Raw genomic sequence first — 83646 nt, 5'->3', positions numbered from 1 at the left:
GCGCATTATAGGGAGTAATTCCGAGGTGACAAGGGGAAATGCAAAAAAACTTTTCGTTCGCTCGCTTTTCCATCAAGACGCTGTTTAAACGCCCGGTTTGCTGATCATTTGCGCGATTTCTCGGGCAAATCGGGAGACCTGTTGCCAGTCGGTATAGACCACTTCTTTACGGGTATCCGTTTCGCCCCCGGTCATTTTCATAATCAGGCGGATCATAAACCGATCGTACCAGCGGTAACGCGGGTAACGTAGCGCCCCGGCAAACACCGCGCAGCTCTGCGGCTGCCAAGGCGAGTTGAGCAGAAACTTGCGCGTATAGCTATTGGTCTGCGGCGTGCGCTTTTCGGGTTTGCGCGCAACCAGGTTCACCGAAAAGAATGCCCCCGGCAGCGCCTGCAATGCTGCCAGGTGCTTTTTCACAAAGCGGTCCACCGCCGGATGAAAGTGTCCGTAGCGAATCGACGCGCCAATCACCACGCGATCATAATGATGCCATTCCACGTTATCGGTACGGTTCAGATTCAGGGTATCCGCATCGATACCCAGCTCTTTCAGCTCCGAGGCGAGAAACGAAGCGATTTCACGGGTCTGCCCGTCGCGGGTGGAAAAGAGAATTAAAGTTTTCACGAGCACTCCTGTTATTCGCGCCAGAAAGTGGGAGTAAAGAGCACCAGTAAGGTGAACACTTCCAGACGACCAAACAGCATATTAGCAATCAGGATCCATTTCGCGACCGGGTTCATGGTGGCAAAGTTGTCCGCGACGACGCCGAGCCCAGGCCCGAGGTTGTTCAATGTCGCCACCACGGAGGCGAAAGCAGAGAAGTCATCCACCCCGGTGGCGATAATAGCCAGCATACTAATGATAAAGACCAGCGCATAGGCGGAGAAGAATCCCCACACCGCTTCCAGAATACGTTCCGGCAGCGCGCGGTTACCTAATTTAATGCTATACACCGCATTCGGGTGAACCAGACGCTTAAGCTCACGGTTGCCCTGCTTGAACAGCAACAGGATACGGATCACCTTTAAGCCACCGCCCGTGGAGCCAGCGCAGCCGCCGATAAATGCGGAGCACAGCAGCAGCACCGGCAGGAACAGCGGCCAGCGCGCAATGCTATCGGTGGTGAATCCTGCGGTGGTCGCCATCGACACCACCTGGAAAAACGCCTGATTCAGCGTCGTCAGCACCGAGCCGTACACGTTATGAAGCCATAGCACCAGCGTACAGACGATGACCAGCGTCAACTGGACGCCAATGAACATTCGAAACTCAGGGTCGCGCCAGTACACCTTCAGGCTGCGTCCGCTCAACAACGAAAAATGCAGACCGTAGTTACAGCCGGAGATCAGCAGGAAGATGGCAATGATGGAGTTGATCATCGGGCTGTTGAAATAGCCGACGCTGGCATCGTGAGTCGAGAAACCGCCGATAGCGATGGTGGCGAAGCTGTGCCCTATCGCATCGAAGGCCGGCATACCGGCAAACCAGAGCGCCAATGCGCAGGCGACCGTTAGTAACACATAGATAAGCCACAATGTCTTTGCCGTCTCGGCGATGCGCGGGCGCATCTTGTTATCTTTCAGCGGGCCGGGCATTTCCGCGCGGTAGAGCTGCATTCCCCCGACGCCGAGGATAGGCAGAATGGCCACCGCCAGCACAATGATCCCCATGCCGCCGAACCACTGCAGCATCTGCCGGTAAAAAAGGATAGCGTGCGGAAGCGAGTCCAGCCCCACCAGGGTGGTCGCCCCGGTCGTCGTCAGGCCGGAAAATGATTCGAAGAAGGCATCCGTCACCGTCAGGTTCGGCTGTTCGGCGAATATAAAGGGCAAGGCCCCTACGCTACCCAGCACGGTCCAGAACAGCACCACGATCAGAAACCCTTCACGAGATTTCAGTTCGCCCTTTTGCTTACGGTTCGGCCACCACAGCATGGAGCCGATCGCCAGAGCGACAAAAAAAGTTTGAGTGAAGGCCCGTCCCGCGCCATCGCGATATATCAGGGCCACTAATCCCGGGACGATCATTGTCCCCGAGAATAAGATGACCAGCAGTCCAACGATTCGGGTTATGGCGCGAAAATGCATCTCTGGCGCTTCCTTTGATAGGCAAAAAAACAGAGGGGATTATTCGTTAATCTTCAGTAATTGCAATGAACCGCGACTAAAATCAGCCAGTTTTGCTGAAAAAGCCGCCACTTCGGCTTGGGGAAGCGCCACGCGCAGCCGAACCGACGCCAGATATTCGCTTTCAACGACATTCCCGGAAAATTGGGCGAGCAGCGCTTCAACGCCGGCCAGTTGCCCATATTCACATTGCAAAGTATATGCCGTTAACGGCGTCTTGCGCAGCGTCGTCAACTGCGCCAGCGCCTGATGGACACCGCCGCCATAGGCTTTCACCAGGCCGCCGGTGCCCAGCAGGATACCACCGTAATAACGTACGACGACAGCGGTTATCTCACCGACGCCGCTACCCATCAACTGCGCCAGCATCGGTTTACCCGCCGTTCCCGCCGGTTCGCCATCGTCTGAGAACCCAAGCTGTTGCGAATCATCAGGCGGTCCGGCGACCCACGCCACGCAGTGGTGGCGAGCATCGGGGTGATCCGCTCTGACCGACTCGACAAAGGCTTTCGCCGCCGCCACGCCGTCGGTATGCGCCAACAGCGTGATAAAACGGCTCTTTTTGATCTCCTCAACGACGGAAACTGGCGCCGCCGGGATTAACCAGCTCTCCATTAGGCCAGCTTCAGATCGCGCGTCATGTTTTCGATACTGTTTTCGTGAACCACCACGTTATCTTCGATACGGATCCCGCCGAATGGCTTCATGGCGTCAATTTTTTGCCAGTTGAAGTGCTTGCTGAACGGGCCTTCACGCCACGGCGCCAGTAACGACTCGATAAAGTAGATGCCGGGTTCAATGGTCAACACCATCCGCGGCTCGATAATACGGGTGCAGCGCAGATACGGGTATTTCGCTGGCGCCGCCAGATGCGTACCGGAGTCGTCTTGCATAAAGCCAGCAACATCATGCACCTGCAGACCCAGCGGATGACCAATCCCGTGCGGCATAAATGGCCCGGTCAGATCGTTCTCCACCATCGCCTCTTCGCTCATGTCAGTGACTAACTGGTGTTTACGCAGCAGCTTCGCAATACGCTGATGGAACTGGATATGGTAATCAACGTAGCGCGTCCCGGCTTTCATGGTGCTAATCAGCGCCAGCTGCTCGTCGTTAACGTCTTTAATCAGATGGGCGAAATCGTTATCGCCGTGTGCCGCCCAGGTCCGCGTCAGATCCGCGGCATAGCCGTTATATTCCGCGCCGGCGTCGAGCAGGAAGCTGCGCATCTCCGCCGGAGCGCGATGGTCCAGTTTGGTGTAGTGAAGGACGGAAGCATGCTCGTTCAGCGCCACGATGTTGCTGTAAGGCACGTCGGTATCGCGGTGACCGGTGGCGGTAAGATAGGCCTGGTTGATATCGAATTCGCTCATCCCGGACTGGAAAGCCTCATAGGCCGCACGATGACCATTCACCGCCGACTTCTGCGCTTCACGCATACAGGCCAGCTCGTAATCGGTTTTGTAAGCCCGGTAGTAATGCAGATAATCGATAACCCCTTTCGGGTTGATCTTATCCGCGGCGATTCCCAGGCCCAGCGCGCGCTCCGGCACCGGCCCGATATAGCCAATATTACCGCGAGCGGCAGGCAGTTGGCTGCCGATGCCATCGGCCTTCGGCAGCGCGACCACATCGACCTCTTCGGTCCAGAACGAGGTCGGCAGCGGCTCAACGTTATGCCAGTAATCAACCGGCAGATAGAACCACAGCTTCGGTTTATTCACACCGTCCACCAGCAACCAGCAGTTAGGCACCTGAGTCACCGGCACCCAGGCTTTGAACTGCGGATTGACCTTGAACGGGTATGGATGGTCATCAAGGAAGACGTTAACCAGCTCGCCGGAGTGAATCAGCAGAGCATCCATCTGAAAACGGGCCAGGACGTCGCGGGTACGTTCTTGTAGGGTAACAATATGATTTTTATAGAGCGCGGCCAGGGATTCCATCTTTTGTCCTTTGCTTTTATGGGATCGTGATACTCCGCATCTTAGCACATCGACCTGCGTGCGGGTGATTTCCGCCGGATGTGATCCGACCAGCAATTATTTAAAGAGTAATTTGCAATTCTTTAACATAAATTCCACACTCCGTTTCATCTGGTATGACCAGATCATATTGCTGGATTCAGGAGACTGACATGCTCTACAAAGGCGACACCCTGTACCTCGACTGGCTGGAAGATGGCATCGCCGAACTGGTGTTCGATGCCCCAGGTTCGGTCAACAAGCTTGATACCGCAACCGTAGCCAGCCTCGGTCACGCGCTGGATGTACTGGAAAAACAAAACGATCTCAAAGGCCTGCTGCTGCGCTCTGAAAAAGCGGCGTTTATCGTCGGCGCGGATATCACTGAATTCCTCTCACTGTTCCTGGTCCCTGAGGAGCAGTTAAGCCAATGGCTGCATTTTGCTAACAGCGTCTTTAACCGTCTGGAAGATCTTCCCGTCCCCACTATCTCTGCCGTCAATGGTTACGCGCTGGGCGGCGGTTGTGAATGTGTCCTGGCGACCGATTACCGCCTGGCGACGCCGGATCTGCGCATTGGCCTGCCGGAAACCAAACTCGGCATTATGCCAGGCTTCGGCGGCTCAGTCCGTTTGCCGCGCCTGCTCGGCGCCGACAGCGCGCTGGAGATCATTGCTGCCGGGAAAGATGTCGGCGCCGAGCACGCGCTGAAAATCGGCCTGGTGGATGGCGTGGTCGCCGCGGAAAAACTGCGCGACGGCGCGCTGGCGATCCTGCGCCAGGCGATTCAGGGCGACCTGGACTGGAAAGCGAAACGTCAACCGAAGCTGGAGCCGCTGAAACTCAGCAAAATTGAAGCGACGATGAGTTTCACCATCGCCAAAGGCATGGTCGCGCAAACCGCCGGGAAGCATTATCCGGCGCCGATCACCGCGGTGAAAACCATCGAAGCCGCTGCGCGTCTTGGTCGTGAAGAAGCTCTGGTGCTGGAAAATAAAAGCTTTGTCCCGCTGGCTCATACCAACGAGGCCCGCGCACTGGTCGGTATCTTCCTGAACGACCAGTACGTCAAAGCGAAAGCGAAAAAACTGACCAAAGATGTCGAAACACCGAAGCATGCTGCCGTACTGGGCGCTGGCATTATGGGCGGCGGTATCGCATACCAGTCGGCCTGGAAGGGCGTGCCGGTGGTGATGAAAGACATTAGCGACAAATCGCTGACCCTTGGGATGACCGAAGCGGCGAAGCTGCTGAATAAACAGCTGGAACGCGGCAAAATTGACGGTCTGAAGCTGGCCGGAGTCATAAGCACCATTCAGCCGACGCTGGAGTATAGCGGTTTTGATCGCGTGGACGTGGTCGTTGAAGCGGTGGTGGAAAACCCGAAAGTGAAGAAAGCGGTGCTGGCGGAAACCGAAGAGAAAGTGCGCCCGGATACCGTACTGGCATCCAACACCTCAACGATCCCCATCAGCGAGCTGGCCAGCGTTCTGCAGCGCCCGGAGAACTTCTGCGGCATGCACTTCTTTAACCCGGTGCATCGCATGCCGCTGGTTGAAGTGATTCGCGGCGAAAAAACCTCGGATAAGACCATTGCCAAAGTGGTGGCCTGGGCCAGCAAAATGGGCAAGACGCCAATCGTGGTCAATGATTGTCCCGGTTTCTTCGTCAACCGCGTGCTGTTCCCCTACTTCGCCGGATTTAGCCAGCTGCTGCGCGACGGGGCGGATTTCCGCAAAGTCGACAAAGTGATGGAGAAACAGTTTGGCTGGCCGATGGGCCCAGCTTATCTGCTGGACGTGGTCGGCATCGATACCGCGCACCATGCTCAGGCGGTTATGGCGGCGGGCTTCCCGCAGCGGATGCAGAAAGATTATCGCGACGCTATCGACGCCCTGTTTGACGCCAACCGTTTCGGGCAGAAGAACGGCCTCGGCTTCTGGCGCTATAAAGAAGACAGCAAAGGTAAGCCGAAGAAAGAAGAAGATGCTGCCGTCGACAGCCTGCTGGCCGACGTCAGCCAGCCGAAGCGCGATTTCAGCGATGAAGAGATTATCGCCCGCATGATGATCCCGATGGTTAACGAAGTCGTCCGCTGCCTGGAAGAAGGCATTATCGCCAGCCCGGCGGAAGCGGATATGGCGCTGGTATACGGCCTCGGCTTCCCTCCGTTCCACGGCGGCGCCTTCCGCTGGCTGGATACCATCGGCAGCGCGAAGTATCTCGATATGGCGCAGCAGTACCAGCACCTTGGGCCGCTGTATGAAGTCCCTGCCGGTCTGCGAGACAAAGCGCGCCATAACGAAGCGTATTATCCCCAGGTAGAGCCAGCCCGTCCGGTTGGCGCTCTGAAAACGGCTTAAGGAGTCACAATGGAACAGGTTGTCATTGTCGATGCTATTCGCACCCCGATGGGCCGTTCAAAGGGCGGCGCATTTCGCCACGTGCGCGCGGAGGACCTCTCCGCGCACCTGATGCGCAGCCTGCTGTCGCGCAACCCGTCGCTTGAGGCAAGCGCGATAGACGATATCTACTGGGGCTGCGTACAGCAAACCCTCGAGCAGGGTTTTAACATCGCCCGTAACGCGGCGCTGCTGGCGGAGATCCCGCATTCGGTACCGGCAAACACGGTTAACCGTCTGTGCGGTTCTTCCATGCAGGCGCTGCACGATGCCGCACGCATGATCATGACCGGCGATGCCAGCGTCTGCCTGATTGGCGGCGTGGAGCACATGGGCCATGTGCCGATGAGCCACGGCGTCGATTTCCACCCGGGCCTGAGCCGTAACGTGGCAAAGGCGGCAGGGATGATGGGGCTGACCGCTGAAATGCTGGCGCGTTTGCACGGCATTAGCCGGGAAATGCAGGATCAGTTTGCCGCGCGCTCCCACGCCCGCGCCTGGGCTGCGACCCAGTCCGGCGCATTCAAAGCCGAGATTATCCCCACCGGCGGCCACGATGCCGATGGCGTACTGAAGTCCTTTAACTATGACGAAGTGATCCGCCCGGAAACCACCGTCGAGACGCTGTCTACCCTAAGGCCGGCGTTTGACCCGGTGACCGGTACGGTAACGGCGGGCACCTCTTCCGCCCTTTCCGATGGCGCGGCGGCGATGCTGCTGATGAGCGAAAGCCGCGCCCGCGAACTGGGTCTGAAGCCACGCGCCCGCGTCCGTTCGATGGCGGTGGTCGGCTGCGACCCGTCTATTATGGGCTATGGCCCGGTTCCCGCTTCGAAGCTGGCGCTGAAAAAAGCGGGCTTATCCACCAGCGATATCGACGTCTTTGAAATGAATGAGGCCTTTGCCGCGCAGATCCTGCCGTGCATTAAAGATCTGGGCCTGATGGAGCAGATCGATGAGAAGATCAACCTCAACGGCGGGGCGATCGCGCTCGGTCATCCGCTGGGTTGTTCCGGGGCGCGTATTAGCACCACGCTGATCAATCAGATGGAGCGTAAAGATGCCCAGTTCGGCCTCGCCACCATGTGCATCGGCCTGGGACAAGGGATCGCCACCGTGTTTGAGCGGGTGTAAATTTACAAAAGGGTATCTCACAGCCAATGGCGTCAGAACAAGGCGGCAAGCGAGCGAATCCCGATGAGCTTACTGAAGTAAGTGATTCGGGTGAGCAAGCGCAGCCAACGCAGTGATGACGTCATTGGCGAAGAGAGACAGTTTAGTTGCCGTTCTTCCCGCCTGTCAGGGGCGGGTTTTTTATTTGCAGATATCAGATAAAGGCAAACGCGTCGCCAAACAGGCGATCTTCGCGCGCGCCGCGTTCGTTGCAGAACAGGTCGCGAGCAATCTTAGCCATCTCGAAACGCCCGGCAATATAGATATCGTGATCGGCCAGGGTACCGTAATCCTGCAGCACCGCGGTCAGCACGGTGCCGGAACGCCCACGCCAGCCCTCTTCCGGCTGCTCAACCACCGGCTCGATGCGCAGATTTGGATGCTTGACGCTCAAGGCTTCCAGCTCGGCCAGATCGTACAGATGTTTGGTCTCGCGACCGCCCCAGTAAATCGCGATATCGCGCTGAGGATTGCGTGACAGCGCGGTGAGCAGAATAGAACGCACATAAGAGAAGCCGGTACCGCCGGCAATCAAAATCAGCGGGCGGTCTTCATCTTCACGCAGCCAGGCTTCGCCATGCGGAATATCAACCTCAATTTCACGCTCTTTCAGGATGCGATCCATGACCGCCATCGCGTACAGATTGAGCTCCGAGGCGCCGATATGCAGTTCGATAAACTCCTGTTCCGCCGGCGTGGAGGCCATGGAGAATGGGCGTTTGTCGCGCTCATCCATTACCACCATCAGATACTGGCCAGCGCGGAAAGAGAATGCCGCTTCCGGTACTAATCGAACACGATACACGGTATCGGTAATCGCCTCCACCGAGGTCACTTTACAGCTTAAGGTTGTCATGCGTCCCCTCTGTCGGGTCTAAAGAGCAAAACAGCGGCGTTAGCCCCGCTTACTGTTGTTTAAAGATGGCCAGATCATCCCAGATGGCGTCAATGCGCGCCGTGACGGCAGGATCTTTTTTGATTGGGCGACCCCATTCACGCTGGGTTTCGCCAGGCCATTTATTGGTGGCATCCAGCCCCATTTTTGAACCCAGGCCGGAAACCGGCGAGGCAAAATCCAGATAATCAATTGGCGTATTCTCTACCAGTACCGTATCACGAGCCGGGTCCATACGGGTAGTGATCGCCCAAATCACATCGTTCCAGTCGCGGGCGTTAACATCGTCATCGCAGACAATCACGAATTTGGTGTACATAAACTGGCGCAGGAACGACCAGACGCCCATCATCACGCGCTTGGCATGGCCTGCGTACTGTTTTTTCATCGTCACCACCGCCAGGCGGTAGGAGCACCCTTCCGGCGGCAGATAGAAATCGACAATTTCCGGAAACTGTTTCTGCAGGATCGGGACGAAGACTTCATTCAGCGCCACGCCCAGCACCGCAGGCTCATCCGGCGGACGGCCGGTATAGGTCGAATGATAAATCGCGTCTTCACGCTGGGTAATATGGGTGACCGTAAACACCGGGAACTGGTCTACTTCATTGTAGTAGCCGGTATGGTCGCCATACGGACCTTCCGGCGCCATCTCCCCGGCCTCGATATAACCTTCCAGCACAATCTCTGCGCTGGCAGGCACTTCAAGATCGTTCGAGACGCATTTCACCACTTCGGTTTTGGTGCCGCGCAGCAGCCCGGCAAAGGCATATTCCGACAGCGTATCCGGCACCGGGGTCACTGCACCAAGAATGGTCGCCGGGTCGGCGCCGAGCGCCACAGAAACCGGGAAGCGTTCCCCCGGACGCGCCGCGCACCACTCCTGGAAATCCAGCGCGCCGCCGCGATGAGACAGCCAGCGCATAATCAGTTTGTTTTTGCCAATCAGCTGCTGGCGATAAATCCCCAGGTTTTGCCGCTCTTTGTGCGGCCCACGGGTCACCGTCAGCCCCCAGGTGATCAGCGGCGCGGCATCTTCCGGCCAGCAGGTCATAATCGGGATTTTCCTCAGGTCGACGTCATCGCCCTGGATGATTTTTTGCTGACAGGGGGCGCCGCGCAGACGTTTGGTGGGCATATTCAGCACTTGCTTAAACTGCGGCAGCTTATCAAACAGATCGCGGAAACCTTTGGGCGGCTCAGGCTCTTTCAGAAAGGCTAACAGCTTACCCACCTCGCGCAGCGAACTGACGTCCTCCTGACCCATCCCCAGCGCCACGCGCCGCGGCGTGCCGAACAGGTTGCACAGCACCGGCATGGTATAGCCTTTCGGATTCTCAAACAGCAGCGCAGGACCGCCAGCGCGCAGGGTGCGGTCGGCAATTTCGGTGATTTCCAGGTGAGGATCGACCGGCAGAGTGATACGTTTTAGTTCGCCCTGTTGTTCCAGGAGTGTCAGAAAGTCGCGAAGATCGTGATATTTCATGAAAGTGTTATTGACCTCTCTACAGGCGGCTAATTATACGGTGTTCAACGGCGAGATGCTGTAATTTTGTTAAATTAGCGTGAAAGAACGCTGAAATTTGGATTTCAATTATAATGGCTTTCGCGATTACACCAGCCATTTGTTATGCTTGCCGTTATTAGAAGTGGAATGAGTCATTATGCAAGCCTGGTACTTACTGTATTGCAAACGTGGGCAGCTACAACGAGCCCAGGAACATCTGGAACGTCAGTCAGTTAACTGCCTGATGCCGACGATTGCGCTGGAAAAAATCATTCGCGGTAAACGCACCATGGTCAGCGAACCGCTGTTCCCGAACTACCTGTTTATTGAGTTCGATCCAGAGGTGATTCATACCACCACCATCAGCGCCACCCGCGGGGTTAACAACTTCGTGCGCTTTGGCGCCCTACCCGCTATCGTCCCCTCGGCGGTCATCCACCAGCTCTCTATCTACAAACCGGAAGGCATTACCGACCCGGAAACGCCGCATGAGGGCGATAGCGTACTGATCACCGACGGCGCGTTCGAAGGCTTACAGGCTATCTTTACCGAGCCGGACGGTGAAGCACGCTCTATGTTGCTGTTAAACCTGCTGAATAAGCAAGTCCTGCAGAGCGTTAAAAACACCGATTTCCAGAAAATCTAAGCGCCGTTAACGTCGACGCCAAACAGCGCCCTGACGTTGGCGTCCGTTTGCGCCTCCAGCCACTGCGCTTCCTCGCCGCGCCAGGCCGCGACGCTGGCCAGGATATGCGGCAAATACGCGGGCTCGTTACGACGCGAGGCGGGTTTCGGCTTGAGGTCGCGCGGCAGCAGATAGGGCGCGTCAGTTTCCAGCAGCAGACGTTCCGCCGGGATCGCCGGCAATAGCGCTCGCAGCTCGAGCCCTCGCCGCTCATCGCATACCCAACCGGTAATACCGATAAACAGCCCCAGATCCAGACATTCCTGCACCTCGCTGCGGCTGCCGGTAAAGCAGTGCAGCACCGCGCCCGGGATCTTCCCGAGCCAGGGTTTAAGCAGCGCCAGAAACCGGTCGTGGGCGTCGCGGCAGTGTAAAAACACCGGCATCGACAGCTCGGCGGCCAGCGCCAGCTGGGCACTAAACGCCTCCTCCTGCTCCTGGGGCGTGGAAAAATTACGATTAAAATCCAGACCGCACTCCCCTATCGCCACCACCTGCGGCTCGCGGGCGAGGGCATAAATCGCCTCGGCGACCGCTGGCGTCCAGCTGCTGCCGTCATGGGGATGAACCCCCGCCGTGGACCAGCAGCCGGCGTAATGACTCGCCATTCTCTGCGCCTGCTGGCTCTCCGGTAAATTTGTGCCGGTCAGCAGCATGCCGTGAACCCCTGCCGCCCGGGCGCGCGCCACCACCTCATCATGGTCGCGGGCAAACTGTGAACTGGTCAGATTAACGCCGATATCAAACATGATCGCTCCATATGACAACCGCCCTGACGGGCGGTTGGCGGTATTACTCTTCTCTGTGCTCAGCGGCTTCAGCTTCGGCCGCGGCATCGTCATCACGCGTCAGGCGCTTCCCGGTGTAGAAGCGGGCGAAGAACACCCCGACTTCAAACAGGCAGTACATCGGAATAGCCAGCAGCGTCTGCGAGAACACGTCCGGCGGCGTCAGCAGCATCCCCACCACGAAGGCGCCCACCAGCACATACGGCCGTTTTTTGCGCAGCTCTTCCGGCGTGGTGACGCCCATCCAGCAGAGCAGCACAATAGCGACCGGCACCTCAAAAGAGACCCCGAACGCCATAAACAGCGCCATCACGAAGTCGAGATAGCTGCGGATATCGGTCGAGACCAGCACCCCCTCCGGGGCAGCATGGGTCAGGAAGCCGAACGCCAGCGGAAACACGACAAAATACGCGAAAGCCATGCCGATATAGAACAGCAGAGTGCTGGAGACCAGTAAGGGCACCACCAGCCGGCGCTCATGCTTATACAGCGCCGGCGCGACGAAGGCCCATACCTGATACAGAATAATCGGCACCGACAGGATCACCGACACCATGAAGGTCAGCTTTATCGGCGTAAAGAAAGGTGAAGCGACATCGGTGGCGATCATCGTCGCGCCTACCGGCATCTTGCTGATAAGCGGGGCCGAGACCAGCTGATAGATATCATTGGCGAAATAGACCAGCGCCAGGAAGATCACCAGGATAGCAATGATGCTGTTGAGCAGACGCTTGCGCAGCTCAATCAGATGCGAAATTAGCGGTTGTGTATCGTCTACGCCCATGTTTACGGTTTATCACTCGATGCGGGGGAAGAATGGGGGGCAGCCGCCGTAGCGGTTGTTTTCTCTGCCGGTGAAGCGGGTTGCTCGTCGGCCACGGGATCCGGCGCATGAACCGGAGCGCTGGCCTGATGTTCTGCCGTCGCCGGCGTGACGTCCTGCCGCTGCGCTTCGCTGCCTTTCACCACCGGATTATGGATGGTATTCGCTTCGTCACTGGCCTTTTCCGGGTCGTGGGCGCTATAGGAGCGCTTCATCGACTCCGCGGCCTCACGCAGCTCATCCATGGAGGCTTTCAGCTCCGGCGTCAGGTTATTCAGGCTGGCCTTTTCCACCTTCTTGAGGCTCTCCTGGAACTCCTGCAGTTTTAGCTCCTGAGCCAGCTCATTCTGTACCGTGGTCGCCAGCGACCGTAGCGTACGGATCCAGCCAACCACCGTTTTAACCGCGACGGGAAGCCGCTGTGGCCCCAGAACGATGAGGCCAATCACAAACACCAGCAGTAGTTCACTAAAACCAATATCGAACACGAGTTACACCTGCTCTTTGTCGTGGCGTTTTGTCTCGTCTTTTTTTGCATCATCCTGTTTATCGGCGATAGTTTTCGCCGTGAAATCTGCGTCTGGCGCCGACTTTTCAGGTTTATCATCATCACTCATGGCTTTTTTAAAGCCTTTGATGGATGCCCCTAAGTCTGACCCCAGTGAGCTCAGCTTCTTCGTCCCGAAAAGCAGAACTACGATGACGACAACAATTAATAACTGCCAAATACTGATACCACCCATACACGTTCCCCTATGACAGATGATGAATTATGTGGACGCATTATACACGCCATCCTGCCAGCCGCCTCGCCGTCAGGCCACCGGCATGATTTTGCGCAAATAAGCCTGCGTCATGAAGAGGCGAACCGATCAGCGGGTTTTTCGCCAGCCAATCAGCCAGGTCACGATACCGCCGGCCATCAGCCAGCCGGGCATCATTCCCCACTCAGGGCGATGGATAAAAAGCAGCGTACCACTGAGCAATAAAACCGCGCCTATACCAAACAGATAACGGGATTGGCCCTGGCGCACATGACGCACATGCATATCCCGCACGATAGTATCGACGCTGGTCTGCAGCTGTTTGCTCTGCTGCAGGCTCTGATACACCAGCTCAGGTATTTCAGGCATTCTTTCGATCCAGAACGGCGCTTTGTCTTTAAACGCGCGCACCAGCGCCGGAATACCGACCTGATCTTTGATCCACGACTCAAGGAAAGGCTTCGCCGTTTTCCACAAGTCTAACTGAGGATAGAGCTGCCGGCCTACCCCTTCTACGTAAAGTAATGTCTTCTGTAGCAAAACAAGCTGCGGCTGGACTTCCATATTGAAGCGCCGCGCGGTGTTGAACAGATTTAGCAGCACGTGGCCGAAGGAGATCTCCGCCAGCGGCTTCTCAAAGATGGGCTCGCAGACCGTGCGGATCGCGAACTCAAACTCTTCAACATTGGTGTCCGGCGGAACCCAACCGGAGTCGACGTGCAGCTCGGCAACCTTACGATAATCGCGGTTGAAAAAGGCGATAAAGTTTTCCGCCAGATAGCGCTTATCTTCTTTGTTCAGCGAGCCGACAATGCCGCAGTCGATGCCAATATACTGCGGATCTTCCGGGTGCTCGTAGCTGACGAAGATGTTGCCAGGGTGCATATCGGCATGGAAAAAGCTGTCGCGGAACACCTGGGTGAAGAAGACCTGCACACCCCGCTCCGCCAGCAGTTGCATATTGGTTCCCTGAGCCTCGAGCGCCTCCACGTCGGACACCGGAATGCCGTAGATGCGCTCCATCACCATCATGCTTTCGCTGCAGTAATCGGGGTACACTTCCGGCACATACAGCATCGGGCTGTCTTCGAAATTACGCCGCAACTGAATGGCGTTGGCGGATTCCCGCAGCAGGTTCAGCTCGTCCAGCAGCGTTTTTTCATACTCACGAACCACCTCCTGCGGGCGCAGACGTCGGCCGTCAGGCAGCAGTCGCGGCACCCAGCGCGCCAGGCGGTAGATGAGCTTCATGTCCGCTTTAATGATCGGCAAGATATCCGGACGGATAACCTTGATCACCACCTCTTTGCCGTTCTCTTTCAGACGCGCGGTATGCACCTGGGCGATAGACGCCGAGGCTAACGGCTCAACGGAGAAATCATCAAACCAGGCCTCCACCGGCAGGCCACCCATCGCTTTTTCTATCTGCTGCTGCGCAAGCTTCCCTTCAAAGGGCGCCACGCGGTCCTGCAACAGCGCCAGCTGATCGGCAATATGCGGCGGAAAGAGATCCCGCCGCGTGGAAAGCATCTGGCCGAATTTAATCCACACCGGCCCCAGCTCCTGGAGCGCCAGCCGCAGACGGGCGCCAAGAGGTTGATCCTGATGGCGGTTTGGCATCCAGAAGAGCATCCGCCGCCAGATACGCAGCGGCAGCGTGATCCGCATTTTGGGGATAAGCTCATCGAGCCCGTAGCTCAAAAAGGTGTGGATGATGAAATACAGGCGCCGTAATTCTCCTGGCGTCATTTGCCCTCCAGCGTTTCCAGCCGTTTTTCCAGTGCGGCCAGCGCGCGTTCAATAGCCGTCGTCTCTTCAGCAAACCAGGCCAGCTCCAGCGGCCCCGGTGCCAGGCGCCACTCTTCAGTGATCGCTTCAGCGACATAACGCTGCTGGCGCTGCGCGCCCTTCAGTAAAAACTGAGCGCCGCCGCGGAGGACTTTACCGACGCCTTCGGCCACGATGTCACCGGTATAAGGCGCCAGCAGCTCAGCGGGATCGAACTCTGCCAGATCGCACAGGGTGACCATGTTCTGCACCACCTGCAGATCGCCCTGCACTTCCAGCTCGCCGCTACGGATAAGCGCCGTCAGTTGTTGACGGTTGCGTAGTTTTGGCAGCACGCTGAGCCGGGTAATCACGGTGCAGTCAGCCTCTCCGTCCCAGGCGCTCAGAACATCAACCTGGCGTTCACTGAACACCAGCACCACGGGCGTAGCGAAATCCTGCAGCTGTACCCGCAATACCTTGCCCAGCAGGCGCTGGCGGGCGGGTTTTAGCGCTTTGTCGCGCCAGAGGAAAGTATTTAGCGCCGTTTCAATGCCAGCGGTCACCAGGGGTGTGAAAGGCATAGCGTCCCTCCTGTCAGAACTTGTAACCGCGATGCAAAGCAACGATACCCGCCGTCAGGTTGTAGTAGTCCACGCTTTCGAAGCCTGCATCCTGCATCATCCCTTTCAGGGTTTCCTGGTCCGGATGCATACGAATAGATTCCGCCAGGTAGCGATAGCTGTCGCCATCTTTTGCCACCAGCTCGCCCACTTTCGGCAGGATATGGAAGGAGTAAGCGTCGTAGGCTTTGCTCAGCGGTTCGATAATGGGTTTAGAAAACTCCAGCACCAGCAGACGTCCACCCGGCTTCAGCACGCGGTACATCGAGCGCAGCGCTTTCTCTTTGTCGGTCACGTTACGCAGACCGAAAGAGATGGTGATGCAGTCAAAGGTATTATCAGCAAACGGCAGGGCTTCCGCGTTGGCCTGAACATACTCAACGTTACCCACGATGCCGATATTGCGCAGCTTTTCGCGGCCCATTTTGAGCATTGAATCATTGATATCAGCAAGCATAACGCGGCCGGTTTCCCCTACCAGACGGGAAAACTTAGCCGTCAAATCACCGGTCCCCCCCGCCAGATCCAGCACGGTCTGCCCGCGACGTACGCCGCTGCAGTCGATGGTGAAACGCTTCCACAAACGATGGATACCAAACGACATCAAGTCATTCATCACATCATACTTTGCGGCGACAGAATGGAATACATGCGCCACCATGTCTGCTTTCTGCTCTTTAGCGACCGTCTGAAAGCCAAAGTGCGTCGTTTCTTGTGAATCCTCAACCATCTTTATGCCTGCTTGCTTTTCAAGAAAATGTTCACTGAGTGTATCAGACTCAGCGCATTTCCCATACGTTTCAGCGTGGCGGAGCCGCCTCCCGGCTACGCACCGGCTCGGCAGAGTCGGGTGAAAATGCCTCATTTTCCGGCAGGTTATCCTCCTCTTCGAGACGATATTGATCGTCCTGAGCAATGGCTTGTTCGACTAAATCAGGATTAATCCCGCGCTTGACCTCCACGCCCAACCCGCGAAAAGCCTCCGCCTGGGCCAGAAGATTACCGCGCCCGGAAGCGAGCTTTTTCATCGCCTGGCGATAGTTCTCTTGCGCTTTATCCAGACTCTGGCCGATAGCGGACATATCGTCCACAAACAGGCGCATTTTGTCGTAAAGGCGCCCCGCCCGCTCGGCGATCTTCTGCGCGTTGCGGCTTTGGTGCTCATAACGCCACAGATTGGCGATGGTGCGCAGGGCCACCAGCAGCGTCGTCGGGCTAACCAGCATAATATTATTTTGCAGCGCCTCGCTGATGAGCTCGGGCTGACGGTCGATGGCCAGCAGGAATGCCGGCTCGACGGGAATAAACATCAGCACATAGTCGAGGGAGCGCAGGCCTGGCAGTTGCTGATAATCCTTGCGCCCCAGCAGGCGAATATGATTTCGCACCGAAGCAAGGTGCTCCTGCAGCGCGACTTCGCGGGTGTAGTCGTCCTCGGCGTTGAAATAACGCTCATAGGCGACCAGGGTCATTTTGGCGTCGATAACCACGTCTTTACCCTGCGGGAGGCGCACGATGACGTCCGGCTGCATCCGCGAGCGGTTGTCGGTCTCGATGCTGACCTGGGTTTGGTACTCATAGCCTTCCCGCAGGCCGGAGGCCTCCAGCACGCGGGTGAGAACCACTTCCCCCCAATTGCCCTGGGTTTTGTTATCGCCCTTCAGCGCTTTGGTCAGGTTCAGCGCCTCCTGCGCCATCTGCGCGTTCAGCTGCTGCAGGTTGCGGATCTCATGCGCCAGGGTGTGCCTTTCTCGCGCCTCCTGACCGAAGCTCTCCTGCACCTGCCGGCGGAACCCGTCCAGTTGTTCCCGCAGCGGTGTCAGCAGGCCATGCAGGCTCTGGCGATTTTGCTCATCGACGCGTCGGTTGCTGTGTTCGAAAATGCGGTTGGCGAGGTTTTCAAACTGCTCGCTCAGGCGCTGCTCGCTGTTCACCATCTGGCGGATCTTATCTTCCGCATGCAGCTGGGTGGATTCGAGCCGGGTGGTAACCTCACGCAGATCGGCCTCCAGCGAGGTATTGATATCCCGCAGGCTGCGCAGCTCGTTGTTCAGCAGCTCGCACTCTTCACGCCAGTGGGCTTCCTGTACCAGTTGCTGACGGGCAGCGCTCAGCTCAATATCCAGCTCTCGCCGCTCCTCGATAAGATCGGCCCGAATTTGATCGGCGCGCGCTTTGGTCGCCAGCCAGCCGACGATTAACCCGGCAGCCAGTGCGATAACCGCGCTGATAATAATGGAGAGATCCACGACGCCCCCTGCGATAACCTGATGACACAAAATAGAATTGTGCTGTACAAACGTCCAGTTTAAAAGGAATTTCCTGCGAGAGGCGACGCAAAAAAAAGGCCGGGGGATCCGGCCTGAAGGGAAAGCGGTTTAATTACAGCAGACGGCGCGCCGCTTCGACGACGATTTTCACCGCGTGGCTTTCGGTTTGCTTCATGGTTTCGGCGTTAGGGATCTCTTGCTGGGTACGGTTAACGATAACCCCAGCCACCATCCCGGCACGCAGGCCCTGGCTGGCGCACATGGTCAGCAGCGTAGCGGATTCCATTTCATAGTTCATCACGCCCATCGCCTGCCACTCTTCCATAGAGCCTTTGAAGCGGCTCACCACGCGACCGGAGAAGGTGTCGTAACGCTCCTGGCCCGGGTAGAAGGTATCCGAAGAGGCGGTCACGCCGATATGGGTGGTGGCGCCAATGGATTTCGCCGCTTCCACCAGCGCGGTGGTGCAGGCGAAATCTGCGACGGCCGGGAATTCCATCGGCGCGAAGTGCAGGCTGGCGCCGTCCAGGCGAACGGAAGCGGTAGTCACCAGCACATCGCCAACGTTGATGTGCGGCTGAATGGCGCCGGTGGTGCCAATGCGCAGGAAGGTACGTACGCCAAGCTGCGCCAGCTCTTCCACAGCGATAGACGTAGACGGGCCGCCGATGCCGGTGGAGCAGACGATCACCGGTTTGCCGTCCAGCTCCGCGCGCCAGGAGGTAAATTCGCGGTGGGATGCCAGCTTAACCGGCTTATCCATCAGCGCGGCGATCTTTTCCACACGCTCCGGATCGCCAGGGACGATAGCCAGCGTAGCCCCTTGTAAATCGTTCTTGGTGAGGCCGAGATGAAAAACATCAGACTTGGACATAAAAAACTCCTCTGTGGGTCGAATTATCAGCAGAAGCAAAACGGTACTGTACAGAAGCCCCAGGCAACATTTTGTGATGATAGTCACCAAGAACAATAATGATTGCAGTTTTTTTTCAGTAAATAGTGATACACATCACATTAACAAGTTATATTCATCGTCACAGAACAAAAGATAGCCGCTTTCAGGCACTGTGCTTTATTACCGCCCGAACTAAAGGTAAAGGGTCTATAGTTACTGATGCGCTAATAAATAAGGGTACGGAGAATACCATGACCACCACCAAGCAACCTGGATTCGCACCTGCAGCCTCGCCGCACGCCGCAACCGCCGTTCATACGCCGGAAGAGCATATTGTCGCCGGAGAGACCTCTATTCCCTCTCAGGGGGAAAACATGCCGGCTTACCATGCCCGTCCGAAAAACGTCGATGGCCCATTGCCGATCGTCATCGTGGTACAGGAAATTTTCGGCGTGCATGAGCATATTCGCGATCTTTGTCGCCGCCTGGCGCAGGAGGGCTATCTGGCTATCGCGCCTGAGTTGTACTTCCGTCAGGGCGATCCGAATGAGTATCACGATATCCCAACCCTGTTTAAAGAGCTGGTTACCAAGGTGCCGGACGCGCAGGTGTTGGCGGATCTCGACCACGTCGCCAGCTGGGCGGCGCGTCATGGCGGCGATGCCCATCGTCTGCTGATCACCGGCTTCTGCTGGGGCGGACGCATCACCTGGCTGTATGCCGCACATAACCCGCAGCTTAAAGCGGCAGTGGCCTGGTACGGCAAGCTGGTGGGAGAAAAATCGCTGAATTCGCCAAAACATCCGGTGGATATCGCCGTCGATCTCAACGCCCCGGTGCTCGGCCTGTACGGTGCGAAAGACGCCAGCATTCCGCAGGACACCGTCGAGACGATGCGTCAGGCGCTGCGGGCGGCTAACGCCACAGCGGAAATCGTGGTCTATCCCGAAGCCGATCACGCCTTTAACGCCGACTATCGCGCCAGCTATCACGAAGAGTCAGCCAAAGACGGCTGGCAGCGAATGCTGGCCTGGTTTGCGCAGTATGGCGGAAAAAAAGGGTAATCGCCCAAAGCATGAAAAAAGGAGGCAAATGCCTCCTTTTTGATTTTTCCGGTGACGATCAAGCGGACTGGCGCAGATTCCGCGCCGCTTGCACCATATTCGCCAGCGCGGCGCGCGTCTCCGGCCAGCCGCGGGTTTTCAGGCCGCAGTCCGGGTTGACCCACAGCCGCTCCGCCGGGATACGCTGCGCGGCTTTTTCCAGCAGCGCTTCGATCCACTCCACGCTCGGTACGTTTGGCGAGTGAATATCATATACTCCCGGCCCGATCTCATTGGGATACTCGAACACTTCGAACGACTCCAGCAGTTCCATGTCGGAACGCGAGGTTTCAATGGTGATCACGTCAGCATCCAGCGCGGCGATGGAGTCCATGATGTCGTTGAACTCGCAATAGCACATGTGGGTATGGATCTGAGTATCGTCTTTGGCCACCGCAGCGTTAAGACGGAAGGCTTCCACACCCCACTGCAGATAGGCATCCCAGTCGCTGCGCTTCAGCGGTAAACCTTCGCGCAAGGCTGGCTCATCAATCTGGATGATGCCGATACCGGCCGCCTCCAGATCCGCCACTTCATCACGCAGGGCCAGCGCAATCTGTTTCGCGATGGTTTCACGGCTGACGTCTTCCCGCGGGAAGGACCAGCACAGAATCGTCACCGGTCCAGTGAGCATCCCTTTCACCGGCTTGTCGGTCAGCGACTGCGCGTACTTCGCCCATTCGACGGTGATCGCCTGCGGACGGCTGACGTCGCCGATCACCACCGGTGGCTTCACGCAGCGGGAGCCATAGCTCTGCACCCAGCCGTTTTGCGTGAAGATGAAACCGTCCAGATGTTCACCGAAGTATTCCACCATATCGTTCCGCTCGGCTTCCCCGTGCACCAGTACGTCTAATCCTAACCGCTCCTGCTCGACGATCGCCTGCTTAATATGTTCCGCAATGCCGGTACGATAATGACTGGCGTCAAGATTTCCCTTTTTGAAGTCCAGGCGCAGGCCGCGGATCTCGGTCGTCTGCGGGAATGACCCGATGGTGGTGGTCGGCCAGGCCGGCAGGTTAAAGCGTTGACGCTGTGCCTGAGCGCGAACCTCATAGGGGCTGGCGCGCTGGCTGTCCTGAGGAGTGATCGCCGCCAGCCGTTTTTCCACCGCCGGGTTGTGTACCCGAGACGAATGGCGACGAGCATGGACTGGCGCGCTCCACTCGGTAATCGCCGCCGTATCGCCGCTGTTCAGCGCATCGCGCAACAGCGCCAGCTCACCGCATTTTTGCAGAGCGAAGGCAAACCAGCTCTTCACTTCCGCATCAAGGCGCGTCTCCACGCTCAGGTCGATCGGGCTGTGCAGCAGAGAGCAGGATGAAGCGACCCACAGCTCGCGCTTACCGACGAGGTCTTTAATTTGCGCATACTTTTCGGCGAGATCGGCGCGCCAGACGTTACGCCCGTTGATCAGGCCGGCGGACAGCAGCCAGTCGGCCGGCAGACGTTTATGCAGTTCGGCGACATCATCTTTACCGTGGACCAGATCGACGTGCAGCCCCTGGACCGGTAGCGCAGCAATGGTCTCGAGATTGTCGCTAACGCCTTCAAAATAGGTGGTCAGCAGCAGTTTGACCTGGCCCTGCAGGGCGTCATAAGCCGGTTTAAAGGCCTCCAGCCACGCTGGCGGCAGCTCCAGCACCAGCGCCGGTTCATCAATCTGCACCCACGCAATGCCGCGCTTCGCCAGTTCGGCCAGCACCTGCTGATAAACCGGCAGGATGGCATTCAGCAGGCTCAGACGGTCAAACGGTTCGCCTTTCACTTTGCCCAGCCACAGATAAGTCACCGGCCCCAGCAGCACGGGCTTGATCTTGTGGCCCAGCGCCAGCGCTTCGTCCACTTCATCCAGCAGTTGGGTCCAGGTCAGTTTGAACTGCTGGCCCTGCACGAACTCCGGCACCATGTAGTGATAGTTGGTGTTGAACCACTTGGTCATTTCCGCGGCGGCCGCTGGCTCGCCGGTGGGCGCGCGGCCGCGGCCAATGCGGAACAGGGTATCGATATCGACAGAGCCGTCTTTGTTCTGATGACGAGCCGGCACGTTGCCAAGCAGCAGGCTGGTGGTCAGAACATGGTCATACCAGGCGAAATCGCCCACCGGCAGCAGGTCAATACCGGCCTGCTTCTGCTGCTCCCAGTGACGGGCGCGCAGTTCCCGGCCTACCGCCAGCAGCTCCTCGCGAGTGACATTGCCCGCCCAGTAGCTCTCTTGCGCTTTTTTCAGCTCGCGACGCAGGCCAACGCGAGGAAAACCGAGGGTGTGGTTAATAATTGTCATTTTTGTTCCTCTCTTATTTCATTGAATCTGAAGAAAAACTCTAAATAGTTCGGCTTGCAGGAAGGCGGCAACGATGCGCATCCCCAGGAGCTTACTGAAGTAAGTGACTGGGGTAAGCGAGGCAGCCAACGCATCTGCAAGTCGAAATATGACGAGTTTTAGACGTCCAGATGTTTACACATCCATAATTGGCAGTTACTGTATATTCCTCAAGCGCAAATTGCTCATGGCGAAGTGAAGGACTTTCATGATCGAAATTAAACATCTGAAAACGCTGCAAGCGTTGCGGAATAGCGGTTCACTGGCGGGCGCAGCGGCTGCCCTGCACCAGACCCAGTCCGCCTTGTCTCACCAGTTCAGCGATCTGGAACAGCGTCTTGGCTTTCGTCTCTTTGTGCGTAAGAGCCAGCCGCTGCGTTTTACCCCTCAGGGGGAGATCCTCTTACAGCTGGCCAACCAGGTGCTGCCGCAGATCGCCCGCGCCCTGCAGGACTGTAACGAACCGCAGCAGACCCGGCTGCGGCTGGCTATCGAATGCCACAGCTGTATTCAGTGGCTGACGCCGGCACTGGAGAATTTCCGCGCCCGCTGGCCACACGTGGAAGTCGACTTCCATTCCGGCGTCACCTTCGACCCGCAGCCTGCGCTGCAGCAGGGCGAACTGGATCTGGTGATGACCTCCGATATCCTGCCGCGCAGCGGTCTGCATTACTCGCCAATGTTTGATTATGAGGTGCGCCTGGTGCTGGCGCCTGAGCACCCGTTAGCCATGAAGACGCTGATTACGCCGGAGGATCTGGCCGCGGAAACGCTGCTGATTTATCCCGTACAGCGCGGACGCCTCGACATCTGGCGCCATTTCCTGCAGCCGGCCGGTATCAGCCCCCAGCTAAAAAGCGTCGATAACACGCTGTTGCTGATCCAGATGGTGGCAGCCCGGATGGGCATCGCCGCGCTGCCGCACTGGGTGGTGGAAAGTTTTGAACGCCAGGGTCTGGTGGTGACCAAAACCCTGGGAGAGGGATTATGGAGCCGGCTGTACGCGGCCGTTCGCGATGGCGAGCAGCGTCAACCGGTCACCGAAGCGTTTATTCGCTCTGCGCGGAACCACGCCTGCGATCATCTGCCGTTTGTCCGGAGTGCGGAGCGACCCAGCGTCGATGGACCCACAGCGAGGCCAGGATCACCAACGCTCCGCTAATAAAGCTCGGCCAGTGCGGCTGCTCCTGCCAGATGGCAAGGTTAACCAGCAGCCCGGCGGGGACATGGACGTTATTCATGATCCCCAGCGTGCCGGCATCCACCTGGGTGGCGCCATAGTTCCACATAAAGTAGCCCAGCCCGGAAGCCACCACGCCGAGCCACACCAGCACGCTCCACTGCAGCGTGGTGGTCGGCAGCTTCTGGGCGTTGCCGAGCATAAACCACGCCGCCACCGCCACGATAAAGGCCCCGACATAGAACCAGGCAAAGGCATTGTGCTGCGGCATCGGACGCACCTCCATCAGGCGCTTGTAACCCACCATCCCGATGGCGAAGCAGAGGTTTGACAACTGCACCAGTAACAGCCCGGTCCAGAAATGATCGCTGACTTTGTCGTAACGGATAATCGCCGCCCCCAGCACCGCCAGCGCGGCGCTCAGCAGATAGCCCCAGCGCAGTTTCCGTCCGCTGAGCAGATCGTAGATCAGCGTGATATACAACGGGGTAAACACGGTAAACAGCAGGAATTCCGAGACCGTCAGATAGAGATAAGCGCGGAAGGCCAGCAGGTACATGATGCCAAGCTGCATCGCGCCCACCAGCATATAGAGCACGATCGTGCGCGGAGACTGGCCTCGCGTGCGCAGGAAAGGCAGGAACACCAGCGCCGCCAGGCCCACGCGCATCAGTACCGAAAAATAGCTGTCGACGCTACCGGCCAGGTACTCGCCAATCAGGCTAAAAGAAAAGGCCCACAGGATAGTGGTGATAATTAACAGCGCCACAATGGTCGTCTCGTTGGATAAAGAACAGGCATTGTAGCGAAGAGTCAGGTTGACGACTGGGTAATTATTCGCCAGCCGTCAATCTTTGTCAGTCGAGGTACAGCTTACGCAGGTAGTGCGGGACCGCATCGTCGGCGTTGCTACCGATCACTTCCAGTTCCGGATGCAGATCCTTCAGCCGCTGGTGGGCGTTGGCCATAATGCAGCCTTTGCCGGCCATCGACAGCATCTCGGCGTCGTTCATGCCGTCGCCGAAAGCGATGCAATCTGACAGACTGTAGCCGAGCATTTTCGCCACTGCCTCCAGCGCATGCCCCTTCGATACCCCGCCCGCCATCACCTCCAGGCAGGTTAAGGTGGAGAAGCTGACGTTCACGCGATCGCCCCAGCGGGCGTTCATCGCCTGCTCAAGCGGCAGCAAATGTTCGTGATCCTCACAGGTAAAGAACACCTTGCTGATCCCCTGCGGATCCAGTTCGCCCGGCTCATACAGCTTGTAGTTAAACACCGCCTCTTTGAAAAAGCGCATCTCTTCCGGGCGATGGCGGTTCATATACCACTCATCTTCCCGATAGACGTTAGTGACGATTTTCGGGTCGTTACGCACGATCTCAAACAGGTCGGCGGCAATATCACGGTCAAGGTTATGGGCGAAGATTTGCTGACCATCGCTATCGTGAACGCGGGCGCCGTTAGAGGTGATCATGTACGACCGGATGCCGAGGTTATCGCGGATCTGCCCGACGTCGATGTAGTGTCGGCCGGTGGCGAAGACGAAATTGATCCCACGGGCGGTAAGCAGCTTCAGCGTCTCTTTGGCATAGGGGGTCAGGAAATGATCGGGGGAAAGCAGCGTGCCGTCTAAATCAGACGCAACAACCTGGTACATAAAAAAGTTAACCTCTAAGCAGGGCGACGAGCGTTATCGTCGGATTAAGTATGTCGATTGAAAAACTCGACGATGGCATTGAGCGCGACTGAGCGCATAGCGTCCTTTTCAAAAAGGATCTCATGGTATGCCCCTTCAATGACGAGCGGCTTTCCGCCCTCACAGGGATGGCCGGCGGCGGCCCGTAATTCACAATAGCGGTCGTGCATCAGATTATCGACCACCCGCTCCTCCTCCGCCTGCAGCAGCAGCGTCGGGGCGGTATCTTTTTCCACATTCGCCAGCACTTCGTCACCGGCCAGCATGCCTTCGCGCACCCAGTGCCAGGTCGGGCCGCCGACCTGCAGTCGCGGCTCGTCGGCATAGAAGCGCAGGTTACGACGATAGCGTTGTCGACTGTGCGTCAGCACGTTAACGGCAAAAGGCAGCGCCCGCCAGCGTCCGGTGCCGATGGCATACTCTTCGCGAATGCGCTGATGGCCCTCAGCCCAGTCGAGAATATGGCGCACCATCCAGTCCGGCAGCCGAATGATAATCCCGAACATCGGCGCGCAGAGCGCAATCGCATCGCAATGCGCCTGGTAGCGTTGCAGAAAGAGCGTGGCAATCGCCCCGCCCATAGAGTGAGCGAGGATAAACCGTTTTCGCCAGTGGCCGGGGACCACCTGCTGCTGCCAGAGCGCAGCCAGGTCATCAACATAATCGCTGAAGTTCACCACGTGCCCGCGGTGAGTATCAGAGAGCAGACGACCCGAGCGACCCTGACCGCGATGGTCGATGATCATCACGTCAAAGCCGCTGTGAAAGAGATCGTAGGCCACTTCAGCATACTTCACGTAGCTTTCAATGCGCCCAGGGCAAATCAGCACCAGTCGATCGTGATTTTGCGCGCAAAAGCGAACAAAGCGTACCGGTACATCATCGACGCCTTTAAATTCAGCCTCTTCGCGCTGTCGCCAGAAATCCGTCAGCGGCCCCATGCTAAAGGCCGCAAACGCGTTTTCTCGTGTTTCCCAGTCCTTTTTCTGCCCAAACATCGGGTTTACACCCCTGTTAACCGCTGAAAATCGTTTTTTTGCCGTGTATCACACAATGCTGACACAATAGCGTATTGTGGCATAAAAACAGACAATCAGGGAGTTTCTCATGACCATTGAGTGGTGGTTCGCCTACCTGCTGACATCAATCATTCTCAGCCTGTCCCCGGGTTCCGGAGCGATTAATACCATGACAACTTCCATTAACCACGGGTACCGCGGCGCGGCGGCGTCAATTGCCGGTTTGCAGACCGGGCTGGCCATTCATATCGTGCTGGTCGGCGTCGGTCTCGGCACCCTGTTCTCCCGCTCGGTGCTGGCCTTTGAGGTGCTGAAATGGGCCGGCGCAGCCTATCTTATCTGGCTGGGTATCCAGCAATGGCGCGCGGCAGGGGCCATCGACCTGAATACGCTGGCGAAGGCGCAGACGCGCGGCAAACTGTTCCAGCGTGCGGTGTTCGTGAATCTCACCAATCCCAAAAGCATTGTTTTTCTGGCCGCCCTGTTTCCGCAGTTTATCCTGCCCCACCAGCCCCAGGTGATGCAGTATCTCGTTCTGGGCGTCACCACCATCGTCGTCGATATCATTGTGATGATTGGCTATGCGACCCTGGCGCAGCGCATTTCAGCCTGGATTAAAGGGCCAAAGCAGATGAAGGCGCTGAATAAAGTCTTTGGTTCACTGTTTATGCTGGTTGGGGCGCTCCTCGCCTCCGCCCGTCACGCCTGAATGATGAAATCTCGCTCGCAAAGAGAGGTTCGCCTGGCGGGCGAAGCTATCTCTCTGCGCGAGCCGGCGCGCAAAGCGGGAAATTAATTTTTTTGCCCGCTGTCGACGCTGAGCCCACCGTGCCAGGATGCCGCCAGATAGGTGATTCACGGATGAACGGCGATGGCAGAAACGGCGACCCCTCATGATGCGGTATTTAAAACTTTTCTCTCACGGATAGAGACGGCGCGCGATTTCATCGAGATCCACCTGCCTCCGGCGTTAACAGCGATCTGCAAACTGGATACCCTACGTCTGGAATCCGGCAGCTTTCTTGAAGACGACCTCAGGCCCTACTACAGCGATATTCTCTACTCGCTGGAAACCACCCGCGGTAAGGGGTATGTCCATGTTCTGATCGAGCACCAGAGCGCCCCCGATAAACTGATGGCCTTTCGCTTAATGCGCTATGCCGTCGCCGCCATGCAGCGCCATCTGGAGAACGGCCATAAAACGCTGCCTCTGGTTATCCCGGTCCTCTTCTATCAGGGACGACGCAGCCCCTATCCCTGGTCTATGAGCTGGCTGGATAATTTCGCCGATCCCGAGACCGCCCGCCAGCTCTATAGCGGAGCGTTTCCGCTGGTCGATATCACGGTGATCCCCGACGACGACATTATGCAGCACCGCAGCATGGCGGCCCTGACGCTGGTGCAAAAACACATCCGTCAGCGCGATATGGCGCAATTGCTGGATAAGTTGACCCAACTCTTAATGCTGGAGCAGATGAGCGGACAACAAATCACCGTATTGGTAAACTATATGGCTCAGGCAGGGGATGCCGAGGATACTCGGACACTCTTATACGGGCTGGCACAGCGCGTGCCGCAGCATGGAGGATTACTGATGACGCTGGCGGAAACATGGCTCGCAGAAGGTATGGAAAAAGGCATCAGGAAAGGCGTACAGCAAGGTATAAAGGAAGGTATAAAGGAAGGCAAACATCAGGCCCTGCTGCAGGTTGCCGAAGCGATGCGCAAACGCGGTATTGATGACGAAGCGATTATGGAAATGACCGGTCTGTCTGAAGACGAGCTGCAGCGCCTTCGCCACTGACACTTTCTCCACCCGGATATAGCCGGGTGGAGCATCACGCCAGGTTAACGCGAGATAATCAGGTGGATGCCGAAGCCCGCAAACAGCGTGCCGGCGATACCGTCGATCCACTTCGCCATCCGCTGATAGCCGCGGCGCATCCCCGGCAGGGCGAACAGGCTGGCAACCACCATAAACCAGGCCAGCGTCTCCATGATAATCAGCAGAAAAATACCCCAGCGCGCGCCGGCGCCAACGCTGTCACCGACGAACAGCGAGAACACCGAGCCGAAGTAGATAATCGCTTTCGGGTTCGCCAGATTGGTCAGCAATCCCTTCAGAAAGCTGCGTCCGCTGCGAGCCAGCTCAACCTGCGGCTCTGGCGGGGATACCGCCTCTTTTTTCAACGCGCCGCGCAGCATCTGGTAGCCCATCCAGCACAGGTACAAGCCCCCGCCGACCATAATGATGTTGTGCAGCCACGCCATTCTGGCGAGGATCAGGTTCAGGCCGAGCAGCGCTACCCCCGCCCAGATCATTACGCCGCAGGTGATCCCCAGCACTCCCATCATCGCCTCTCTGCGCGAGCGGCTGATGGCCGTTTGTGAGACAAAGAAAAAATCCGGCCCCGGACTCATCAGCGCAATGATATGCACCAGCGCCACGGTAAGGAAAAGCATCAGCATAGTTAACTCGCAGGAAAATAATGAAGAGGATAACTATTCTGGCACTTTTATAGCCAGCTGACTACTCGTCGTCGCCATCGACATGCGACCGGATCAGCGCCATAAACGGCTTGCCGAAACGCTCGAGTTTACGTGTCCCCACGCCGTTGACGCTGAGCATTTCGCCGGCGGTTAGCGGCGACTGCTCCGCCATCTCAATAAGCGTCGCGTCGTTGAAGACCACGTACGGGGGAATGTTTTCTTCATCGGCAATCGCTTTACGTAATTTGCGCAGCTTGGCAAACAGCTTACGATCGTAATTACCGCCGAAGGATTTCTGCATCGCCTTCGGCTTCAGCGCCACGATACGCGGTACGGCAAGCTGCAGCGGGACGTCGCCGCGCAGCACCGGGCGTGCTGCTTCGGTCAGCTGCAGCGCGGAGTGCTGGGCGATATTCTGCGTCACCAGCCCAAGGTGAATCAGTTGGCGGATCACGCTCACCCAGTGCTCGTGACTCTGTTCCCGGCCGATGCCGTATACCGGGAGCTTATCGTGGCCCATCTCACGGATGCGCTGATTGTTAGCGCCACGCAGGACTTCCACCACGTAACCCATCCCGAAGCGCTGGTTGACCCGATAAATAGTGGAGAGCGCCTTACGGGCGTCCATTAAGCCATCGTACTGCTTCGGCGGATCAAGACAGATATCGCAGTTGCCGCACGGCTCCTGGCGTCCTTCGCCAAAGTAGTTCAGCAGCACCAGACGACGACAGGTCTGGGCTTCAGCAAACGCCCCCATCGCGTTCAGCTTATGCCGTTCGATATCCTGCAGCGGCCCGGCGGGCTTCTCTTCCAGACAGCGGCGCAGCCACGCCATGTCCGCCGGATCGTAAAACAGCATCGCTTCCGCCGGCAGGCCATCACGCCCGGCGCGGCCGGTCTCCTGATAGTAGGATTCAATATTGCGCGGGATATCAAAATGCACCACAAAGCGGACGTTCGGCTTGTTGATGCCCATCCCAAAGGCCACTGTCGCCACCACAATCTGCAGATCGTCGCGCTGGAATTTCTCCTGCACGTCGGCGCGCACGTCGTTTTCCAGGCCGGCATGGTAAGCCGCCGCGCTGATGCCGCGGCTCTGCAGACGCGCGGCGGTATCTTCCACTTTCGAACGGCTGTTGCAGTAGATAATGCCCGATTTGCCGCGCTGATCCTGGACGTAGCGCATCAGTTGGTCGAGCGGCTTGAATTTCTCCATCAACATATAGCGGATGTTCGGGCGGTCGAAGCTGCTGACCTGAATCAGCGGATCGTTAAGTCCCAGCAGACGGACGATATCGCGGCGGGTGGTGTCATCGGCGGTGGCGGTCAACGCCATAAACGGGATCTGCGGCATCCGCTGACGAAGCTGGCCCAGCGCGGCATATTCCGGGCGGAAGTCATGTCCCCACTGGGAGATGCAGTGCGCTTCGTCCACCGCCAGCATCGCCAGATTCCAGTTCGCCAGATGCTCAAGGAAGTTGTCGAGCATCAACCGTTCCGGAGCGATATACAGCAGACGAACCTGCCCGCTGCGGCAGCCGGCCATCACGTCCTGCTGCTGTTCGCGGCTCTGGGTCGAGTTCAGACAGGCCGCCGCCACGCCGTTGGCCAGCAGCTGATCGACCTGATCTTTCATCAGCGAGATCAGCGGCGAGACCACTACCGTCAGGCCGCCCATAACCAGCGCCGGTACCTGATAACACAGTGACTTGCCGCCACCGGTCGGCATGACCACCAGGCAGTCACGGCCCTCGAGCACCGTCTCGATAATCGTCTCCTGGCCAGGGCGGAACTGCTGGTAGCCGAAGGTCTCTTGTAAAACCTGCTTAGCCAGCGATTCCTGATTTAATACTTCCGCCTGTGCCACGTTGACCCCATTTGCCTGAAAAGAAAACAGGCGCTATTTTCAGCGCCTGCGAGCCAGAGTGCAACGATTAAAACAGATCGTTGAGCATTAGCCCGACGCCGACGCGCGTTTGATTAAAGTTGTAGTCGATAAGCGATTCGCCGTAGCCGCTGTAGATCTGGGTGTAAGCGCGAACATGTTTGGTGATGGGATAGCTCACCCCCAACTCCGCCCCGCCGTAGCCAGTGTTCCAGTTATATTGCCCCTGCGCGCTGAGGATCGCCTCGCCCAGCTGGTAACCCACCTTCAGGCGGTAATAGCCCATATATTTGGTGATGTCCGGGTTATCATCGGTGCTGCCCACCACATACCAGGGTTTCACTTCCACCAGCCAGTTGCCATTTTGCGCCATCAGGCGGGCATAGAGCCGGTTCCAGCTGCGCGAGGTGGGATCGGAGCGGCCATTCGAGTCGTGGTTATATCCCATTTCGATATCGCGCAACGTCCAGCCGGCAAACTGATAGTCGGTGGCAAAGCCAAGAAACAGCTGGGGTTCGTAGTTGGTTTCGCGAAACGGCGCCGACTCTTTGCTGTTGGAGAGCTGCCACCAGGACTTCTGGGTATAGGACGCGCCGAGCAGCGAATTATCCCCCAGGATGCCGCGCCACAGCGGGAAGGCGAGGCTCAGCTGAAATTTGACTTCATCTTTACGGGCATTTTCGGCCCAGTCATAGCTACGAATCGCCTCTTTATTGAGATCGCTGGTCCATGTGTAGAGCAGATAGTTGCTTTCATAAGGGTAGAGCAGAAAAGGATTATCATGATCCTGTAGCAGGTTGGCGATAATACTGCCGCGCACTGCTGGTTTGTCGTGTACCGACGCATCCTGCGCCATAACACCAGCCGGTAGCGCGCACAGCGCCGCCAGGCAGGCCAAAGAGATACGCATGCTGGTCTCCTGATAAATAGTTTTTATTTTTGTTTAACCTGAAGACATTCTACCTGTTTATTAATCCCCTGCCCCCTAATCCACTCCGAAAGTGGAAATCAATATTTTAGAAGCATAAAATCAACATTTTATTAACGAATGGAACCGGTGTTATGTCTGAACTTACTGCCGAAGCAGCTCTGAAACTGGTGGGGGAGATTTTCGTCTATCACATGCCGTTTAACCGCGCCCTCGGCCTCGAACTGGAGCGCTATGAAAAAGCGTTTGCCCAGCTCAGCTTTAATAATCAGCCGATGATGGTCGGCAACTGGGCGCAAAGCATTCTGCATGGCGGTGTAATCGCCTCCGCGCTGGACGTCGCCGCAGGTCTGGTCTGCGTTGGCAGCACCCTTACCCGCCATGACACCATCAATGAAGAAGAGCTGCGCCAGCGGCTTTCCCGCATGGGAACCATCGACCTGCGCGTGGACTACCTGCGTCCGGGTCGCGGCGAACGTTTTACCGCGACCAGCACCCTGCTGCGCGCCGGCAATAAAGTGGCGGTAGCCCGTGTGGAACTGCATAACGAAGCTCAGGTATATATTGCCAGCGCAACAGCGACCTATATGGTGGGTTGATTGCCCAAAATCGAGTAACATCACTCTCTTTGGCAATGGATTTTACCGATGGATGCGAAACAGACGCGGTTGGGGATTATTCTGGCCCTCGCCGCCTACTTTATCTGGGGTATCGCGCCGGCGTACTTCAAACTTATCTACTATGTTCCCGCCGATGAAATTCTGACCCATCGCGTGATCTGGTCTTTCTTCTTCATGGTGGCGCTCATCAGCGTTAGCCGTCAGTGGCCGCAGGTGAAAAAGCTGCTGAAGACGCCGCGCAAGATCTTCCTGCTGGCGCTCTCTGCGGTGCTGGTCGGCGGCAACTGGCTGCTGTTCATCTGGGCGGTGAATAACCACCATATGCTGGAAGCCAGCCTCGGCTACTTTATCAACCCGCTGGTGAATATTCTGTTAGGGATGATTTTCCTTGGCGAACGTTTCCGTCGCCTGCAGTGGCTGGCGATGATCCTCGCCTTTTGCGGCGTGCTGGTGCAGCTCTGGACCTTTGGTTCGCTACCGATAATCGGCCTTGGTTTGGCCTTCAGCTTTGCCTTTTATGGTCTGGTGCGGAAGAAAATCGCTGTCGATGCGCAGACCGGCATGCTGGTGGAAACGCTGTGGCTGTTGCCGGTGGCGGCGATTTGGCTGTTCGGCATCACCGACAGCCCCACCAGCCATATGGGGCAGAACCCCTGGTCGCTCAATCTGCTGCTGATGGCGGCGGGCGTGGTGACCACCATCCCTCTGCTGTGCTTCACCGGGGCGGCAACGCGTCTGCGGCTCTCCACGCTGGGCTTTTTCCAGTACATCGGCCCGACGCTAATGTTCCTGCTGGCGGTGACGTTCTACGGCGAAGTGCCGGGCAAGGATAAAATGGTCACCTTTGGCTTTATCTGGGTGGCGCTGGCGATATTCGTGATGGATGCGGTGTATACGCAAAGGCGGGGGCGTCGGAGCTAGGACATTGCCGGATGGCGGCTCCGCCCTATCCGGCTTACAAAAGTACAGCACTCAGGCCGGATAAGCGCAGCGCATCCGGCACAACAACTACAGCCAGTTTTTACGCTTGAAGTAGAGATACGGCGCCAGGCCAGCCAGCATCATAAAGACGATCGCCCCCGGGTAGCCGAAGCTCCAGTGCAGCTCAGGCATAAATTCAAAGTTCATCCCGTAGCTGGAGGCCACCAGAGTTGGCGGCAGGAACACCACCGACACCACCGAGAAGATCTTGATGATGCGGTTCTGCTCGATGTTGATAAAGCCCATCGCCGCCTGCATCAGGAAGTTCACCTTCTGGAACAGCGATTCGTTGTGCGGCAGCAGGGATTCGATATCGCGCAGGATCTCCCGCGCCTGCTCCAGTTGGCCCGCCGGCAGGCGCGCTTTGCGCACGAGAAAGTTCAGCGCGCGCTGGGTATCCATCAAACACAGGCGGACCTTCCAGCCGATATCTTCCAGCTCCGCCAACGTCGACAGCGCTTCGTCGTACTCATCGCCCTGGTGGCCTTCCATAATCACGCGGCTCAGCTTTTCCAGGTCGCTGTAGATGTTTTCTATCTCATCCGCCAGCTGTTCGATTTTGGTCTCGAACAGATCTAACAGCAGCTCGTAGGCGTTGCCGTCCACCAGGGTCTGGTTACGCACGCGCATGCGGTAGAGGCGAAAAGCGGGCAGTTCACGCTCACGCAGCGTAAACAGGCGCCCTTCGCGGATGGTAAACGCCACGGTAGAGTTACCCGCGTGATCGTCGGCATCTTCGAAAAAGAAGAAGGAGTGGATATGTAACCCGTCTTCATCTTCAAAGAAACGCGCGGAGGCTTCGATATCTTCCAGCTCCGGGCGCGTCGCCAGGTTCTGACCCAGTTCCGTCTGCACGCGGCTTCGCTCATCGTCGTCAGGCTCGACCAGATCGACCCACACCGAGCTGGCGAGGTGCTTGATCTCATCGGCTTCCAGGCGCGTTAAACGATTGTTTTCCAGTTGAAATGCGCTCAGCATGACCGGGACTCCCAATGCAAAAAAATTATCGGACAGTTCGATGGGCACACAGAAACAAATTGGGTTTCAGACCATTAAGCCTGACTCAGCGCGACGGGAATGGGGCAGGTCGCTGACAACCGCTAAGGCTATCAGCATAAGAGGATAGCCTTAGGAGTTGTTCCTGAATGACAGGAAGTTGAGCCAGCATCTACTGGGTGTGTCCAAGGCGAATGTCCTCTTAGCGTAATCGTGCGCGCATGTTACGCCAGCGCAAAATCGGCGTCAACACGCAACGGAACGCGAAAGCGCAAATCAGGCGCCTTAACGTATAAAGGTAGCAGAATATTACAAAATAATGATATTTTTCTTAAAGTTACACTTCCTCGAGCCGGGCGTAAGCCGCGACCAGCCATTTGATCCCCTGACCCTGAAAAGCCACCTGCAGCCGGCTGTGCTCGCCGCTGCCTTCGAGGTTGACGATGGTGCCTTCGCCAAACTTCGGATGCCGTACGCGCTGGCCTAATTTGTAGCCGGTATCGCTCTCGGCAATCGGCGCGCCCAGTCGCTGATGGTTTACCGGGCGGCTCACCGTAGCCCGCAGACGCACTTCTTCTACGCACTCCTGCGGCAGTTCTCCAATAAAGCGCGACGGCCGATGGTAAACCTCTTTGCCGTACAGACGTCGGGTTTCCGCGTAGGTCAGCGTCAGCTTCTGCATGGCGCGGGTCACGCCGACGTAGGCCAGACGACGCTCTTCTTCCAGGCGGCCGCCTTCATCAAGGGCCATCTGGCTCGGGAACATCCCCTCCTCGACGCCGACGATGAACACCTGCGGGAACTCCAGCCCTTTCGCCGAGTGCAGGGTCATTAGCTGAACCGCGTCCTGCCAGGTATCCGCCTGTCCCTCGCCCGCTTCCAGCGCGGCGTGGGAGAGGAACGCCTGCAGCGGCATCAGATCTTCATCTTCTTCGTTGTAGCTAAACTGGCGCGTCGCCGTCACCAGCTCCTCTAAGTTTTCAATACGGGTCTGACCCTTCTCGCCTTTCTCCTGCTCGTACATCGCGCGCAGCCCGGAGTCTTTAATCACCCGATCGGTCTGGACGTGCAGCGGCATATCGGTGGTCTCCTGCGCCAGCGCGTCAATCAGCTCCATAAAGCGCTGCAGGGCGCTGGCGGCGCGACCGGCCAGCGCTTTATCTTTCAGCAGCTCACGGCTGGCCTGCCACAGCGTCAGCTGACGATCGCGTGACGTCTGGCGCACCACGTCCAGCGTGCGGTCGCCGATGCCGCGGGTCGGCGTATTGACTACGCGCTCAAACGCCGCATCGTCGTTACGGTTGGCGATCAGACGCAGGTACGAGAGCGCGTCTTTGATTTCCTGGCGTTCGAAGAAGCGCATGCCGCCATAGATGCGGTACGGCATACTGGCCTGCAGAAGCGCCTCTTCCAGCACGCGCGACTGGGCGTTGCTGCGATAGAGGATGGCGCACTGCTCCAGCGCCCCGCCGTTCTCCTGCCAGGTTTTTATCCGGTTCACTACGAAGCGTGCTTCGTCAAGATCGTTGAAAGCGCAGTACAGCGAGATCGGCTCGCCGTCGGCGCCGTCGGTCCATAGCTTCTTGCCCAGGCGACCGTTGTTGTTTTCAATCAGGGCGTTGGCGGCGCTGAGGATGTTGCTCGTCGAGCGATAGTTCTGCTCAAGGCGGATGGTTTCCGCACCGGGAAAATCGTTAAGGAAACGCTGAATGTTCTCGACCTGCGCGCCGCGCCAGCCGTAAATCGACTGATCGTCATCGCCGACGATCATCACCTTGCCGGTATCGCCCGCCAACAGGCGGATCCACGCGTACTGAATGTTGTTGGTATCCTGGAATTCGTCGACGAGGATATTGGTGAACCGCTCACGGTAGTGCTGGAGGATATGCGGCTTATTCAGCCACAGCTCGTGGGCGCGCAGCAGCAGTTCGGCGAAGTCCACCAGCCCGGCACGATCGCAGGCTTCCTGATAGGCCTGATAGACCTTCTGCCAGGTCTGCTCGACCGGGTTGCCGTAGCTCTGAATATGATGCGGGCGCAGCCCTTCATCTTTCTGGCTGTTGATGTACCACATCGCCTGACGCGGCGGCCACTGCTTCTCATCGAGGTTCATCGCCTTAATCAGACGCTTCAGCAGGCGCAGCTGGTCTTCGCTATCGAGGATTTGGAAATCCTGCGGCAGGTTGGCGTCCAGATGGTGCGCGCGCAGCAGGCGGTGGGCCAGGCCGTGGAAGGTGCCCACCCACATGCCGCCCTGGGTGGTGCCCATCAGCTGGCCGATACGGTGGCGCATCTCTGCCGCCGCTTTGTTGGTAAAGGTCACCGCCATAATAGAATACGGCGAGCAGTTCTCCACGCTCAGCAGCCAGGCGATACGGTGCACCAGAACGCGCGTCTTACCACTGCCCGCCCCTGCCAGAACCAGCATGTTGGTGCGCGAGGCCGCTACGGCTTCACGCTGTTTGTCATTAAGGCTGTCGAGTAGGTAAGAAACGTCCATTGGCACCGCCGGAAGAGAAGGGGTTCCACGAACCCCTGTTAATATATACAGAGTAACTGGTGATTATATCAGCGAGGTCAGAGATGCCAACCGTGAAATTTCAATATGCGGCAGCAGGCGGCTGTCCGCGGTGTGCATCAGGTCCGCGCCTTGCGGTTTGATCCAGCAGGCCTGCATGCCACAGCGCAGCGATCCGGCGACGTCAGTGGTCAGGTCATCGCCGACGTGCAGAATATGCCCGAGCGGTAAGTTCAGGCGCTCCGCCGCCAGATGGTACATGTCGGCAAACGGCTTGGAGCGGCCATCCGGCCCGGCGCGCAGCACAAAGCGGAAATAGTCGCTCAGGCCGAACAACTCTGGTCGGGCGTTGCCGTTGGTAATCGCCACCAGCGGCCACTTCTCCGCCAGCTTCGCCAGCGTATCGTGGGTCTCCTGCGGGACATCGACGCGGCTGCGCCACTGGGCGAAGTGTTCCATCGCCGCATCGGCCCCCGCTTTCGCCGCGTCGGCGGAGAGTCCGGCGTTACGCATGCCTAACTCCAGCGCACGGTGGCGCCAGACGGTCACGTCGTGATAGATCTCAGGCTCGGATGCCAACAGCGTCTGGCGCAGCTGATTAAGCTCATGGGCGTCGAACTGGCTGAGCGACGGATGGTAGCTGCGTACAAAGGCCAGCGACTCGTGCATCGTCCGGTCAATGACCGGGCGGTTATCATAAAGGGTATCGTCCAGGTCAAACGTCAGCGCGGAAATCTGGCCCAGAGGTCGGTAAAAACGCATTATTTCCCCCGTTTTGCGCGCGGATGCGCGGCATCGTACACCGAGGCAAGGTGTTGAAAGTCGAGATGGGTATAGATTTGGGTGGTGGAGAGGTTAGCATGACCCAACAGCTCCTGCACACCGCGCAGATCGCCGCTGGACTCCAGCATATGGGTGGCAAAGGAGTGGCGAAGCTTGTGCGGATGCACATGGCTGTTCAGCCCCTGCTTAATGCCCCACTCGGCGAACCGCTTCTGTACGTTGCGCGCCGAAATGCGCTTGCCCAGTTTCGACAAAAACAGCGCGTCGTCGTCAGTACCGAACAGGCCGCGTAAATCCAGCCAGTGCTCAATCCACATCACGGCGTTGCGACCGATCGGCAAGCGGCGCTCTTTGCTGCCTTTGCCCATCACCCAGACCTCGCCGCTATCGAGATCGAGATGTTTGATATCAAGGTTGACCAGCTCGGACAAACGCAGCCCCGCGCCGTACATCACCTCCAGCATCGCCCGGTCGCGCACCGCCAGCGGATCGTTGAGATCAATATCCAGCAGCCGATTGACGTCATCGACATCGATATTTTTTGGCAGGTGACGGGGAATTTTCGGCGCGGCAATCCCTTTCGCCGGATTGGCGCTGAGCTCGCCCTGGCCGACCAGCCAGTCGAAGAAACTGCGCAGCGCCGACAGGCGAAGCGCCAGGCTTGCCGGGCCTAATCCCGCGCGGCGACTGCGCACCGCAAAACTTCGCACCTGAGCGGCATCGCACTGCGACCAGCTTTTCAGACCCGCCTCATCCGCCAGGGCAATCAGCGCGTCCAGCTGTCGCTGGTAATTCAGTAACGTGATCGGGCTGAGCTGGCGTTCAACGCCAAGGTGGCGCAGAAAGCGGGCGACGGCGGAGAAGAGAGGAGAATCGGTCATGCGCGTTCAATCCAGCGCTCCAGCAGGCCGGGCAGCATCTGGGCGATCTCCTGCAGCAGCTGCGTCCCCTGTCCTGGCTGATAATGCTGCGCATCGCGGCTGCTAAAGAGCATCACGCCAGGGGCATTATCGCCGCCCAGCAGCGACATCGCCACTGACCCAATGGCTTTCGCCTCCGGCAATACCACCAGCAGCTCCGGACCGTTCAGCGGCCCAAGGTAGTGGCGCGCCTGGCCCAGACGCTGAATACGGATCGGCTCAAACGCCTGCCGGCTTAACGCCAGGTGGGTAAACTTCGAAGGCGCGCCCAGGCGCCAGCTGTCAGGGAACAGGCGCACCGTGGCGCCCGCCAGCCCCAGCTCGCGCGCCCAGCGGTGAAGGCGGTTAAGCATATCGTCGAGGCTCTCCGCCGCCGCCAGCCGCGTTTGCAGCTGCAGCAGGCGCTGGAACAGGCTTTCATTGGCTACCGCCTGCTCCATCAGCAGCGACATATTCTCTTCCAGCACATGGATATGGTTACGCGCCCGCATCATGTGCCACTCCACCAGCGAAATCGTACCGCGCACCGGATGCGGGACGCGGAGATGTTCGACCTGGGCGGCATTACGAATAAAAAATTCAGGATTTTGCAACAGATAGTCCACCACTGCACGATCGTTCAATGCGCTGGCGACCTCCTGCTGTTCTTCCCCGATTGGTTTCATAAATGAATAAATCCATCATAGACATGGGCCGCCGGGCCGGTCATAAACAGCGGCTGGCCCGGGCCTTTCCAGGCGATATCAAGACGACCGCCGGGTAATTCCACACGTACCGTTTCAGCGAGCAACCCCTGCTGGATCCCCACCGCCACCGCGGCGCAAGCGCCGCTGCCACAGGCCTGGGTTTCCCCCGCGCCGCGTTCGTAGACGCGCAGACGAATATGGGACCGGCCGACCACCTGCATAAAACCGATATTCGCGCGCTCCGGAAAACGCTCATGGCTTTCCATCACCGGGCCGAGGGTTTCCACCGCCGCCGTATCCACATCATCCACCTGGATAACGCAGTGCGGGTTCCCCATGGACACCACGCCGCACAATACTGTCTGCTCGGCGGCACGCATGATATAGGTCTTTTCCGCTTTGTTGGCGCGGAACGGCACCTGGGAGGGCTCGAAGTTGGGCTCGCCCATATTCACCCGCACCAGATCGTCTTCCGTTACGCTTAATACCATACGGCCGTTGGCCGTACTCACGCGGATATCACGTTTATTGGTCAGGCCTTTCAGCCGGACGAAACGCGCGAAACAGCGCGCGCCGTTGCCGCACTGCGACACTTCGCTACCGTCGGCATTAAAGATCCGGTAATGGAAATCCAGATCCGGATCGTAGGGCGGCTCCACCACCAACAGCTGATCGAACCCGACGCCAAGGTGGCGATCCGCCAGGCGGCGAATCAGCTCCGGCGAGAAAAAAACATTCTGCGTTACCGCGTCAACGACCATAAAATCGTTGCCAAGGCCATGCATTTTAGAGAACTGCATCATCTACTCCAGTTGCGCGGAACAGAACGTTATCGTTAGTAATTGACCTGGCTCGGACCACCGGTATCGCCACGATCGTTACGATCCGGCGTTGAGCTCTGAATGCCCGGGTTAACCGGTTTGGTCGGCGGCGGCGCGGTTTTATCAGCCGGCGGGAAATAGAGAGGCCCTTTCAGACCGCAGCCGGTCAGGCTGAAGATCGCAAACAAAACGGCAAGCGTAGGAAAAACGTTTTTCATTGATAGTTGCCCGTGATTCATTCTTTCTGCTTTCTATCATCGCAGGAGAAGACGTAAAAGCAAGCCTTTAGCATCCGACTGCGCGCGCTTTTGTTTCGCGCTATACTGCGACCCATCTTCAAAAATCAAAAAAGCAGAATAAAATTATGAACGACAGTGAATTCCATCGCCTGGCCGATAGCCTGTGGATGACCATCGAAGAACGCCTGGATGACTGGGACGGCGATAGCGACATCGACTGCGAAATCAACGGCGGCGTGCTGACCATTAGCTTTGAAAACGGCAGCAAAATCATTATTAACCGTCAGGAGCCGCTGCACCAGGTGTGGCTGGCCACCAAACAGGGCGGCTACCATTTCGATCTCAAAGGCGACGAGTGGATCTGCGATCGCAGCGGTGAAACCTTCTGGGATCTGCTGGAGCAGGCGGCGAGCCAGCAGGCCGGTGAGACGGTGAGATTCCGTTAATGACATGTTTCCCGGATGACGGCGCATTGCGCCTTTTCCGGGCCAAATCTACGAGTAGCGCTGCTGCAGCACCGGCGAGGCGGTAACGTCCTGGCTGGTGGGTATCGCGGCGGCAATCGCCTGGGTGCGGAAAGGGATCACCTGGGTGCGCCCGTCCACCTCGACAATCTGATAGAACTGCGGCAGGTTGAAGTTGATAAAACTGGAGCCGTAGGTAAAACGATCGTGCGATGACGAATAGAAGCGGCTGACGTCGCGCACCAGCTCCTCTTTGCTGCCCTCGCAGTGGTGATAGACCTCAGCGCGGTTGCTCTCATCGAGAATATAGATGTTAAAGCCGCTGTCGTTGTTATCCGCGTCTTCAAAGAAGAACTGGATAATCCCTTCGCTGGCGAATCCGTCCACTACCGCCGGCAGCTTAACGTGATTGGTTTCCACCTGCACCGACAGGCCATGGAGCTTGTTGTGCGAGATAGCGCCGTAGAACTCAATGGCGTTTTCCAGCTTCTGCACCGAAACGTTAAGACGCTCGAAGAACAGTCCCCAGGTCTGGCCGGAGACGCGCAGCGCTTTAAAGCGCCCGGTATCCTGACGGGTACTGGAGAGACGCAGTTCGATGCACTCGGAGATCATCTGCTGTACGCGGGTGCGGATCAGGCCGCGCAGATGCTGGCTATAGCAGAAGACCTCCACGCTGTCCGGCGGCGCGGCATCCTGATGCATTTTACCAAGGATCGTTTTCAGCGCTTCAATCATCGCCTGCTCGCCGTTGAAATGCAGCGTACGCACTTCATTCCACGAGTTGCGATACAGCAGGTCGACGCTGCCGATCAGACATTTTTGCTCTTCGCCGAAGCTGAAGACATCGAGCTTACGGAAATCGAAGTGCACCACCTGATTGCGGAAGGCCGCCGTCGGGTCATATTCGAGGTTGACGATAATCGCCAGGTGGCGAATTTCGCACGGGCTGTATAGCGCTTTTGGCGTGGGCGCCGGCAGGCGCAGCGGGAAGTGGTGCGACACATCGGCCACCATCTCCTGCAGCTTCGCCAGATCGACGATGCCGTTGCCCTTAATAAACAGGCGGGTGCGTGAGGTCAGCAGGCCGTTAAACCAGGCCCAGGCCACCAGCTTATTAAGATAACGGTTATATTCCAGCGGCTGATGGCTGATGATCGATTCCATATCCGGCGCGCGGTTATACAGATACCAACCGGTACGGTTGGCGCGACCCGGCGGCACGTGAATAAAGGTCAGATTCGGTTCCGACAGATCCGGCGAAATTTGCGGGTTCACCAGCGTCACTTTGCCCGGCAGCGCTTCAAAGGCCGCATACAGCTTACGCGTCAGCACGCCGATATCCTGCGGACTGGCGGAGACGCTGAGGTTATTACGCCGTGCGAAGCGGATCAGATTACGATAGCTCTGCATCATCGCATCGAGCAGTTCGTTGTGCGCCTTGCGCACTTCATCAATTTTCCAGTTCGCCCGGTTGTCGAGCATCATCAGACGCTTTTCATCCCAACCCCACGCGTTGACCAGCTGGCTGACGACTTCGCGACGCCAGCCGACGCAGGCGCGCTCGCGGCTGAGTTTTTCGCACACTTTCAGGTAGAAGCAGCGGCGCACCAGGTCGAGACGGGTTTCATCTTCGATGGCCTGCAGGTAGGTGGTGACGCGCTCCAGCATCATACAGTACGGGTCGAGGCCGAAGGAGACGATCTCGCCGTCGTGCAGGCGCTGTTTGATATCTTTCGCCAGCAGGCGGTTGTTGGGGTATTCCCAGGAGTAGGCTTCCAGCAGCAGCGTTTTCAGCACCGCTTTATAGGGCGAGTCGATACTCTTATACAGCTGCCACAGGCTGGCGCCGAAGTACTCTTCCGCCGACAGTGAACTAAGGCCGCCGAGATCGAGCCACTCGTTTGGCGTCAGCACGCCCTGGGCATACAGCCCCATGACGTAATCGTCGTAATGCTCTTCTTCATCGCACGGCACCATATTCCACAGAATACGCTTGCCGGCGAGACGCACCGCGGTGCGGTAGAACTCATCGAGCAGTAAAATATGCTGGGTCGAACCGCAGTCTTCGCCGCCGAGGCTGCCGCTTTCGTTATGGCGGAAGCGGTTTTCGTCGATCAGGAAGAAGCTGACTTCCACGCCGAGCGAGGCCGCCCAGCTCTCAAGCAGGCTGCATTTTCGCTGCAGCAGCTGGCGCTCTTCGCTATCCAGCCAGGCCTGGTGACATACCCAGATATCAAGATCGGAAGAACAGCTCTGGCCGACGGAGGAGGTACTACCCATCGAGTAGACGCCGGTGATCGGCAGCTCGCCTTTTGGCGGCTCCTGGGTCTGCATGCCGCGATGCAGTTCCAGTTCTTCAAGATAGTGGCGTTGGGTTTCATCAGGCGTGTAGAGGCAAATGCCACGGGGAACGTTACCGTCAAGGTAACCCGGCATCAGCGGGTGATGATAATGTAATAACGTTGGCAGTAGACTGTAAACCTGCTGGAAAGCGGGTCCCATGGCAGCAAGCGCGCGATCCACGCGCAATTGGTTGATGGCATCCAGTCTCTGTTTCAGTGTCTCAATATAGAGGTACAAGACATATCGCCTGATGTTCAAAAACCCGAGGTACAATAGTACGGAGGATTTCAGTATTTCAACAAAAACCGTCACCATTCGTCGTCGGTGTGGTTGTGATGAGCAGCGGACGGACAAATGGTTTAAAACGTGATCAATTTAACACCTTGCTCATTGACCGTAAAGAAAGATGCGCTACATACAAGTGTAGCACCGTTTATTACCTGTAAATTCCTCACTACGCCTCCGGCAACCGCCACGCGCATGAAAGGTTAAAAAAGAGTGGGCCGGAGCTATCTCCCACATAAACCGTGAAAACTAACATCCGTAAGACAACAATGTTAGGATGGTTAGTGGTCGACAATGACGGTAACAAGCATGTTAGACAAAGTTTTGAAAATTGCCACACGGCAAAGCCCGCTTGCGCTATGGCAGGCGCAATATGTTAAAGCGCGCCTCGAACACGCGCATCCCGGACTGAAGGTCGAGCTGGTGCCGATGGTCACTCGCGGGGATGTCATCCTTGATACTCCGCTGGCAAAGGTGGGTGGCAAGGGCTTATTTGTGAAAGAGTTAGAGCTTGCCATGCTCGAAGGGCGCGCCGATATCGCCGTTCATTCGATGAAAGATGTGCCGGTGGAATTCCCGGAGGGTCTGGGGCTGGTGACTATCTGCGAGCGCGACGATCCGCGCGACGCGTTTGTCTCCAATCACTATGCCTCGATTGATGAACTCCCGGCCGGCAGCGTCGTTGGCACATCAAGTTTACGCCGTCAGTGCCAGCTGGCCGCCACTCGTCCGGACCTGGTGATCCGCTCTCTACGCGGTAACGTCGGTACCCGACTGAGTAAGCTGGATAACGGCGAGTATGACGCCATCATCCTCGCCGCCGCCGGCCTGAAGCGCCTGCAGCTCGAGGCGAGAATTCGCCAGCCGCTGTCGCCGGAGCAATCCCTGCCGGCGGTCGGCCAGGGTGCGGTCGGCATCGAATGCCGTCTCGACGATGCATGGACCCAGGGGCTGCTAGCGCCTCTCAACCATACGGAAACGGCAGTGCGCGTGCGCGCCGAGCGGGCGATGAACACTCGTCTCGAAGGCGGCTGCCAGGTGCCGATTGGCAGCTATGCGGAACTCGTCAACGGCGAACTGTGGCTGCGGGCGCTGGTTGGCGCCCCGGATGGTTCGCAGATGGTACGCGGCGAACGGCGCGGGCCAGCAGAGCAGGCCGAAGCGCTCGGCATCTCGCTGGCGGAAGAGCTCCTGGATAACGGCGCGCGCGACATTCTCGCGGCAGTTTATGATGGAGAAGCCCCACGATGAGCATCCTGGTCACTCGTCCATTACCGCAAGGAGAAGCGCTGGTCAGCCGTCTGCGGGCCATGGGACGCGTGGCCTGGGGCTTTCCGCTGATAGAATTTACGCCTGGCCGGGAGCTTCCCGCGCTGGGCGACGCGCTTGCCCGCCTCGGGCCTGACGATCTGCTGTTTGCGCTGTCCCAGCATGCGGTGGAGTTCGCCCATGCCCGCCTGCAGCAACAGGGGCTGCCCTGGCCCACTTCCCCACGCTATTTTGCCATTGGCCGCACGACGGCGCTGGCCCTGCATACGGTCAGCGGGCAGCATATCCATTACCCGTTAGATCGGGAAATTAGCGAAGTCTTGCTACAATTACCTGAATTACAAAACATTGCCGGGAAAAATGCGCTGATCTTACGCGGCAATGGCGGGCGGGAACTCTTAGGCGCGACGCTGACCGAGCGCGGCGCCAGGGTCACATTTTGTGAATGTTATCAACGTAGTGCAAAGCATTACGATGGCGCAGAAGAAGCGATGCGCTGGCAATCTCGCGGGGTCACCACGCTGGTGGTCACCAGCGGCGAGATGCTGCAGCAGCTATGGTCGTTAATACCGCAATGGTATCGCGAACGGTGGCTCCTGCACTGCCGCGTTGTCGTTGTCAGCGAACGTCTGGCCCTTCAGGCCCGGGAGCTGGGCTGGCAGGAGATTCAGGTTGCCGATAGCGCCGACAACGATGCGCTGCTACGCGCATTACAATAACTCTCAACATTGGAAGCCATAATGACGGAACAACAAAATCAATCCGCCGTGGTTGAAGAGACCAGGGAGGCCGTGGAGACCACACCACAGCCAGAGAACACTGATAAGAAGAAGGCTGGCAACAAAACCAGCCTGGCGCTCAGCGCGATCGCTATCGCCATTGCGATAGCCGCCGGTATCGGTCTGTATGGCCTGAACAAACAGCAGGCCTCGCGTCAAAACGAAACCACCTCTGAATTATCAAGCCAGGTCGCGGCGCTGCAAAAAGCGCAGGAGAGCCAAAAAAGCGAACTGGAAGGCATTATCAAACAGCAGGCCGACCAGCTAAACGAAGCCAAACGCCAGCAGGAGACGCTGGCCAAACAGCTGGACGAAGTCCAGCAAAAAGTGGCGGTCATTTCCGGTAGCGACGCCAAAACCTGGCTGCTGGCCCAGGCCGACTTCCTCGTCAAGCTGGCGGGACGTAAGCTGTGGAGCGATCAGGATGTCACCACCGCCGCCGCGCTGCTGAAAAGCGCCGACGCCAGTCTCGCCGACATGAATGACCCGAGCCTGATCGGCGCCCGCCGGGCGATTACCGACGACATCGCCACTCTCTCCGCGGTGAACCAGGTGGACTACGACGGCATGATCCTCAAGGTTAATCAGCTGGCGAACCAAATCGATAACCTGCGGCTGGCGGATAATAACGATGACGATTCGCCGATGGATTCTGATAGCGATGAGCTCTCCAGCTCCATCAGCGAATGGCGCATCAATCTGCAGAAAAGCTGGCAGAATTTTATGGACAGCTTTATCACCGTGCGCCGCCGCGATGAAACGGCGGTCCCGCTGCTGGCGCCGAATCAGGATATCTATCTGCGGGAAAATATTCGCTCTCGCCTGCTGGTCGCCGCGCAGGCGGTGCCGCGTCATCAGGAAGAGACCTGGAAACAGTCGCTGGATAACGTCTCGACCTGGGTACGCGCCTATTACGATACCGATGACGCCACCACTAAAGCCTTCCTTGAAGAGGTGGATAAACTCAGTCAGCAAAGCATTACCATGACGGTGCCGGAGACGCTGCAGAGCCAGGCGTTGCTGGAAAAACTGATGCAGACCCGGGTGCGTAATCTGATGGCGCAGCCTGCCGTTTCCGCGGGCGGCGCGCCCGCACCTGCACCGTCTGCACCTGCTGCACCGGCCGCCCCCGCTGCGCCGCAAGGAGAGTAACGCATGCTGAAAATTCTTTTACTCTTCGCACTGTTGATCGCCGGGATCGTGCTTGGCCCGATGATCGCCGGCCATCAGGGCTACGTCCTGATCCAGACTGATAACTACAATATCGAGACCAGCGTGACCGGGCTGGTGATTATCCTGATCCTCGCCATGGTGGTGCTGTTCGCCATTGAATGGCTGCTGCGCCGCATTTTCCGCACCGGGGCGCATACGCGCGGCTGGTTTGTCGGCCGTAAACGCCGTCGCGCGCGTAAGCAAACCGAGCAGGCGCTGCTTAAGCTGGCGGAAGGTGATTACCAGCAGGTTGAGAAGCTGATGGCGAAAAACGCCGATCACGCCGAACAGCCGGTGGTGAACTATCTGCTGGCGGCGGAAGCGGCCCAGCAGCGCGGCGATGAAGCGCGGGCTAACCAGCATCTGGAGCGCGCCACCGAACTGGCGGGCGATGATCTGATCCCGGTGGAAATCACCCGCGTTCGCCTGCAGCTGGCGCGCAATGAAAATCACGCCGCGCGCCATGGCATCGATAAGCTGCTGGAGATCACCCCGCGTCATCCGGAAGTGCTGCGCCTCGCCGAACAGGCTTATACACGCACCGGCGCCTGGCAGTCGCTGCTGGATATCATTCCGTCGATGGCGAAAGCTAACGTCGGCGATGAAGAGCACCGCGCCGCGCTGGAACAGCTGGCGTGGGTTGGCCTGATGGACAAAGCGCTGGCCGATGGCGGCAGCGAGGGGCTGCGTGAATGGTGGCGCAACCAGAGCCGTAAAACGCGGGCGCTGGTGCCGCTGCAGGTGGCGATGGCAGAGCGCCTCATCGAGAGCGACGATCACGATACCGCGCAGCAAATTGTCATTGATGGTCTGAAGAAACAGTATGACGACCGTCTGGTGATGCCGATCCCGCGCCTGAAGACCAATAACCCGGAACAGCTGGAGAAAGTACTGCGCCAGCAGATCAAAGCCGTTGGCGACCGTCCGCTGCTGTGGAGCACCCTGGGCCAGTCGCTGATGCGGCACGGTGAATGGCAGGAGGCCAGCATCGCCTTCCGCGCCGCGCTTAAGCAGCGTCCGGATGCCTTTGATTACGCCTGGCTGGCCGATGCCCTGGATCGCCTGCATCAGCCGGAGGAAGCGGCCACCATGCGCCGCGATGGCCTGCTGCTGACGCTGCAGAATAACCCTCAGCAATAACCTGGTCTGGCTATCGCCTCCTGCGGGGCGATAGCGTTTCTCCCCCGCCTTCGCGTTGACGATCCCCTGAAAGAAAAAAACGCCTGCGCTGAAATCAGGGCAGGCGTTAAAACAGGTCTGTTTGACAACAAATTGGGTGCTTCACTCAACGTAATGTCCATGGTGTTTGATGAGGCATAAATGCGACATCTGTCAGTGGACGATAAGCACCGTAAGAACGGCTCTGCATCATTCCGGAGTTTATGAGGCACGAAGGCGAACATAAGAGATGGAATGAGCATCTACCCGGTTATTATCGCACAGGATCCGGGGAAATTGCATCTACCACAGTGATGAATTGAGAGTTTTCCTGACGCGTATTCTTAAGCAAAGAGAAGATTTTTTATCAGCAAGATCAGGGGAATAAGTCATGGCAGGAAATAACAGAAAACAAAAAACCCCGCCGAAGCGGGGTTCAAAATTGGTCGGCGAGAGAGGATTCGAACCTCCGACCCACTGGTCCCAAACCAGTTGCGCTACCAAGCTGCGCTACTCGCCGAAATACTGCTTTTTGAATTTTTAGTTCAATTCGTTAAAGTCGTGGTGCGAGGGGGGGGACTTGAACCCCCACGTCCGTAAGAACACTAACACCTGAAGCTAGCGCGTCTACCAATTCCGCCACCTTCGCAAATTCACAACTCTATCAAATAATGGGGTGGCTAATGGGATTCGAACCCACGACAACTGGAATCACAATCCAGGGCTCTACCAACTGAGCTATAGCCACCACTGCAAACCTTTTACGCGGTATTAAAACCACCGCAGCTCCAGCACCGGGTTAATGGTGCGCCCGACAGGATTCGAACCTGAGACCTCTGCCTCCGGAGGGCAGCGCTCTATCCAGCTGAGCTACGGGCGCTTAGCGCCGTTGCGGGGTCGGATAATACGGACTTCCTCCCCCGCTGTCTAGTGCCTTTTTAAAGAAAATTATCGTTTGCTCATGCTTTGTTCGTTTTGACGCTTATTCAGCCGGATTATTGATTTGTCCCTGTCTTCCGAGGCCAAACACCTTATAAATCAGGGTAACGGCAGCAAGGAAAATAATACCGACAAAGAGCGACATCCGGGTTTCATCATTCAGCCCCATCCCGACCAGCACGCAGATCAGGAAAGCCATGGTGAAATAGTTGGCCCACGGAAACAGCAGCGAACGGAACGGATGGCTGGCTATCGCTGCCTGATGTACGCGACGGAAACGCAGCTGACTAATCAGGATCACAAACCACGGCACCATCCCCGGCAGGACGCTGGCGCTATAGACATAGACAAATACCCGCTGGGGATTAGGAATGATGTAATTCAGGCAGGAGCCTACCAGCAGGATCAGAATCGACAGCGCTACGCCGACGGCAGGAACGCCGTTGCGCGATACCTTACCGATCGCCGCCGGCAGCTGACGGTTCTTCGCCAGGGCGTACAGCATACGTCCGCAGCTGTACATCCCGCTGTTGCAGCCGGAAAGCGCCGCCGTCAGCACCACGAAGTTGATAATCCCCGCCGCGGCGGTAATACCGATTTTGGCAAACGTCAGTACGAACGGGCTGCCGTTGGAGCCGATTTGATCCCATGGGAAAATGGTGACGATAACGAAAATCGCGCCGACGTAGAAAATCAGGATCCGCCACAGCACTTTGCCCACCGCGCTGCGTAACGTAACCTGCGGATTTTTCGCTTCACCTGCGGTAATGCCGATGAGCTCCACGCCCTGATATGACGCGACCACGATACACAGCGCCGTCAGGAAGCCCTTCCAGCCGCCGGCAAAGAAACCGCCATGTTCGGTCAGGTTGCCAAAACCGATGGAGTGGCCGCCGTTGCCAAAGCCGAAGAAAATGACGCCCAGGCCCACGACGATCATCACAATAATGGTGGTCACTTTAATCATGGCGAACCAGAACTCGATTTCACCGTACAGCCGGACCGCCGCGAGGTTTGCCAGCGCCACCAGCCCCACGGCAATTAATGCCGGGATCCACTGCGCCATCTCCGGGAACCAGAACTGCACATAGACGCCGATGGCGGTAATCTCCGAGATGCCCACCGCCATCCACATAAACCAGTACGACCACGCGGTCAGGTAGCCGAAGAAGGGGCTCATATAGCGATGCGCATACACCGCGAAAGAGCCGGTGACGGGCTCAAGGAACAGCATTTCGCCCATTGAGCGCATAATGAAAAAGACGAACAGGCCAGCAATAATGTACGCCAGCAGCACGGAAGGTCCAGCCCACTTCAGCGTACTGGCCGCCCCCATAAACAACCCCACGCCAATCGTCCCACCAAGGGCGATCAGTTCAATATGCCGGGCCTCCAGTCCACGCTGGAGCTCCGCTTTTTTCTCAGTCATATATCCTCTTGTGTTTGCCGTATTCCGGGTACTCCCGGTTATTGTTATTAACTGAACTCATAGCCTTGCCGACGCGCAGGTCTCCCCCGCGCGTATAAAGCCTGCGAATGGTTAATTAATTTTGCGGAAATGGCAAATAAAGTATCAGGCGAGTGAAGAGATTACACAGAATATGTATGCAAACTCGCCTGGTTGCAGTGGAATATCAGAGCTTACCGGAATAATGCCAACGTAAATAGCGCAGTAGGCGGAACTGTCTCTTGATGCGGCTCGGCTGTAAAAGCAGACGATAGAACCATTCCAGCCCCAGATCCTGCCAGAACTTCGGCGCCCGATGCACGTGCCCGGTGAAAACATCGTAAGTGCCGCCGACGCCCATATACAGCGCGTGCAGGTACAGACGCCGACAGTCGCGCATAAAGATCTCCTGACGCGGGGACCCCATGGCGACGGTGACGATTTTCGCCCCGCTGTCGCGAATGCGTTCGAATAATGCCTGGCGCTGTTCAGGAGCAAAATAGCCGTCCTGGGTGCCGACGATATTCACCTGCCAGCGCTGGCGCAGGCTGGACGCCGTCTGCGCCAGGACTTCAGGTTTACCGCCGACCAAAAACACCGGTGTGCCTTCAGCGCCGGCGCGCTGCATTAACGCTTCCCAGAGATCGGCCCCTGCCACGCGGGACACCTGGGCTTGCGGATATTTTTTACGCAGCGAACGCACCACGCTGATGCCATCCGCATATTTAAACTCCGCCGCCTCAATCAGCGCCCGCACCTCCGGGTTATCCTCTACGGCCAGCATTTTCTCGGCATTAATCGCCACTAGCGTCCCCTCGCGGAGAACGCCGTCGGCATACAAATAATCCAGAGCGTGCTGCATATCGCGCCAGCCTATGAGCTGCAGCCCTCTTAACAGGTACAACGGCGCGGAAATGGTCCCAGTCATGTCCATCCTTCTCAGACTTGCGGTTGCGAAAGCGGTTTTACGCGCTTATGAATCAGTCCCACGCTATCCAGGAACCAGTACAGCAGTTTCGCCGCCAGCAAGCAGATACCAAAGATCACGAGGAAAAACACCACGCGGGAGCCGAACGAATCCAGGCCCTCGCGCGCCAGCACTATCATGTTGAAGATAGCGCCGAAACAGAAACTGTGCAGGATAGCCGCTTTATAGCGATTGCTCTCCCGGTTGCCCAGCTCATACAGCCAGTCGAACCATTTAATAATCAACCCGACCGCCACGGCGCCCAGCGGCACAAACCAGACGCCGCCCATCACCACCAGCGAGCCAATCAGCGTCGGCGAAATCGCCAGCCCCGAATGGTTGTTTAATACTTCCCAGGTAAAGTAGTTGGCGGTATTGAGCACCATCGTCGGGCGACCGTGCCACATCCAGCTGGGGATAAAGACGTAGAAATCGCGGATCATCGGCGCCAGACCCTGAAAATCGATCTTGTCGTAGTTTTGCAGCAGCAGCGCCAGGTTCTCCCACGGCGAGAAGGTATCGCGTGTGAGATAGAGGAAGGTATAAAACGCTTCGTCGCCGCTGACGTTCATCCCGTAGCGCTTCAGCGCCAGCCAGAACATGCCGACGATGCCCAGCACGCCCGCCGCCGCCAGCATCCACAGGCTGATCCAACCGCGAATAATGCCGATAAACAGGAAGATGGCGAAGGCGATGATGATATTGGCGCGCGTCCCGCCGACGATAGCGTAGGTCAGCAAACCAAAGGCCACCGTGCTGACGAGGAAGAAGATCCACGCCTTATAATCCTGGCGCAGGAAATAGACCACCAGCATCGCCGGAATAAAGAAGTAGAAGAAGCGCTTCAACGCCACGCCGGAGACTTCAGCAGAGAAAATCTGGCTGTAGGAGTTGAGCTTAAACAGCAGGAAACCGTTGTGGGCGAAGAAGATGCCAACGCACAGCAGCGCCAGCCCCATCAAAATGCCCCACGCCAGATGGGTTTCTACCCGGTTCATGGTGAACAGCGGCCGATGCGCAACCTCACGCGATGCCGGACGCAGCCGCGTTTTATAGGTCACGTAGTAAATCGCGTAGAAGCACACCGCGATCAGCAGCGTCTGCAGCAAAATCTCCGGCGGCGCCACGCTGACGTCAAAGCGGAACACCAGAATACTGGTCAGCGGGAAACCGAAGAAGAAAGTCAGCAGAAACAGCAACGAGAAAAAGACGTTGAAGTTGAAGCGTACCCGGCGGAACTCAAACCAGGTGGCGGTAGCGATAAACAGCGTCGACAGCAGCCAGACTACCAGCAGCCCGCTAAATTGCATTAACGTCATGCCTGCCCCTCCGCCGCTAACCGTAGCGCCCGCTGCCAGCCTGTCAGATAGTTCGGCCGGAAGAAAGCGATACCCGACTTATCCACGCTCGCCAGTTGGCGCTGCGCTTCGCGCACCACGCTGACGTCCAGCGCATCGCTGGTGAACAGCACCGGCACATGCTGCTCGGTCATATCCTGCCAGAACGGGTTTTCGCGGTTGAGCACGCAGGGAATGCCCGCCTGAATCAGCAGGCACAGGGTGCCGATCCCCTGCTGACGCGCGAACAGGAAATAGCCCAGATCGCAGCGGCGCAGCAGCGCCAGATAATCATGAAACTCCAGTTTCTCGCTGAGGATCTGCAGATGCTCACCGCTAAACAGCGCCGCCCCCGCCTCACGAACCTCATTGATATAGGCCTCGTTATTCGCCGGATAGCCCATCGGCACGATGACGTTTACCGTATCGCCAAACTGCTGATAAATAGCCTTCAGCGCGGCAATATGTTCATTGCTGCGATCCCCTGAGTTACCCACCAGAATGGTCAGCGTGTCGCCGCGCGGCGCGTTTTCGGCCAGGGTATTCAGCGCCGGATCCATACGGGTCGGGAAATAGAGCAGTTCGCCCGGGACGCGCGGATGACGGTTTGCGAACCAGCTCAGATCGCCGCGGGTGGCGAAAACGCGCCCTACCCGCCCCTGCGCCAGGCGGCGCAGCGGATAGAATAGGCGGAACTTCAGGCTGGTGGCGTTTTCGTACAGATCCGCCCCCCAGATATGCCAGTTAAACTGCGACGGGCGGATACCACCGCCCAACAGCGCCAGCCACAGGCCGGTATTGAACTGGCCGTGGAAGAAAAAGCGCTGCTGGCGGTTGGCTTTGGCTTGCGCAATCACCGCCTGCGCCAGCGACTTCTTCCCCGGATAACAGGTGATGTCCAGCGCCGGATACCCATCACGCACGCTAGCCTCATCACCGACGATCATAAATCTCCTGGCCTGCGGATCGGCGGCCAGTTCGTCGTTAAAGAACCGCAGTACGGTCTGGTTATGATGCGGGATATCTGATCCCAGTACATGTATCAGTGCTGTCATGCCCGTTTACGCCAGAGTAAAAACACGCCACTACAAAGGGCGAAATAAACAATATAAGTGGCCATATACGCCTGCGCCGCGCCAACCGCGCCGTGCGCCGGTATAAGCCAGTGTGAGAATGCGGTCAGCAGTGTGAACTGGCTGATTTCCGTCAGAATATAAAAACGCAGCGACGCTTTGGCGATCACCAGATAGCCATAGACGTAGGCGCCTACTTTTAAAACGTCGCCCACCAGCTGCCAGGCGAACAGGTCACGCATCGCGGTAAAGCGATCGGAAAACAGCAGCCAGATGGCAAAATCGCGCAGCAGCCAGACCGTCAGGCTCGCCGCCGCCACTGCCGGCAGGACGAATTTCAGCGACTTGACTATCTCGCGGGTGATATCCGTTTTGGCGCTCAGCCGCGACAGCGTCGGCAGGAGATAGACGCTGAACGAGGCGGTAATAAACTGCAGATAGGCATCAGAGATGCTGCTCACCCCCTGCCAGATACCGACCGCCTCCCAGCCATAATGCGCCGCCAGCAGATTACGCATCATCACATAAGCCACCGGCAGGGTCACTGAGGTTATCAGCGCCATCAGGGTAAATTTCGATAGCTGTCCCGCCAGACCGTTATCCCAGCGCGGACGCAGGGCGCTCAGCGGGATATTACCCCGCCGCCAGAGCATAATACCCGCCGGAACCACCACCAGCGCCGGAACTAACGCCAGCCCCAGCAGCGCGCCCTGATAGCCGCCCAACACGTAGCAAGCATAGTAAGCCGCCACGCCGATCAGGCTCCCGGCAATCAGCGAGAAGGCGTTACCCGCCGCATCGCGAAAGCCTTTCATCAGCGCCAGCAGGAAGTTCGCCCAGGCGATCCCCATCTGTACCAGCGCCACCAGCCGTACCAGATTCTGATAATGAGTATGGCCGAACAGCCCCTGGCTTATCGGCGCCGCGGCCAGTAAAAACACCAGCGCCAGCAGTGTGGAAAAGCCAAGCACCATCGCCGACGAGGTGCCCACCACCTGCTTCAGGCGCGGGGGATCGTCGTGATGCTGCGCCACCAGCTTCGTGACGCCATTAAATATCCCGGCCCCGGCCAGCACGCCGAGCACGGTGACCAGTTGCCGGAAGTTACCGGCCTGGCCAACGCCCGCGGGCCCAAATGAGACGGCCAGCAGCTTGACGACCAACAGCCCGGCGCCGATTTTGACCAGCGTCGATGCCGCCGTCCACAATGAAGCTTTTGCTAACGACATATCAGGAGAAGTAGCTCAGCAGCGAGTTAATCACCGTCCGCTGGTTCACCACAGACAGATTGTAAAACAGCGGCAGGCGTACCAGGCGCTCGCTCTCCTGGGTGGTATAGCGATCTTCACCGTGGAATTCGCCGAAGTGTTCGCCTGCCGGACAGCTGTGCAGAGGAATGTAATGGAATACCGCGAGGATCTCCGCCTCTTTCAGCCAGGCGATCAGCCTGCTGCGATCCTCGATATCGCGCAGCTTAATGTAGAACATGTGCGCGTTTTGCCCGCAGTCGGCCGGGATCGTCGGCAGTTCGATACGTCCCGCGCGGGCCAGCGGCAGCAGGGCGTCATAGTAGTTCTGCCACAGCGCCAGGCGCTGTTGGTTGATGCGTTCTGCCGCTTCCAGCTGCGCCCACAGGTAGGCGGCCTGCAGGTCGGACATCAGATAGCTGGAGCCAATGTCCCGCCAGGTATATTTATCCACCAGGCCACGAAAGAACTGGCTACGGTTGGTGCCTTTTTCGCGAATGATCTCCGCGCGCTCCACCAGCGTGCGATCGTTGATGAGCGTCGCCCCGCCCTCACCGCCAGCGGTGTAGTTTTTGGTTTCATGGAAGCTGAAGCAGCCGATATGGCCGATGGTGCCCAGCGCACGCCCCTTGTAGGTGGACATCACCCCCTGCGCGGCATCTTCCACCACGAACAGGTTGTACTTGTCGGCGATGGCCATGATGATATCCATCTCGCAAGCTACGCCGGCATAATGCACCGGGACGATCGCCCGGGTTTTATCGGTGATAGCGGCTTCGATTAACGTTTCATCGATATTCATCGTATCGCGACGGATATCAACGAAGACGATTTTCGCCCCGCGCAGCACAAAAGCATTGGCGGTGGAGACAAAGGTATAGCTGGGCATAATCACTTCGTCGCCCGGCTGGATATCCAGCAGCAGCGCGGCCATCTCCAGCGAAGCCGTGCAGGAAGGGGTTAGCAGGGCTTTTGCCGTGCCAAAACGCTGCTCCATCCACTGCTGGCAGCGGCGCGTAAAGCCGCCGTCGCCGCACAGCTTGCCGCTGTTCATCGCAGACTGCATGTAATCAAGCTCGGTTCCAACCACCGGCGGCGCGTTAAATGGGATCATGAGGTCACCTGTATAGCCAGTAGGCGGTGCTTTCCACATTAGCACCGCTGAGAATATAACGTTTAAGCGCGGCGGTGTTGCCCATCTGGGTCGCCACCCGCAGTGTAGAAAGTCCGCGCGAAGCGGCCCAGTACCGCGCCGCCTGCATCAGCTGCGCCCCGGCGCCGCGTCCGGCCAGCAGGCCGATACGCGCCTCGGTGGCATTGAGCTGGCGCAGGGAGACAAAGGCGCGAATATCGCCCTCAGGATGGCGGTAAATCAGGCACTGATGGTCGAAGGTGCCGCGCACCGCATTTTCAATCCACTGGGCATAGAAGCGGCCGCTGGCATCGGCAGCGTACCAGGGCGCACGAAAGCGGCTCAGGGCAAAGGCCTGCGCCGCCAGCTCGCGCAGTGGCGCAATATCCGCCTCCACGGCGACGTCGGCGCCCGCATCCGCAGGGTTGCCCACCGGTAGCGCCAGATCGACCTCGCCTTCCACCAGCTGAAAACCCAGCTGCTGCAGCGCGTCGAGCCGGACGGTGTCGCTGGCGGCTACCTTCGCCTGCACCCGCGACCACCCCGCCAGCGCCTCAGGCGTCAGCAGCGGCGCACGCTCGTCAAAGTGAACGACGGCGCTGTTAACGGCAAAGAAGCGGTTCTCCCACTCCAGGGGATCAATACTGGCGCGGACGGGCACGGAGCAGATCCAGCAGATATTGGCCGTAGCCGGTTTTTTCCAGCCGCTTCGCCGCGCGTTTGACGCCGTCGTCGTCCAGCCAGCCGTTGCGCCAGCCGATCTCTTCCAGACAGGCGATTTTAAAGCCCTGACGCTTCTCGACGGTCTGCACAAACATGCTGGCCTCGATCAAGCTATCGTGGGTGCCGGTATCCAGCCACGCAAAGCCGCGTCCAAGCAGTTCGACGGTTAATGCGCCATCTTCAAGGTACATCTGGTTGATGGAGGTGATTTCCAGTTCGCCGCGCTCGGATGGCTTGACCCGTTTGGCGTACTCCGCCACCTTGCCATCGTAGAAATAGAGACCGGTGACCGCCCAGTTCGACTTCGGCTGCTTCGGCTTCTCTTCCAGCGACAGCGCGCGGAAGTTGTCATCAAACTCCACCACGCCAAAGCGTTCAGGATCCATCACCTGATAGCCAAAAATCGTCGCCCCTTCCGTGCGGGCAGCCACGCTGCGCAGCTTGGGGCTGAAGCTCTGGCCGAAGAAGATGTTGTCACCTAACACCAGGCACGCCGGTTCACCGTTAAGAAAGGCTTCGCCGATGATAAACGCCTGGGCTAAACCATCCGGCGACGGCTGTACGGCATAGTGCAGCGCAATGCCAAACTCTGAACCATCGCCGAGCAGGCGCTGGAAATCGCGCAGATCGTCCGGTGTGGTGATGATCAGGATCTCACGGATCCCGGCCAGCATTAATACCGACAGCGGGTAGTAGATCATCGGCTTATCGTAGATCGGCAACAGCTGCTTCGACACGCCGCGGGTGATAGGATGCAGTCGCGTTCCGGACCCCCCCGCCAGAATAATACCTTTCATCATTCCCCCCAGAGATGATTAGCCTTGCAGCCCAAGACGCTCGCCCTGATAGCTACCGTCCTGAACCTGGCGCCACCATGGCTCGTTCGCCAGATACCACGCCACGGTCTTACGCATACCGGAAGTGAAGGTCTCAGCCGGCGTCCAGCCCAGCTCACGGGCAATCTTCGAGGCATCAATGGCATAGCGCAGATCGTGGCCCGGGCGGTCGGCAACAAAGGCGATCAGGTCGCGATAGTGCGCCACGCCCTGCGGCTTATTCGGCGCCAGCGCTTCGAGCAATTCGCAAATGGTTTCCACCACCTCGATGTTTTTACGTTCGTTATGACCGCCGATATTGTAAGTCTCGCCCGGTTCGCCGCGGGTCGCCACCAGATATAGCGCCCTGGCGTGATCTTCCACGTACAGCCAGTCGCGGATCTGCTGTCCATTGCCATACACCGGCAGCGGCTTGCCCGCCAGCGCGTTGAGGATCGTCAGCGGGATCAGCTTCTCGGGGAAGTGATACGGGCCGTAGTTGTTCGAACAGTTGGTGATAAGCGTCGGCAGGCCATAGGTTCGCAGCCAGGCGCGCACCAGGTGGTCGCTGCTGGCTTTCGAGGCCGAATAGGGACTGCTTGGCGCATAGGGCGTGGTCTCGGTAAAGAAATCATCGCTGCCGTGCAGATCGCCATACACTTCATCGGTGGAGATGTGATGGAAGCGAAACGCCGATTTTTGCGCCGTAGCCAGCGTATTCCACCAGCTACGGGCCGCCTCCAGCAGCGTATAGGTGCCCACGATATTGGTTTCAATAAACGCCGCCGGGCCGTCAATCGAACGATCGACATGGCTTTCCGCCGCCAGGTGCATCACTGTATCCGGTTGATACTGAACGAAAATACGATCAAGCTCGCCGCGGTCGCAAATATCCACTTGTTCAAAGGCGAAACGCGCATCCTGCGCCACCGGCGCCAGCGACATTAAATTGCCGGCGTAGGTCAGTTTATCCACCACCACCACGCGATCGGCGGTGTGCTGGATAATCTCCCGCACTACCGCCGAACCAATGAAGCCCGCGCCGCCGGTGACCAGAATGGTTCTCACCGCCACACTCCTTTGGTGTCGATGATATACGCCTGGGTGACGCTATCGCCGCTAACGGCTTTAAATTCATGGTGATCGACCAGCATCACCAGCACATCGGCGCTGGCCAGCGCCGCATCGAGGGTCGCCAGCGTACACAGACCGTCGAGCTTCTTCGGCAGCGCGTGAATGTTGGGCTCAACCACCTGCGTCGTGCCGCTGTGCCAGCGGGCAATCTGCGCGGCAATTTCCATTGCCGGGCTTTCGCGCAGGTCGTCAATATTCGGCTTAAAGGCGAGGCCAAAACAGGCAATGGTCAGTTCGCTGGCCCGTTTGTTGGTGGCATTCAGGCAGTCCGCTACCTGCGCTTTCACCTGTTCGATAACCCATTCCGGCTTGTGGTCGTTAACCTCACGGGCCGTGCGGATCAGACGCGCCTGCTGCGGGTTCTGCGCCACGATAAACCACGGGTCGACGGCGATACAGTGGCCGCCGACGCCCGGACCCGGCTGCAGGATATTCACCCGAGGATGACGGTTCGCCAGGCGGATCAGCTCCCAGACGTTAATGCCCTGGTCAGCGCAAATCAGCGACAGCTCGTTGGCAAAAGCGATGTTGACGTCGCGGAAGCTGTTTTCCGTCAGCTTGCACATCTCAGCGGTGCGCGAGTTGGTCACCACACATTCGCCTTCAAGGAAGATTTTATACAGCTCGCTGGCGCGAGCGGAGCAGACTGGCGACATGCCCCCGATAACGCGGTCGTTTTTAATCAGCTCGACCATCACCTGACCGGGCAATACCCGCTCCGGGCAGTAGGCGATATTCACGTCCGCCGCTTCACCCACCTGCTGGGGGAAGCTAAGATCCGGGCGCATCTCCGCCAGCCACTCAGCCATCTGTTCGGTCGACCCGACCGGCGAGGTGGACTCGAGGATCACCAGCGAGCCTTTCTTTAACGTTGGCGCAATGGATTTTGCCGCCGACTCGACAAACACCATATCCGGCTCGTGGCGATCTTTAAACGGCGTCGGCACGGCAATCAGGTAGGCATCCGCTGCCACCGGGGTGGTGGTGGCGCTTAAATACCCCTGCTCGACCGCGGTCTTCACCACGCTCGCCAGATCCGGCTCCACGATATGAATCTCTCCACGGTTAATGGTCTCCACGGCATGTTGATTGACATCAACGCCGACCACCCGCTTCTGCCGGGAGGCGAACGCGGCAGCGGTTGGCAGCCCGATATAGCCAAGGCCAATCACTGAAATGGTAGAAAAACTCATAGCGTTACCTGATTATTTTTAAGTGCAGACAAAATTCGACGACATGCTTCGCCATCGCCATAAGGATTATGCGCGCGGCTCATCGCCTGGTATGCGGCATCATCCTCCAGCAGTCGCGTCACTTCCGCGACGATGCGCTGGCTGTCAGTGCCCACCAGACTCACGGTGCCGGCGGCCACCGCTTCCGGACGTTCGGTCATATCGCGCATGACCAGCACCGGTTTCCCCAGGGAAGGCGCCTCTTCCTGAATGCCACCGGAATCGGTCAGGATGAGCCAGGCCCGATCCATCAACCAGACGAACGGCAGGTAGTCCTGCGGTTCAATCAACATCACGTTGTCGATATGGCCGAGAATACGGTTCACCGGTTCGCTGACATTAGGATTCAGGTGAACCGGATAGACAATCTGCACCTCAGGGTGGGTATGGGCTATCTCCGCCAGCGCCTGGCAGATCTGCTCAAAACCGCGGCCGAAGCTTTCCCGCCGATGGCCGGTAACCAGAATCATTTTTTTACCGTGGCTAATGAAAGGGTAGCGCTGCAGCAAGGTCTCCCGTAGCGCTTCATCGCCCAGAACCCGATCGCGCACCCAGAACAGAGCATCGATGACGGTATTACCGGTCACCGTGATGCGACTGTCGGCAATGTTCTCCCGCAGGAGATTCTGCCGCGAGGTTTCCGTAGGGGCGAAGTGGTACGTCGCCAGATGCCCGGTCAACGTACGGTTGCCCTCTTCCGGCCACGGCGAACTTAAATCGCCGGTCCGCAGCCCCGCCTCTACATGGCCCACCGGTATGCGCTGGTAAAACGCCGCCAGGCTCGCCGCCATCGTGGTGGTGGTATCGCCATGCACCAGCACCACGTCGGGTTTAAACGACTCCAGGACCGGCTTCAGCCCCTCAAGAATACGGCAGGTGATCTCGGTGAGCCCCTGCCCCGGCTTCATGATGTTGAGATCGTAGTCCGGGGTGATGGAGAATAGTTTCAACACCTGATCGAGCATCTCCCGATGCTGCGCGGTCACGCATACTTTCGCCTCAAAATGAGGATCCTTTGCCAGCGCATGGACCAGAGGAGCCATCTTGATGGCTTCCGGCCTCGTGCCAAATACAGTTAGTACTTTCACATCGATTCTCTTCGATTAGGCGATGAAGGTCATCTGCCCTTCACCACAGGCCGCAATCACAGGACACGACGACGCGATAACGCCACGCCTGCGCCGATGAGCGCACCCACAATCCCCCACATCACCATCAGAAATACACGGCGCGGGCTATCGCGTTTTACAGGTTCTTCCGGCGTTCGCAAATACCGGTAAGTCTGAAAACGCGGGTCCAACGTTGGACCGACGTTCAACGTGCTCAGCATGGCGCGATTCTGGTCGTAATCGAGGTCATATTCCGGTCCGACGGCCTGCAGGTTTTCCAGTCTGGCCTGCAGCATCGGCCTGCCCAATAAAAATAGCTCTGAATCCGGCAACTGATCGGCAGGAACATCCGTTTCGCTGCGTGAGATGTTATGCTGCTGAGCGACCTTCAGCGCTTGCTCCACGCTGTGGGTCCGGCGGTTGAAAATAGCCTCGGCCACCTCCTCCTGGCGCTTCACCTGCGCCTTCATTTGCACCGTCCGCGCCGCCCAGGCGCCTTTGAGTTCGTCGTTAAGATGGCCGGCCGCCCGCTGGCTGGCGAAAGCCACATACTGGCGCAGCAAATTATTGGCATCCTGCCCAGTCTCGGCAGTCAGTTTGACGCTGTCATTGACGCTCTTGGCCGCATCGCCGGGCATAAACTGGATATTGTTAATCAAATCATCCAGCATCGCCGCATCGGCGCGAGCATTACCCGACTGGCGCTGCTTGTAGTAGTCCGTTTGCAGCCAGAAATCACGCCGGGTGTCCCAGGAGGCCAGCTGCATGATGAACTCTTTATACGCTTCATCCATGGCGGAAGGCTGATCCACCGAGGCCAGGTCGGCTTTGATATCCAGATTGCGTAAGAACTGCTGCTGGGAATAGTACCCCCCCAACATGTTGACAGTAGGCCGATCGGTGATCGCCGTGGCGCTCCACTCCTGGCGAGCAAAGAAGGTGTACACCAACACGATAGCGGCGAAGAGAACAGCGCCGCCGACTATCCAGCCTTTTCCTGCCCATAAAGCGCGAAACAGCCCGCGAATATCCAGTTCGTTCTCAACGTTCACTGCTTGTGCTCCCGGTAATGGTTGAGTCATCACATCCCCAGCTTTACTTGGTTAGTTTCGGATTATTGCCGCTGTGTCGCCGAATTCTGCGTCTGATGCGCTTAACCAGACGCGCCACTTTCCAGGCGCGCTTAATACAGTAGCCATAAAGGAAGAAGGCCACCAAAAAGAGAATTAACATCACCCATTCCGGCACAATGCGGGTATATTCCGCCGCGACGCCAACCAGCGCCAGCAGGGCAGCGGCCAGGGTAATCAGGACGAACGCCTGGCGGGAAGTAAACCCGGCGCGCATGATCAAATGATGAATATGCTGCCGGTCCGGTGAGAAAGGACTCATGCCTTTACGCAGGCGGCGATACATAATCGCCACCATATCCATCAACGGGATAGCGATAATCCACAGCGCAGTGACCGGGCTGATGGGATGCGTTTTACCTTGGGTGGTTTCCAGCAGGATCCAGATGATGGTGAAGCCAATCATGGTGCTGCCGGCGTCACCCATAAAAACTTTATAGCGGCGGCCGAGGGCGCCAAGATTAAGAAGAATATAGGGCAGAATGGCGGCGATCATCGCAAAACACCACATCGCCAGGCTGTACTGGCCATCAAACCAAAGGATGATCCCGGTCGCCGCAAAGGAGACCGATGACAGGCCGCCGAGCAGACCGTCAATCCCATCGACCATATTAAACGCATTGATGGCGGCCCAGACGGCAAACAGAGTAAGGAAGAAGCCGAAGGGCCCCAGCACCAGCTCCCACGAGCCAAAAATAAAGCCCAGACTACTCAGATGCAGATTCCCTGCCATCATCATAATCACGGCGATCGCGGCCTGAATGACCGCGCGAATTTTCACGCTGATGTCAAAGCGATCGTCCAGCGCACCAACCAGCACCAATACCCCCGCACAGGCCAGATACAGCGAGGCGTGAGGAATATAATAATCGGCGATAGCGAAGGTAAAACAGATGCCTGCATAAACTGAGATACCACCGACCAACGGAATCAACCCCTGATGCCGTTTGCGATAGTTTGGTTTATCCACTAACCCAATCTTTTTTGCCACTTTCCGCGCGACAAAAATAAAGAGGGTCGTGAATAAGAAAATACTGATTAATTCAGTAATAGCAGTGAGTAAATTCACAACGCATGTGCTCTCAGCATAGTTAATCCGGGAAGTATAGCGATGATGCCCCAACTCCAGAAGGGGAAAAGCAGAACATTACAAATTTATTGTATAGATTTTAGTCTGTTAAAGCTGTCTCCGCCTGCTGTCCGGCGCCATTATACGACAACTTTCGTCCCGCTTTCTCTGTCTCTGGATCATACAAATCCCAAAATGAAAACGCCACGCAAAGGCGTGGCGTTTCTGGCTTTTTTTACCTTACGAGCGCTTCATCATATCGAAGAAGTCATCATTCGTCTTAGTCATTGCCAGTTTATTAATGAGGAATTCCATCGCGTCGATCTCACCCATCGGATGGATAATTTTGCGCAGGATCCACATTTTCTGCAGCTCTTCCTGAGTGGTGAGCAGCTCTTCTTTACGCGTACCGGAACGGTTGTAATCGATAGCCGGGAAGACGCGTTTTTCAGCAATCTTACGAGAGAGGTGCAGCTCCATGTTACCGGTGCCTTTAAACTCTTCGTAGATAACTTCATCCATTTTGGAGCCAGTGTCGATCAGCGCCGTGGCGATGATGGTCAGGCTACCGCCCTCTTCAACGTTACGCGCTGCGCCGAAGAAACGCTTCGGACGGTGCAGGGCGTTAGCGTCCACACCACCGGTCAGCACTTTACCGGAAGCCGGGACCACGGTGTTGTAGGCGCGCGCCAGACGGGTAATGGAGTCGAGCAGGATGATAACGTCTTTCTTGTGTTCAACCAGACGTTTCGCTTTCTCGATAACCATCTCAGCAACCTGAACGTGACGGGATGCCGGTTCGTCGAAGGTGGAAGCAACGACTTCACCTTTGACCAGACGCTGCATCTCGGTCACTTCTTCCGGACGTTCGTCGATTAGCAGCACCATCAGCACGCAGTCCGGATGGTTGTAAGCGATGCTCTGCGCGATGTTCTGCAGCAGCATGGTTTTACCGGCTTTCGGCGGCGCGACGATCAGACCACGCTGGCCGCGGCCAATCGGGGAAGCCAGATCCAGTACGCGAGCGGTTAAGTCTTCGGTAGAACCGTTACCACGCTCCATACGCAGACGAGAATTCGCGTGCAGCGGCGTTAAGTTCTCGAACAGGATCTTGTTACGGGCGTTTTCCGGCTTGTCGTAGTTAACTTCGTTAACTTTCAGCAGCGCAAAGTAACGCTCACCCTCTTTCGGAGGACGAATCTTACCGGAAATGGTGTCACCAGTGCGGAGGTTGAAACGGCGGATTTGGCTGGGGGATACGTAGATGTCGTCAGGGCCGGCGAGGTAGGAGCTGTCTGCGGAGCGGAGGAATCCAAATCCATCCTGCAGTATCTCCAGTACGCCGTCGCCAAAGATATCTTCGCCACTCTTCGAATGCTGCTTGAGGATGGCAAAAATAATATCCTGCTTACGCATACGAGCCAGATTTTCCAGCCCCATATTTTCGCCGAGAGTAATCAGCTCAGAAACCGGCGTATTCTTTAATTCGGTAAGATTCATAGTGGTGTGGGTTCTTAAACTCGGGGTAAATCTCGAACTTAATGTTGTGAATGGTATGGCAGGAACTTCCATGCCTGTTAACGGCCTTCATCTCGTGTCTGTACGTTGCCTGGTCACAGGAAAGAACGCAGAACTGAAACGACTAGACGGAATGAGTGAAAAGCCCGGAATTAATAGCTTCACGCGCATTTTTTTGCGGGATGCTTCGGGTAAAACAAGATTCAAACAAGGTATGTTTAAAACGAAGTCTGTGGATTAACTTAGCACGACTCCAGCCGGGCGTCCAGAGTTCCGCAAAAAATAGGAATCTGGACGCCGGAACAGCAATTCGCTTACGCCAGGTTGGCGTCGAGGAACTCTTTCAGCTGACCCTTGGACAGGGCGCCAACTTTGGTGGCCGCCACTTCGCCGTTTTTGAACAGCAGCAGGGTTGGGATGCCGCGAATGCCGTACTTCGGCGCGGTACCCGGGTTCTGGTCGATGTTCAGCTTAGCTACGGTCAGTTTGCCCTGATACTCTTCAGCGATCTCATCCAGAATCGGGGCGATCATTTTGCACGGACCACACCACTCTGCCCAGAAATCGACGAGGGTTAGCCCGTCAGCCTTGAGTACGTCCGTGTCAAAACTGTCGTCAGTCAGGTGAATAATTTTATCGCTCATATTTAACTCCACAGGAATAAGCCTGGTGTGTTGGTGTCGTAGCCATCAACGACGCGCTGCAGCTACGTTATGCACGCTATTCTTCAGGATACCTCAATTCTCTGGTCTGCCAACTGGCGCGATCCATCATGGACCCACCTTTTGACGCCAGGGTTGCCCGAACGCGAACTGCATGCTGCAGATTTATCGCTCCCGACTCGCTTAGTGGTCTAAGCTATCCTGGATTCGTTCAGTTACCGTAGACGTACCTTGAATAATTTCGCACACCGCCAACGAAAGGTTGACGTTATTTCACCGGATACGCTTTCTTAATGCAATAGTTAGCTGATATTCTACCACACTATGAGCAAAACACATTTAACAGAACAGAAGTTTTCCGACTTCGCCCTGCACCCGGCAGTCATTGAAGCCCTTGAAAAGAAAGGGTTTCATAATTGCACACCTATTCAGGCCCTCGCCCTTCCGCTGACGCTGGAAGGCCGCGATGTCGCCGGGCAGGCGCAAACCGGTACCGGTAAAACGATGGCGTTCCTGACGTCGACGTTTCATTATCTTCTCTCTCACCCGGCTATCGCCGATCGCCAGGTAAACCAGCCGCGCGCGCTGATTATGGCGCCGACGCGTGAACTGGCGGTACAGATCCACGCGGACGCTGAACCGCTGGCGCAGGCCACCGGTCTGAAGCTGGGTCTGGCTTACGGCGGCGACGGCTACGATAAGCAGCTGAAAGTGCTGGAAAGCGGCGTCGATATTCTGATCGGCACCACCGGTCGTCTGATCGATTACGCGAAGCAAAACCACATTAACCTCGGCGCCATTCAGGTCGTCGTGCTGGACGAAGCCGATCGCATGTACGATCTCGGCTTTATTAAAGATATCCGCTGGCTGTTCCGCCGCATGCCGCCGGCCACTCAGCGTCTGAACATGCTGTTCTCCGCGACCCTTTCCTATCGCGTACGCGAACTGGCGTTCGAACAAATGAACAACGCCGAGTACGTTGAAGTCGAGCCGGAACAGAAAACGGGCCACCGTATTAAAGAAGAGCTCTTCTACCCGTCCAACGAAGAAAAAATGCGTCTGCTGCAGACGCTGCTGGAAGAAGAGTGGCCCGATCGCGCCATCGTCTTCGCCAATACCAAGCATCGTTGTGAAGATATCTGGGGCCATCTCGCCGCCGACGGCCATCGCGTAGGTCTGCTGACCGGCGACGTGGCGCAGAAAAAACGTCTGCGTATTCTCGAAGAATTTACCCGCGGCGACCTCGATATCCTGGTCGCGACTGACGTTGCCGCTCGTGGCTTGCACATTCCGGCCGTGACCCACGTCTTTAACTACGATCTACCAGACGATTGCGAAGATTACGTTCACCGCATTGGCCGTACCGGTCGCGCTGGCGCCAGCGGTCACTCCATCAGCCTCGCCTGCGAAGAGTATGCGCTGAACCTGCCGGCTATCGAAACCTATATTGGTCACTCAATTCCGGTCAGCAAGTACAACCCGGACGCGCTGATGACCGATCTGCCGAAGCCGCTGCGCCTGACCCGTGCTCGCCCAGGCAACGGCCCGCGCCGCAACGGTCCACCGCGCAATCGTCGTCGTTCAGGTTAAGAAATCTATGCTATACGCTCAATCATTCAGAATGTGCCAGGGCGCGCTTCCCCGGCAACCCGCTCAGTTACACGGATTGGGCACAAGCGCCCCGTCGACCAGGGAGCCTTCTGAACGATGAAGAGCATGAGCTCCACCTCGCTGTATGCCGCCATTGATTTAGGTTCCAACAGTTTTCATATGTTGGTGGTGCGCGAGGTGGCTGGCAGTATCCAGACGCTGAGCCGCATTAAGCGCAAAGTCCGTCTTGCCGCCGGCCTGAATAGCGACAATACACTCTCCGCAGAAGCGATGGAGCGCGGCTGGCAGTGCTTACGCCTGTTTGCCGAACGCCTGCAGGATATTCCGCCGGCGCAAATCCGCGTCGTGGCCACCGCCACGCTGCGTCTTGCCGTCAATGCCGGCGAATTTCTGGCGAAAGCGCAGGAGATCCTCGGCAGTCCGGTACAGGTCATTAGTGGCGAAGAAGAAGCGCGTCTGATTTATCAGGGGGTCGCCCACACCACCGGCGGCGCCGATCAGCGTCTGGTGGTCGATATCGGCGGCGCCAGCACCGAACTGGTGACCGGAACCGGCGCGCAAACGACCTCGCTATTTAGCCTGTCGATGGGCTGTGTGACCTGGCTTGAACGCTATTTCGCCGATCGCAGCCTGACGAAAGAAAATTTCGATCTTGCCGAGGCGGCCGCGCGTGAGGTGCTGCTGCCCGTCGCCGATGTGCTGCGCTATCACGGATGGAAAGTGTGCGTTGGCGCCTCCGGCACCGTTCAGGCTCTGCAGGAAATTATGATGGCGCAGGGGATGGATGAGCGGATCACCCTGACCAAACTCCAGCAGCTTAAACAGCGCGCCATTCAGTGCGGACGCCTGGAAGAGCTGGAGATCGAAGGCTTAACCCTTGAGCGAGCGCTGGTGTTTCCAAGCGGGCTGGCGATCCTTATCGCTATCTTCAGCGAACTGAATATTCAGTGTATGACCCTCGCGGGCGGCGCGTTACGTGAAGGTCTGGTGTACGGCATGCTGCATCTCTCCGTTGAACAGGACATCCGCAGCCGCACTCTGCGTAATATTCAGCGTCGTTTTATGATCGACACCGAACAGGCCCAGCGCGTCGCTGGTCTCGCCAGCCACCTGCTCAGCCAGCTGGACGGCAGCTGGGAGCTGGATCCGCTAAGCCGCGACTTGCTCCTCAGCGCCTGTGCATTGCATGAAATTGGCCTGAGCGTGGATTTTAAGCGCGCGCCGCAGCACGCGGCCTATCTGGTCAATAATCTCGACCTGCCCGGCTTTACCCCGGCGCAGAAGAAGCTGATTGCGACGCTGCTGCTTAACCAGACTAACGCCATCGACCTCTCATCGCTTCATCAGCAGAATGCCGTCCCGCCGCGAGTTGCCGAACATCTTTGTCGCCTGCTGCGACTGGCGATCCTCTTTGCCAGCCGGCGGCGTGACGATTTGCTGCCCGCCATCAATCTTGTGGCCGATGATGAAAAACTGTCCCTGACGCTGCCGGAAAACTGGCTGGATAATCACCCGCTTGGGGCTGAGCTGATCGAACAGGAATGCCAGTGGCAGAGCTATGTGCACTGGGTGCTTGAGGTGAAGTAATACGCTGAACATTGCCGGGCGGCGGCTTCGCCTTACCCGGCCAGCTTATCGCTATCCTTTCTCTTTAGCTTTTGCCAGCATGGCGCGAATGTTCGCCACGTTAGCCTGTCCTTTATGCATTCGCTCTTCAGCGGTAATCACTTTGCGCGCCTGCTCCCAAATCAGATCGTCCTGGGGTAGCTCCAGCAGAAAACGGCTCGGTTCCGGGCGCACCACCTCACCATACTGCCGGCGCTCCTTACAGAGCGTAAAGGTCAGCTCTTTCTGCGCGCGGGTGATGCCCACGTAGGCTAACCGGCGCTCTTCATCGACATTATCTTCATCAATGCTGCTCTGGTGCGGGAGCAATCCCTCTTCCATTCCCACCAGGTAAACATACGGGAACTCCAGCCCTTTTGAGGCATGAAGGGTCATCAGCTGCACCTGATCCAGCTCTTCATCCGATTCACCGCGCTCCATCATGTCGCGCAGCGTAAAGCGGGTGACCACCTGCGTCAGGGTCATTGGCTCATCGATTTCGCTGCCTTCCAGCATCTCGGTCATCCAGGTGAACAGCTGGTTGACGTTTTTCATGCGCATTTCTGCGGCCTTCGGGCTGGGCGAAGTTTCATACAGCCAGGATTCGTAGTCAATTCCGCGGATCAAGTCGCGCACGGCGTTGACCGGCTCGCGTTCGGCCAGCTGCTGGATCTCACGCAGCCAGTGGGTGAAGCGGGTGAGTGATTCATACCCGCGCCCGGTCAGCGTCTGGCTGAGACCCATATCAAAGCTGGCGGTGAACAATCCTTTGTTGCGGCCCATCGCCCACTCACCGAGCTTTTGCAGCGTCGCCGGGCCGATCTCGCGCTTCGGTGTATTCACGATACGCAGGAAGGCGCTGTCGTCGTCCGGGTTGGTCAGCACGCGCAGATAGGCCAGCAGATCTTTAATTTCCGGGCGCGAGAAGAACGACGTGCCGCCGGAGATTTTGTACGGGATGCGGTTCTGCATCAGCATCTTTTCAAAGACCCGCGACTGGTGATTGCCGCGATAAAGGATCGCGTAGTCTTTGTAATTGGTTTTATTAATGAAGTGGTGGGCGATCAGCTCCCCGGCCACGCGCTCCGCTTCATGATCTTCATTGTTGGCGGAGAGCACTTTCAGCTCAGCGCCATATCCCAGCTCAGAGAACAGCCGCTTTTCAAAAACGTGCGGGTTATTGGCGATCAGAATGTTAGCGGCTTTCAGAATACGCCCGGAGGAGCGATAGTTCTGCTCAAGCTTGATAACCTGCAGCGCCGGGAAGTCCTGGCTGAGCAGCACCAGGTTCTGCGGCCGCGCGCCGCGCCACGAGTAGATCGACTGGTCATCGTCGCCTACCACGGTAAAACGCGCCCGCTGGCCCACCAGCAGCTTCACCAGCTCATACTGGCTGGTGTTGGTATCCTGATACTCATCCACCAGCAGGTAGCGGATCTTATTCTGCCAGCGTTCGCGCACCTCCTCGTTGCGCTGCAGCAGCAGCGTCGGCAGCAGGATCAGATCGTCAAAATCGAGGACATTGCAGGCCTTCATATGCGCATCGTACAGCCCATAGCAGTGGGCGAAGATGCGATCCCGTTCGCCTTTCGCACCCGCGGCGGCCTGCGCCGGGGTTTTCAGATCGTTTTTCCAGTTGGAGATCGTCGAGATCAACTGCTGGAGCACCACTTTGTCATCTTCGATCAACCCTTCGGTCAGCTCTTTGAGCAGCGCCACCTGGTCAGTATCGTCGAATAAGGAGAAGTTAGACTTCATGCCCAGCGCGGCGTATTCCCGCTTGATGATATCCAGCCCCAGAGTGTGGAAGGTGGAAATCATCAGCCCGCGTGCCTCTTTGCGCCCCAGCGTTTGCCCAACGCGCTCTTTCATCTCGCGCGCGGCTTTGTTGGTAAAGGTCACGGCCGCGATATGGCGCGCCTGATAGCCGCAGCCGCGGATCAGGTGGGCGATTTTATTGGTGATCACGCGGGTCTTACCGGAGCCGGCGCCCGCCAGCACCAGGCAAGGTCCGGTTACAAATTCGACGGCTTGTTGTTGGCCAGGGTTTAAACGCATGGGAGTCTTGCTCAATCTTCGAACGGGGTGGCGATTGTAGCAGAAAGCGGAGCCGAGATTTACCGACTGATGGTAAAGTGAAGAAATCGCGATTAACCCGTAGAGCAGAACCATGAAAAAGACCGCAGCAGCCCTGCATATCCTGGTCAAAGAAGAGAAACTGGCCCAGGAGATCCTTGCCAAACTGGAACGCGGCATCAGCTTCGATCATCTGGCAAAGCGCTATTCGAAATGCCCGTCCGGGCGTAACGGCGGCGATCTGGGGGAGTTTCAGCAAGGCGCGATGGTCGGCCCATTCGATCAGGCGGTCTTTAGCTGCCCACTTCTCAAGCCCTACGGTCCGGTAAAAACCAAATTTGGCTACCATATCATTAAGGTGCTTTATCGCCGCTGACGCGTGGTATATTGCGCCCCGATTTATCTCAACCTATTCAAGGCACGATCATGGCAAAAACAGCAGCAGCACTGCATATTCTTGTTAAAGAAGAGAAACTGGCTCTGGATCTTCTGGAGCAGATTAAAAACGGCGCCGACTTCGGTAAGCTGGCGAAGAAGCACTCCATTTGCCCATCAGGCAAACGCGGCGGTGATTTAGGTGAGTTCCGCCAGGGCCAGATGGTGCCGGCGTTCGATAAAGTGGTTTTCTCCTGCCCGGTGCTGGAGCCAACCGGCCCGCTGCATACCCAGTTCGGCTACCACATCATCAAAGTGCTGTACCGGAAATAATAAAAAACCCGGGGATCTTAATCTCCGGGTTTTTGCCTGATGGCGCTTCGCTTATCAGGCCTATTAAACAAATCCATTCCTCTATGGATTTCGGCTTGCCGGAAGGCGGCAAGGAAGTACATCCCCGTGAACATAGATTACTATGTGACTGGGGTGTACGTACCGTAGCCAACGCATCGGCAAGTCGAAAGACGACGAGGAATTAGCCGGCTACCGCGATACGTTTCATATCGGTCATATAACCGCGCAGTTTCTTACCAACCTGCTCAATAGCGTGGCTGCGAATGGCTTCGTTAACATCACGCAGCTGAGCGTTGTCTACCGCGCCTTCGGCAATCGCCGTACCCAGGTCGCCAGTCTGCAGGGTGGTCATGAACTCTTTCAGCAGCGGTACGCAAGCGTAAGAGAACAGGTAGTTACCATATTCAGCGGTATCAGAGATAACCACGTTCATCTCGTACAGACGCTTACGGGCAATAGTATTGGCGATCAGCGGCAGCTCGTGCAGTGATTCGTAGTAAGCGGACTCTTCGATGATGCCGGAGGCCACCATGGTTTCGAAGGCCAGCTCAACGCCCGCTTTCACCATCGCGATCATCAGAACGCCTTTATCGAAGTACTCCTGCTCGCCGATTTTACCTTCACACTGCGGCGCGGTTTCGAACGCGGTTTTACCAGTCTCTTCACGCCAGGTCAGCAGTTTCTTATCGTCGTTCGCCCAGTCCGCCATCATACCGGAGGAGAATTCGCCGGAAATGATGTCGTCCATGTGTTTCTGGAACAGCGGTGCCATAATCTCTTTCAGCTGCTCGGAGAGCGCATAAGCGCGCAGTTTCGCCGGGTTAGAGAGGCGATCCATCATCAGGGTGATGCCGCCCTGCTTCAGCGCTTCGGTGATGGTTTCCCAGCCGAACTGAATCAGTTTTTCTGCATACGCCGGATCGGTACCTTCCGCCACCAGCTTGTCGAAGCACAGCAGAGAACCCGCCTGCAGCATGCCGCAGAGGATGGTCTGCTCGCCCATCAGGTCAGATTTCACTTCGGCAACGAAGGAAGATTCCAGCACGCCCGCACGATGGCCGCCGGTCGCCGCCGCCCATGCTTTCGCAATGGCCATGCCTTCGCCTTTCGGGTCGTTTTCCGGATGTACCGCGATAAGCGTCGGTACGCCGAAACCGCGTTTGTACTCTTCACGCACTTCGGTACCCGGGCACTTCGGCGCCACCATCACCACGGTGATGTCTTTACGGATCTGCTCGCCCACTTCCACGATGTTGAAACCGTGGGAGTAGCCCAGCGCCGCGCCGTCTTTCATCAGCGGCTGTACGGAGCGCACAACGTCAGAGTGCTGTTTGTCCGGAGTCAGGTTAACCACCAGGTCCGCCTGCGGGATCAGCTCTTCATAAGTGCCGACTTTGAAGCCGTTTTCGGTCGCTTTACGCCAGGAGGCGCGCTTCTCGGCGATCGCTTCTTTGCGCAGCGCATAGGAGATATCCAGGCCGGAGTCACGCATGTTCAGACCCTGGTTCAGGCCCTGCGCGCCGCAGCCGACGATGACCACTTTTTTACCCTGAAGGTAGCTTGCGCCATCGGCGAATTCGTCGCGCGCCATAAAGCGGCATTTGCCCAGCTGTGCCAGCTGCTGGCGCAGGTTCAGTGTATTAAAGTAGTTAGCCATGTCTGTAACTCCGTGATGTTGTGTCGTGCTTATTGTTCGGTTCGCTTTTGCGAGAATGAACTTACTATATGACAGGAATTTTATTGCGGAAATTGATATATTCACAACGTCACGTTGCATTTTATGAAATACAAAACCGGGGAGTACGCGCCGTGGATTTACGCGATCTGAAAACCTTTCTGCATCTGGCGGAAAGCCGCCATTTTGGCCGCAGCGCGCGGGCCATGCATGTCAGCCCGTCGACGCTTTCGCGCCAGATCCAGCGTCTGGAAGAGGACCTCGGCCAGCCGCTGTTCGTGCGAGATAATCGCACGGTGACCCTTACCGAAGCCGGGGAAGAGTTACGTACCTTTGCCCAACAGACTTTACTGCAGTATCAGCAGCTTCGTCACGTCATCGATCAGCAGGGCCCTTCGCTCTCCGGCGAGTTGCACATCTTCTGCTCCGTCACCGCCGCCTATAGCCATCTGCCGCCGATCCTCGACCGCTTTCGCGCCGCGCACCCCTCGGTGGAGATCAAGCTGTCGACCGGCGACGCCGCCGACGCCATGGAGAAGGTGGTCACCGGCGAAGCCGACCTGGCGATTGCCGGTAAGCCGGAGACTCTGCCAGGGTCGGTGGCGTTTTCGATGCTGGAGAACCTCGCCGTGGTGTTAATTGCCCCGGCCCTTCCCTGCCCGGTGCGCAACCAGGTGACCGTCGAGCGCCCCGACTGGTCGACAGTGCCCTTTATCATGGCCGACCAGGGGCCGGTACGTCGGCGCATCGAGCTGTGGTTTCGGCGGCATAAAATCAGCAATCCGTCGATCTACGCCACCGTCGGCGGGCACGAAGCGATGGTGTCGATGGTCGCCCTGGGATGCGGCGTGGCGCTGCTGCCGGAGGTGGTGCTGGAGAACAGTCCGGAGCCGGTACGCAACAGGGTGATGATCCTGGAGCGCAGCGATGAGCAAACGCCGTTTGAGCTGGGCGTTTGCGCACAAAAAAAGCGGCTGCATGAGCCGCTTATTGATGCTTTCTGGAAAATTCTTCCCAACCACTAACCCGCGAGGAAAAAGCGGAATGCCGGGTTATGCGTTTCGTCGTGGCACTCATAGCCCAGCTCATTGAGACGAGTTTCAAAGTCCGGCTCGTGCTCGCCCAGCTCGAAGGCCGCCAAAACCCGACCATAGTCGGTGCCGTGGCTACGGTAGTGGAACAGCGAAATATTCCAGTGGGTGCCGAGGGTGTGCAGGAACTTCAGCAGCGCCCCCGGCGATTCCGGAAACTCGAAGCTGAACAGCCGCTCCTGCAGCGCTTTGGACGGTCGGCCGCCGACCATATAGCGCACATGGAGCTTGGCCATTTCATCATCGGAAAGGTCAACGACGCTGTAGCCGCCATCGTTCAGTAACTGGAGGATCTCTTTCCGCTCCTCCAGCCCACGACTCAGACGTACCCCCACAAAAATACAGGCGTCTTTGGCATCGGCAAAGCGGTAGTTGAACTCCGTCACCGAGCGGCCCCCCAGTAGCTGGCAAAACTTCAGAAAGCTGCCCTTCTCTTCCGGGATCGTCACCGCCAGCAGCGCTTCGCGCTGTTCCCCGAGCTCGCAGCGCTCAGATACGTAGCGCAGACCGTGGAAGTTGACGTTGGCCCCGGACAGGATGTGAGCCAGTCGCTCGCCGCGAATATTGTGCTGAGCGACATATTTCTTCATCCCCGCCAGCGCCAGCGCGCCGGAAGGCTCTGCCACCGCCCGCACATCTTCGAACAGATCCTTCATCGCCGCGCAAATAGCGTCGCTGTCGACGGTGATGATGTCGTCCAGATACTCCTGGCACAGACGGAAGGTTTCATCGCCGATGCGTTTGACCGCCACGCCTTCGGCAAACAAGCCGACGCGCGGCAGGTCCACCGGATGACCGGCGTCCAGCGCCGCCTTCAGGCAGGCCGAATCTTCCGCTTCCACCGCGATCACTTTGATCTGCGGCATCAGCTGCTTGATCAGCACCGCCACGCCTGCCGCCAGGCCGCCGCCGCCCACCGGGACGAACACGCGGTCGATGTGGGCATCCTGCTGCAGCAGCTCCAGCGCCAGGGTTCCCTGACCGGCGATGACCATCGGGTGATCGAACGGCGGCACCCAGGTAAAGCCCTGCTGCTGCGCCAGCTCAATCGCCCTCGCCTTCGCTTCGTCAAAGTTGGCGCCATGCAGCAGCACTTCGCCGCCAAAGCCGCGAACGGCATCCACTTTGATGTCGGCGGTCGCTACCGGCATCACGATCAGCGCCTTAACGCCCAGCCTCGATGCGGAGAACGCCACGCCCTGGGCATGATTGCCCGCCGAGGCGGTGATCACCCCGTGGGATTTCTGTTCCGCGGTCAGGCTGGACATCATCGCGTAGGCGCCGCGCAGCTTAAAGCTGTGTACCGGTTGGCGATCTTCGCGCTTCACCAGAATAACGTTATCCAGGCGAGAAGAGAGTTTGTCCATTTTTTGCAGCGGCGTTTTCTGCACCGCTTCATAAACCGGCGCGCGCAGCACTGCTCTCAGGTATTCGGCGCCCTCAGGGGCACCGGACAGGGGTTGTGAATCCGCCATGATTAGCCACCCAGTTTCGATTTATCGCGAACCGCGCCTTTGTCGGCGCTGGTCGCCAGGCTGGCGTAGGCGCGAAGGGCAAAGGAGACCTGACGCTGGCGATTTTTCGGCGTCCACGCCTGGTCGCCACGCGCTTCCTGGGCTTCACGACGCGCCGCAATTTCCGCATCGCTCAGCTGCAGCTGGATGCTGCGGTTCGGAATATCAATCGCGATCATGTCGCCATCTTCAATGAGCGCAATGTTGCCGCCGCTCGCCGCTTCCGGTGAGACGTGACCGATAGAGAGCCCTGAGGTGCCGCCGGAGAAACGGCCATCGGTGATCAGCGCGCAGGCTTTGCCCAGCCCCATCGACTTCAGGAAGCTGGTGGGGTAAAGCATCTCCTGCATCCCCGGCCCGCCTTTCGGCCCTTCGTAGCGGATCACCACGACGTCGCCTTCAACGACTTTACCGCCGAGGATGGCCTCAACCGCATCGTCCTGGCTCTCATACACTTTCGCCGGACCGGTAAATTTCAGGATGCTGTCGTCCACGCCGGCGGTTTTCACGATACAACCGTTTTCCGCGAAATTGCCGTACAGTACCGCCAGGCCGCCGTCCTTGCTGTAAGCGTGTTCCAGAGAACGGATACAGCCTTCGGCGCGATCGTCATCCAGCGTATCCCAGCGGCAGTCTTGCGAGAACGCCTGGGTGGTACGGATGCCCGCCGGCCCGGCGCGGAACATCTTTTTCACCGCATCGTCCTGGGTGACCATCACATCGTACTGTTCCAGGGTCTGCGGCAGCGTCAGGCCGAGGACGTTTTTAACCTCGCGATTCAGCAGCCCGGCGCGGTCCAGCTCGCCCAGAATGCCCAGCACGCCGCCGGCGCGATGCACATCTTCCATATGGTATTTCTGCGTGCTCGGCGCCACCTTACACAGCTGCGGCACTTTGCGGGAGAGCTTATCGATATCGCTCATGGTGAAATCGATTTCAGCTTCCTGCGCCGCCGCCAGCAGATGCAGAACGGTGTTGGTGGAACCGCCCATGGCGATATCCAGCGTCATGGCGTTCTCAAAGGCCGCCTTGCTGGCGATATTGCGCGGCAGCGCGGAAGCGTCATCCTGCTCGTAATAGCGTTTGGTCAGCTCAACGATACGTTTCCCGGCGTTAAGGAACAGCTCCTTACGATCGGCGTGGGTCGCCAGCAGAGAGCCGTTACCCGGCTGCGATAGGCCCAGCGCTTCGGTCAGGCAGTTCATGGAGTTGGCGGTGAACATCCCGGAACAGGAGCCGCAGGTCGGACAGGCGGAGCGTTCCACCTGATTACTCTGCTCGTCGGACACTTTCGGATCCGCCCCCTGGATCATCGCATCCACCAGGTCGAGCTTGATGATTTTATCTGACAGCTTGGTTTTCCCGGCTTCCATCGGGCCGCCGGACACAAAGATCACCGGAATGTTCAGGCGCAGGGAAGCCATCAGCATCCCCGGGGTGATTTTGTCGCAGTTGGAGATACAGACCATCGCATCCGCACAATGGGCGTTAACCATGTACTCCACCGAGTCGGCGATCAGCTCGCGGGATGGCAGTGAATAGAGCATACCCCCGTGGCCCATGGCGATCCCATCATCCACTGCGATGGTGTTGAATTCTTTGGCCACGCCACCGGCGGCTTCAATCTGCTCGGCAACCAGTTTGCCGAGGTCGCGCAGGTGCACGTGCCCAGGAACAAACTGGGTAAAGGAGTTAACGACGGCGATAATCGGTTTGCCGAAATCGGCATCGGTCATCCCGGTTGCGCGCCACAACGCGCGGGCGCCCGCCATATTGCGGCCATGTGTGGTGGTGGCGGAACGGTACTTAGGCATGCTCTTTTTACTCCCATCTGTGTTTATTAAATGGGACGGTGCGTGCCGTCCCATTTTTAATTACTTACTTACCGGATCCAACCAGCCCCATTTATCTTCTGTTTCACCGGTGAAGAGGCCAAAGAAGGCTTCCTGAATGCGTTTGGTGACCGGACCGCGACGGCCTGCGCCGACCTGGATGCCATCCACGCTGCGTACCGGGGTGATTTCCGCCGCGGTGCCGGACATGAAGACTTCATCCGCCAGGTACAGGGATTCACGGGACAATACCTGCTCGCGGACTTCAATACCGAGATCTTTCGCCAGCTTGATGATGGCGTCGCGGGTAATGCCCGGCAGCGCGGAAGAGGTAAACGGCGGAGTGAACAGCACGCCGTCCTTCACTTCAAACAGGTTTTCGCCAGCGCCTTCAGAGATATAGCCGTTAACATCGAGGGCGATACCTTCCTGGTAGCCATGGCGACGCGCTTCGCTGCCAACCAGCAGCGAGGAGAGATAGTTGCCGCCGGCTTTCGCCGCCGTCGGGATGGTGTTCGGCGCCGCGCGGTTCCAGGAAGAGACCATGGCATCGATCCCCTGCTCCAGCGCTTCTGCGCCGAGGTAGGCTCCCCACGGGAACGCCGCGATGATCACGTCAGTGTTGTAACCCGGAGGCGGGTTTACCCCCATGCCGACATCGCCAACAAACACCAGCGGGCGGATATAAGCGCTGGTCAGATTATTAGTGCGAATGACTTCGCGGCAGGCTTCCATCAGTTCGTCGACGCTCTGGGAGACCGGGAAACGATAAATTTTGGCTGAGTCATGCAGACGCTGCATATGTTCGCGATGACGGAACACCACCGGGCCTTTGTGCGAGTCGTAGCAACGGATGCCTTCGAATACCGAGGTGCCATAGTGCAGCGCATGGGACATCACATGAACTTTCGCTTCGCCCCACGGAACCATCTCGCCATTGAACCAGATGTAATCAGCTTTTTTCGTCGTCATTTTTCTTCCTTTGCGCTCAGGCGCGGATTTGTTGTGATGTGGGTTGCTGGATCTCGACGCAGGCAACGTCGACCAGTTTACTTAATTGACTAAACAGTAATTCGACGGGCCGCGGGCTGGCAACGGTCAATTCGATATTTATGTTCTGTGCGTCCGCTGCGGTTTCCATGTTCATTGCGCAGATTTGAAAACCACGGTGACGGACAACGCGCAGCACGCGCTCTAAGGTTTCCGGGTTGAAACGTGCCTGTAAAGCGACCTGATGTTGCATCATGATAATTTCTCCAGCATTTCAGAGTTACTGGCGCCGGGCGGCACCAACGGCCAGACATTCTCAAGTTCGTCGATTGAGACATGAAGCAGGTATGGCCCCTGGCTCGAAAGCATGGTGTCGAGTGCCGCTTCAACCTGGTCTTTACGGGTGATGTGTTGGCCAGGAATACCGAAGGCGCTGGCCAGCGTGAGGAAATCAGGGTTATCAGTCAGAGTGGTTTCGCTATAACGTTCCTGGAAAAACAGCTGCTGCCATTGTCGAACCATCCCTAACCGCTGGTTGTCGAGTAATACGATCTTCAGCGGTAACTGCTTGCGTTTTACGGTGCCCAGCTCCTGCACATTCATCATGAAGGAGCCGTCACCAGAGATACAGATCACCGTATCGTTAGGGCGCGCCACCTGGGCACCAACGGCGGCCGGCAGGCCAAAGCCCATGGTGCCTAAGCCGCTGGAGGTGATGAAGTTTTCCGGGCGGCTATAGGTCATATGCTGAGCCGACCACATCTGATGCTGGCCTACGTCGGTTGTCACCACGCTGTCCGCCGGCTTGCGGTCGGAAAGCTGTTTCAGCAGCAGCGGCGCGTAGATAGCCTCACCGGGATGATCGTAACGCCAGGCGTGATCGGCACGCAGTGCGGCACTCCGCTCGCGCCAGCCATCGATCGCTAACGGCTGCTGCAGCGCCGGCAGCAAGCGGTTCAGATCGCCGGTCAGACCAATGTGCGCCTGGCGCAGCTTGTTCAGCTCCGCCGGATCGATGTCCATATGGATCACTTTGGCATGCGGCGCGAAGGTGTTGAGCTTGCCGGTCACGCGATCGTCAAAGCGCGCGCCGACGGCAATCAGCAGATCGCACTCCTGTACCGCCAGATTGGCCGCCTTGGTGCCGTGCATTCCCAGCATGCCGAGATAATACGGGTAATCGGCGTCCACCACGCCCAGCCCTTTCAGGGTGCAGGTCGCCGGCATCCGGGTCACTGCGAGGAATTCGCGCAGCGCCGGTACCGCCTGCGCCATGCCGACCCCGCCGCCAACATACAGCATCGGTTGCTGCGATTGAGCCAGCATCTGCAGAGCCTGAGCCACTTCCGCCTGCGGGAATGCCATCTCATCGGCGACCATAGAGAAATGGGGATCGAGATCGCCCTGCGCCATCTGAATATCCTTAGGGATATCAACCAGCACCGGGCCTGGACGGCCTGAGTTTGCCACCTGGAAAGCTTCAGCAATGACCCGCGGCAACTCGTCCAGAGACTGCACGAGGAAACTGTGCTTAGTACAGGCCAGTGACAAACCGAGAACGTCTACCTCCTGGAACGCATCCGTGCCGATGAAGGGTGCGGCCACCTGGCCGGTGATAGCGACAATGGGGATGGAGTCAAGCAAAGCGTCCGCCAGGCCGGTGATCAGGTTGGTTGCGCCCGGGCCGGAAGTCGCGATACATACCCCGGTTTTACCGGTTGCTCGCGCATAACCAATGGCCGCCATGGCTGCCCCTTGCTCATGCCGGCACAGCAGGTGCTCCACGCCGCCGTCATACAGTGCATCGTAAACCGGCATAATTGCGCCACCCGGATAGCCAAAAACGGTGTCGACCCCCTGTGTCCGCAAAGCATGTACCACCCACTGCGCGCCATTCATAGTTAGTTCCCCGTCATAAATCGGGAGAAACAGAATTTTATGCTAAAAGTCATCATCTGCTCCTCGCTTAGGTTATTTCAGTTATAAAAAAACCCCCGGACCTTTCGGTGCGGGGGTCTTAGTTCGTTAAGGCTTGATTATTAAGCCTTTCCTCGTCCAAGTGCAGCCCCGCACGGTGGGATAATAATCACCACCACGCTAATCACGACCAGGCTAATCACTCGTAGAAGGGCTGTCATTTTCTGTACTTTCTGGCTTCTTGTTCGAAGGAATACCTAAAGAGGTACCACAGACATCACATAAAACACAAGATTTTTTTATATCTCTGTTGCTGAGCAGCCTAACAGTTTCAGCAAAAATAATTGTTTTATATGAAAAAATTCGAAGATGAAAAAAACTCAGTTTTCTCTCGCCTGCCGCGCTCTTTTGCGCCCTCCTTCCCAACGCCGCTCTGTTTTGCGAGCGAACTTCCAGTTTCGGCTAAATGTAACAATATGGCGCGAAAAGTATGGATTTATGGTCCTAACTTCTGACTATTACCGATCCCGTTTTAACACAGGTCAGCCATAATCCTGCCTGGTCCAGGAGGTTTTATGTCGCTCGCCATCGTCTATACCCGCGCGGCGCTCGGTATCGAAGCGCCATTGATTACTGTCGAGGTTCATCTCAGCAACGGTCTGCCCGGCCTGACTATGGTCGGACTGCCGGAGACCACCGTGAAAGAGGCCCGTGACCGGGTTCGCAGCGCCCTGATCAACAGCGGCTACGCTTTCCCTGCGAAGAAAATAACCATTAACCTGGCGCCAGCGGATCTGCCTAAAGAGGGCGGGCGATACGATCTACCTATCGCTCTCGCGCTTCTCGTTGCCTCAGAGCAGCTCAACACGACGCGACTGAATCAATATGAGTTTGTGGGCGAACTCGCCCTCACAGGTGGGTTACGCGGCGTTCCAGGGGCGATCCCCAGCGCAATGGAAGCCATCAAAGCCGGCCGGCGCATCGTCGTCTCCTCTGATAATGCGGCTGAGGTCGGCCTGATCGGCGGCAGCGATTGCCTGGTCGCCGACCATCTGCAGGAGGTGTGTGCTTTTCTCGCGGGGCAGACATCGCTTTCGCCGCCTCTCGCCGAGGCACCCACCGTTGATGAACGCGGCGAAGATCTGCGCGATGTTATCGGCCAGCAGCAGGGCAAGCGAGCGCTGGAGATTGTGGCCGCCGGGGGTCACAACCTGCTCCTGATCGGCCCACCCGGCACCGGGAAAACCATGCTTGCCAGCCGGCTACCCGGTCTCCTGCCGCCATTAAGCAATCAGGAAGCCCTGGAGAGCACGGCCATTCAGAGCCTGGTCAATCTGCATACCGCGAAGACCCGGTGGCGTCAGAGGCCGTTTCGCGCACCTCATCATAGCGCTTCGCTGGCAGCGATGGTGGGCGGCGGCTCGATACCGGTCCCCGGTGAGATTTCCCTGGCCCATAATGGCGTGCTGTTTCTTGATGAGCTGCCGGAGTTTGAGCGGCGTGTACTGGATGCGCTGCGCGAACCCATTGAGTCAGGCAAGATCCATATATCACGCTCGCGCGCCAAAATTGACTATCCGGCGCGCTTTCAGCTTATCGCGGCAATGAACCCAAGCCCGACAGGGCATTATCAGGGCAAACATAATCGTACATCGCCTGAGCAGACATTACGTTATCTGGGACGTCTGTCAGGCCCCTTCCTTGACCGCTTCGATCTCTCCTTAGAGATCCCGCTGCCGCCGCCAGGGATACTGAGCCAGGGCACGCAGGGCGAAGAGTCTAGCGCAACGGTCCGGCAGCGGGTGCTGGCGGCGCGCGAACGGCAAATGCTCAGGCAAAATAAGCTCAATGCTCATCTTGAGAATCGTGAAATGAAGAGCTGCTGCCACTTACGGCGGGAGGACGCTGTCTGGCTGGAACAGACGCTAACGCAGTTGGGGCTCTCTATTCGAGCCTGGCAGCGTCTGTTAAAGGTGGCGAGAACCATTGCCGATCTGGCAGAGGCTGAAGAGATTGAACGCCGTCATTTGCAGGAGGCGCTCAGCTATCGGGCGATAGACCGGATGCTAAACCATCTGCAGAAAATGATGGCGTAAAAAAAGGGCTTACGCCCTTTTTTCTTAGTCATCGCTTTCGGTGTAATCGTCAGCGCCTTCCATCTGCGGTTTGCCGCCGGAAAGGGTATGGAAACGCTTCGGCCGCTTGATGCGCGCCATATACTTAATCCATACGCGTTCTGCTTCCGTTACCGGCTCACGCTCACCACGGCACACCGAGACAAACTGTTTTTCATCATCGGTAACAGGTTCGCGTTTACCCAGTTCCAGTTCGTTAAAGGCATAACCATGACGTTCCAGCAGTTGCGCCTCTTTGATGGTGAAATCACCGTGACGGGAGAACCCGCGTGGATAATTTTTATTGTCGAAAAAACGATTAGTCGTCGTAAAGCTTTCCGCCATCCTACACGCTCCTGATTCTTTGGCCGAGCTATTTATGGCGCGGAGTATTAGTTACGCTTGACAGAGCGTCAAACAAAACATTTAAATCATCACGACAAATAATTTTGTGGAGAACGGTGTGGATACGGAATTGCTCAAGACTTTCCTGGAAGTGAGCAGAACTCGTCACTTTGGGCGAGCAGCAGAGGCGCTTTACCTGACGCAGTCAGCGGTCAGCTTTCGTATTCGTCAGCTGGAAAATCAACTTGGTGTGAACCTGTTCACCCGACATCGTAATAACATTCGCCTGACGACGGCCGGAGAAAAGCTCCTGCCCTACGCCGAAACGCTAATGAATACCTGGCAGGCTGCGCGCAAGGAGGTCGCACACTCTTCGCGACATAATGAATTCTCCATCGGGGCCAGCGCCTCGCTGTGGGAATGCATGCTTAACGGCTGGCTCGGCACCCTCTACAGCGCACCTTACAATCTCCAGTTTGAAGCGCGTATCGCGCAGCGGCAGTCGCTGGTTAAACAGCTTCACGAACGCCAGTTGGATCTGCTGATCACCACCGAATCGCCGAAGATGGATGAATTAAGCAGCCAGCTGTTGGGTAATTTTACTCTTGCCCTGTATTGCACATCGCCTGCAAAAAACAGAAATGAATTGAACTACTTGCGCCTTGAATGGGGGCCCGATTTTCAGCAAAACGAAGTGGGTCTGATAGGAAGCGATGATGTTCCGCTGCTCACTACCTCTTCAGCTGAACTGATCTATCAGCAATTATCGCGTCTGAGCGGCTGCTGTTGGCTACCTGTTCGCTGGGCGAAAGAGAAGCATGGGTTACATACGGTCATGGACAGCGCTACGCTGTCCCGCCCACTCTATGCGATCTGGTTACAAAATAGCGATAAGCAGGCGCAGATCCACGAGATCCTGAAAAGCCCTATCCTGGAATAAGCGGTACTCTCCATGGACGGAGAGGAGCAAGGTATTTTGAATAGGGATATTGCAGATGGATAGTAGAGATAAAAAAAATCCTTTGCCTGAGCAAAGGATTCTTATAAATGGCAGGGGCGGAGAGACTCGAACTCCCAACACCCGGTTTTGGAGACCGGTGCTCTACCAATTGAACTACGCCCCTAAAGCTTTCTTACCACTAAGCCTGCTATCTGAGCAGGCTTAATGTTAAATAAGTGGCGGAACGGACGGGACTCGAACCCGCGACCCCCTGCGTGACAGGCAG

Annotated in this window: 75 protein-coding genes and 5 tRNA genes; 21 read left to right on the top strand and 59 right to left on the bottom strand. The window is 57.5% G+C overall.

Features of this window, described 5'->3' with window-relative positions:
- Positions 1-84 precede the first annotated feature (84 nt).
- Genes hemG through pepQ form a run of 4 tightly spaced genes read right to left on the bottom strand, consistent with a single transcriptional unit; the run spans position 85 to position 4075 of the window.
- The gene (hemG, locus tag ABLV76_RS17385; protein WP_004886722.1) at positions 85-627 is read right to left on the bottom strand and encodes a menaquinone-dependent protoporphyrinogen IX dehydrogenase; all 543 of its coding nucleotides are present in this window, start codon (positions 625-627) and stop codon (positions 85-87) included.
- Positions 628-638: 11 nt separating this feature from the next.
- Positions 639-2090: a Trk system potassium transporter TrkH gene (gene trkH / locus ABLV76_RS17380; RefSeq protein ID WP_004886724.1), complete on the bottom strand. Its 1452-nt coding sequence runs from the start codon at positions 2088-2090 to the stop codon at positions 639-641.
- A gap of 39 nt (positions 2091-2129) precedes the next feature.
- A complete protein-coding gene (locus ABLV76_RS17375; protein WP_004886726.1) occupies positions 2130-2744 on the bottom strand; it encodes an IMPACT family protein in 615 nt (204 codons plus the stop codon).
- Positions 2744-4075 (bottom strand): Xaa-Pro dipeptidase, encoded by a 1332-nt coding sequence (gene pepQ, locus ABLV76_RS17370; protein WP_004886728.1) that lies wholly within the window; start codon positions 4073-4075, stop codon positions 2744-2746. Before pepQ ends, ABLV76_RS17375 begins: the two co-directional genes overlap by 1 nt.
- A gap of 191 nt (positions 4076-4266) precedes the next feature.
- Between pepQ and fadB the strand changes: the two genes are divergently transcribed.
- Positions 4267-6456: a fatty acid oxidation complex subunit alpha FadB gene (gene fadB / locus ABLV76_RS17365; protein WP_348878401.1), complete on the top strand. Its 2190-nt coding sequence runs from the start codon at positions 4267-4269 to the stop codon at positions 6454-6456.
- A gap of 9 nt (positions 6457-6465) precedes the next feature.
- Positions 6466-7629, top strand: a complete 1164-nt coding sequence (gene fadA / locus ABLV76_RS17360) for an acetyl-CoA C-acyltransferase FadA (RefSeq protein WP_004886733.1) — start codon at positions 6466-6468, stop codon at positions 7627-7629.
- A gap of 193 nt (positions 7630-7822) precedes the next feature.
- On the opposite strand, the gene fre is transcribed toward fadA, so the two are convergent.
- Positions 7823-8524, bottom strand: coding sequence for an NAD(P)H-flavin reductase (fre, locus tag ABLV76_RS17355; RefSeq protein WP_004886735.1), 702 nt, complete (start codon positions 8522-8524; stop codon positions 7823-7825).
- A gap of 49 nt (positions 8525-8573) precedes the next feature.
- Positions 8574-10049 (bottom strand): 4-hydroxy-3-polyprenylbenzoate decarboxylase, encoded by a 1476-nt coding sequence (ubiD, locus tag ABLV76_RS17350; RefSeq protein ID WP_004886738.1) that lies wholly within the window; start codon positions 10047-10049, stop codon positions 8574-8576.
- Positions 10050-10227: 178 nt separating this feature from the next.
- On the opposite strand from ubiD, the gene rfaH reads away from it, so the two are divergent.
- A complete protein-coding gene (rfaH, locus tag ABLV76_RS17345) occupies positions 10228-10716 on the top strand; it encodes a transcription/translation regulatory transformer protein RfaH (RefSeq protein WP_004886742.1) in 489 nt (162 codons plus the stop codon).
- Here the strand turns inward: rfaH and tatD are convergent.
- From tatD to udp, 9 genes are all read right to left on the bottom strand, one after another.
- Positions 10713-11504, bottom strand: coding sequence for a 3'-5' ssDNA/RNA exonuclease TatD (tatD, locus tag ABLV76_RS17340; RefSeq protein WP_017899385.1), 792 nt, complete (start codon positions 11502-11504; stop codon positions 10713-10715). The two genes, rfaH and tatD, sit on opposite strands and share 4 nt — an antisense overlap.
- A gap of 43 nt (positions 11505-11547) precedes the next feature.
- A complete protein-coding gene (gene tatC, locus ABLV76_RS17335) occupies positions 11548-12327 on the bottom strand; it encodes a Sec-independent protein translocase subunit TatC (RefSeq protein WP_004886745.1) in 780 nt (259 codons plus the stop codon).
- A gap of 2 nt (positions 12328-12329) precedes the next feature.
- Complete coding sequence (tatB, locus tag ABLV76_RS17330) at positions 12330-12854, bottom strand: Sec-independent protein translocase protein TatB (RefSeq protein WP_064188025.1); 525 nt, start codon at positions 12852-12854, stop codon at positions 12330-12332.
- A 3-nt stretch (positions 12855-12857) separates the two neighbouring features.
- Positions 12858-13109, bottom strand: coding sequence for a Sec-independent protein translocase subunit TatA (tatA, locus tag ABLV76_RS17325; RefSeq protein ID WP_002883425.1), 252 nt, complete (start codon positions 13107-13109; stop codon positions 12858-12860).
- Between the two features lie 129 nt (positions 13110-13238).
- A complete protein-coding gene (gene ubiB, locus ABLV76_RS17320; RefSeq protein ID WP_004886748.1) occupies positions 13239-14879 on the bottom strand; it encodes a ubiquinone biosynthesis regulatory protein kinase UbiB in 1641 nt (546 codons plus the stop codon).
- Positions 14876-15481, bottom strand: a complete 606-nt coding sequence (locus ABLV76_RS17315) for an SCP2 domain-containing protein (RefSeq protein WP_004886750.1) — start codon at positions 15479-15481, stop codon at positions 14876-14878. The genes ubiB and ABLV76_RS17315 overlap by 4 nt, the downstream gene beginning before the upstream one ends.
- Before the next feature lie 13 nt (positions 15482-15494).
- Positions 15495-16250: a bifunctional demethylmenaquinone methyltransferase/2-methoxy-6-polyprenyl-1,4-benzoquinol methylase UbiE gene (gene ubiE / locus ABLV76_RS17310; protein ID WP_004886751.1), complete on the bottom strand. Its 756-nt coding sequence runs from the start codon at positions 16248-16250 to the stop codon at positions 15495-15497.
- 70 nt (positions 16251-16320) lie between these two features.
- Positions 16321-17769, bottom strand: coding sequence for a DNA recombination protein RmuC (gene rmuC / locus ABLV76_RS17305; protein ID WP_004886754.1), 1449 nt, complete (start codon positions 17767-17769; stop codon positions 16321-16323).
- 133 nt (positions 17770-17902) lie between these two features.
- Positions 17903-18664, bottom strand: coding sequence for a uridine phosphorylase (gene udp / locus ABLV76_RS17300; RefSeq protein ID WP_002883419.1), 762 nt, complete (start codon positions 18662-18664; stop codon positions 17903-17905).
- Between the two features lie 272 nt (positions 18665-18936).
- On the opposite strand from udp, the gene ABLV76_RS17295 reads away from it, so the two are divergent.
- Entirely contained in the window at positions 18937-19749 is an 813-nt protein-coding gene (locus tag ABLV76_RS17295; protein ID WP_004886756.1) for a dienelactone hydrolase family protein, read from the top strand.
- 58 nt (positions 19750-19807) lie between these two features.
- Here the strand turns inward: ABLV76_RS17295 and metE are convergent, their stop codons facing one another.
- Positions 19808-22072 (bottom strand): 5-methyltetrahydropteroyltriglutamate--homocysteine S-methyltransferase, encoded by a 2265-nt coding sequence (metE, locus tag ABLV76_RS17290; protein WP_017899389.1) that lies wholly within the window; start codon positions 22070-22072, stop codon positions 19808-19810.
- Positions 22073-22319: 247 nt separating this feature from the next.
- Between metE and metR the strand changes: the two genes are divergently transcribed.
- Entirely contained in the window at positions 22320-23273 is a 954-nt protein-coding gene (metR, locus tag ABLV76_RS17285) for an HTH-type transcriptional regulator MetR (RefSeq protein WP_017899391.1), read from the top strand.
- Here metR and ABLV76_RS17280 read toward each other — a convergent pair.
- From ABLV76_RS17280 to pldB, 3 genes are all read right to left on the bottom strand, one after another.
- On the bottom strand, positions 23161-24060 hold the full coding sequence (locus ABLV76_RS17280; RefSeq protein ID WP_002883414.1) for a carboxylate/amino acid/amine transporter: 900 nt from the start codon (positions 24058-24060) through the stop codon (positions 23161-23163). The two genes, metR and ABLV76_RS17280, sit on opposite strands and share 113 nt — an antisense overlap.
- Before the next feature lie 88 nt (positions 24061-24148).
- Entirely contained in the window at positions 24149-24949 is an 801-nt protein-coding gene (gene yigL / locus ABLV76_RS17275) for a sugar/pyridoxal phosphate phosphatase YigL (RefSeq protein ID WP_017899394.1), read from the bottom strand.
- 44 nt (positions 24950-24993) lie between these two features.
- Positions 24994-25986, bottom strand: a complete 993-nt coding sequence (gene pldB, locus ABLV76_RS17270) for a lysophospholipase L2 (protein WP_004886768.1) — start codon at positions 25984-25986, stop codon at positions 24994-24996.
- A 109-nt stretch (positions 25987-26095) separates the two neighbouring features.
- Here pldB and rhtB point away from each other — a divergent pair, with 109 nt between their 5' ends.
- Positions 26096-26716 (top strand): homoserine/homoserine lactone efflux protein, encoded by a 621-nt coding sequence (gene rhtB / locus ABLV76_RS17265; protein WP_002883411.1) that lies wholly within the window; start codon positions 26096-26098, stop codon positions 26714-26716.
- A gap of 162 nt (positions 26717-26878) precedes the next feature.
- Positions 26879-27811 carry an Rpn family recombination-promoting nuclease/putative transposase gene (locus ABLV76_RS17260; protein WP_004886770.1) on the top strand — a complete coding sequence of 311 codons (933 nt, stop codon included), beginning with the start codon at positions 26879-26881 and terminating at the stop codon, positions 27809-27811.
- 44 nt (positions 27812-27855) lie between these two features.
- On the opposite strand, the gene rhtC is transcribed toward ABLV76_RS17260, so the two are convergent.
- The 3 genes from rhtC to pldA form a co-directional block, all read right to left on the bottom strand.
- On the bottom strand, positions 27856-28476 hold the full coding sequence (gene rhtC, locus ABLV76_RS17255; protein ID WP_004886772.1) for a threonine export protein RhtC: 621 nt from the start codon (positions 28474-28476) through the stop codon (positions 27856-27858).
- A gap of 61 nt (positions 28477-28537) precedes the next feature.
- Entirely contained in the window at positions 28538-30364 is a 1827-nt protein-coding gene (gene recQ / locus ABLV76_RS17250; protein ID WP_004886773.1) for an ATP-dependent DNA helicase RecQ, read from the bottom strand.
- 67 nt (positions 30365-30431) lie between these two features.
- Positions 30432-31292: a phospholipase A gene (gene pldA / locus ABLV76_RS17245; RefSeq protein WP_004886777.1), complete on the bottom strand. Its 861-nt coding sequence runs from the start codon at positions 31290-31292 to the stop codon at positions 30432-30434.
- Positions 31293-31444: 152 nt separating this feature from the next.
- On the opposite strand from pldA, the gene yigI reads away from it, so the two are divergent.
- Together yigI and rarD are read left to right on the top strand one after the other, a co-directional pair.
- On the top strand, positions 31445-31909 hold the full coding sequence (yigI, locus tag ABLV76_RS17240; RefSeq protein ID WP_002883404.1) for an acyl-CoA thioesterase YigI: 465 nt from the start codon (positions 31445-31447) through the stop codon (positions 31907-31909).
- A gap of 48 nt (positions 31910-31957) precedes the next feature.
- Entirely contained in the window at positions 31958-32851 is an 894-nt protein-coding gene (rarD, locus tag ABLV76_RS17235; protein WP_017899396.1) for an EamA family transporter RarD, read from the top strand.
- Between the two features lie 87 nt (positions 32852-32938).
- On the opposite strand, the gene corA is transcribed toward rarD, so the two are convergent.
- The 7 genes from corA to ABLV76_RS17200 form a co-directional block, all read right to left on the bottom strand.
- Positions 32939-33889 (bottom strand): magnesium/cobalt transporter CorA, encoded by a 951-nt coding sequence (corA, locus tag ABLV76_RS17230; RefSeq protein ID WP_002883400.1) that lies wholly within the window; start codon positions 33887-33889, stop codon positions 32939-32941.
- A gap of 355 nt (positions 33890-34244) precedes the next feature.
- Entirely contained in the window at positions 34245-36407 is a 2163-nt protein-coding gene (gene uvrD / locus ABLV76_RS17225; protein WP_004886784.1) for a DNA helicase II, read from the bottom strand.
- Positions 36408-36470: 63 nt separating this feature from the next.
- Positions 36471-37187, bottom strand: a complete 717-nt coding sequence (yigB, locus tag ABLV76_RS17220; RefSeq protein WP_048293974.1) for a 5-amino-6-(5-phospho-D-ribitylamino)uracil phosphatase YigB — start codon at positions 37185-37187, stop codon at positions 36471-36473.
- Positions 37187-38089 (bottom strand): tyrosine recombinase XerC, encoded by a 903-nt coding sequence (gene xerC / locus ABLV76_RS17215; protein ID WP_043521016.1) that lies wholly within the window; start codon positions 38087-38089, stop codon positions 37187-37189. Before xerC ends, yigB begins: the two co-directional genes overlap by 1 nt.
- On the bottom strand, positions 38086-38793 hold the full coding sequence (locus ABLV76_RS17210; RefSeq protein WP_004886790.1) for a DUF484 domain-containing protein: 708 nt from the start codon (positions 38791-38793) through the stop codon (positions 38086-38088). Before ABLV76_RS17210 ends, xerC begins: the two co-directional genes overlap by 4 nt.
- Entirely contained in the window at positions 38790-39614 is an 825-nt protein-coding gene (gene dapF / locus ABLV76_RS17205) for a diaminopimelate epimerase (protein WP_002883394.1), read from the bottom strand. Before dapF ends, ABLV76_RS17210 begins: the two co-directional genes overlap by 4 nt.
- 35 nt (positions 39615-39649) lie before the next feature.
- A complete protein-coding gene (locus ABLV76_RS17200; RefSeq protein WP_004886794.1) occupies positions 39650-39853 on the bottom strand; it encodes a lipoprotein in 204 nt (67 codons plus the stop codon).
- Positions 39854-39999: 146 nt separating this feature from the next.
- Here ABLV76_RS17200 and cyaY point away from each other — a divergent pair, with 146 nt between their 5' ends.
- Positions 40000-40320: an iron donor protein CyaY gene (cyaY, locus tag ABLV76_RS17195; protein ID WP_004886799.1), complete on the top strand. Its 321-nt coding sequence runs from the start codon at positions 40000-40002 to the stop codon at positions 40318-40320.
- 48 nt (positions 40321-40368) lie between these two features.
- On the opposite strand, the gene cyaA is transcribed toward cyaY, so the two are convergent.
- Positions 40369-42921 (bottom strand): class I adenylate cyclase, encoded by a 2553-nt coding sequence (gene cyaA / locus ABLV76_RS17190; protein WP_002883383.1) that lies wholly within the window; start codon positions 42919-42921, stop codon positions 40369-40371.
- Positions 42922-43278: 357 nt separating this feature from the next.
- On the opposite strand from cyaA, the gene hemC reads away from it, so the two are divergent.
- Genes hemC through hemY form a run of 4 tightly spaced genes read left to right on the top strand, consistent with a single transcriptional unit; the run spans position 43279 to position 47369 of the window.
- Complete coding sequence (gene hemC / locus ABLV76_RS17185; protein ID WP_004886804.1) at positions 43279-44220, top strand: hydroxymethylbilane synthase; 942 nt, start codon at positions 43279-43281, stop codon at positions 44218-44220.
- Positions 44217-44957, top strand: a complete 741-nt coding sequence (gene hemD, locus ABLV76_RS17180) for a uroporphyrinogen-III synthase (RefSeq protein ID WP_017899402.1) — start codon at positions 44217-44219, stop codon at positions 44955-44957. Before hemC ends, hemD begins: the two co-directional genes overlap by 4 nt.
- 21 nt (positions 44958-44978) lie before the next feature.
- Positions 44979-46169 carry a uroporphyrinogen-III C-methyltransferase gene (gene hemX / locus ABLV76_RS17175; RefSeq protein WP_004886808.1) on the top strand — a complete coding sequence of 397 codons (1191 nt, stop codon included), beginning with the start codon at positions 44979-44981 and terminating at the stop codon, positions 46167-46169.
- 3 nt (positions 46170-46172) lie between these two features.
- The gene (gene hemY, locus ABLV76_RS17170) at positions 46173-47369 is read left to right on the top strand and encodes a protoheme IX biogenesis protein HemY (protein WP_057212562.1); all 1197 of its coding nucleotides are present in this window, start codon (positions 46173-46175) and stop codon (positions 47367-47369) included.
- A gap of 461 nt (positions 47370-47830) precedes the next feature.
- On the opposite strand, the gene ABLV76_RS17165 is transcribed toward hemY, so the two are convergent.
- From ABLV76_RS17165 to trxA, 19 genes are all read right to left on the bottom strand, one after another.
- Positions 47831-47907 (bottom strand) — tRNA-Pro (locus tag ABLV76_RS17165).
- 42 nt (positions 47908-47949) lie between these two features.
- Positions 47950-48036: transfer RNA gene (locus ABLV76_RS17160), tRNA-Leu, on the bottom strand.
- A 23-nt stretch (positions 48037-48059) separates the two neighbouring features.
- Positions 48060-48135: transfer RNA gene (locus ABLV76_RS17155), tRNA-His, on the bottom strand.
- 55 nt (positions 48136-48190) lie between these two features.
- A tRNA-Arg gene (locus ABLV76_RS17150) sits at positions 48191-48267 on the bottom strand.
- 102 nt (positions 48268-48369) lie between these two features.
- The gene (locus tag ABLV76_RS17145) at positions 48370-49755 is read right to left on the bottom strand and encodes an amino acid permease (protein ID WP_004886813.1); all 1386 of its coding nucleotides are present in this window, start codon (positions 49753-49755) and stop codon (positions 48370-48372) included.
- Positions 49756-49960: 205 nt separating this feature from the next.
- Positions 49961-50701 (bottom strand): lipopolysaccharide N-acetylmannosaminouronosyltransferase, encoded by a 741-nt coding sequence (gene wecG / locus ABLV76_RS17140; protein ID WP_119621163.1) that lies wholly within the window; start codon positions 50699-50701, stop codon positions 49961-49963.
- 11 nt (positions 50702-50712) lie between these two features.
- On the bottom strand, positions 50713-52059 hold the full coding sequence (gene wzyE, locus ABLV76_RS17135; RefSeq protein WP_004886822.1) for an ECA oligosaccharide polymerase: 1347 nt from the start codon (positions 52057-52059) through the stop codon (positions 50713-50715).
- Positions 52056-53132, bottom strand: coding sequence for a TDP-N-acetylfucosamine:lipid II N-acetylfucosaminyltransferase (locus tag ABLV76_RS17130; protein WP_004886826.1), 1077 nt, complete (start codon positions 53130-53132; stop codon positions 52056-52058). Before ABLV76_RS17130 ends, wzyE begins: the two co-directional genes overlap by 4 nt.
- The gene (wzxE, locus tag ABLV76_RS17125; protein WP_004886828.1) at positions 53129-54379 is read right to left on the bottom strand and encodes a lipid III flippase WzxE; all 1251 of its coding nucleotides are present in this window, start codon (positions 54377-54379) and stop codon (positions 53129-53131) included. Before wzxE ends, ABLV76_RS17130 begins: the two co-directional genes overlap by 4 nt.
- 1 nt (position 54380) lies before the next feature.
- The gene (gene rffA, locus ABLV76_RS17120; RefSeq protein WP_004886831.1) at positions 54381-55511 is read right to left on the bottom strand and encodes a dTDP-4-amino-4,6-dideoxygalactose transaminase; all 1131 of its coding nucleotides are present in this window, start codon (positions 55509-55511) and stop codon (positions 54381-54383) included.
- A 4-nt stretch (positions 55512-55515) separates the two neighbouring features.
- Positions 55516-56190: a dTDP-4-amino-4,6-dideoxy-D-galactose acyltransferase gene (rffC, locus tag ABLV76_RS17115; protein WP_004886833.1), complete on the bottom strand. Its 675-nt coding sequence runs from the start codon at positions 56188-56190 to the stop codon at positions 55516-55518.
- Positions 56168-57049, bottom strand: a complete 882-nt coding sequence (rfbA, locus tag ABLV76_RS17110; protein ID WP_004886836.1) for a glucose-1-phosphate thymidylyltransferase RfbA — start codon at positions 57047-57049, stop codon at positions 56168-56170. Before rfbA ends, rffC begins: the two co-directional genes overlap by 23 nt.
- 18 nt (positions 57050-57067) lie before the next feature.
- Entirely contained in the window at positions 57068-58135 is a 1068-nt protein-coding gene (rffG, locus tag ABLV76_RS17105) for a dTDP-glucose 4,6-dehydratase (RefSeq protein ID WP_004886839.1), read from the bottom strand.
- Positions 58132-59394: a UDP-N-acetyl-D-mannosamine dehydrogenase gene (gene wecC / locus ABLV76_RS17100; protein WP_004886842.1), complete on the bottom strand. Its 1263-nt coding sequence runs from the start codon at positions 59392-59394 to the stop codon at positions 58132-58134. Before wecC ends, rffG begins: the two co-directional genes overlap by 4 nt.
- Positions 59391-60521 carry a UDP-N-acetylglucosamine 2-epimerase (non-hydrolyzing) gene (wecB, locus tag ABLV76_RS17095; RefSeq protein WP_004886844.1) on the bottom strand — a complete coding sequence of 377 codons (1131 nt, stop codon included), beginning with the start codon at positions 60519-60521 and terminating at the stop codon, positions 59391-59393. The genes wecC and wecB overlap by 4 nt, the downstream gene beginning before the upstream one ends.
- Before the next feature lie 56 nt (positions 60522-60577).
- Complete coding sequence (gene wzzE, locus ABLV76_RS17090; RefSeq protein WP_004886846.1) at positions 60578-61624, bottom strand: ECA polysaccharide chain length modulation protein; 1047 nt, start codon at positions 61622-61624, stop codon at positions 60578-60580.
- Positions 61625-61637: 13 nt separating this feature from the next.
- A complete protein-coding gene (wecA, locus tag ABLV76_RS17085; protein ID WP_004886849.1) occupies positions 61638-62741 on the bottom strand; it encodes a UDP-N-acetylglucosamine--undecaprenyl-phosphate N-acetylglucosaminephosphotransferase in 1104 nt (367 codons plus the stop codon).
- 240 nt (positions 62742-62981) lie between these two features.
- Positions 62982-64241 carry a transcription termination factor Rho gene (gene rho, locus ABLV76_RS17080; RefSeq protein ID WP_002883293.1) on the bottom strand — a complete coding sequence of 420 codons (1260 nt, stop codon included), beginning with the start codon at positions 64239-64241 and terminating at the stop codon, positions 62982-62984.
- A gap of 332 nt (positions 64242-64573) precedes the next feature.
- On the bottom strand, positions 64574-64903 hold the full coding sequence (trxA, locus tag ABLV76_RS17075) for a thioredoxin TrxA (RefSeq protein WP_002883224.1): 330 nt from the start codon (positions 64901-64903) through the stop codon (positions 64574-64576).
- Positions 64904-65245: 342 nt separating this feature from the next.
- Between trxA and rhlB the strand changes: the two genes are divergently transcribed.
- Positions 65246-66511 carry an ATP-dependent RNA helicase RhlB gene (gene rhlB, locus ABLV76_RS17070; protein ID WP_002883222.1) on the top strand — a complete coding sequence of 422 codons (1266 nt, stop codon included), beginning with the start codon at positions 65246-65248 and terminating at the stop codon, positions 66509-66511.
- A 117-nt stretch (positions 66512-66628) separates the two neighbouring features.
- Entirely contained in the window at positions 66629-68119 is a 1491-nt protein-coding gene (gene gppA, locus ABLV76_RS17065) for a guanosine-5'-triphosphate,3'-diphosphate diphosphatase (RefSeq protein ID WP_023319439.1), read from the top strand.
- A gap of 51 nt (positions 68120-68170) precedes the next feature.
- On the opposite strand, the gene rep is transcribed toward gppA, so the two are convergent.
- A complete protein-coding gene (rep, locus tag ABLV76_RS17060) occupies positions 68171-70195 on the bottom strand; it encodes a DNA helicase Rep (protein WP_004886858.1) in 2025 nt (674 codons plus the stop codon).
- Positions 70196-70307: 112 nt separating this feature from the next.
- Between rep and ppiC (ABLV76_RS17055) the strand changes: the two genes are divergently transcribed.
- Together ppiC (ABLV76_RS17055) and ppiC (ABLV76_RS17050) are read left to right on the top strand one after the other, a co-directional pair.
- Entirely contained in the window at positions 70308-70589 is a 282-nt protein-coding gene (ppiC, locus tag ABLV76_RS17055; protein ID WP_004886860.1) for a peptidylprolyl isomerase PpiC, read from the top strand.
- A 50-nt stretch (positions 70590-70639) separates the two neighbouring features.
- Complete coding sequence (gene ppiC / locus ABLV76_RS17050; protein WP_004886861.1) at positions 70640-70921, top strand: peptidylprolyl isomerase PpiC; 282 nt, start codon at positions 70640-70642, stop codon at positions 70919-70921.
- 202 nt (positions 70922-71123) lie between these two features.
- Here ppiC (ABLV76_RS17050) and ilvC read toward each other — a convergent pair whose 3' ends face one another.
- Entirely contained in the window at positions 71124-72599 is a 1476-nt protein-coding gene (gene ilvC / locus ABLV76_RS17045) for a ketol-acid reductoisomerase (protein ID WP_348878400.1), read from the bottom strand.
- Between the two features lie 152 nt (positions 72600-72751).
- Here ilvC and ilvY point away from each other — a divergent pair, with 152 nt between their 5' ends.
- Complete coding sequence (gene ilvY / locus ABLV76_RS17040; protein ID WP_002883176.1) at positions 72752-73642, top strand: HTH-type transcriptional activator IlvY; 891 nt, start codon at positions 72752-72754, stop codon at positions 73640-73642.
- Here ilvY and ilvA read toward each other — a convergent pair.
- The 6 genes from ilvA to ilvL form a co-directional block, all read right to left on the bottom strand.
- Positions 73639-75183, bottom strand: coding sequence for a threonine ammonia-lyase, biosynthetic (ilvA, locus tag ABLV76_RS17035; protein WP_017899412.1), 1545 nt, complete (start codon positions 75181-75183; stop codon positions 73639-73641). The genes ilvY and ilvA overlap by 4 nt on opposite strands.
- Before the next feature lie 2 nt (positions 75184-75185).
- Positions 75186-77036, bottom strand: coding sequence for a dihydroxy-acid dehydratase (gene ilvD / locus ABLV76_RS17030; protein ID WP_002883173.1), 1851 nt, complete (start codon positions 77034-77036; stop codon positions 75186-75188).
- Between the two features lie 60 nt (positions 77037-77096).
- Positions 77097-78026, bottom strand: a complete 930-nt coding sequence (gene ilvE / locus ABLV76_RS17025) for a branched-chain-amino-acid transaminase (RefSeq protein ID WP_002883171.1) — start codon at positions 78024-78026, stop codon at positions 77097-77099.
- A 16-nt stretch (positions 78027-78042) separates the two neighbouring features.
- Positions 78043-78300 (bottom strand): acetolactate synthase 2 small subunit, encoded by a 258-nt coding sequence (gene ilvM, locus ABLV76_RS17020; RefSeq protein WP_004886870.1) that lies wholly within the window; start codon positions 78298-78300, stop codon positions 78043-78045.
- Positions 78297-79943, bottom strand: a complete 1647-nt coding sequence (gene ilvG, locus ABLV76_RS17015; RefSeq protein ID WP_023319437.1) for an acetolactate synthase 2 catalytic subunit — start codon at positions 79941-79943, stop codon at positions 78297-78299. Before ilvG ends, ilvM begins: the two co-directional genes overlap by 4 nt.
- Before the next feature lie 140 nt (positions 79944-80083).
- On the bottom strand, positions 80084-80182 hold the full coding sequence (gene ilvL, locus ABLV76_RS17010; RefSeq protein WP_001311244.1) for an ilv operon leader peptide: 99 nt from the start codon (positions 80180-80182) through the stop codon (positions 80084-80086).
- A 354-nt stretch (positions 80183-80536) separates the two neighbouring features.
- Here ilvL and ABLV76_RS17005 point away from each other — a divergent pair, with 354 nt between their 5' ends.
- Positions 80537-82057, top strand: coding sequence for a YifB family Mg chelatase-like AAA ATPase (locus ABLV76_RS17005; protein WP_023319436.1), 1521 nt, complete (start codon positions 80537-80539; stop codon positions 82055-82057).
- 24 nt (positions 82058-82081) lie between these two features.
- On the opposite strand, the gene ABLV76_RS17000 is transcribed toward ABLV76_RS17005, so the two are convergent.
- Positions 82082-82420: a DUF413 domain-containing protein gene (locus tag ABLV76_RS17000; protein ID WP_004886877.1), complete on the bottom strand. Its 339-nt coding sequence runs from the start codon at positions 82418-82420 to the stop codon at positions 82082-82084.
- Positions 82421-82538: 118 nt separating this feature from the next.
- Between ABLV76_RS17000 and hdfR the strand changes: the two genes are divergently transcribed.
- Positions 82539-83360 (top strand): HTH-type transcriptional regulator HdfR, encoded by an 822-nt coding sequence (gene hdfR, locus ABLV76_RS16995; RefSeq protein ID WP_004886879.1) that lies wholly within the window; start codon positions 82539-82541, stop codon positions 83358-83360.
- Between the two features lie 108 nt (positions 83361-83468).
- Here hdfR and ABLV76_RS16990 read toward each other — a convergent pair.
- A tRNA-Trp gene (locus ABLV76_RS16990) sits at positions 83469-83544 on the bottom strand.
- Positions 83545-83646: the final 102 nt, after the last annotated feature.

The sequence above is a fragment of the Klebsiella sp. GB_Kp047 genome (genome assembly GCF_040065235.1).
GTDB classification, from domain to species: Bacteria; Pseudomonadota; Gammaproteobacteria; order Enterobacterales; family Enterobacteriaceae; genus Klebsiella; species Klebsiella quasipneumoniae.
Note: the sequence above shows the minus strand (reverse complement) of the source record. Positions and strands in the feature narration are given on the sequence as shown.

Coding starts and splice junctions, on each gene's coding strand:
- trkH (WP_004886724.1), bottom strand. CDS start 2,090: ATGCATTTTCGCGCCATAACCCGAATCGTTGGACTGCTGGTCATCTTA.
- ABLV76_RS17375 (WP_004886726.1), bottom strand. CDS start 2,744: ATGGAGAGCTGGTTAATCCCGGCGGCGCCAGTTTCCGTCGTTGAGGAG.
- pepQ (WP_004886728.1), bottom strand. CDS start 4,075: ATGGAATCCCTGGCCGCGCTCTATAAAAATCATATTGTTACCCTACAA.
- fadB (WP_348878401.1), top strand. CDS start 4,267: ATGCTCTACAAAGGCGACACCCTGTACCTCGACTGGCTGGAAGATGGC.
- fadA (WP_004886733.1), top strand. CDS start 6,466: ATGGAACAGGTTGTCATTGTCGATGCTATTCGCACCCCGATGGGCCGT.
- fre (WP_004886735.1), bottom strand. CDS start 8,524: ATGACAACCTTAAGCTGTAAAGTGACCTCGGTGGAGGCGATTACCGAT.
- ubiD (WP_004886738.1), bottom strand. CDS start 10,049: ATGAAATATCACGATCTTCGCGACTTTCTGACACTCCTGGAACAACAG.
- rfaH (WP_004886742.1), top strand. CDS start 10,228: ATGCAAGCCTGGTACTTACTGTATTGCAAACGTGGGCAGCTACAACGA.
- tatD (WP_017899385.1), bottom strand. CDS start 11,504: ATGTTTGATATCGGCGTTAATCTGACCAGTTCACAGTTTGCCCGCGAC.
- tatC (WP_004886745.1), bottom strand. CDS start 12,327: ATGGGCGTAGACGATACACAACCGCTAATTTCGCATCTGATTGAGCTG.
- tatA (WP_002883425.1), bottom strand. CDS start 13,109: ATGGGTGGTATCAGTATTTGGCAGTTATTAATTGTTGTCGTCATCGTA.
- ubiB (WP_004886748.1), bottom strand. CDS start 14,879: ATGACGCCAGGAGAATTACGGCGCCTGTATTTCATCATCCACACCTTT.
- ABLV76_RS17315 (WP_004886750.1), bottom strand. CDS start 15,481: ATGCCTTTCACACCCCTGGTGACCGCTGGCATTGAAACGGCGCTAAAT.
- ubiE (WP_004886751.1), bottom strand. CDS start 16,250: ATGGTTGAGGATTCACAAGAAACGACGCACTTTGGCTTTCAGACGGTC.
- udp (WP_002883419.1), bottom strand. CDS start 18,664: ATGTCCAAGTCTGATGTTTTTCATCTCGGCCTCACCAAGAACGATTTA.
- ABLV76_RS17295 (WP_004886756.1), top strand. CDS start 18,937: ATGACCACCACCAAGCAACCTGGATTCGCACCTGCAGCCTCGCCGCAC.
- metE (WP_017899389.1), bottom strand. CDS start 22,072: ATGACAATTATTAACCACACCCTCGGTTTTCCTCGCGTTGGCCTGCGT.
- metR (WP_017899391.1), top strand. CDS start 22,320: ATGATCGAAATTAAACATCTGAAAACGCTGCAAGCGTTGCGGAATAGC.
- yigL (WP_017899394.1), bottom strand. CDS start 24,949: ATGTACCAGGTTGTTGCGTCTGATTTAGACGGCACGCTGCTTTCCCCC.
- pldB (WP_004886768.1), bottom strand. CDS start 25,986: ATGTTTGGGCAGAAAAAGGACTGGGAAACACGAGAAAACGCGTTTGCG.
- rhtB (WP_002883411.1), top strand. CDS start 26,096: ATGACCATTGAGTGGTGGTTCGCCTACCTGCTGACATCAATCATTCTC.
- ABLV76_RS17260 (WP_004886770.1), top strand. CDS start 26,879: ATGGCAGAAACGGCGACCCCTCATGATGCGGTATTTAAAACTTTTCTC.
- rhtC (WP_004886772.1), bottom strand. CDS start 28,476: ATGCTGATGCTTTTCCTTACCGTGGCGCTGGTGCATATCATTGCGCTG.
- pldA (WP_004886777.1), bottom strand. CDS start 31,292: ATGCGTATCTCTTTGGCCTGCCTGGCGGCGCTGTGCGCGCTACCGGCT.
- yigI (WP_002883404.1), top strand. CDS start 31,445: ATGTCTGAACTTACTGCCGAAGCAGCTCTGAAACTGGTGGGGGAGATT.
- rarD (WP_017899396.1), top strand. CDS start 31,958: ATGGATGCGAAACAGACGCGGTTGGGGATTATTCTGGCCCTCGCCGCC.
- corA (WP_002883400.1), bottom strand. CDS start 33,889: ATGCTGAGCGCATTTCAACTGGAAAACAATCGTTTAACGCGCCTGGAA.
- uvrD (WP_004886784.1), bottom strand. CDS start 36,407: ATGGACGTTTCTTACCTACTCGACAGCCTTAATGACAAACAGCGTGAA.
- yigB (WP_048293974.1), bottom strand. CDS start 37,187: ATGCGTTTTTACCGACCTCTGGGCCAGATTTCCGCGCTGACGTTTGAC.
- xerC (WP_043521016.1), bottom strand. CDS start 38,089: ATGACCGATTCTCCTCTCTTCTCCGCCGTCGCCCGCTTTCTGCGCCAC.
- ABLV76_RS17210 (WP_004886790.1), bottom strand. CDS start 38,793: ATGAAACCAATCGGGGAAGAACAGCAGGAGGTCGCCAGCGCATTGAAC.
- dapF (WP_002883394.1), bottom strand. CDS start 39,614: ATGCAGTTCTCTAAAATGCATGGCCTTGGCAACGATTTTATGGTCGTT.
- ABLV76_RS17200 (WP_004886794.1), bottom strand. CDS start 39,853: ATGAAAAACGTTTTTCCTACGCTTGCCGTTTTGTTTGCGATCTTCAGC.
- cyaY (WP_004886799.1), top strand. CDS start 40,000: ATGAACGACAGTGAATTCCATCGCCTGGCCGATAGCCTGTGGATGACC.
- hemC (WP_004886804.1), top strand. CDS start 43,279: ATGTTAGACAAAGTTTTGAAAATTGCCACACGGCAAAGCCCGCTTGCG.
- hemD (WP_017899402.1), top strand. CDS start 44,217: ATGAGCATCCTGGTCACTCGTCCATTACCGCAAGGAGAAGCGCTGGTC.
- hemX (WP_004886808.1), top strand. CDS start 44,979: ATGACGGAACAACAAAATCAATCCGCCGTGGTTGAAGAGACCAGGGAG.
- hemY (WP_057212562.1), top strand. CDS start 46,173: ATGCTGAAAATTCTTTTACTCTTCGCACTGTTGATCGCCGGGATCGTG.
- ABLV76_RS17145 (WP_004886813.1), bottom strand. CDS start 49,755: ATGACTGAGAAAAAAGCGGAGCTCCAGCGTGGACTGGAGGCCCGGCAT.
- wecG (WP_119621163.1), bottom strand. CDS start 50,701: ATGACTGGGACCATTTCCGCGCCGTTGTACCTGTTAAGAGGGCTGCAG.
- wzyE (WP_004886822.1), bottom strand. CDS start 52,059: ATGACGTTAATGCAATTTAGCGGGCTGCTGGTAGTCTGGCTGCTGTCG.
- ABLV76_RS17130 (WP_004886826.1), bottom strand. CDS start 53,132: ATGACAGCACTGATACATGTACTGGGATCAGATATCCCGCATCATAAC.
- wzxE (WP_004886828.1), bottom strand. CDS start 54,379: ATGTCGTTAGCAAAAGCTTCATTGTGGACGGCGGCATCGACGCTGGTC.
- rffA (WP_004886831.1), bottom strand. CDS start 55,511: ATGATCCCATTTAACGCGCCGCCGGTGGTTGGAACCGAGCTTGATTAC.
- rfbA (WP_004886836.1), bottom strand. CDS start 57,049: ATGAAAGGTATTATTCTGGCGGGGGGGTCCGGAACGCGACTGCATCCT.
- wecC (WP_004886842.1), bottom strand. CDS start 59,394: ATGAGTTTTTCTACCATTTCAGTGATTGGCCTTGGCTATATCGGGCTG.
- wzzE (WP_004886846.1), bottom strand. CDS start 61,624: ATGACTCAACCATTACCGGGAGCACAAGCAGTGAACGTTGAGAACGAA.
- rho (WP_002883293.1), bottom strand. CDS start 64,241: ATGAATCTTACCGAATTAAAGAATACGCCGGTTTCTGAGCTGATTACT.
- trxA (WP_002883224.1), bottom strand. CDS start 64,903: ATGAGCGATAAAATTATTCACCTGACTGACGACAGTTTTGACACGGAC.
- rhlB (WP_002883222.1), top strand. CDS start 65,246: ATGAGCAAAACACATTTAACAGAACAGAAGTTTTCCGACTTCGCCCTG.
- gppA (WP_023319439.1), top strand. CDS start 66,629: ATGAAGAGCATGAGCTCCACCTCGCTGTATGCCGCCATTGATTTAGGT.
- rep (WP_004886858.1), bottom strand. CDS start 70,195: ATGCGTTTAAACCCTGGCCAACAACAAGCCGTCGAATTTGTAACCGGA.
- ppiC (WP_004886860.1), top strand. CDS start 70,308: ATGAAAAAGACCGCAGCAGCCCTGCATATCCTGGTCAAAGAAGAGAAA.
- ppiC (WP_004886861.1), top strand. CDS start 70,640: ATGGCAAAAACAGCAGCAGCACTGCATATTCTTGTTAAAGAAGAGAAA.
- ilvC (WP_348878400.1), bottom strand. CDS start 72,599: ATGGCTAACTACTTTAATACACTGAACCTGCGCCAGCAGCTGGCACAG.
- ilvA (WP_017899412.1), bottom strand. CDS start 75,183: ATGGCGGATTCACAACCCCTGTCCGGTGCCCCTGAGGGCGCCGAATAC.
- ilvD (WP_002883173.1), bottom strand. CDS start 77,036: ATGCCTAAGTACCGTTCCGCCACCACCACACATGGCCGCAATATGGCG.
- ilvE (WP_002883171.1), bottom strand. CDS start 78,026: ATGACGACGAAAAAAGCTGATTACATCTGGTTCAATGGCGAGATGGTT.
- ilvM (WP_004886870.1), bottom strand. CDS start 78,300: ATGATGCAACATCAGGTCGCTTTACAGGCACGTTTCAACCCGGAAACC.
- ilvG (WP_023319437.1), bottom strand. CDS start 79,943: ATGAATGGCGCGCAGTGGGTGGTACATGCTTTGCGGACACAGGGGGTC.
- ilvL (WP_001311244.1), bottom strand. CDS start 80,182: ATGACAGCCCTTCTACGAGTGATTAGCCTGGTCGTGATTAGCGTGGTG.
- ABLV76_RS17005 (WP_023319436.1), top strand. CDS start 80,537: ATGTCGCTCGCCATCGTCTATACCCGCGCGGCGCTCGGTATCGAAGCG.
- ABLV76_RS17000 (WP_004886877.1), bottom strand. CDS start 82,420: ATGGCGGAAAGCTTTACGACGACTAATCGTTTTTTCGACAATAAAAAT.